The sequence below is a fragment of the Streptomyces sp. NPDC107517 genome (assembly GCF_055582645.1).
On the sequence record NZ_JBVJPM010000002.1, the window covers coordinates 600,103 to 713,438 of the forward strand.

Genomic DNA, 113,336 nt, shown 5'->3' on the forward strand with positions numbered 1-113,336 from the left:
CCGGCGAACCGGTGGGCCTCGCCTGCCAGTCCTTCGCCTCGCTCTCCCTCGAACCGCCGCTCGTGCTGCTGTGCGTCGCCAAGTCGTCGACGAGCTGGCCCAAGGTGCGGCGCGCGGGCCGGTTCGGCGTCTCGATCCTCGCCGACGACCAGCGCGCCGTGTGCACCGCCGTCGGCCGCAGCGGCCCCGACAAGTTCCGCGACGTGCGGTGGGAGCCGATCGAAGGCGGCGCCGTCCGCGTCGCGGGCGCCCTCGCCACCGTCGACTGCGAGCTGTACGCCGTCCACGAGGCCGGCGACCACTGGATCGTCACCGCCCGCGTCCTCGGCCTGACCGCACGCGACGGCGGCAACCCCCTCCTCTACTTCCGCAGCGCCTACGCCACCGGGGAGTTCGCATGAGTGACGCCGAGATCGGTTACGACGTGGTGGTCGTCGGGTCCGGCGCCGCCGGGTTCGCCGCCGCGATCACCGCCCGCCTGCGCGGACTGACCGCCCTGATCGTCGAGAAGACTGACCAGTACGGCGGATCCACCGCCCTGTCCGGCGGCGCGATCTGGGTGCCGGGCAACTTCCACCTCGACGCGGCCGGCCTCGGCGACACGTACGAGAAGGCCCGCGCCTACCTCGACGCGACCGTCGGCGACCGCGTACCGGGCGACCGCAAGGACGCCTATCTGCGGCACGGGCCGCGCATGGTCCGCGAGTTCCACGACCGCACCGCCGTCCGCTTCATGTACACGCCCGGCTACTCCGACTACTTCCCGGAGGCGCTCGGCGGCATGGCGCAGGGCCGCTCGGCCGAGCCGTGCGTCGTCGACCTCAAGGAACTCGGCCCGCTCGCCCGGGACCTGCGCCGGGCCGGGCTGCCCACGTACGGGCTGACCATGACGTCGTACGACTTCCGCTTCCTCAACATGGTCGCCCGCACCTGGGCCGGCAAGCGCAGGTCGGTGCGGGTGGGGGCGAGGGCCGTGGGCGCGGCGCTGCGCGGGCGCAAGCTGCTCTCGCTCGGCGAGGCGCTGATCGCCAGGATGCGGCTCTCCCTGGAGCGGCTCGGCGGTGACCTGTGGCTGTCGGCGCCGCTGACGGGCCTCGTCGTGGAGGGTGGCCGCGTCACCGGCGTCCGTGTCCTGCGCGACGGGGCCGAACACGTCGTACGGGCCCGTGGCGGCGTCGTCCTCGCCTCCGGCGGCTTCTCCCACGACCAGGCGCTGCGCGAGAAGTACCTGCCGCAGCCCACGTCCACCGCCTGGACCCACTCCTCCGAGGGCCAGATCGGCGACGCCCTGCGCCTGGGCGAGGAACTCGGCGCCGCCACCGACCTCCTCGACAAGGTGTGGGGCGCCCCCTCCCTGTGCCCGCCCGGCGAGAAGCCGTTCTTCCTCGTCGCCGACCGGGGCATCCCCGGCATGGTGATCGTGAACGCGGCGGGGGAGCGGTACGCCAACGAGGCGGCGCCGTACCACGAGTTCGTGGACCGCATGTACGCCGCCGACCGACCCGACGCGACGACCGTCCCGTCCTGGCTGATCCTCGACGCCCGCTCCAAGGCCCGCTACATCTTCGCGGGCCTCTTCCCCGGCCAGGCCTTCCCCAAGCGGTGGCGCGGGAGCGGCTTCCTGAAGCAGGCCGCCACCGTGGAGGAACTCGCCCGGATCATCGAAGCGCCCCAACTTCCGTCTGCCATAAGGAGGTTCAACGGCTTCGCCGCCGCCGGAAAGGACGGGGACTTCGCGCGCGGCGACAGTGTCTACGACCGCTACTACGGCGACCCGACCCTCCCGAACCCCAACCTCGCCCCCCTCGACAAGGGCCCCTTCTACGCCGTCCCCGTCCACCCCGGCGACATCGGCACCAAGGGCGGCCTCGTCACGGACGCGGACGCCCGCGTCCTGCGCGAGGACGGCACGCCCGTCGCCGGGCTCTACGCCTCCGGGAACTGCTCGGCGGCCGTCATGGGGGAGACGTACCCGGGGCCCGGTGCGACGATCGGGCCCGCCATGGCGTTCAGCTGGGCCGCCGTCAACGACATCGCGGGACCGTCCACTCGAGACGCGCTCTGACCCGCGCGTCCGGGACGTGGCGGATCGCGTCCCGGGCCGTGTCGTGCGCGTACCCGCCCGGCGCCTGGCAGGCGAGGATCCGCGCGAGCGCCTCGACGGCCCGCGGATCGTGGCGCAGCGCCAGACCGCGGGCCGCCTCCGCCGCGGCGTCCGCGACCGGGTCTTCGAGGAGCGCGGCCAGCGCGTCGCGCACCTCGGCCGTGTCGGCGGGCGCGGCGGCGAGCGCCGCCGCGGCCCAGTTGCGCACATCGCCGTCCGCGTCGTGGGCCAGCGCGACCAGCGCCGCGACGGCCGCGTCGTGACCGGCGGGCACCAGGCCCGTGAGGGCGAGCGCCACCGCGCGCCGCACCCGCGGCTCCGGATGCCCGGTGTGGAGCAGGATCTCCGGCAGCGCGGCCGGGTCGTCGAGATGGCCGAGCGCGACGACCGCCGAGCGCAGAGCGGCGGTGTCGCGGGCCGTACGGGCGAGGGCGCGCAGCACGGGCAGCGACCTGGCCGTGTACCGGCCGCGCGGTCCCAACTGCCCGAGCACGTCCGCCCCGAAGGCCCGTCGCGGTGCCTCATCGCTCGCGCACCACGCGGCCGCCGACCGGTACGTCTCCTCGTCACCGCGCGCCTGGAGCGCCGCAACGGCCTCGGTCCAGTCGTCGTCGTCCGGGTCACCGCGACGCAGCGCACGCTCCGCAAGCTCGGCGGCCGACGTCACGACACCCAAGTCCGCCTCCAGGAGCGTGGCGATGGCCGCGTGCCCCGTCTGCATGTCGTTACCCGAACGCGGCCGCCCCTCCTCGTCCAGCAGCTCCACGACCACGGTCACCCCGCCGTCCTCTGCGAACCGCTGCGTCACCGCCTCGCTCCCGGGCCGCTCGAGGCCCGCACGCAGCACCGCCGCCACATCCACACCGCACCAGGCCAGCGCCTCCGCGAGCGCCTCGGTCCGCCCCTGCGCGCCGTGTTCGAGCAGCGCCCGCACACACCCCGTCGACCCGCGCCTCGCCGCCGCGACCAGCGGAAGGCCGCCGCCGGGACCCGGCAGCTGCGGATCCGCGCCGCCGTCGAGCAGCGCCCGCACCACCCCTTCGTGCCCGCGCTGGAGCGCCCATGCCATCGCCGTGAACCCGAACTCCTCGCGCAGATCGACCCGCGCGCCCGCCCCGAGCAGCGCCCGCACGACCTCCGTGTGCCCGCCGCACGCCGCCCCGCACAGCGGCAGATCCGTGCCACCGCTCAGCCGGTCCGGGTCCGCCCCGGCCGACAACAGCAGCCGAACGATGCCCGGCTCGTCGCTCACCGACGCCAGATAGAGCGCCGTACGGCCCTCGTCGTCCGGCTCGTCCGCCGCCGCGCCCGCGCGCAGGGCCCGCACCACCGCGTCCTCGTCACCGCCGTACACCGCGTCGAACAGGCCGCTCGCGCCCGCCTTCAGCTCTTCGTCCATATGTCGACCATCGCCCCTCACCCGGGGTGAACGCAAAGCGTTTTGATCCTATGTGTCGCAATCCATGACGGTGTGACACAGTGCGCACCGCGCCCGCACCCGGCCCCGCACCGGGACCCTGATCCGCTGATGGCACGTCGGACACGGAAACGTCACCCGCAGCGCGGACCCCTCCGTCGAGAACGCGTACGCACCGCCCGGCGCCACGCCGCCCACCCCGCTCTCCCGCGCCTCGCGCCGGTCCTTCGCGTACCGCCGCCGCCCCGCCCACCCGGCCGCCGTCAGCGGCGGCTGCTGCTCGTCGGCCCGCGCCCGCGCCAGCCCCTTCGTGTACGCGGTGTAGGCCTGGGCACTGGTGAACCACGTCTCCGGCGCCTCACCGAACGCCACCGACCGCTTGGCCAGGACGTAACCGAACTCCTCCGGCGTGAGATAGCCGAGCTTCTGCGACGACGCCGCGTCCTCCCGGTACGCGTCGAGCAGCAGCCACCCCGCCCCCAGATAGGTGGTTGCCGTGTCCGTGAGGATCTCGTTGTCCCGCGTCCCCGGGAACGAGAGCCCGAGCCGGTGCAGATAGACGTGCATGACCTCATGGGCGAGCGCGGCCCCGATGTCACGCCGATGCGTACGGAACCGGTCGTTCAGCTCGATGAAGTACTCCGGACCCGCCGCCAGCTCCACACTCGCCGCGTGCGTCATCTCGCGGAAACTGACGATCATCCGCGCGTCCGGCAGCCGGTAGTGCCGCACCAGTTCACGCGCCACCCGCTGCGCGCCCAGATACAGGTCGTCCTGGTCGCAGAACGCCACGTCGACCGGGGCGACACTCGTCTCGAAGGCGTGCACGGTGTCGTACGAGAGCCGCTTGTACAGCGCGGTCACCGCCGCCCGCACCGTCTCCAGATGCGGAAAGCCGTGCTCCACCGGTCCGCCGTTCGCCACGCCCGCACCCCCTGGGGCCGCCGGGCACCCACCGCCCGGACACCGCAACTCCACTGTACGGCGGGATCCGGCAGGCCCACCGTGCGCGATTAGTCCAAGACCTCTCTCCCCTTTGTCCATGGGCCCGCACGCCCCGCCCCCACCATCGTGATCAACGCGCCCCACCATGAGCGCAGCGAGGACCGTGCCCGCCGGCTCCCACGGAGAGCGGCCCGCACCCCGTCGCGCGTAAAGAGGGGCCGGTTCCGTGACCCGGAACCGGCCCCGTACGTCGGCCCGGCGGCGCCTACGACAACGTCACACGCGGCTCGCCCGCCGCCTCCGTCTCCAGCACCCACACCTCGTTACGGCCCTCCCGCAGCACGGGACCGGGAACGTACAGCGAGTGCTGCGGCCCCACCGACCAGTAGCGTCCCAGGTTGAAGCCGTTCACCCACACGAACCCCCGTGTCCAGCCCGGCAGTTCGAGCTCCGCGTCCCCGGCGCCGCTCACCTCGAACGTGCCGCGGTACAGGCCCGCCGCCCCGGCGCGGCCGTCCACCGCCGCCAGGCCCCGCACCGCGTCCGCGTCGTCGAACGCGTCCAGGCGCAGCGCCCGCGCCCGCACCCCGTGCAGAAACTGCCGCTCGTGCAGCACCCCGCCCGTGACGCCCTTCGGCTCACCCGTGCGCGGACCGTAGTTGACCCGGCCCAGCGACTCCACCCACAGCTCGACACGGGCGGGTCCCGCGACGGGCTCCGCGAGGACCGGCTCGTCCTCCGTGAGCACCCCGGCCCGCACCCCGTCCACGTACACCACGGCACGGTCCCGCAGCCCCGCCACCCGCAGCGGATACGCCCGGCGCGGCCCCGGCACGTCGACGCTGTAGCGCACCAGCCCCCGGTCCACGTCGAGTTCCTCGAAGGTCGGCGGCACCGCGTACTCACCCTCCGCCGAACCGAGCCCGTCCAGGACCGCGTCCAGTGGCACATGCGACGTCAGCTCCGCCGTCACCGCGGCGGCCAGCTCCGCCGGCTGCTCGGGCACGTCCGGCAGCGGCCCGTCCGCGTACTCGGCGAACACCTCACGGAAGCGCCAGAACTTCTCCGTCGGCCGCCCGTGCTCGTCGACCGGCGCGTCGTAGTCGTACGACGTCACATCGGGCTGGAGCGGGCCCTCGTGCAACTGCCCCGCACGGTTGGCCCCCGCCCAGCCGCCGAAACTCGTCCCGCCGTGCGCCATGTACAGATTGACCGACGCCCCGCACTCCAGGATCTCCCGCAAAGCCGCCGCCGCGTCCTCGGCGTCCCGCACGACATGATCCGCGCCCCAGTGGTCGAACCAGCCGCACCAGAACTCCATGCACATCAGCGGACCCTTGGGCCGGTGCCGGCGCAGCGCCTCGAAACCCTTCCGCGCGTTCGACCCGAAGTTCGCCGTCGCGAGGACACCCGGTACCGACCCGCCCGTCAGCATGTGGTCGTCAGGACCGTCCGACGTGAAGAGCGCCGCCGTCACCCCGAGCCCGCGCAAACTGTCCGCGAGATGCGCCAGATACACCTGGTCCGAGCCGTACGAGCCGTACTCGTTCTCCACCTGCACCATGATCACCGGGCCGCCCCGGCCGAACTGCCGCTCCACGACCTGGGGGAGCAGCGCCGCGAACCAGCGGTCCACCGCCGCCAGGAACTCCCCGTCCCTGGTCCGCACCCGCGAGCCCAGCGGACCCGTCAGCCAGTGCGGCAGCCCGCCGTTCTCCCACTCGGCACAGATGTAGGGACCCGGACGCACGATCGCCCACAGCCCCGCCTCGCTCACCGCGTCCAGGAACCGGCCCAGAGCCCCCACGTCACGCAGCTCGCCGGGGCGCGGCTCGTGCAGATTCCACGGGACGTACGTCTCCACACAGTTCAGGCCCATCGCCCGCAGCATCGCGAGACGGTGCCCCCACTGCTCCTCGTGCACCCGGAAGTAGTGCAGCGCCCCCGACAGGAGCCGCACCGGCCGCCCGTCGACCTCGAAGTCGTCCTCGCCCACTCTGAACCCGGCCATCATGTCCCTCTCGTTCACGCACTGCCTGCCACGATCACCTCTGGCGGGCGGCACGGTCCATGGACAAAGATCAGCCCTGTTTGGACGCAACGCGCGCACCACCGGCACCACACCCGCCCAGGAAGGGACGTAAGCGGATGTACCACACCTGGATGCGGTATTTCACCCCCAGCCCGGCCCACCACCGCCTCGGCCTCGTCTGCCTCGGCGTCGGCCTCCAGCACGGCGCCCTGCCCACCGTCGGCCCCCGCACCCTCGACCACCACGTCGCCGTCGTCATCACCGCCGGACGCGGCTGGTACCAGGCCCCCGACGGCCGCCGCACCACCGTCACCGCACCCGCCCTCATCTGGGTCACCCCCGGCATCCCCCACCACTACGGGCCCGACCCCGACACCGGCTGGGACGAGTGCTTCGTCGACTTCACCGGCCCCGCCGCCACCACGTACACCGAACTCGGCTACATAGAGCCCGAACGCCCCGTCGTCCCCCTCTCCGACGCCGCCCACGCCCGCACCGCCGTCGGCCGCATCGCCCGCGCCGCCCGCCGCGGCAACCCCCTGCTCGAGGTCGAGACCGCCGCCGCCGTCCACGAACTCCTCGTCGCCCTGCGCCGCGCCCGCGCCGACATGTCCCCCGACGGCGACCCCGTCCTCCAGTCCCTCGCCCGCGACGCCTTCCAGCCCCTGTCCGTCGCCGAACACGCCGCCCGCCACGGCATGACCCCCGCCGAACTGCGCACCGCCGTACGCCGCGGCGCGGGCTGCAGCCCCAAGGACTACCTCCTCGGCATCCGCCTCGGCCGCGCCAAAGAACTCCTCGCCGCCACCGAACTCCCCGTCGCCGCCGTCGCCCGCCGCGTCGGCTACGACGACCCCGCCTACTTCTCCCGCCTGTTCACCCGCCGCGTCGGCACCGCGCCCGTCCGCTTCCGCGAACAACAGGGCCGCACCGTCCCCGGCGGCTGGTCGCACACGGTCCCCGACCCCGACCACCCGCCGATGCTGCGCTCCCCGGGCCCCACGATCGAGCGCCCCCGCGCCACGTAGGGTTTCCTCCCATGACCAACAGCAACGCCGCGGACTCCGTGGACTCCGCCGTCCGCGCCGAACTCGCCCGCCTGCGCGACAGCATCGACAACATCGACGCCGCCGTCGTCCACATGCTCGCCGAACGCTTCAAATGCACCCAGCAGGTCGGCCACCTCAAAGCCGAACACGCCCTGCCCCCGGCCGACCCCTCCCGCGAAGCCAGCCAGATCACCCGCCTGCGCCAGCTCGCCGAGAGCGCCAAACTCGACCCCGCGTTCGCCGAGAAGCTCCTCAACTTCATCATTTCCGAAGTGATCCGCCACCACGAGCAGATCGCCGCCAGTTCAAGCCCCTCCGGCGATTGAGGAGCGGGGCCCGGGGCAGAGCCCCGAGACGGTGACGCCGACGCCGGGCAAGGTCCTGTCAGAGGACGCCCCCGGGCCACCTGTCCCCTGCCGGAGGCGTGCGGCAGCATGTCCCCATGTCCGTACTGACGCGCGACGAAGCGCAGACCCGAGCCCAGCTCATCGACGTCCAGAGGTACGAGATCGACCTCGATCTCACCCGCGGAGCCGACACCTTCGACTCCACCACCGTCATCGGCTTCACCACCCGCACGGCCGGAGACACCTTCGTCGAGGTCAGGCCCGCCGCCCTGCGATCCGTCACCCTCGACGGACAGCCCCTGGACCCCGCCGCACTCGACGACAACCGGCTCCCCCTCACCGGACTCACCCCCGGCCCCCACGAACTGCGCGTCGAAGCCGCCATGGCCTACTCGCACACCGGCGAAGGCATGCACCGCTTCACCGACCCCGCCGACGGCGAGACGTACGTCTACACGCAGCTGTTCATGGAAGACGTCCAGCGCGTCTTCGCCGCCTTCGACCAGCCCGACCTGAAGGCCGTGTTCGACCTCACCGTCACCGCCCCCGACGGCTGCACCGTCCTCGCCAACAGCGTCACCGAGCACCTGGGAGAGGGAAAGTGGCGGGCCGCCACCACCCCGCTGCTCTCCACCTACCTCGTCGCCGTCGCCGCCGGACCCTGGCACTCCGTACGCACCGAGCACCGCGGCCTGCCCTTCGGCCTGCACTGCCGCCGTTCCCTCGCCCCCCACCTCGACGCCGACGCCGAGGAAATCCTCGACATCACCCGCGCCTGCTACGACCGCTACCACGAGAAGTTCGAGGAGCCCTACCCCTTCGACTCCTACGACCAGGCGTTCGTCCCCGAGTTCAACGCCGGCGCCATGGAGAACCCCGGACTCGTCACCTTCCGCGACGAGTTCGTCCACCGCTCCGCCGTCACCGACACCGAACGCCAGACCCGCGCCATGGTCATCGCCCACGAAATGGCCCACATGTGGTTCGGCGACCTCGTCACCCTCCAATGGTGGGACGACATCTGGCTCAACGAGTCCTTCGCCGAATACATGGGCTACCAGACCCTCACCGAAGCCACCCGCTTCAAGGACACCTGGGTCGACTTCGGAGTGTCCCGCAAGGCCTGGGGATACGACGCCGACCAGCGCCCCTCCACCCACCCCGTCGCCCCCGACGCGGTCCCCGACACCGCGTCCGCCCTGCTCAACTTCGACGGCATCTCCTACGCCAAGGGAGCCTCCGCACTACGGCAGTTGGTCGCCTGGCTGGGCGAGAAGGACTTCCTCGCCGGGATCAACACCCACTTCCAGCGCCACAAGTTCGCCAACGCCACCCTCGCCGACTTCATCGCCTCCCTCGCCCACCACACGGACCGCGACGTCCACGCCTGGGCCGACACCTGGCTGCGCACCACCGGCGTCGACACCCTCACCGCCACCGTCACCGAACACCCGGGGCAGGCAGAACTCACCCTCACCCGCGACGGCAGCCGCCCCCACCGCATCACCGTCGGCGTCTACGACCGCGACCTCATCGACGGCGCCACCCTCGTCCGCCGCGAACTGACCGACCTCGACATCTCCGACACCCCCGCCGAAGGCGAACACCGCCTCCACGGACCCCGCCCCGCCCTCGTCGTCCCCAACGACCAGGACCTCACCTACGCCAAGATCCGCCTCGACCCCCACTCCGAGGAAACCACCCTGCGCGGCCTGTCCCGCGTCCCCGACCCCCTCACCCGCGCCGTCCTGTGGAACTGCCTGCGCGACATGGTCCGCGACGGCGAACTCGAACCCCTCACCTACCTCGAAGCCGCCCGCGCCCACCTCCCCGCCGAAACCGAACTCGCCAACGTCCAAGGCGTCCTCGCCTTCGCCCGCACCCAGGTCGCCGACCGCTGCACCACCCCCGCCGAACGCCCCGACGCACTCGCCCTCCTCACCGACCTGTGCACCGACCTCATCCGCCGCACCGAGGACGGCAGCAACCCCGGCCTGCGCCTCACCGCCGTACGCACCCTCATCGACAGCGCCGCACACGCCGACACCATCCGCGACTGGTACGACAGCGGCAGCGTCCCCGGCGGCCCCGAACTCGACCCCGAACTGCGCTGGCGCATCCTCGGCCGCCTCTGCGTACTCGGCGCCGTCGACGACGCCGTCATCGAGGCCGAACTCACCCAGGACCCCAGCGCCACCGGCCAGGAAGGCGCCGCCCGCTGCCGCGCGGCCCTGCCCGACCCCGACGCCAAACGCGCCGCCTGGGACGCCATGTTCACCACCGACGAACTCTCCAACTACCTCTTCACCGCCACCGCCCAGGGCTTCTGGCAACCCGAACAGAGCGACCTCCTGCACCCCTACGTCGCCCGCTACTTCCCTGACGCCGTAGCCGTCGCCCACCGCCGTGGCCCCGCCGTCGCCGACGCCGCGGGACGCTGGGCCTTCCCCGCCCACGCCGTCGACACCCACACCCTCGCCCTCGGTGCATCGTGCCTCCAGGACGACGACCCCATCCCCGCCCTGCGCCGCAAACTCGCCGACCAACTCGACGACCTCGCCCGCGCCTTGAAGATCAGGACGGCCACCACCGCCCACTAGCACCGGAGCGTACGGGGTCCGGCAGCCCCGGACCCCGTACCACCAACCACCCCGTCACCGCCCAATCCCCGCACGGCAGTACCACTTTCGGGTTCCGATCGTTGTGACCAACGGGCACGCCACCGCCACCGCAGACAGGCTGGAGGCCCCACCCGCACACCCGAAGGACACCGCCATGAGCAACCCGCCGCCCCTCGCCGGAGGCCCCCAAGGCCCCCAAGCCCTGAGGCCGTTGCTCGACACCGTCCTCGACGCCCTCCACGACGGAGCCACCGCCCGAGGCGGCCCCCTCCCCGCCGGCGGCCCCCGCACCGTCACCGCCCGCCTGCGCGAACTCACCGGCGACCCCCTGCCCCACCACGGCACCGGCCCCGACACCGCGCTGCGCACCCTCGTACAGGCCCTCGCCGAAGGCGCCGCCGACCCCGCCGACCCCCTGTGCGCGGCCCACCTCCACTGCCCGCCCCTCGCCCTCGCCACCGCAGCCGACCTCGCCGCCTCGGCCCTCAACCCCTCCATGGACTCCTGGGACCAGGCCCCCGCGGCCTCCGCCCTCGAAACCCTCGTCACCGACGCACTCGCCCACGAGGTCTACGGCGACACGAACCACACCGACCGGCCCGCACAACCGGGCCGGCCCGGCCACCCCCAGGCCCTGGTCACCACCGGCGGCACCGAGGCCAACCAGCTCGCCGTCCTCCTCGCCCGCGAAGCCCACGCCTCCGCGGGCCCCCTCCAGCTCATCACCGGCGCAGGCGCCCACCACTCCCTGCCCCGCGCAGCCTGGCTCCTCGGACTCCCCGACCCCGTCACCGTGCCCGCCCCCACCGGCACCCTCGACCCGGCCGCCCTCGACGAAGCCCTCACCGACCTGCCAGGACCCAAACTCGTCGCCGCCACCGCCGGCACCACCGACGCAGGACTCATCGACCCCCTCCCGGAGATCGCCGACGTCTGCGAAGCCCACGGCGCCCGCCTCCACATCGACGCCGCGTACGGCGCCGGACTCCTCTTCAGCCCCACCCGCCGCACCCGGCTCACCGGCCTCGACCGCGCCACCACCGTCGCCCTCGACCTGCACAAACTCGGCTGGCAGCCCATCGCCGCCGGCCTCCTCGCCGTACGCGACCCCGCCGACCTCGCCCCCCTCACCCACCACGCCGACTACCTCAACGCGGACGACGACACCGAAGCCGGCCTGCCCGACCTCCTCGGCCGCTCCCTGCGCACCACCCGGCGCCCCGACATCCTCAAGATCGCCGTCACCCTCAAAGCCCTCGGCCGCACCGGACTCGGCGCCCTCGTCGACCAAGTCTGCGACCAGGCACAGGAGTTCGCCGCCACCCTCCACGCCCACCCCGGCTTCGACCTCTACGACACCCCCACCCTCAGCACCGTCCTCTTCCGCCCCCACGGCGCGTCCGACGAACACATCGCCCACATCCGCCGCACCCTCCTCACCCAAGGCCGCGCCGTACTCGGCCGCGCCCGCATCGACGGCCGGCTCTGGCTCAAAGCCACCCTGCTCAACCCGCACACCCAGCCGGGCGACCTGGCCCAGCTGCTGAAACTGGTGGAAGGAAACACATCCCGATGACCACCGTGCCCACCGCCCCCACCCCCAGGACCCCGCACCCCGAAGCACCCCGCGACCTCGTCGGCATCGGCATCGGCCCCTTCAACCTCTCCCTCGCCGCCCTCGCCCACCCCCTCACCGAACTCGACACCGCCTTCTACGAACAACGCCCCGCCTTCCACTGGCACCCCGGCCTCCTCATCGACGGCGCCACCCTCCAAGTCCCCTTCCTCGCCGACCTCGTCACCCTCGCCGACCCCGCAAGCCCCTGGTCCTTCCTCAACTACCTCAAAACCCGCGACCGCCTCTTCCCCTTCTACTTCGCCGAGCGCTTCCACATCCAGCGCGCCGAATACGACGCCTACTGCCGCTGGGTCAGCGAAAACCTCCCCGGACTCCACTTCGGCCACCAGGTCGACGCCGTCCGCTGGAACCCCGAACACCGCCTCTTCGAAGTCGACTTCACCCAGCTCGACACCGAAGGCGAAGCCGAAGCACTCGGCCGCACCTACACCAGGAACGTCGTACTCGGCGTCGGCACCGCCCCCTACATCCCCGAACCCCTGCGCCCCCTCGCCGAAGCCCCCACCGTCCCCGTCATCCACTCCGCCGACTACCTCACCCACCGCACCGAACTCCTCGCCGCCGAACACGTCACCGTCATCGGATCAGGCCAGTCCGGCGCCGAAATCTTCCTCGACCTCCTCAAGAACCGCCCCCAAGGACGCGAAAAGCTCCACTGGCTCGCCCGCAGCGAAGCCTTCGCCCCCATGGAGTACTCCAAGCTCGGCCTCGAACACTTCACCCCCGACTACACCCGCTACTTCCACCACCTGCCCGAAGGCGTACGCGACGGACTCGTCCCCGCCCAATGGCAGCTCCACAAAGGCATCGACGCCGAAACCATCGCCGCCATCCACGACGAGCTCTACCTGCGCACCCTCCACGGCGGCTGGCCCGAAGCCACCCTCACCCCCGGCGTCCATGTCCGCACCGCCGGCCGCGTCGCCACCACCAAAGTCGAACTCCACCTCGAACACCGCCAGCAGAACACCCGCTCCCGCCTCACCACCGACGCCGTCGTCCTCGCCACCGGCTACCGCGAACGCCCCCTCGACCACATGCTCACCGGCCTTGCCCCCCACCTCCGCCGCGACCACAACGAACGCCCCCGCATCGACGAACAGTTCCGCCTCGTCCTCGACCCCACCGTCACCGACGCCGGCAGCAACATCTACGTACAGAACGCCGAACGCCACACCCACGGAGTCGGCGCCCCCGACCTCGGCCTCGCCGCCTGGCGCAGCGCCACCATCCTCAACACCCTCACGGGCAAGGACCCCTACCCCCTCCCGCAGCGCACCGCCTTCACCACCTTCGGCCTCACCCCCAACGAAAACCGCGCCCCCCGGACCCAGTCCGGAGAACGCGGCAACACCCATCTCATCGAGCTCAAGAACTAGAACACGGGCGTACCGTCCCGCGTCAGCCGCCAGTCCACCGAAGCGAACTCCGCCGGGTCCAGGGTGCCCTTCGCGGTCACCCACTCGGTGATCCGCGTACGGATCTCCGTCGACTCCGACCACAGCTCCTGCGCCGACGCCACATGCGGGAACGCCCCGCCACCGTTCGCCCGGTAGTTGTTCACCGCGAACACGAACTTCTGCGCGTCATCCAGCGCCGCACCCTGATACGCCAGGTTCTTGATCCGCGAACCCGCCGCCTGCGCGACGTCGATGTCGTACGAAAGCCCCGACACATAGTCGTAGTTGTAGTCCGGCCGGTTGTTCGCGTTCGTCAGCTTCTCCACATCCACGACCGCGCCCGCCGCCGTCTGCACGAAGTACTCCGCCGAGAACTCCAGGTACGCCCGCACCTGCGCACCCGTCATCAACTTCGCGACCAGCGTGTTGTCGTACACATACAGACCCGACAGATCCCGGATCGTCACCTCACCCGCCGGAATCGACGACGTCCGCGAGAACGGCGAAGCCTGCGAGAGGACCGGCAGCGACGCGTACTCCGTCGACGCCAGCGCCTTCCTCACCACATCCGCCTGCACCGTGTTGATCAGATCGATGATCGGCGCGTCCTTGTACCGCGCGTCGACCGTCGTCAGCTCCACCGTCGCCCGGCCCACCACCTGATTGACGTACTTCACCACCGCGGCATGCTCGTCCTGCAGCAGCTTCGTGATCTTCGGATCGTCCGCCACCGTCTTCGAGTCACGCAGCGACGCCTTCACGGACTCGACCGACCAACGCCCCTTCTCCCACACCAGATCGAAGTCGAACAGCGTCAGCCGCTCCGCGTAACACAGCGGCTCCGACAGCACGACCGCCCTGCCCGTCTCCTCATTCGTCACCAGCTGCTGCGGAATCTCCACATGCGCATGCCCCACGAGAATCGCGTCGATCCCCGGCACCAGCCGCGCCACATTCGCCGCCGCGTTCTCCACATACGGAACCTGATCCCCGTACGACGACGTACCCGAAGCCCCCGAATGCGCCGACACGATCACCACGTCCGCACCCATCGACCGCAGCTTCGGCACCCACTTCGCGGCCTGCTCCTCAAGCCCGGGGAACTTCAACACGCCTTGCACATACGCCTTGTCCCAGATCGCGATCCCCGGATTCGTCAGCCCGAGCACCGCCACCTTCACATCCCTGCCGTGCGGAGTGCGCAGCCGCTTCATGAAATACGGCGGGAACGCCGGCTTCTCCGTCTTCGCATCCACGGCGTTCGCACCCAGCAACGGGAAGTCACACTGCGACTCGAACTTACGCAGCGTCTCGATCCCGTAGTTGAACTCGTGGTTCCCCAGAGCCACCGCGTCATAACCGATCGAATTCATCGCCTGAGCCATCGGATGCACCGGACCACCCTTCGCGGTGATCGGATCCACCTTCGCGAAGTAGTACGTCAAAGGCGTCCCCTGGATCGTGTCACCCGCGTCGATCAGCAGCGTGTTCCGCCGGCCCCGCTCCGCACGAATCTCCTCCACCAGCGTCGAGATCCGCGACAGACCCATCGCGTTGCCCGCCGGATCCGAGTACTCCGCATCCTTGAAGTAGTCCCAGTTGAAGACATGACCATGCAGGTCCGTCGTCCCCATGACGGTGAACGAGTACCGCTTACGCCCCTTCGGCCGCCCCCCGCGCGCCTGCGCGGCCGGCGCCGACACAGCCCCGGTCAGCGCCACGGCCGCACCCGTAGCAGCGGACTTGCCCAGAAACTTCCTGCGATTCAACGGCATCTCAGATCCCCTCCGGCACCACTCGTCGACAGTTGCAACGCGCGTAGATTCTGGCCCCTCAACCCAACACGCAACAGACCCACGAGGTTTCAATCCGATGACTGTCCGATGCGCTGCTGCCACAGTGACCCCATGACCCCCGACGAGACGACACCCGGCCCACACCCCACCGCCACCCCCTACGGCACCCCCCAAGCCCCCCGCATCGCCGTCCGCGGCGAAGCCCGCATCGAGACCGACCCCGACCTCGCCCGCATCGGTATCACCCTCAACGCCCGCGGCACCGACCGCCGCGAAGCCCTCACCGACCTCACCCGCCGCAACACCACCACCCTCGACCTCATCAAGAGCTACGGAGAAGCCATCGAAAAAATCGAAACCGGCGCCTTCTCCATCACCCCCGAACTCACCCGCCACGGACGCACCGAACGCATCCGCGCCTACCACGGCCGCGTCCACATCACCGCCGAACTCAACGACTTCACCGCACTCGGCGAACTCACCACCCGCCTCGCCGACCAGGACCTCACCCGCATCGACGGCCCCTGGTGGTCCCTGCGCCCCGACTCACCCGTCCACCGCACCGCCCGCCAACAAGCAGTCCACGAAGCAGTCCAGCGCGCCCGCGAATACGCCGAAGCCCTCGGCACCCACCTCGCCGCCCTCATCGAACTCGCCGACACCGGAGCCGAAGACCCCGACCCCTACGGACCCGTCCCCGGCGCACCCCGCATGCGCATGGCCGCCTACGGCGGCACCCCCGACGACACCCCCGCACCCCTCGACCTCGAACCCCAGCGACAGACCGTCTACGCGAACGTCAACGCCCGATTCACCATGCACCCGCCCGAGCTGTAAAAACCCCGCCCCCCGAACACCCGCCGCACCGAAATAAATGCTCATCGGAGCACCCCCATGCACAATTCAACACTTGTCAATAACCCTTCACCTAAAGGTGGTTGGGTAGTCATACGCAGCCGATTCCCTACCCGCCGGTAAGCCCTAGGCTCGAACCATGCGCCGAGCAAAGATCGTCTGCACCCTGGGCCCAGCCACCGACTCGTACGAGCAGATCAAGGCACTCGTCGAAGCCGGAATGGACGTAGCACGCCTCAACCTCAGCCACGGCACCTACGCCGAACACGAGGAGCGCTACCACCACGTCCGAAAGGCCTCCGACGAAACCGGCCACAGCGTCGGAATCCTCGCCGACCTTCAAGGCCCGAAGATCAGACTCGGACGCTTCCGCGAAGGCCCCGTACTCCTTGAACGCGGCGACGAATTCACCATCACCGTCGAACCCCACGTCCAAGGCGACCGCCATACCTGCGGAACCACCTACGACGGCCTCGCCACCGACGTCACCACCGGCGAACGCATCCTCGTCGACGACGGAAAAGTCACCCTCGAAGTCACCGGCGTCGACGGCCCCCGCGTCCACACCACCGTCATCGAAGGCGGCATGGTCTCCGACCACAAAGGCCTCAACCTCCCCGGCGTAGCCGTCTCCGTCCCCGCACTCAGCGACAAGGACCAGGAAGACCTCCGCTGGGCCCTGCGCACCGGCGCCGACGTCATCGCCCTCTCCTTCGTCCGCAGCGGCCGCGACATCGAAGACGTCCACCGCATCATGGACGAGGAAGGACGCCGCCTCCCCGTCATCGCCAAAGTCGAAAAACCCCAGGCCGTCGACAACATCGACGACATCGTCGCCGCCTTCGACGGAATCATGGTCGCCCGCGGAGACCTCGGCGTCGAAATGCCACTCGAACAAGTCCCCATCGTCCAAAAGCGCGCCATCAAACTCGCCAAACGCAACGCCAAGCCGGTCATCGTCGCGACCCAAATGCTCGACTCGATGATCGACAACTCCCGCCCGACCAGGGCAGAAGCGAGCGACGTCGCCAACGCCGTCATCGACGGCACCGACGCCGTCATGCTCTCCGGCGAGACCAGCGTCGGCAAATACCCCATCGAAACGGTCCGCACCATGGGCCGCATCGTCGAAGCGGCCGAGGAAGACATCCTCGCCAAGGGCCTCCCGCCCCTCACCGAACGCAACAAACCCCGCACCCAAGGCGGAGCCGTCGCCCGCGCCGCAGCCGAAATGGGCGACTTCCTCGGCGCGAAATTCCTCGTGGCCTTCACCCAGTCCGGCGACACGGTCCGCCGCCTCTCCCGCTACCGCTCACCCATCCCGCTCCTGGCCTTCACCCCGACCCCGTCCACCCGCTCCCAGCTCAACCTCACCTGGGGCGTGGAGACCTTCCTCGGCCCCCACGTCGACTCCACCGACGCGATGGTCGACCAGGTCGACGAACTCCTCCTCCAGTACGGCCGCTGCCAGAGGGGCGACATCGTCGTCATCACGGCCGGCTCCCCGCCCGGAGTCTCCGGCTCCACCAACCTGGTCCGCGTCCACCACATCGGCGAGGACGACAGCCCGAAGTAGGGGGCGGGTCAGTATTTGGGGCCTATGTGGGTGTCCATGAGGGCGACTGAGGCTTTGCGGGCGATGGAGATGTTGCGATGGTTCGCCTGTTGCCACTCAACGCCCACTCTGTCCAGGGTGTCGGTGAAGAGCGTGATGATGTCGCCCGACAGGTTGGTGAAGAAGTACCGGGGGTATTCGTAGCGCTTGAGCTCGCCGGCGATGACCTTCTCGGTCCAATTGATGATCCGGCAGCCGTCGGAGTGGATGAGCCCGCGGATGAACTCCCACGGGTGGGCGTCGACGATCTCCTGTTGCCAGGGTTCCAGCACGATCTTCCGGTCGTGCTTCTTGCCGGGGCCGTGCTGGGGGAAGAGGCAGGGCCAGTGTTTGCTGGAGGCGGTGACTGCGACGCAGCCCGGCTTCTTGACGCGACACACACTGTTGTCGGGGCGGACGGATCGCATGGCCGCTTCGCAGGCGTCGACGAGACCCGGCCAGGCGTTGTCCATGAAGATGCGCAGGAAGTGGACGCCCCGTCGGTGTTCGTTGAGGCAGCCGTCGCCCAGATAGAGGCCCAACAGATAGGAGTACGCCGCTCGGTCCTCTGGCAGCCCTGGGGTGTCGGCGCATCTGGGGCAGGGAAGGCCCGAGCGCTTGCGCGGTTCGATGTCGACCTGCCAGGAGCGGATTGCGGCCCGGGAGACCCCGGTCTCCTTGCTCACCGAGTTCAGGCTGCCTCCCTGGGCGACCAGGGCCAGTACTCGCTTGCGTGTACTCATGTCGTACATGCGGCCACTCTGTGCGACTGGGCGACACGCCACGCAGCAAAAAGCGGATGTTCACGAGAACGTGAACATCCGCTAGCGTTCGCAACCTTCGAATCGAAGGAAAAGTGCCCCGAGTCGGATTCGAACCGACGCTGTCGGTGGTTTGAGCACCGTGTCTCTACCGCTGGACTACCGGGGCTTCCTCTAAAACAGAGGTTGGCGGTCACCCGCCGTGTCCCCACCTTATCGCAGCTAGGTACGCTCTTGGGAGCAGTACCCGTGCCCTGAACAAGGAGCTAACGTGACCGCCCCCGAGTCGCCCCAGCCCGTAGACGCGCCCGACGACGACCAGTCGCACGTCCCGCCGCTGACGACCCGTGTCGTCATCGCTGAGGACGAGGCTCTGATCCGCCTCGACCTCAAAGAGATGCTCGAGGAAGAGGGCTACACGGTCGTCGGTGAGGCCGGTGACGGTGAGCAGGCGGTCGAGCTGGCGCGTGAGCACAAGCCTGATCTGGTGATCCTTGATGTGAAGATGCCGAAGATGGATGGCATCTCGGCGGCGGAGAAGATCGCGGAGGAGTCGATTGCTCCGGTGCTGATGCTGACGGCGTTCTCGCAGCGCGATCTGGTGGAGCGGGCGCGGGACGCGGGTGCGATGGCGTATCTGGTGAAGCCGTTCAGCAAGAGTGATGTCGTTCCGGCCATTGAGATGGCGGTGTCGCGGTTCCAGGAGCTGAAGACGCTGGAGAACGAGGTCGCGGACCTTACTCTGCGGCTGGAGACGCGGAAGCTGGTGGACCGGGCGAAGTCGGTGTTGCAGACGGAGTACGGTCTGTCGGAGCCGGCGGCGTTCCGGTGGATTCAGAAGACGTCGATGGATCGTCGTCTGTCGATGCAGCAGGTTGCTGAGGCGGTTATTCAGGACGCTGAGGAGAAGAAGGCCGCGAAGGGCTGAGTTCTCCGTATTCGAACGAGATGTGGCTGAGGCCCGTGCCCCGAGTGGGGTACGGGCCTCAGCCGTATCTGTGTGCGGGTTCAGTCTTCGCCGAGGTAGGCCTTGCGGACGGATTCGTCGTGGAGGAGGTCCTGTCCGGTTCCGGAGAGGACGACGGAGCCGACTTCCATGACGTGGCCGTGGTCGGCGAGGGAGAGCGCGGCCTGGGCGTTCTGTTCGACCAGGAGGATGGTCGTGCCCTGGGACTTGAGTTCGGCGATGGTCGCCATGATCTTCTGCATCATGATCGGGGAGAGGCCCATGGAGGGTTCGTCGAGCATGAGCAGTTTGGGCTGGGACATGAGGGCGCGGCCCATGGCGAGCATTTGCTGTTCGCCGCCCGAGAGGGTTCCCGCGGCTTGCTTTCGGCGTTCGCCGAGGATGGGGAAGAGGTCGTAGGCGCGCTGGATGTCCTTCTCGATACCTGCCTTGTCGGAGCGGAGGAACGCTCCGAGTTGGAGGTTTTCCGCGATGGAGAGCCGGGGGAAGATGCGTCGGCCTTCGGGGGAGTGGGCGAGGCCCATGGCGACGATCTTGTGTGCGGGGATGCCGGTGAGGGGTTTCCCGTCGAAGGTGATTTTGCCGCTGAGGGGCTTGAGGAGCCCGGACAGGGTGCGCAGGGTGGTGGTTTTGCCGGCGCCGTTGGTGCCGATGAGGGTGACGACTTCGCCTTGTTGGACGCTGAAGGAGATTCCCTTGACGGCTTCGATTTTGCCGTAGGCGACCTTGAGGTCTTCTACTTCGAGGAGTGCGCTCACTGGTCGTCTCCTTCCGTGGCGTGTGCTTCCGCGGCTTGGACTGCGGCTGCGGCGGTGTCTTCGGGGGCGCCTTCGAAGGGTTCGCCGAGGTAGGCGGCGATGACGCGTTCGTCGCCCTGGACGACTTCGGAGGTGCCTTCGACGAGCTTTTCGCCTTGGACGAGGACGGCGACGCGGTCGCAGAGGTTGAAGATGAAGCGCATGTCGTGCTCGATGACGAGGACGGCGATGCCCTTGTCGCGGATGGCGAAGACGAGGTCTTCGGTGGCGCGTGTCTCTTGGGGGTTCATTCCGGCGGTCGGCTCGTCGAGGAGGAGCAGGCCGGGTTCGCTGGCGAGTGCGCGGGCGATTTCGAGCTTGCGCTGTTCGCCGTAGGGGAGGCTGCGGGCGAGGTGGTCCCGCTTGTGGGCGAGGCCGATGAACTCGAGGAGTTCCATGGCGCGTTCTTCGGAGGCGCGTTCGGCTTTCTTGAAGCCGGGGCCGCGCAGGAGTGCGGACCAGAGGCCTTCTTTTGTCCTGGTGTGGCGTCCGACGAGGACGTTTTCGAGGACGGTCATGTTGGCGAAGAGCCGGATGTTCTGGAAGGTGCGGGCCATGCCGGCTTTGGTGACCAGGTGGGGTTTGGGCGGGAGTGCGGTGCCCTTGTAGGAGACCTGGCCTTCGGTGGGGATGTAGAGGCCGGTGAGGCAGTTGAAGAAGGTGGTTTTGCCTGCGCCGTTGGGGCCGATGAGGCCGACGATTTCGCCGCTGTTGACGGTGAGGTCGACGGAGCGTACGGCGGTGAGTCCGCCGAAGCGCATGGTGACGCCTTTGGCTTCGAGGACGGCAGTGGTCGTGGTGGTGGTCATGCGGGTCACGCCCCTGCCTTGGTGGCGCCGACGGTGCTGTCGGGCAGGCTTTGTTGTTCTGGGATGTCGAGTTGGCCGGTCTCGTGGAATTCGAGTTGGCGGCGGCGGTTGGCGATGATGCCTTCGGGGCGGAAGCGCATGAGGATGACGAGTGCGATGCCGAAGGCGAGGAGCTCGTATTCCTTGAGGAAGGTGAGCTTTTCGGGGATGAGGTAGAGGAGCGAGGCGCCGAGGAGGGGGCCGCTGACGGTGCCCATGCCGCCGAGGACGACGGCGGCGAGGAGGAAGGCGCTGTTGGGGGGTGCGGCGCCGGCGAACTGGTAGGGGCTGGGGACGACGCTGTAGGTGACGTGGGCGCTGACGGTGCCGGCGAGGCCGGCGAGGGTGGCGCCGAGTGCGAAGGCGATGAGTTTGACGCGGAAGCCGTTGATGCCCATGGCGGTGGCGGCGGTTTCGTCTTCGCGGATGGCGATCCAGGAGCGGCCGATGCGGGAGTCGGCGGCGCGGGTGAAGACGAGGACGACGAGTGCCGTGATGAGGAGCATCAGGAAGAAGTAGTTGGCGAAGCGGCCGAGGGTGAAGCCGGCGACGTCGTGGCTGGCACCGAGGTTGAACCCGAAGATCTCGAGGTCGGGGATGGAGGCGATGCCGTTGGGGCCGTTGGTGATGTCGGGGCCCGAGCTGCCGTCCATGTTGTTGACGGCGATGCGGAAGATCTCTCCGAAGCCGAGGGTGACGATGGCGAGGTAGTCGCCGCGCAGTCGCAGGGTGGGGGCGCCGATGAGGACGCCGAAGACGAGGGAGGCTGCCATGCCGGTGAGGGCGGCGGCCCAGAAGGGGAACTGGACTCCGGAGAAGCGGGAGAACTCGGAGCCGGAGACGAGGGCGGCGGCGTAGGCGCCGACGCCGAGGAAGGCGACGTATCCGAGGTCGAGGAGTCCGGTGAGGCCGACGACGATGTTGAGGCCGAGGGCGACGGTGGCGAAGATCAGGATGTTGACGCCGAGGTTGGCGTTGTGGTCCTCGCTCTGGGTGAAGGGGAAGATCGCTGCGGCGAGGAAGGCGATGCCGGTGGCGAAGCCCTTGTTCTGGGCGCAGAGGGTGGAGAAGCGGTCGAGCTGTCCGGCGTGGACGAGGGCCCAGGCGACGAAGATGAGGAGGAGGACGAAGCCGATGAAGGTTTCGCTCTCTTCGTCGTTGATGCCGATGCCGTAGGTGAAGGCGATGAGGCCGAGGGTGATGCCGAGGGTCACGGTCAGCCGCTGTGCCCAGCCGGGGAGTTGGCCGGTGGGTGCGGGCTGGTCGGGCTTGGTGAGGTAGTCCTTGGCGGTGTCGCCGGGGCGGGGCAGGGCGAGGGCGCCGAGGACGGGGAGTGCGGAGGCGACGGCGGCGACGTAGGCGCCGGGGTCGAGGTTGGCGAGTCCGCCGAGTTCGACTGTGATGGCGATGGCCGCGTACCAGCAGACGGTGAAGCCGGCGAGGGTGGTGAGGAGGATCGGGGAGGTGGCGCCGGCGGGGTTGAGCCGGTGCAGTCCTCGTACGTTCCACAGGGGGAGGGCGAAGAGGAGGGTGACGAGTCCTGCGACGAGGGCGATGACCTGGAGGCCCGCGGGGTAGCCGTAGACGGTGAGGTCGCCGGGGAAGTCGGAGGTCCAGGTCCAGGACATGAAGGTGCTGGCGATGGTGCCGATGGCGCCGGTGGCGATGAGGATGCGGGCGGCGCCGGCGGGGAGGGCGATGAGTCCGCGGGCGGTCTCGGTCTTCTGTGTGGTCATGGGGATCACGCCCTGTCCGCGACGCGTTCGCCGAGCAGGCCTTGTGGCCGTAGCAGCAGTACGAGGATGAGGAGGACGAAGGCCCAGACGGAGGCCCAGCCCTGGCCGCCGAACTGTTCCATGCCGGGGATGTCGGAGATGTAGGCGGTGGCCATGGCTTCGGCGAGGCCGAGGACGACGCCGCCGAGCATGGCGCCGTAGATGTTGCCGATGCCGCCGAGGACGGCTGCGGTGAAGGCCTTGAGGCCGGCCTGGAAGCCCATGTCGTACTGGACGGAGCCGTACTTGAGGCCGTAGGCGACGCCGGCGACGGCGGCGAAGATGCCGCCGATGGCGAAGGCGATCACGATGATGCGGTTGGTGTCGATGCCCATGAGCTGGGAGGTGTCCGGGTCCTGGGCGGTGGCCTGCATGGCGCGGCCGGTGCGCGAGAGGCGGACGAAGAAGGCGAGGGCGGCCATGCACAGGGGGGCGGCGATGATCAGGAAGACGTCGCCGCTCTGGACGCGGATGTCGCCCAAGTGGAAGGGCCCGAAGGGGAGTTGCGGGAAGACGATGGCGTTCTTGGCGTCGGGGTACCAGTTGAAGACGGCCTGCTGGAGTGCGAGGGAGAGGCCGATCGCGGTGATGAGGGGGGCCAGGCGTGGCGCGCCGCGCAGTGGCCGGTACGCGAAGCGTTCGGCTCCGACGGCGATGAGGGTGGCGACGAGTGCGCCTCCGATGAGCATCGCCGGTAGGGCTATCCACATGGATATGCCGTCGGGGAGCGCGAGGTAGACCGTGAGTGCGCCGAAGCCGCCGGTCATGAAGATCTCGCCGTGGGCGAAGTTGATGAGCTGGACGATGCCGTACACCATCGTGTAGCCGATGGCGATCAGCCCGTACATCGAGCCGAGGAACAGCCCGTTGGCCAGCTGCTGCGGCAGGGTGTTCACCGCGTGGCCTCCATGGGTGGGGAGAGTGGGGCAGGAATATGGGTGGGGCCGCGCGGTGACGGGTCGTCGTGGCCGCGCGGCCCTGTGTGGTGCGTGCGGTGCGGGGTGGGTCAGCCGGCGTCGTAGGTGCCGCTCTTGACGGCCTTCCACTCGCCCTTGGTGACCTGGTAGACGGTGAGCTGCTTGTTGGTGGTGTCGCCGTACTCGTCGAAGGCGACGGGGCCGGCGATGCCGTCGAACTTGGTCTTCTGGACCTCTTCGACGACCTTGGCGCGGGCGTCGGAGGGGACCTTGCCGTCCTTCACGACGTTGCCGACGGCCTTGATGATGGCGGTCGCGGCGTCGTAGGAGTAGCCGCCGTAGGTGCCGTAGTCGCCGGGGTACTTCTTGGCCTTGTAGGTGGCGATGAAGTCCTTGGCGGCGGGCAGCGTGGTGACCGGGACGCCGACGGAGGTGACGAGGTCGCCCTCGGCGGCCTTTCCGGCGGTCTTGATGTAGGTCGGCGTGAACATGCCGTCACCGCCGAAGAGCGGGATCTTGGCGCCGGTGTCCTTGAGCTGCTTGGTGAGGATCTGCGACTCGTCGTACTGGCCGCCGTAGTAGAGCAGGTCGGCGCCGGAGTTCTTGATCTTGGTGACGAGGGTGGAGAAGTCCTTGTCACCGGTGTTCACGTGGTCGGTGCCGACGACCTTGCCGCCGGCCTTCTTGAAGCCCGCGGTGAAGAGCTTGGCGAGGCCGGCGCCGTAGGTCTGCTTGTCGTCTACGACGTAGACCTTCTTCTTCTTGAGCGTGTTGTACGCGTAGTCGGCCGCGAAGCCGCCCTGGAGGGCGTCGGTGGTGGCGGTGCGGAAGTACGACTTGTACTGGCGGCTCTTCGAGGTCTGCCAGTTCTTGCCCTGGGTGAGCTCGGGCGCCGTGTTGGAGGGCGAGATCTCGACGAGGTTGGCCGTCGCGAAGACCTGCTGCATGGAGGTGGCCACACCGGAGTTGAGGGGGCCGACGACTCCGAGGACTTCCTTGGTGCCGACGAGGGCGGTGGCGTTCTGCTGGCCGGTGGCGGGGACGGCCTTGTCGTCGAGCGCCTTCACCTTGAACGTGACGCCGGGAACGGTGTTCTTCTTGTTGGCGTCGTCGACGGCGATCTGGACGCCGTACTGGATACCGAGGCCGGTGGCGGAGTTCGCGCCGGTGAGCGGGGCGTCGACGCCGATGACGACGGTGGTCTTCTTGCCGCTGTCGCTGCCCTTGTTGTCGTCGCGCGATCCGCAGGCGGTGAGCGTGAGTGCTCCGGTGGTGAGCACGCTGGTCATGATGAGCAAGGAACGGTGTCGCACGATCAATCCTCTCCCTGGCGCGGCTCCCGCGGTTGGGGGCCGTGTGTCTCGCCGGGCCGTACTGGGGTGGTACAGGGCCGTGCAGCAGACGCGCCCGGCGGCGCGGTGACTGGCCGTGACTATAAGCGCAGGTGGGTGGGGTGGGGAGCTGAGGAGGGAAGGATGTGACGCTCTTGTTATGACGCGGTGCTCGTGGGCGGGTGCGGTGGGGGCGATCGGGCCTTGGGGGCAGGGGTGGCCGGCGCTCGTGTGTAGAGAACATGCTGTTCCGCTAAGGAACTTGAGGTGATCTTGGTCCTTACGGGCGGGAGTGTGCTGTCGGCGGGGCGGGTGCCGGGTGCTCCGGGTGGCGGTGGCTCGCGCTCCGCATTGCTCTGTTGCGGCAGAGGTAACCGAGTGTTACTTCCGTGTGAGGCCGGTTCGCGGTCCGCAGTGCCCGGTGCGCGGTCCGCAGGCGTCGTGCAGGTAGGTGGCGAGGTCGCGCGGGAAGGCGCCGCCGAAGAGGTAGCTGTGCTGCTGCTGTGCCTGACGGTTGCGCAGGCCGAGGTCGAGGTACGGCAGGGTGAAGCCGGGCGGCAGGGCGGTGCACTTGTATACGGAGATGCACACCGTGAGGAATTGCGGGGTGCCGCCCTTCACTGTCAGTGGCAGGGCGGGGGTGGCGTGGGCGGCCAATCCCGGGAGCCCGGCTCGTACTTGACGGATGATCACAGGGTGGGTGTCGCGCACGGAGACGGTGAAGCGGAAGGTGGCGGTGCGCGGGTGGTGCGGGTCCGGCGGGAGCGTTCCCTCGTAGTGCAGGAAGGTGACCTGGGAGGGCCAGGGGGTGGGGGTGGGTGCGGCCGGGGTGGTGGTGAGGGCGGTGTACGTGTAGGCGCCCGCGATGGCTGCGGCGGCGAGCGCGGCCTGCAGGGTGCGGCGCAGGCGCGGCGGAAGGGCTGCCCAACGCTCATGGAGGTGGGGGGAGTTGGGGGAGCCGGCCCACAGGGTGTCGGTGCGGGCGGGGGTGTGCGGGGTGCCGTCGCCGGAGGCGGGTTCCGGCTCGACGGGTCCGATGCCGGCCATGCTCCACGCTAGTGCGGAGGGGGCGGGTCCGCCAAGGTGGACGGGCGCAACTGGGGTGTGTGAGCGGCCGGTTGAGCCATGGGCCGGTGCGGTGGATGTCTGCGCTGTGGTGGCCGGCGGGGAGGCTTCGCGTGGGCCGAAAGCGCGTCGGCGGCGGCCGTGTGCCGTGCTGCCCGGCTCCCGTCCCCTGGTCGGCGTCTGCCCTGCCCGGCGTGGCGGCGGTGGCCGTCCGCGCCGGGAACGCGGCGTGAAGCGGCGTGATCGTTGTGGCGCCCTGTGACGGACCGGCCCAGTCGAGACCGGACCGGCCCTGTCACGGGCGAGCCCTGTGGCGGATCAGCCCGCAGTGGGGCCCGCCCGGTGACGACGAGCCCTGCGGCGCGCCGGCGGGCCTCAGCTCGTGGGCATGTCCTTGAGGAGGCAGGTCAGGCGGGCCGAGCAGACCCGCCGGTCCTGCTCGTCGGTGATCACGATCTCGTACGTGGCGGTGGAGCGGCCGCGGTGAACGGGCGTGGCGACGCCGGTGACGAGGCCGGAGCGGGCGCCGCGGTGATGCGTGCAGTTCAGGTCGACGCCGACGGCGATCTTGGAGCTGCCGCCGTGGAGCATGGAGCCGACGGAGCCGAGTGTCTCGGCGAGCACCGCGGAGGCGCCGCCGTGCAGCAGGCCGTAGGGCTGCGTGTTGCCCTCGACGGGCATGGTACCGACGACGCGGTCAGCGGACGCTTCCTTGATCTCGACGCCCATGCGGGTGCCGAGATCTCCCGCGGAGAACATGGCGGGCAGGTCGACGCCGAGCGCCGCGTACTCGTCGATGACCTCTTGCGGGAACTTCACGCTGCTGTGCTCGCCCATGGTGCCCGGCTCCGTTCGTCGTCTGTCGGTGTTCGTGCTGTGGGTGCTGTTCGGCCTGGTCGGCCGCCTGAGCAAACGCTCAGTCGGTCGCCGATTGTTCCAGGCGGACGACGACGGACTTGCTGGTGGGGGTGTTGCTGGTGTCAGCGGTGGCGTCCAGCGGGATCAGGACGTTGGTCTCCGGGTAGTACGCGGCCGCGCAGCCCCGGGCCGTCGGGTAGTGGACGACGCGGAAGCCGGGGGCGCGGCGCTCCACGCCGTCCCTCCACTCGCTCACCAGGTCGACGTAGGAGCCGTCGGCGAGACCCAGGTCCTGGGCGTCGTGGGGGCTGACGAGGACGACCCGGCGGCCGTTCCTGATGCCGCGGTAGCGGTCGTCGAGGCCGTAGATCGTGGTGTTGTACTGGTCGTGCGAGCGCAGGGTCTGCAGCAGCAGCCGGCCCTCGGGGAGCTTCGGGTGCTCGACGGGCGCGGCCGTGAAGTTCGCCTTGCCGGTGGTGGTGGGGAAGCGCCGCTCGTCGCGTGGGCCGTGCGGCAGGGTGAAGCCGCCCGGGCGACCAGCAGAACCAGCCACGCGCGCGTTGAAGTCCTCGAAGCCCGGGATGACGTTCGCGATGCGGTCGCGGACCGTGGCGTAGTCCTTCTCGAACTCCTCCCAGGGCGTGCGTGACGCCTCGCCCAGGACGCGGCGCGCGAGGCGGGCCACGATCGCCGGCTCCGACAGGAGGTGCTTGCTCGCGGGCGCGAGGCGGCCACGGGAGGCGTGGACCATGCTCATGGAGTCCTCGACGGTCACGAACTGCTCGCCACTGCCCTGGACGTCGCGCTCGGTGCGGCCCAGCGTCGGCAGGATCAGGGCGCGCGCGCCGGTGACCGCGTGGGAGCGGTTGAGCTTCGTCGACACGTGCACCGTCAGGGCGGCGCGGCGCATCGCGGCCTCGGTGACGTCGGTGTCGGGGGAGGCCGCCACGAAGTTGCCGCCCATCGCGAAGAACACCTTCGCCTCGCCGTCGCGCAGTGCCTCGATGGCCCGTACGACGTCGAAGCCGTGCTCGCGCGGCGGTGCGAAGCCGAACTCCCTCTCCAGGGCGTCCAGGAAGGCGGGCGCGGGGCGTTCGAAGACGCCCATGGTGCGGTCGCCCTGCACGTTGGAGTGGCCGCGCACCGGGCAGACACCCGCGCCGGGGCGGCCGATGTTCCCGCGCAGGAGCAGGAAGTTCACCACTTCGCGGATCGTGGGCACGGAGTGCTTGTGCTGGGTGAGGCCCATCGCCCAGCACACGACGGTGCGCTCGGAGGCGAGCACGAGGGAGAGGGCCTCCTCGATCTCGGCGCGCTCCAGGCCCGTCGCCGTCAGTGTCGCGTCCCAGTCGGCGGCGCGGGCGGCGGCGGCGAACTCCTCGTAGCCGTGGGTGTGTTCCTCTACGAAGGCGTCGTCGACGGCGCCGTCCGTCTCCAGGATCAGCTTGTTCAGGAGGCGGAAGAGGGCCTGGTCCCCGCCGATGCGGATCTGGAGGAACAGGTCGGTCAGGGTGGCGCCCTTGAACATGCCCTGCGGGGTCTGCGGGTTCTTGAAGCGCTCGAGTCCGGCCTCGGGCAGCGGGTTGATCGTGATGATCTTCGCGCCGTTCTCCTTGGCCTTCTCCAGGGCGGAGAGCATGCGCGGGTGGTTCGTGCCCGGGTTCTGTCCGGCCACGATGATCAGGTCGGACCGGTAGAGGTCCTCCAGCAGGACGCTGCCCTTGCCGATGCCGATGGTCTCCGTGAGCGCGGAACCGGACGACTCGTGGCACATGTTGGAGCAGTCGGGCAGGTTGTTCGTGCCGAACTCGCGGGCGAACAGCTGGTAGAGGAACGCCGCCTCGTTGCTCGTGCGGCCCGAGGTGTAGAACACGGCCTCGTCGGGGGAGGCCAGGGCGGCCAGCTCCTCGGCGATGATGTCGAAGGCGCGCTCCCAGGACACCGGCTCGTAGCGCTCGGCGCCGTCCGCCAGATACATGGGGTGGGTGAGGCGGCCCTGCTGGCCCAGCCAGTACCCGGAGCGGGTCGCGAGGTCGGCGACGGGATGCGCGGCGAAGAAGTCGGGAGTGACCCGGCGCAGGGTGGCCTCCTCGGCGACCGCCTTCGCGCCGTTCTCGCAGAACTCCGCCTTGTGCCGGGTCTCGGGCTCCGGCCAGGCGCAGCCCGGGCAGTCGAAGCCGTCCTTCTGATTGACGCGGAGAAGGGTGAGCGCGGTGCGGCGCACGCCCATCTGCTGCTGGGCGATCTTGAGGGAATGGGCGACGGCGGGCAGCCCGGCGGCGGCGCGCAGCGGTGCGTCCACCTGCGGCGCGTCCTGGACCGGATCTCCCGTGGGCGGCTTCGTTGCCATCGTCTGATCCCCTTCGAGCACACGTGTGAGGTACGTCGCCGATCCTCGCACGCACGGCTGACAGCCCCCGCCGGCGGCCCGTGGCGGACCGGACTGTCAGTGGGGCGTGGCAGGATCGGGGGCGTGGCAGAGACAGCAGCGAAGAAGACCGAGAAGACGACCTCAGGCAGCCGGCCGCGGCTGATGCTCATGGACGGGCATTCGCTGGCGTACCGCGCGTTCTTCGCGCTGCCCGCGGAGAACTTCACGACCGCGACCGGACAGCCGACCAACGCGATCTACGGCTTCGCGTCGATGCTGGCGAACACGCTGCGTGACGAGGCGCCCACGCACTTCGCGGTGGCGTTCGACGTCTCGCGCAAGACGTGGCGCTCGGAGGAGTTCACGGAGTACAAGGCGAACCGTTCGAAGACCCCGGACGAGTTCAAGGGCCAGGTCGAGCTGATCGGCGAGGTCCTCGACGCGATGCACACACCGCGCTTCGCGGTCGACGGGTTCGAGGCGGACGACATCATCGCCACGCTCGCCACCCAGGCCGAGGCCGCCGGGTTCGACGTCCTGGTCGTCACCGGCGACCGGGACTCCTTCCAGCTCGTCAGCGACCACGTCACGGTGCTCTACCCGACGAAGGGCGTCTCCGAGCTGACGCGGTTCACGCCGGAGAAGGTCGAGGAGAAGTACGGGCTCACGCCGGCCCAGTACCCGGACTTCGCGGCCCTGCGCGGCGACCCGTCGGACAACCTGCCGGGCATCCCCGGCGTCGGCGAGAAGACCGCCGCGAAGTGGATCAACCAGTTCGGTTCGTTCGCCGAGCTCGTGGAGCGCGCCGAAGAGGTCAAGGGCAAGGCGGGGCAGAATTTCCGCGACCACATCGAAGCCGTCAAGCTGAACCGCCGGCTCACCGAGATGGTGCGCGACGTCGAGCTCCCCAAGACGGTCGACGACCTGGAGCGCACCGCGTACGACCGCACGGCCCTCGCGATGGTCCTGGACACCCTGGAGATCCGGAACCCGTCGCTGCGCGAGCGGCTCCTCGCCGTCGACCCGGGCGCCGAGCAGGCCGAACAGGCGCCCGCCGAGCCGGGCGTCGACGTCGACGGCTCGGTCCTCGGCGCGGGCGAGGTGGCCCCGTGGCTCGCCGAGCACGGCGACGCGGTCCTCGGCCTCGCCACCGTCGACACCTGGACGCTCGGCACGGGATCCGTCACCGAGGTGGCGCTCGCCGGCGCCGGGGGAGCCGCCGCCTGGTTCGACCCCACCCAGCTCGACGAGGCCGACGAGAACGCGTTCGCGGCCTGGCTCGCCGACGCCGCGAAGCCCAAGGTCCTGCACAACGCGAAGAGCGTCATGCGGGTCTTCGCCGAGCACGGCTGGACCGTGGACGGCGTCACCATGGACACGGCGCTCGCCGCGTACCTGGTCAAGCCCGGCCGCCGCTCCTTCGCGCTCGACGCGCTGACCCTGGAGTACCTCGGCCGTGAGCTCGCCCCGGCGGCGGCCGACGGACAGCTCGCCTTCGGTACGGAGGACGACGACCAGGCCGAGGCCGACGCGCTCATGGTGCACGCCCGCGCGATCCTCGACCTCGGCGAGGCCTTCGGCGGGAAGCTCCGGGAAGTCGGTGCGGCCGGCCTCCTCGAGGACGTCGAGCTGCCCACGTCCGCGCTCCTGGCCCGCATGGAGCGGCACGGCATCGCCGCCGACCGCGCCCATCTGGAGGCCATGGAGCAGATGTTCGCGGGCGCCGTCCAGCAGGCGGTGAAGGAGGCCCACGCCTCGGTGGGCCACGAGTTCAACCTCGGCTCGCCCAAGCAGCTCCAGGAAGTCTTCTTCGGCGAGCTCGACCTGCCCAAGACGAAGAAGACGAAGACCGGGTACACGACGGACGCGGACGCGCTCGCCTGGCTGGCCACGCAGACCGACCACGAACTCCCCGTGATCATGCTGCGCCACCGCGAGCAGGCGAAGCTGCGCGTCACCGTCGAGGGCCTCATCAAGACGATCGCCGCGGACGGCCGCATCCACACGACGTTCAACCAGACCGTCGCCGCGACGGGCCGGCTCTCCTCGACGGACCCGAACCTGCAGAACATCCCGGTCCGCACCGACGAGGGCCGGGCCATCCGCCGCGGCTTCGTCGTCGGCGAGGGCTTCGAGTCGCTCATGACCGCGGACTACAGCCAGATCGAGCTGCGCGTCATGGCGCACCTCTCCGAGGACGAGGGCCTCATCGAGGCGTTCACCTCCGGCGAGGACCTGCACACCACGGTCGGCGCGCAGGTCTTCGGCGTCGAGCGGTCCGCCGTCGACGCGGAGATGCGCCGCAAGATCAAGGCCATGTCGTACGGGCTCGCCTACGGCCTGTCCGCGTTCGGCCTGTCCGGGCAGCTGAACATCGAGCCGGGCGAGGCGCGGGTCCTCATGGACACGTACTTCGAGCGGTTCGGCGGCGTGCGCGACTATCTGCGCCGCGTCGTCGACGAGGCGCGCGCCACGGGCTACACCGAGACGATGCTCGGCCGCCGCCGGTATCTGCCGGACCTCAACAGCGACAACCGCCAGCGCCGTGAGATGGCTGAGCGCATGGCGCTCAACGCCCCCATTCAGGGCACGGCCGCCGACATCGTGAAGATCGCCATGCTGAACGTGGACAAGGCGCTCAAGGACGCGAAGCTCAAGTCCCGGCTGCTGCTCCAGGTCCATGACGAAATCGTCCTGGAGATCGCCCCGGGCGAGGCCTCGGCGGCGGAGGAGCTGGTCCGGCGCGAGATGGCCGGGGCAGTGCAACTGCGGGCGCCGCTGGACGTGTCGGTGGGCGTGGGCCCGGACTGGGAGTCCGCGGCGCACTAGCCTCCGGCGGACGGGAGTCCGGACGTGAGTTCAGGCAAGGGGCAGGGCCAACGGGCTTTGCCCCTTACCTGGTTCACGACCTTGTTCACCGTTCTTGTGGCACCGGAGCCGGCGCCTCCCTGCGATCGGCCGCTCCTCGACGCGCCCGCACGACAAGCGCGTACACGACCAGGCCGAGTACGAGGCCCGCGCCCCCGCCGAAGCACAGGGTCGGGATGATCTCCCACGGCTTGGCGGCAGCTCCCCAGTACGTCCACCAGCGCACCGTCCGTACCCCCGCGGCCACCGCCACGCACCCACCGATCACCAGCGCCGCCACCCACCGCTCACCCGCCGAGAGCTGAGGCAGCGCGGCGCGGGCGTCGGCGGCGGCCGACGAGGGGACACGGCGCACCGCCGACACCACGAAGAGCGCGATCACGACGAGCGCGACCGCCGAACCCCCGTACTGCGCGTACCAGTAGAGAGGGGAGCCGGCGATCTTCTCGCCGAGGACCGGGAACACGCGCATGCCCCACCGGTCGAGATGTGTGAACGCGTCCCACACCACGTGTGTCGCCGCGCCGAGGACGGCGGACACGTACCACCACCACACCGCGGCCACCGGCCGCCGCTCCCGCACGAATGCGTCGGACGCGGAGCGGCCCGATGCGAATGCGTCAGACGGGGAGCCGCCAGACGTGGAGCCGCGAGACGCGAAAGCGCCGGACGCGGAGCCGCCGCCCCGAGCGCCGCCCGCACCCCGCGCCACCACAAGAACCCGCCCCCGCACCCGCGCCGGCAGCAGCGCGATCACCGGCTCCCGCAGCAGGCGCCACAGCCCGACCAGTGCCGCGGCGATGGCCACGTCGATCGTGAAGACGCCCGGGAAGGAGTGGGTGAAGTCCCCGAACTCCATCGCCCCCGGCACCGCACTCTCCGCGAAGTACGTCACGTCAGGCGCGAACGAGCCCGCCACCAGCAGCGACGGCACGAGCGCGCCGCGCCCCGTGCCGTCACGGCGGACGGCCGGCAGCACGGCCGCGGCATGACTGATCGTGAACGGCAAGAGGTCCCCCTCGGACGGTTCTTGATGCGGTGCGTACGCGGTGCCGCTCAGTATGGCCGTCGCGATCGCGGAAACGCGTACGTGGCCAACCGGCAAATATCGGGCACGAACGGGTGTCTGCGCGCGGGAAGTTGTCGTAGTGTCGCGTGGGTCACTCCACGCTGGGGAGCGTGGGCGGACCCGGAAACGGTCGGCAATCGGAGGGGCTCACGGCATGGCGGCGCTATTCGGAAAGCGGTTGCGCAGGTCGGCGATGACAACCGCTGTGGCAGCTGCCGCCGTGGCGGCGCTCTCCGCGTCACAGGCGCCGGGCTTCACCGACGCGCAGAACGGCGGGCATTCCAGCGCCGACGCGACGCCCTCGCCCGGCGACTCGGCGACCGGCGACTCCCCGTACTACACCGACCTGCCGCCTCTCAACAGCCCCACCGCGCCCCCCAGTACGGGACCCGGCAGCCCGGGCGGCACGGGTACCGGCGGGAACGAGGCAGGTATCCCGGCCACCGTCCTCGACGCCTACAAGAAGGCAGAGGCGGAGCTCGCCGCGACGAAGCCGGGCTGCAACCTCCCCTGGCAGCTGCTCGCCGCGATCGGCAAGGTCGAGTCGGGCCAGGCCCGCGGCGGCAACGTCGACGCGAACGGCACCACGCTCAAGCCGATCCTCGGCCCGGTCCTCGACGGCAACGGCTTCGCGAGGATCACCGACACCGACAACGGCGCCTACGACGGCGACAGGACGCACGACCGGGCCGTCGGCCCCATGCAGTTCATCCCGTCGACCTGGGAGTGGTCCGGCCGCGACGGCAACGGCGACGGCAAGAAGGACCCCAACAACATCTACGACGCCGCGCTCGCCGCCGGCCACTACCTGTGCCGCGGCGACCGAGACCTGTCCCAGAGCGGCGGCCTGAACGCGGCGATCCTGAGCTACAACCACTCGGAGGAGTACCTCAAGACGGTCCTGAAGTGGCTCGCTTACTACCGCAAGGGCACCCACGAGGTACCGGACGGCACCGGAGTCCAGCCCGGCAACCGCAGCGACGGAGCCCTCAGCCCCTCGCCCTCGCCGAGCAGCCCCGGCACGACCAGCCCGTCCCCCGGCACCTCCGAGCCGCCCGCGTCGTCCGAGCCGTCGAAGCCCGGCAAGCCGGGCGGCTCCCCGGGCACCGACCCGTCGAAGCCGGGCGGCGGAGGCTCCACGAGCCCCGAGCCGCCCACGCCCGCCGAGTCGGTCGCGCACATCGAGGACGCCGGTACCGGCACACTCGCCGCGACCGCGGGTGACGCCTTCGCCGAACGTGTCGCCGTGCGCACGGAGAACGCCGCGGGCAAGGGCGTCGGCACGATCAAGGTGAAGCTCACCGTCGTCGGCGACACGGATCTGACGTTCAGCGGCGGCTTCAAGACCGTCACCGTCGTCACCGACAGCACCGGCAAGGCCACCGCGCCGCCGCTGAGGGCGGGCGAGGACACCGGAGAGTTCACCGTCCGCGCCACCGTCGTCGACCGCAACCTGCCCGGCCTCGACTACACGGCGACCGTGTCCGCCCGCCAGGCCGACACCGTCACCCGGACCGACGACAAGGAGCTGACCTGCGAGGCCGGCGGCCAGTTCGCCGACCCGGTCCAGATCAGGGCCACCTACAAGGGCGCCGCCGCCGACGGGGTCGCCACCACGGCCACGCTGATCAAGTCGAAGGACGACGCGACCGAGAACGACAAGGGCCCCTACTTCAAGGACGCGGACGGCAAGGCGATCCGCACCCTCAAGGGCCTCAAGACCGACGGCGACGGCCGACTCCAGCTGCCGAAGATCTACGCGGACGACGCCACCGGCACGTTCCTGCTCCGCATCGACACCACCGGCGGCGCGACCCTCACCATCGAACTGAAGGTCACCGCGGCCGCCGCCACGGCCACTCCCTCGGCCTCGCCGTCGGCGACGTAACTCCCCACGGCGCACGCCGTGACCAGCAGCACCCGCGCCGCCCCCTCGCCGTTCTCCGGCCGAGGGGGCGGCGCTGTTGTGCAACGTGTTCTCATCTCGGCCGCGCGTTGCTACGGTGCCCCAGACCTGACGACCTATCAGATCTCGGATCCGGTGATCCGCCGGGAGGCTGCATGCGTGCCCTGATCGCCGCCGCGACCGGTCTTGCCGTGGCGCTCGCCCTCGTCATCACGATCTCGGCGATCGGTTCCCCGCCCGGCGAGACCTCGCCCAAACCGCTGCTGACCACCGTCCCCAAGCACCCCTGACCGCCGAGGAGGCCGCCGCGATGCGCCGCAAGGCCAGCCTGATCCTGCTCGCTCTCGCCGTGTTCTGCACGGCGATGTCCCCGCTGATGCGCTGGTACGCGTTCCCGCGCCTCGCGAAGATCCCGGCCGGCCAGTACCAGAGCGTCGTCCTGGAGGCGAAGAACCCGACCCTCCTCGACTACGGCTCGATGCAGGCGAAGAAGGTCCCCAAGGTCACCGTCGTCCAGACGCTCAAGGGCAACGTGGAGGCCTCCGAACAGGTCGAGAAGAGCGCGGGCCGCGACGTCGTCGTCTGGGACTCCCTCTCCTACATCGTCGGACCCGACGGCAAGATGGTCTCCCAGGTCCCCGAGCGCTACGTCTTCGACGCCCACAGCCAGGCACCCGTCCACCCCACGGGCAAGTACGCCGAGACCGTCGACGGCGACAAGGTCAGGCGCGACGGCATCGAGTTCAAGTGGCCCTTCCTCACCGAGAAGCGGGACTACGAGTACTACGACGCCCAGGCCCGCGTCACCCGGCCCATCCACTACAAGGGGACCCAGACCTTCCGCGGAGTGAAGGTCTACTACTTCGAGCAGACCATCCCCTGGACGAAGGTTCCGCTCCCCAAGACGATGCCGGTCAAGGGCATCACACCGGAGTCCGTCGCCAAGACCGGCACCACCCGCTGGTACAGCACCGTCCGCAAGTTCTGGGTCGAGCCGGTCACCGGAGCCCCCGTCTACGGCGAGGAGATCCAGAACAACGAACTCCGCGGCGGCACGCTCTTGGGGGGCCGCGACAAGGTGACGGTCTTCAAGGGCCACGTGAAGATGCGCGAGGACTACATCAAGTCGACGGTCGACCTCGTCAAGTCCAACCGCGTCCTGGTCGTCCTGCTCACCTCGTACCTGCCCTGGGGCTTCCTCGTCCTCGGCCTGCTCCTGCTCGCGCTCTCCCTGTGGCTGGAGGCCCGCAGTCGCCGCCCGGGCGAGCCCGAGGCCGCTCGGGAGCACGAGTCGGAACCCGTCAGCGCCTGAGCCGGGCGCTCGTGTGCCGCGTCGCGACCGCGCCCGCCGGATCCTCCGGCCACGGATGCTTCGGGTACCGGCCGCGCAGCTCGGCGCGCACCGCCCGGTACCCCTCGCGCCAGAAGGAGGCGAGATCCGCGGTCACGGCCGCGGGCCGCCCCGCGGGGGACAACAGATGCACCAGGACCGGCACACCGGCCACGCGCGGCGACTCGTGCAGCCCGAACATCTCCTGCACCTTCACGGCCAGTACGGGCTGTTCGGGGTTCGCGTAGTCGATCCGGATCCTTGATCCGCTCGGCACTTCAAGGCGCTCCGGCGCCAGCTCGTCGAGGCGGGCCGCGTCCCCGCTCGCCCAGGGGAGCAGCCGCCGCAGCGCCTGGCCCGCGTCGATCCGGCCCAGATCGGACCGGCGCCGCGCCTTGCCGAGCTCCGGCTCCAGCCACTCGTCCACGCGCGCGTGCAGCGCGTCGTCCGACACGTCGGGCCAGGGCGCGCCCAGCGTCCGGTGCAGGAACGCGAGCCGCTCCCGCAGCTCCCCGGCCTCCCGGGACCACCGCAGCAGAGAGAACCCCTCCCGCCGAAGCCCTTCCTCCAACGCCTCCCGTACGAGAGCGGGGGCGGCCTCCTTCAGCGGGCGCACGGCGAGTTCCACCGCGCCGAGCCGCTCGACATGCCGCGCCACCAACTCCCCGTCGGCCCACGCCACTTCGTCCCCCTCGGTACGCAGCGGCGCCGCGGCACGCAGCGCGACCTCCTCGTCGACGACCGCGGCGAGCCGCACGCGCGCGTGCCCGGCGCCCACAGGCCGGTCGGCGACCGCGACGGCGATCCACGGAGCACCCCGCAGCCGGGACCCCTCCGCGAGCGCGGCCCGTGTACCGGACACCATCAGATACTCGCCGTCCCGCCCGCGCCCCACCCGCTCGGGGAAGGCGAGCGCGGCGACGACGCCGGCGACCCGGTCCTCGGACAGGTCCCCGGTCCCGGCCTCGCGCACCGGGGCCTGCCCGGCGGTTGGCTCCGATCCCGCCCCTGCCGCCCCCGTGAGCCGCCGTACCTCCGTCTTCCAGCGCGCGGCGTACGCGTCGGCGCCCCGGCGCGCGGTGCGCCACGCGGCGGCCAGATCGTCGCCGTAGTCGCGGGGCGGCTCCTCGCTCAGGAGGGCGACCACCTCGGCCGCGCGGCGAGCGCCCACCAGCGAGGTCGCGTCGAGGAGGGCGCGGGCCAGGCGGGGATGCAGGCCGAGCCCCGCGAGGCGTGCGCCGCGCTCCGTGGCCCGGCCCGAGTCCGCCCCGACCGCCCCGATCGCCGTCAGGACGGACCGGGCCGCCGCCATCGCCCCGGCCGGCGGGGCGTCCAGGAGCGCGAGGCCCGAGGCGTCCGGATCGCCCCAGCACGCCGCCTGCAACGCGAACGCCGTCAGGTCCGCCACCTTGATCTCCGGCGCGGGGAACCGAGGCAGCCGCACGTCCTCCGCCTCCGTCCAGCACCGGAACACCACGCCGGGAGCCTCGCGCCCGGCGCGCCCCGCCCGCTGCCGTCCCGCCGCCTGAGAGGCCCGTACGGTCGTCAGGGCGCTCAGCCCGCGCGCGTGGTCCACCCGTGGCTCCCGCGCGAGCCCCGAGTCCACGACGACCCGCACACCCGGAACCGTCAGCGACGACTCGGCCACGGACGTCGCGAGCACCACCCGCCGCCGCGCACCGGGCGAGAGCACCGCGTCCTGCACCGCGGCCGGCGCCCGCCCGTGCACCTGAAGCACATCCACGTCACCCAGCCCGCCCAGCTGCCCGGCCACGCGCGCGATCTCACCGACCCCCGGCAGGAAGCACAGCACATCCCCGCTCCGCTCCCGCAGCGCGCGCCGCACCACCGCCGCCACGTGCGTGAGCAACGCCGGATCCACCCGCATCCCGTGCGGCGGCCGAACCGGTCGCCCGGGCGGGGCCCACACCGTCTCCACGGGATACGAGATTCCCTCGGCCTCGACGACGGGCGCCCCGCCGAGCAGCCGCGCCCAGCCCTGCGCGTCCGTCGTCGCCGACGCCGCCACCAGCCGAAGCTCGGGCCGCAGCGCCTCGCGCACGTCGCACAGGAACGCCGCGACCGTGTCCGCGTCCAGATGTCGCTCGTGGACCTCGTCGAGCATGACGACATCCACGCCCGCCAGCTCCTGGTCGCGCTGGAGCCGTTGCAGGAGCACACCCGTCGTGACGACCTCCACGCGCGCGTCGCGCCCCATCACCCGCTCACCGCGCACCGTGTAGCCGACGCTCTCGCCGGCCTTCTCGCCCAGCAGCCACGCCATCCGCCGCGCCGCGGCCCGCGCCGCGATCCGCCGCGGCTCCGCGACGACGACACGCCGCGCGGGCCCGTCACCGACGAGCCCGGCGAGCACCAGCGGCACCAGGGTCGTCTTGCCGGTCCCCGGCGGCGCCACGAGAGCGGCGCTGCCCGGCGCCGCGGGCCCGTCGAGGGCCTCGCGCAGGCCGGGCAGCGCACTGCGTACAGGCAGGTCCAGAGCGTCGTCACGGATCACCTGCTCAGTCTCCCCCCGGGAGACTTCGGCCGGAGGCGCCCCCCGCCTAGCTCCGCTCGCAGACGAAGATCGCCGTCCCCGGGATCAGATTTCCGCGCAGCGGGGACCAGCCGCCCCACTCCTGCGTGTTCCATGCCGGCCACTGCGGCTCGACGAGGTCCACCAGACGGAACCCGCCGGCCACGATGTCCCGCACCCGGTCACCGACCGTCCTGTGGTGCTCCACGTATATGGCGCGCCCCTCGTCGTCCTGCTCCACGTAAGGGGTGCGGTCGAAGTAGGAGGCCGCCACGGAGAGACCCTCCGGCCCCGGCTCGTCCGGGAACGCCCAGCGGATCGGATGCGTCACCGAGAACACGAACCGGCCGCCGGGCCGCAGCACCCGGTGCACGTCCCGCAGCACCCGCACCGGATCGGCGACAAAGGGGAGTGCGCCGTACGCCGAGCAGGCCAGGTCGAAGGAGCCGTCCGCGAACGGCAGCGCGCCCGCGTCCGCCTCCACCAGCGGCACCGCGCCGCCGTCGATGCGCAGCGCGTGCTGGAGCTGCCGGTGAGAGAGGTCGAGCGCGACGGGGTGCGCGCCCTGCGCGGCGAGCCAGCGTGAGCACTGCGCCGCGCCCGCGCCGATCTCCAGGACGACCTTGTCCTTCAGGTCCTCCGGCGGGCCGAGCAGCTCGGCCTCCACCTCGTCGAGGCCCTCGGGCCCCCACACGAAGCGGTCGTCCCCGAGGAACGTGCCGTGCTCGACCTGATAGTCGTCCGCGTTCCTGTCCCACCAGCCACGATTGGCACGGGAACTCTCCGTGATGCCGGCATCGCGCCGGGTGGCTTCAGGCTCGAACGGTTCGGGCTCTTGGATGATGGGCTCCCTAGTCGTACTCTTCCGTTCAACCCGTCGCGGCAGAGTGCCGAGCGGCCCATGTGGCCTCGTGCGACAGGTTTTGTGCCGGGTTTGCGAAGTTCGCCCCGGGTGTGCGCCTTCGCGCATTGACCCTGTCCGGCTGCCCCCGTATGCTACAAGTTGCGCTGCGAGCCTGCGCTCCTCAGACATAGCAGGCTGCGCTCGCATCTGTATGTATGTCCCCTCGGTTATCGAGGCGCCCCCTCCGGGAGTGGCGCTTCCTGAGCTGTCCGGCCTTCTGCAGTGCGATCACGGGCTCCCGGCGTAGCAGTACCTACGACTTCAATGTCCGTACCGGAGCCCTTACCCACATGACGAGCAGCACCGAGACCACCGCCACCACCCCGCAGGTAGCGGTCAACGACATCGGTAACGAGGAAGCCTTCCTCGCCGCGATCGACGAGACGATCAAGTACTTCAACGACGGCGACATCGTCGACGGCGTCATCGTGAAGGTCGACCGGGACGAGGTCCTGCTCGACATCGGTTACAAGACCGAAGGCGTGATCCCGAGCCGTGAGCTCTCGATCAAGCACGATGTCGACCCGAACGAGGTCGTCAAGGTCGGCGACGAGATCGAGGCCCTGGTTCTCCAGAAGGAGGACAAGGAAGGCCGTCTGATCCTGTCCAAGAAGCGCGCTCAGTACGAGCGTGCCTGGGGCACGATCGAGAAGATCAAGGAAGAAGACGGCATCGTCACCGGTACCGTCATCGAGGTCGTCAAGGGTGGTCTCATCCTCGACATCGGCCTCCGCGGCTTCCTGCCGGCCTCCCTCGTCGAGATGCGCCGTGTCCGCGACCTCCAGCCCTACGTGGGCAAGGAGCTCGAGGCCAAGATCATCGAGCTGGACAAGAACCGCAACAACGTGGTCCTGTCCCGCCGTGCCTGGCTCGAGCAGACCCAGTCCGAGGTTCGCCAGACGTTCCTCACGACCCTCCAGAAGGGTCAGGTCCGCTCCGGCGTCGTTTCCTCGATCGTCAACTTCGGTGCCTTCGTGGACCTGGGTGGCGTCGACGGTCTCGTGCACGTCTCCGAGCTGTCCTGGAAGCACATCGACCACCCGTCCGAGGTTGTCGAGGTCGGCCAGGAAGTCACCGTCGAGGTCCTCGACGTCGACATGGACCGCGAGCGTGTCTCCCTGTCGCTGAAGGCGACGCAGGAAGACCCGTGGCAGCAGTTCGCCCGTACGCACCAGATCGGCCAGGTCGTCCCCGGCAAGGTCACGAAGCTGGTTCCGTTCGGTGCGTTCGTCCGCGTGGACGAGGGCATCGAGGGTCTGGTCCACATCTCCGAGCTGGCCGAGCGCCACGTGGAGATCCCGGAGCAGGTCGTCCAGGTCAACGACGAGATCTTCGTCAAGGTCATCGACATCGACCTCGAGCGTCGCCGCATCAGCCTCTCGCTGAAGCAGGCCAACGAGGCCTTCGGTGCCGACCCGTCGACGGTCGAGTTCGACCCGACCCTGTACGGCATGGCCGCGTCGTACGACGACCAGGGCAACTACATCTACCCCGAGGGCTTCGACCCCGAGACCAACGACTGGCTCGAGGGCTACGAGACCCAGCGCGAGGCCTGGGAGACCCAGTACGCCGAGGCGCAGCAGCGCTTCGAGCAGCACCAGGCTCAGGTCATCAAGTCCCGCGAGGCCGACGCCCAGGCCGAGGCCGAGGGTGCTGCCGCTCCGGCCGGCGCCCCGGCTGCGTCCGGTGGCGGCGGCGGTTCGTACTCCTCGGAGTCGGACGACAACTCCGGCGCGCTTGCTTCGGACGAGGCGCTCGCCGCGCTCCGCGAGAAGCTGGCCGGTGGTCAGAGCTGACCTGAACCCTCCGGGTTCCGGTAAGTAGTTGAGCGGGCCCGCACCCCTTGGGTGCGGGCCCGCTTCTCTGTGTCCGCCGACGTGTCTTCTGGAGTGACCGGTACGTTCGTCAGGCCCTCGCCGCCTCTGACACCGTGCAACAGAGTGTTCTTGTACCTGAATCCTGGGTTCACATGAGAACCCAGGATGTGGCATGCCTGCGCCAAGATCTGCCCGGTGGGGTGTGCGGGGAGGGAAACGTGGGAGATACACGAGTAACTCCTGTGCCGTAACAGGCCGTTGCGAGGATTCCCCGGATCACTCAAGATCGAGGGGAGTCGTCAGCATGGCAGTACAGCAGCGACCGGAGGCGGGCGCGAGCCGCCGGGCCTTCCTGCGCAACGTCGGGGTGAGCGGTGGTGCGGGCGCGATGTTCGCCACCATGGGAGCCCTCGGCCTCGCCCCCACCGCGCAGGCCGCCCCCCGCGAGCAGGCCTACAGCGCACCGAAGTCGGGCGACTTCACGCTCACCGGCCGCGGCGCCGCCAAGGTCGTCGTCGTCGGCGGGGGCATCGCCGGACTCGCGACGGCGTACGAACTCGGCAAGGCGGGCTACGACTGTACGGTCCTGGAGGCCAGGGACCGCACGGGCGGCCGCAACTTCACGGTGCGCGGCGGCGACAGCACCGTCGACCTGTACGGCAACCGGCAGACCGCGCGCTTCGCGCGGGGCCAGTACCTGAACGCCGGGCCGGCGCGGCTGCCCCAGTGGATGGTCACCCTCGACTACTGCCGCGAACTCGGTGTCCCCGTCGAGGTGTTCACGAATACGAACGCCGACGCGTATCTCTACAACGAGTCCGCCGGCATGACCGCGCCCGTGCGCTACCGCACCGCCAAGGCCGATGTGTACGGCTATGTGTCGGAGCTGCTGGCCAAGGCCACGAACAAGGGCGCTCTCGACAAGGAACTCACCGCGTCCGACCAGGAGCGCCTCATGGAGTTCCTCAAGGACTTCGGGGACCTCGGCGACAAGCTGGCCTACGAGGGCGGGGAGCGCCGCGGCTACAGCACGGTCCCGGCCGCCACCGGGACGCCCGGAGTGATGCTCGGCGACGTGCCCTCCGCGTCGGACGTGTTCGCCAGCGGCGTCGGGCGGTATTTCTCCTTCGAGTTCGGCTTCGACCAGGCCATGCTGATGTTCCAGCCCGTGGGCGGCATGGACCAGATACCGAAGGCGCTGACGCGGGCGATCGGCGCGCACAAGGTGCGTACGGGCGCCGTCGTCAGCAGGATCACGCAGACGGCGGGCGGAGTCACTGTCACCTACACGCAGGGCGGCAGGACGAGGGCCGTCGAGGCCGACTACTGCGTCGGCGCGCTGCCGCCCAACATTCTCGCGAAGATCCCGCACAACCTCGGCTCCGGCGTGCAGTCCGCACTGGAGTCCATCACCCCGCAGTCCGCGGGCAAGATAGGCCTGGAGTACCGGTCCCGCTGGTGGGAGCTCGACCACAAGATCTACGGCGGCATCACCGAGACCGACCTCGACGTCACTCACATCTGGCACCCGTCCTACGGCTTCCACGGCGAGCGCGGCCTGCTCGTCGGCTACTACAACTACGACCGCGACGCCGACGCGTACGCCGAGCTCACACCGGGCGAGCGCGAGAAGCGTGCCGTGGCCGCCGGCGTGAAGATCTACGGCGAGAAGTACCGCACCGAACTCGCCTCCTCCTTCTCGCATCACTGGCGTCAGACCCCGCACCTCGAAGCCGCCTGGCACGACACCCCCGGCGGCCCCGACGACCCCCGCTACAAGCCGCTCAACGAACCCACCGGCCGTGTCTACTTCGCCGGGGACTGGCTCAGCTACACCGACGCGTGGCAGCACGGGGCGTTCACCTCCGCCCGCCGGGCAGTGACCAGGCTCCACGCGCGCGTGCTGGCCGCGTAGGGACGCACGGCAGGTAAGAGGTGCCTCTGAGGGGCGCGGGGAGGGAATGCCCGCGCCCCACCGGGCGTTCTGGATGGGGAGATACGGGGAAGAGGGCGAGGAGCGGTCACAGTGCTTGATCCGCAGGGTTTGTACGCATGGGAGCCGAAGGGCCTGGCCGTGGTGGACATGGCGCTCGCCCAGGAGTCGGCCGGACTGGTCATGCTCTACCACTTCGACGGATACATCGACGCGGGTGAGACCGGCGAGCAGATCGTGGACCGGGTCCTCGACTCGCTGCCGCACCAGGTCGTGGCGCGGTTCGACCACGACCGGCTCGTCGACTACCGGGCCCGCCGCCCGCTGCTCACCTTCCGGCGCGACCGCTGGACGGACTACGACGTGCCCGCCCTCGAGGTGCGACTCGTCCAGGACGCCACGGGCGCCCCCTTCCTGCTGCTCTCCGGCCCCGAGCCGGACGTCGAGTGGGAGCGTTTCGCGGCCGCGGTGAAGGAGATCGTCGAACGGCTCGGCGTGCGCCTCGCGGTCAACTTCCACGGGATCCCCATGGGCGTCCCGCACACGCGGCCCGTCGGTCTCACCCCGCACGGCAACAGGACCGAGCTCGTCCCCGGCCACCGCAGCCCCTTCGACGAGGCGCAGGTCCCGGGCAGCGCGGAGGCCCTCGTCGAGTACCGCCTCATGGAGGCCGGACACGACGTACTCGGTGTCGCCGCGCACGTTCCGCACTACATCGCGCGCTCGCCGTACCCCGACGCCGCGCTGACCGTCCTCGAAGCCATCACGGCGGCGACCGGCCTCGTGCTGCCCTCGGTGGCGCACGGGCTGCGTACGGAGGCGTACCGCACACAGACGGAGATCGACCGGCAGATCCAGGAGGGCGACGAGGAACTCGTCGCGCTCGTCCAGGGACTTGAGCACCAGTACGACGCCGCCGCGGGCGCCGAGAGCCGCGGGAACATGCTGGCCGAACCGACCGACATCCCGTCCGCCGACGAGATCGGCCTCGAGTTCGAGAAGTTCCTCATCGAACGCGAGGGCGACGCATAGGGGCTGTGGTCAGCCGTGGGGGCCTCGCCTAAGCTGCCCGCATGCTGAAGGTGGGTCTGACCGGCGGAATCGGTGCCGGCAAGAGCGAGGTGTCCCGGCTGCTGGTGGAGCACGGGGCCGTACTGATCGACGCGGACCGCATCGCGCGGGAGGTCGTGGAGCCCGGAACTCCCGGACTCGCCGCGGTCGTCGAGGCGTTCGGGAGCGACGTCCTCGCCCCGGACGGCTCCCTCGACCGGCCCGCGCTCGGCGCGATCGTCTTCGCCGACGCGGACCGCCTCGCCGTCCTCAACTCGATCGTGCACCCCCTCGTCGGAGCCCGCTCCGCCGAACTCGAAGCCGCCGCCAGCGGTGACTCCGTCGTCGTGCACGACGTACCGCTGCTCGCCGAGAACGGCCTCGCACCGCTGTACGACCTCGTGGTCGTCGTGGACGCGAGCCCCGAGAACCAGCTCGACCGCCTCGTGCGCCTGCGCGGCATGAGCGAGGAGGACGCCCGCGCCCGCATGGCGGCCCAGGCCACCCGCGACAAGCGCCTGGAGATCGCCGACATCGTGATCGACAACGACGTACCGCTCGACGAACTGCACCGGCGGGTCGACGCCGTCTGGGCGGACCTCGCGCAGCGGGCGTCCGCGGCCTAGAAGGGGGACGGGCGTGGTCGTACTGGCGGCGTTCACCTTCCTCGGCGGCCTGGTGGCGATCCTCGCCGGGGCGTACGGGCTGCGGCGGGCCCGGCGGATCAGCGAGGCCGGACGCGTCACCCAGGCACTGGTGAAACCCCCGCAGACGGGTTCCGAGCGGCCCCTGCTGCAGTTCGAGACGCATGACGGCCGTGTCGTCGAGGTGACGTCCCCCGCGCCGCCCACCCGACGGCTGCCGCTGCCGGCGGGCGGCCTGGTCGGCATCGCGTACGACGTCGACGACCCGCGCGAGACCGTGCTCATCGGCGGTGAGCGGCCCGCCCTCGACTGGGTGTTCGTGGCCGCGGGCGTGGCGCTGACCGTGCTCGGCGCGGTACTCACGGTGACCTGGGGCTGAGCCTTCGGGGCGGTCGGACGTACGTACGCCAGGGTGTTACGGGGGAGGAATAGGGCCGACAGTCCACGCCGTTGACGTGGACGACGAAGGAGGGAGACCGCTGTGCCCCACTCCAACCCGGAGACGCACGTCATCGACTTCCGTGCCGCTGAGCATCTGCTTGCGGCGCGCGACCCGCGAGGCGCGGTGAAACTGCTCGACCCGGTCATCGCGGCCCACCCCGAGAACACGGCGGCGCGGCTGCTGCGCGCCCGCGCGTTCTTCGCGGCGGCCCAACTGCGGGCCGCCGAACTCGAGTTCACCATCGTCCTGGAGCGCGAGCCGGACAACGCCTTCGCGCACTTCGCGCTCGCCCGCACCTATCAGCGTGCCGCGCGGCCGGACCAGGCACGGCGCCATTTCCGGCTGGCGGCGGCGCTCGACCCGCAGCCGGACTACGTGGCCGCGGCCGCTTTCGACGACGCTCAGTAGGGCGAGGCACCCGGGGAGTTCCAGGGCGGTCAGGGCTTGTGCTGCGGGGGATTGTCGGGCGGTACGTCCGGGGGATCGTAGGGCGGTACGTCGGGGCCCGGCTGGAAGTGCGGGCCCTGTCGGATGTGGCGGGTGATCACGAAGAGGTCGACGGTCACGATCAGCCACAGCACCCCGCACGCGAGCGCCCACCACGGGCGGTCCGTGAGGATGAACGCGACCGTGCCGAAGATCGTCCAGGCCAGACCCCAGATGCTGAGCCACAGCCGGGCGCGCAGGGCACTGCGCGCGGTCACGGGTTCACTGCCCGTACGCATCGTCACCACCTCCGCCCGTGAAGGGGCACCCCTCCAGGGTGCCTCGTCACGGGCGGAGGCGTCGGGTGCGTCCGGCCTCTCGCGCGGCGCACCGTTCCCTGAAAAGGTGAGCTGGTTTCCGGTCGGCGGAATGCGGCCGCCGGGGTGCGGCCGGTGGAGGGGAGGACGCGTGCTGGACGGGCAGAAGAGCGGCGAGCGGCTCGCGGGATGGGTGGAGGCGCTCGACGGACAGGGGCGGGCGGAGGCGGTCGTCCCCGACGCGGAGGACCTGCCCGAGGTCCTCCTCGATCTCGGGGTCGCCCACGAGGACATCAACGAACTCGTCGCGCTGCGCCCCCGGGTGGCCGACGACCCCGAAGTGCGCGATCTCCTGGAGCGGGCCGTGGACGCCGTCACCCGGGACATGGGCACGGTCGGCAAGAGCCCCGGCTTCCCGTCCCCGCCCGACGGCGGAGATCTCCTAGAACGCTGCTTCTCCGTGTATGTCTACGTGGCGGCGCTGCCCGCCACGCGCGCGTACCACCGCGGTCTCGGGGTGCCGGACGACGTCTCGCGGTGCACCCTCGCCGACCTGGGGCGCCACATGGCCGTCCACCGCAGGCGGTACGGCAACTGCGGCATTCACGCGGTCTCCTGGCTCGGTCTGCACTTCCATGGGGAGCTCTACCAGCTGGGCCGGCTCCAATATCAGCGGGCCACCCTCGGCGGGCGCTCGGGCGACGGGATCGCCGCCGCGGGCCTGCCCCTGAAGACGGGTGACCCGTGCCTCAGCCTCCACATCCCCGACTACAGGGGCCCGCTGTCGCCGGTGGCGTGCGACCGGTCCCTGCTCCAGGCCGAGGAGTTCTTCGCGCGCCACTACCCACGCGAGCGCTACGAGGTCGCCGTGTGCCACTCCTGGCTCCTCGACGCCCAGTTGAAGAGCTACCTGCGCGCCGACTCCAACCTCGTGCGGTTCCAGGAGCGCTTCCGCACCGCCTGGGACAGCGACGAGCCGGACGACGGGGTGCCGGTCGGCTTCGTCTTCGGTGACCCCGCCCTTCCGGTGGAGGGACTGCCGCGCCGCACGAGCGTCGAGCGTGCTGTCGGTGACCATCTGCGCGCGGGCGGGCACTGGTACGGCGGACATGGCTGGTTCCCGCTGCCGTGGTCGGGAACTGCCGCCTCAGGACCGCTCGTTGAGGGGGCATGAGCCTTGAGACGCGTGAGGGATACGGAGGCACGGGACCCGGCGCCATCACGCCGGACGGCTGCGCGGTCGATCTGTACGCGCGCCTGCCCGTAGGGGACGAGGCCGACGTCATCGCCGCTGCTGTGCCCGCGGGAGCGAGCATTCTCGAACTGGGCAGTGGCGTCGGCCGGATGACGCACCCCCTCATCGAGCGCGGCTTCACGGTCACGGCCGTGGACGAGTCCGCCGAGATGCTGGAGCGGGTGCGCGGGGCGCGGACGATCTGCTCGCCGGTCGAGTCGCTGGACGCGGGCGGGACGTTCGACGTGGTGCTGCTCGCGTCATTCCTCGTGCACGCCGGGGACGTGGCGGTGCGTCAGGGGATGCTCGACACCTGTCGGCGTCATGTCGCCGACCGAGGCTGCGTGCTGATCCAGCGCGAGGGCCCGGACTACCACACGAACCTGCCGCGCGAGCGCGTGGACCCGAGCGGTTTCACGGTCCGCATCGTGTCCGCGGAGCCCGTGGGGGACGGGGTGAACTCGGTCCGTGCGGAGTACGAGTTCCCCGACGCGGCCTGGACGCACACGTTCCTGGCACGGCCCCTGACGCGGGAGCAGTTCGAGGAGGCCCTCGCGCAGGCCGGGTTGAAGGTCGACCAGTACCTCACGGACGACCAGGTGTGGGTACGGGCGGTGCCTGCATAGGGTGCCGGGCGACCGATGAGTTGCACGGTGTGCCGCCGTCTACCTCTGTGACAGCCGGACGGCGAGGCCCGGCGCCGACTCACCGAGGAGCACCCGATGTCCGAGACCACCGCCCCCGTCACGACCGCCGCCTCCGCGACCTCAGCCCCGGTCGCCGGCAGGGCGCGCGCCGCCCGTGTCGCGCTGCTCACGCTCACAGTGCTGCTCGCGCTGTTCTACGGCGTCGCGAGCGCCCTGCCCAAGCTGATCGCGCACCCGTCGGCGGTCGAGTCGTTCGACACGATCGGGTGGGGGAGTGCGGCGATGTACGTCATCGGTGTCCTCGAACTGGCCGGCGCCATCGCCCTGTTGGTGCCGGTGCTCTCCGGGGTCGCCCCGATCGCGCTGAGCGCGCTGATGACCGGCGCGTTCGTCGTGCAGATGTCCTACTTCGACGGGGAGAACGCGGCGACGCCGCTCGTCCTGATCGTCCCGCTGGCGCTGCTCGCATGGACACGCCGCCGGAGCAACGCGGATCTGGTCCGCCTGGTCAAGCGCCGGGCGTGACCGCGCGGCCAGAGGCCGACCCCGTGGACGTACGGGGTCAGCCTCTGCCGCGTTCGTTCCTGTCGCGTTCGTTCCCGTCGTGCTCGGCCGGGGGTACGGGGCCCGAGCCGAACGTCGCGCGCAACCGGTCCATGTCCCTGCGGTCCCGTTTCGTCGGGCGGCCCGCGCCGCGGTCGCGGATGGCCACGGGGGCGACGGCCGCGCGCGGCGGGGGCGGCGGGCTGTTGTCCACGTAGCACTCGACGGCCACGGGGGCGCCCACACGCTTGCGGATCAGGCGCTTCACGATCACGACCCGCTCGTGCCCGCCGGCCTGGCGCACCCGCACCTCGTCGCCCACGCGCACGTTGTAGGCGGCCTTCACGCGCTCACCGTTGACCTTCACGTGCCCGCCCCGGCACGCCGTCGCGCCCGCCGAGCGCGTCTTGGCCAGCCGCACGGACCAGATCCAGCTGTCGATCCGTACGCTCTCACCGGCGCCGGGACCGGCCGCCCGCGCCGCGGCCGCCGCGTTCGAGGCCTTGTCCGCACCCGTACCCGAAGCGGAATCCGCACCAGTGCCGGAACCGGATTCCGAGGCGGTGTCCGAAGCAGTATCCGAAGCCATGCCTCGACCTTAGTCCCGGATTGCCCCGATCCGGCGAGTCACCCGGACGCCACACGCCCCCCCGACGGGTAATCCGGACAAAATGCCATGCGTTTCAAGGGCAGTCATCGGACATCGAGGGGTATGGCGGCCATGGACGCCATAGACGCCAGGGGCGTGCAAGTCGAAGTCGACGGCCTGATGGACGGACTCCGCGCCGATCTGGAGCGGCTCGCCGCCATCCCGTCCATCGCCTTCCCCGGCTTCCCGGCCGAACCCGTGCGGGAGGCGCACGACCTGCTCGTCGGGCTGTTCAGGGACGCCGGTGTCGAGCGCGTCGAGCGGATCGATCTGCGTCGCTCGCCTTCCTCATCCCCTCGACCTCGGGCCACGCCACCCTCGCCATGCCGATCCTCGCGCCGCTCGCCGACTTCGCGGGCTTCTCGCGCGCGGTCCTTCACCGCGTGGCAGGCCGCCCGGCGGCTGGATGAACCTGTGGGTGCCGACCACGGCCGTGACGATCGGCGGCGTGGCCCTCGCCCAGGTCGGCTGCGACAAGTATCTGCGCTTCATCTGGCCGCTGCCGGCCATCCTGTCCGTACTGATCTGCGGGTTCGTGGCGGCGGGAGCGGCGTGGACGTGATGGGTGCGCGTTTCTTCCGGGCCGTCGGCAGTCAGCGGCGCGTGCGGCGGCGGGTCCGTTCGCCGGGGGGTCTCGATGAACTGGAGCTCCAGGGCGACCGGCGCCGGGGCGATCCCGGGGCCGCCCGCTTCGGCCCAGCGCAGGATCTCGTCCGTGACGTCGTCGCCCATCGACCAGCCCACCCACACGGGGCGCCCGCCCCGCCGCCGGCCCTCGCCCGACGGCTGCACCACCATGACGTTCGCCTGGTCGCACGGGCCCAGACAGTCCGTCACCCGCACCGCGACCGCCCCGCCGGACGAGCCGGCCGCGGCCCGTAGCCGCTCCAACTGCCACGCGTGGTCATAGCCGGGGTACTTGGCCGTGTTCCCGCAGCAGCAGCCCCTGCACACCACGAGGGTGCAGGGGCGATGGGGGTACCTCCCTGCTCGAGCGGAGTCGAGAGCTCGGGGGAGGGCGGCACCGATCACGGAACGGGTGGTGGGTCGAACGGGTCGAGCGGGCACAGAACTCCTTGTCCGGGCGGGCACGGAACGCGTATGCGTACCGAGCGATTCTCCGTCATCTACGCGTCCGCCCCCAAGTACGCGCCCTGGCGCCCCGTAATGGAGTCGCCTGTCCTCGCGCACCGTCGATAGCGTGGCTCCATGCCTGCCGCGCACGAAGTCATGACCGACCGGGCCTTCCTCGACCACGTCACCGACCGGCTCGCCGCACTGCCGGGTGTGCGGGCCGTCGCGCTCGGTGGGTCGCGGGCCCAGGGCACTCAACGACCTGACAGTGACTGGGACTTCGCCGTCTACTACCGGGGTGATTTCCAGCCGGACGACCTGCGGGGCGTCGGGTGGGAGGGGGAGGTTTCCGAGATCGGTGGGTGGGGTGGCGGGGTCTTCAACGGCGGGGCCTGGCTGACCGTCGACGGGCGGCGCATCGACGTGCACTACCGCGATCTCGACGTGGTGGAAGGGGAGTTGGCCGAGGCCGAGCGGGGGCGCGTCCGCTGGGAGCCCCTGATGTTCCATCTGGCCGGGATCCCGACCTACCTCGTCGTCGCCGAGCTCGCCGTCAACCAGGTGCTGCACGGTACGGTGCCCCGGCCCGCCGGCTACCCCGCGGCGCTGCGGAAGGCGGCCCCGGACATGTGGTGGGGACGCGCCCTGGGCACGCTCCAGTACGCCAAGGCCAACAACGCGCCCCAAGGAGGCAGGGCCGAAGTCCACGGGGCGGTCGCCGTGGCCGCGATGTCGGCCGCGCACGCCGTCCTCGCCGCGCGCGGCGCCTGGGTCACCAACGAGAAGCGGCTCCTGGAGCGCGCGGGGCTGCTGGGCGTGCACAGCCTGCTCGCAGGGGCGTCGGGCGACCTGGCTGACGTGGTCGACCGGACTCAGCTCGTTCTGAAGCGCGCCGTCGACTCCGCGCGCAGGAGCTGAGCAGGCGAAGCCGGCCGGGCGGGCGGGATCAGGGGTGCGGGCCGCGCGGGTGAGCGCCCCAGGTCGTACACCGCGCTGTCCTCCCACGCCCGCCCGTCCGTCACGATCAGGCGCACCGACCCGACGCGCGCCGTCAACGGCAGAAGGGGGCGCAGTTCCCGCTCCAGCGCGTCGTACGCCGCCTCGTACGTCTCGGGTCCCTCGTCGTTCGCGAGCGTGAGGTGGGGGTCCAGACCCTCCGGCCCGAACACGCCGCGGTAGGGGACCGCCTCCGGCCAGCGCTCCCGCAAGGACTTCGTGAGGGCGTGGACGGGGTCCTCGGGAGCGGGCGGGAGATAGAGGACCCCCGGGTAGCGGCGGAACTCCGCGAACGTCAGGTCGAACGGGTCCCGGTCCGCGAACAGCGCCGACAATTCGGCATGGACCTCCGGCGTGATCCGCGCGGCGGGGAGAAAGGGGTACAGCACCGTGATATGGGCCGGGAACGGCGCCCGCACGAAGGCGTCCGCCTCCGGGATCCGAATCGTCAGGGCCGTGTCGCCGGGCACGTCCGGCCAGCCGTCCTCGCTGCTCACGGCGCGCAATCCTGCCATGGCGCCCCTCGGGTGACCTGCGGCGGGCCCGTTCCGAGGAGTCCCGCACGAAGTCCCGCACATCGTCACATCGTGGAAACGCGCACGTACCTTTCCCTCCGAATACGCCACGTACCGTTGACGCATCAGCCCAGGCCGACGTCGTCCCGCGGCACACCCCCCGCCCGGACCCGCCGACAGGAGCACCGTGCGCACCGCCCTCCGCCCCCTTCCGCCCTGGCTCGGCCACGCGTTGCGCGCCCAGCGCGGCCCCGTCCCATGGAGCGCCGTCGTGCGCGGCGCACTCGCCGCCGGGCCACTCCTCGTCGCGGCCCTGCTCGCAGGCCGTCCCTCCGCCGGTGTGCTCGCCGCGCTCGGTGCCATGTTCGCGGGAATCAACGACCGGCCCGGCAGCCGTCGCGCCGCGGTGCCCCGGATCGGGGTCCCCGCCCTGGTCGGTGCGGGCGGACTCGCCCTCGGCACGTGGGTCGGCGCGCATGCCGGTTCCGCCGCGCTGGTCGGCGTGTTCGCGCTGCTCGGGTTCGGGGGCGGCGCCCTCAGCGCCGTCGGGCCGATCGCGTCCGCCTGCGGAACACAACTCCTCGTCGCCGTCGCGATCGGTGCGGGCATGCCGCTGCCGGAGGCCGGCTGGCAGCGGGCTCTGTTGTTCCTCGCGGGCGCAGGCTGGCTCCTCGTGCTGCGGGGCGTGCTGCCGTCGCCGAGTGGGGCAGGCACGTACCGTTTTGACGGCGAACGCGCCGCCGTCGCCCAGGTGTACGCGGCCGTCGCCGGGCTCGTCGACGCGGCGGGCTCGCCGCGGGCCACCGCACAACGCGCCGCCCTGACCGCCGCGCTCGATCACGCGCAGGACGCCCTGTCCGGACCGCGCCTGCGCCGGTTCGCGGCCTGCGGTGAAGAGCGCCGCCTCCATGCGCAGTATGCCGCCGCCCTGCCGCTCGGCGAGGCGGCCACCGCCCTCGCCTGGGCGGGCAGCCCTCTCCCGGCCCGCGCGTCAGAGGGCCTGTGGCGCCTCGCCGACGCCGTCCGCACCGCGCAGCCGTGCGGCCCGTTGCCGGCACCCGCCCGCTCCGACGCGGCCCTGCGCGCGCTGGACGAGGCACTGCTGCAGGCGGCCGTGGCCTTCGACGGACCCGTACGCGGCCGGACCCGTGGCGCCCCGGTCCCTGTCACCGTGAGTTCCACCGGGCTCGACGACCAGCCGCGCGACGCCGGGACCCCGCCGCTGCACACCCGCCCCCGCACCCCCGTCACCGCCCTGCGCAGAGTCGTCGGCCCCGCCGGGCGCGAGTACGGGATCCGGGTGGCGCTCTGCTTCGGGGCCGGTGCCGCCGTCGCCCAGCTCCTCCACAACGCCCACTGGTACTGGCTGCCCGCGACCGCCGTCTTCCTCGTCAAGCCGGATCTCGGGCCGCTCGCCTCGCGCGTGCTGTGCCGGGCGTTCGGGACGGTGTCGGGAGCGGCGCTCTTCGCGGGGCTCGCTGCGCTGCTGCCCGGCCCCGCGGGGCCCGTCGCGCTCGTGGTGCTCGGCGGCGCGCTGATTCCCGTGGGCACGCGGCACTTCGCCGCCCAGACCGCCGTCGTGACCGTCTTCGTGCTGTCCCTCGTGATGGTGGGCGGAGAGCCGCAGATGGCCCTGGCCCGGATCGGGGAGACGCTGCTCGCGTGCGCGATCGTGCTGTGTGTGGGCCACCTGCCGCTGCCTGCGCCGGGCTGTGGCGGTGGCGCCGTCCGTACGCGCCTGACCACCGCCGGCGAGGCCGCGCAGGCCTATGTTCTCCATGTGCTCAGCGGGTCCGACGACCGCGCCGGGCGGTGGACGCTGCGCCGCGAGGCGTACCGCGCGCTCGCCGAGGCGCGCACCGCGATCGACCTCGCCGCCGCCGAACTTCCCCCGCTCGCCCGGCACACGGCCGGCACGGAGGACGTGGCCGTCACCCTCGAGGCCCTCGTCGACACGACCACGTCCTGCGCCGTGCACCTCGACGACACGGGCCGCGTCCCGGAGCAGCACGCCGAACGGATCGACGCGCTGCTCGCGGAACTCGTCGTGTGAGAAGGGGAGTTACGGCTTCGGCAGCTCACATCCCGCCGCGCTCAGGTCGATCTTGTTGCCGATCCCGACGCACGGCACGATCCCGTACGTCTCCTGCGCGTAGTTGATGCCCTTGCGGACCGTGACGGTGCCGTTCTCGTCGACCTCGCACGGGTTGTTGTCCGTGCAGCGGGCGCCGTCCTCGTTGCCCGTGTTGTTGACCGCGACGACCTTGCCGGACGCCTGGTCGACGACGGGGGAGCCCGAGGTGCCGCCGATCGTGTTGCACGTGGAGGTGTAGCGGACCGAGTCCTTCCAGGTCCACTCGCCCTCCTTGAGGCGGTACGCGAAGCCGTCGATGCTGCAGCTGTAGGTCTTCTTCCAGTAGCCGGAGACGACCGTGATGGCCGTGCCCGTCGTGGGGTGCGAGGCCGACAGTTCGAGGGCCTTGATGCCGTACGAGCTCTCGATCTGCGCGTAGGTGCTGGTGAGTTGGTAGAGCGAGACGTCCGTGTCCGTCATCGTGCCGTACGCGATCTTGTTCGCGCGCAACGTCGCGACCTTGCTGCCCGCGGAGTTGAGCAGGCTGAAGGTGCGGGACGACGGCTGGTCGACGACGACCTCGCCCGGGCCGGGGAAACCGCTCTCGAGGCAGTGCCCGTTGGACATGACCAGGGCCGGGTCCGTGGGCTGGGAGTCCGGCACGCGGACGACCGAACCGGAGCAGTTGCTGAGCGCCACCGTCCCGGCGAAGGTGACCGCCTTGGCCTTGGCCTCGTGCTGGGATCCGACTGCCGTGGCGGGCGCGGCTGTTGCTCCTATGAGGAGCAGGCCGAACACCGCACCGACGAGAGGCTTGTTCATGTGGGGGTCCTCTCCCGTTGCTTGCTGAAACCGACAACTACCGGTTTTGACATGTGCATTGTGGTGGTGTCGGCGTCAGCGGACAACAGTGCATGCTCAGCGAACACAACGGATCCCCCGGAAGAAGTGCGAAAGATTTCTGCCGCCGAGCGATGAGTTCCGCGAAGCCCTCCGGTCAACCACCCGAGGAGTACCGACCAGAGGAGGACCCATGGGGCTGCCGAACGTCGTCACCCGCGAGGAGTGGCTCGGCGCGCGCCAAGAACTGCTCGCCAGGGAGAAGGCGGCGACCCGCGCCCGCGACGCGCTCAACGCGCAGCGCCGCGAACTGCCCATGGTGGAGATCGAGAAGCTGTACGTCTTCGAGGGGCCCGACGGAAAGGCGGAGCTCCTCGACCTGTTCGAGGGCCGCTCCCAGCTCATCGTCCACCACTTCATGTTCGGCCCGGACCAGGACGCGGGCTGCCCCGGCTGCTCCGCGTTCCTCGACCAGATCGGCCACCTCTCCCATCTGCGGGCCAGGGGTACGGAGTTCGCGGCCGTGTCGCGTGCGCCGTTCACCAAACTCCTGCCGTTCAAGGCCCGCATGGGCTGGACCATGCCCTGGTACTCGTCGGCCACGAGCGACTTCAACCAGGACTTCGGCTTCGTGTCCGACGAGGGCCCCCGCGACCTGCCCGGGCTCAGCTGCTTCCTGCGCGACGGCGACCGGGTCTACCACACGTACTCCACGACGGGCCGTGGCCTCGACGGCATCGGCTCCGTCAACAGCCTGCTCGACCTGACCGCGCTCGGGCGGCAGGAGGAGTGGGAGGAGCCGCGGGGGCGGGCGTCGGCACTCGGGGCCCCGGCGGGCGGCGCGCGGGTCCGCCATCACGACGAGTATCTGGACTGACTCGGCTGCCGACCGGACCGACGTAGCGGCGGTGCGCGTCTCAACTCGGTGTCAGTGTCGTCACGTTGCGAGCCCCCGGGCGCCTCGCGGTCGTTCTTCTCCGTAAGAACGCGCGACAGCGCACGTACGACGACGGGGGCAGGGGTGCACGATGATCGACGGACGAGTGGTACTTGAACGCTTTCCCGCGGGAGGACCGCGCGGGTCGTGGCCGGCCGAGGAGTTCGCGCGCGACCGGCGTCTGGAGGGTCAGCCCGCCGAGGTCGTCATGGACCTCGCGACGGACGCCTTCCTGGTGATCGTGCCGCGCGCGGAGGTTGCCGCGGGCTGATCCGGGTGGAGCGTGCGGTTCAGGCGGCGTCGGCCGCGCCCGCGCCGATCGAGCGGGACCAGGCGGGCGTCGTGCCGGTGACCCGGCACAGCGCGAGATAGAGCGGGATCGGCGGGGTGTACGGGATGCTGCCGTCGGGCCGGTGGATGAGTCCGGGCGCGCGCCGCGCGTCCGGCACCAGCGCGCCGGTCGTGTACCTGGCCGGGGCCGGCCACTCCAGGGCGACATCCGAGTCCGAGGGAACCATCCACCACCAGCGGTCACCGTCGGCGTACACGCAGCCCATGCGCGGCAGCCGCGCGACCATGGCGCGCCCGCAGGCCTCGGGGACCGCGACGGCGTCGCAGCCGAGCGGCGCGGTCATGCCGTCGGGGACGGCGAGCCTGAGCGGGGCGGTCCGCACGGTCTGCCGCTGCCGGGAGAAGCGGACCAGCGAGTCGAGATCCATCGTGCGCGTCGTCACCACACCCATCCGGCTCCGGCCCCCGTCCCCGTACCGGGGCCGACGGCCGGGCCGAAGCCGGTGCCGAACCCCGTCTCGAACTCTGACTCGAACTGCTCTGTGTCGAAGGGCGGGCCTTGTTCGGTGCCCGGTCCCGTGTCGGGGGAGTGCGGCGCTCCGCCGGTGCGCGGTTCACCGCCGCGTTGCGGCCCGGGAATGCCATGAGGTCCGGCGACGTTCCGCTGTCCTTGGTGGCCGGCGGCGCCCGTGTCCTGCGCGCTGTCCGCGTCGCGTGCGAGCTCGGCCCACACGAGGAGTCCGGGGCCGGTCTCCTGCGCGCCCCACGCGGTACTCACCGCCGCCACGAGCAGCAGGCCGCGCCCGTGCTCCTCCTCCGGCGCGACACGGCGGGCGGGATGCGGCTCGCCGGGGGCCCATCCCTCGTCACGCACAGCGATCCGCACCCGGTCGTCACCGTCGTGGAGCTCGCACACTATGCGGCTGCTCGCGGTGTGGACGATCGCGTTCGTGACCAGTTCGGAGATGACCAGGGCGGCCGCGTCACAGGTGTCGTCGCACACTGCCCAGCCGCTGAGGTGGGCGCGCGTCAGCTTCCGGGCCTGAGCGGCGGAGCCCGGGTGGGGAGCCAGTTCGAAGCTGCTGCGGCGGCGCACGGACGCGGCGCCGGAGCGCGCACCGGTTTCGTCACCGAGTGTAGCTTCGCCGACTTCTGTTCCTAACGGCACGGACGGAATCACGCTTGCCACTATCTCCCCGTCGTGAACACTTGGCAAGAGCCACTCTGAAAAGTGCAGAGTGCAGTGTGCTCGGGCGCCGAGCCATGGCACACTGCTGACGGCGGTGTGCCGTACGGCGCCCGTCATGGCGAAAACGCCGACGATTTCAGGGAAGTTGCCCGGAATGACCGGGCGTCGGGGCGGCCCGGCTTCCCCTGGGGAGCGCGGCCACACGCGCGACCGCACAAGGACCACAGGGACGACGGGGAGGTAGGGGGCGTGAGCGAACCGCGGTCCGCTCCGACCGTTGGCCAGGTCGTCCTCGGCCGGCGCCTCCAGGACCTGCGCGAACGCGCCGGGCTCAAACGCGAGGAGGCCGCGAAGGTCCTGCGCGTCGCCCCCGCCACCGTCCGCCGTATGGAGATGGCCGAGGTCGGCCTGAAGATCCCGTACCTCCAACTCCTCCTGAAGTCCTACGGCGTCACCGATGAAGAGGCGGACGCCTTCGTCAGGCTCGCCGAAGAGGCCAACAAACCCGGCTGGTGGCAGCGGTTCCACGACATCCTGCCCGGCTGGTTCTCGATGTACGTGAGCCTGGAGGGCGCCGCCAGCCTCATCCGCTCGTACGAGCCCCACTTCGTTCCCGGACTCCTGCAGACCGAGGACTACGCGCGTGGCGTGCTGCGCTCCGGCGCCGTCGGCCGGGCCCTCGCCGAGGACCCCGGCGTCGTCGAGCGGCATGTCGCGCTCCGGATGCAGCGCCAGGAGCTGATCACCCGCGAGAACGCCCCGCGCCTGTGGATGGTCATGGACGAGACCGCGCTGCGCCGCCCGGTCGGCGGGCCCGACGTGATGCGTGGTCAGATCGACCGGCTCCTGGAGGCCACGGAGCTGGCCAACGTGACGCTGCAGATCGCCGAATTCGCCTCCGGCCCGCACCCGGGCACGTACGGCCCCTTCGTGTTGTTCCGATTTGCCATGTCAGAACTGCCGGACATGGTCTACAGCGAGTACCTGACCGGCGCCGTCTATCTCGACGCGCGCCCCGAGGTGGCCACCCACCTGGAGGTCATGGACCGCATGGCGGCACATGCCGCGACGGCACATCGCACAAAGGACATCCTCCGGGATCTCCGCAAGGAGCTGTGAATGGATCGGATCAAGGCCCGCATACGAGGGGTCGACGGTGAGGTCATCTACAACGGGATGCCCGCCCGCGAACTCGGCAACGAGGGCTGGCACAAGCCCTGGAGCGGCGGCAACGGCGGCAACTGCGTGGAAGCGATGAAGCTGGCCGACGGCCGGGTCGCGATGCGGCAGTCGGCCGACCCGGACGGCCCCGCCCTGATCTACACCCCGGGCGAGATCACCGCGTTCATCGAGGGCGCGAAGGCCGGGGCGGCGGATTTCCTGCTTTCGTGAGCGGAGCGGACGGTGCGCGAGCCGTGCACCCCGAGGTGGGGTCTCAGTCCGGTGGCAGCACCCCGCACAGGGCGTCCAGCGCGGCGCCGTAGGCATGGTCCGACGGCGTCGAGTACCCCACCACCAGCCCGTCCGCGTGCGGCATCGTCGCCTGCGGATGACGGAACTCCGCGAGGCCGTCGAGGGCGACACCGCCCCACGTGGCGGCCTTGACCACGGACCGCTCGGTCCCCGGGGGCAGTCGCAGCACCGCGTGCAGCCCGGCGGCGATCCCGGTGGCCGCCACCCCGGGCGCCCGCTCGGCGAGCGCCTCCACCAGCCGGTCGCGCCGCCCCCGGTACCGCTGCCGCATGCGCCGTACATGCCGGTCGTACGCCCCCGAGACGAGGAAGTCCGCGAGCGCCAGCTGGTCCGGCACGCTCGCCCACGCCTCCCGCTCGCCCTTCACCGCGACGACATCCCCCACCAGCTGCGGCGGCAGTACCATCCAGCCGAGCCGCAGCGCGGGTGACAGGCTCTTGCTCACCGAGCCGACATAGACCACCCGTTCGGGGTCGAGGCCCTGCACCGCGCCGACGGGCCTGCGGTCGTAGCGGAACTCGCCGTCGTAGTCGTCCTCCACGATCAGCCCGCCACGCGCGCGTGCCCAGTCGACGGCCGCCGTACGCCGCTCCGCGTGCAGCGGGCCGCCCGTGGGGAACTGGTGCGCGGGCGTGAGCAGCGCCGCCCGCGCCCGGCTCGCGCCGGCCGTCAACTCACCGACGCGCGCGCCGTGTTCGTCGAGCGTCAGAGGGAGCGTCCGCACCCCCGCCGCCGTCAGGATCTCGCGGTGGAAGCCGAGTCCGTACGACTCCACGGCGAGCTGTCCGCGCAGCACCCGGCCGTTGAACAGGAGCCGCAGGGCATGCGCGAAGCCGGAGCAGATCACGATGCGGTCCGGCTCCGTCCGCACGCCGCGCGCGCGGGCCAGATACTCCGTGAGCGCCACCCGCAGCTCGGCGCGGCCCTGCGGATCGCCCGGCCCGAACGCCTCGTTCGGCGCGGCCTGGAGCGCACGCCGGTACGAGGCCGCCCACTCCGCGCGCGGGAAGGACGACGCGTCGGGTGTGCCCTGGCGGAGGTCGTGGCGTGGCCCGTGTGCGCGGGCCGGACCCTTCTTCGGGACGCGGCCGGGGGCGGGCGGCCCGGCCCGCTCGGCGACCCGCGTGCCCGAGCCCTGTCGCGCGGTCAGCCAGCCCTCGGCGACGAGCTCCGCGTACGCGTCGGCGACCGTGTTGCGGGCGACGCCGAGGTCGGCGGCGAGCGAACGGTAGGGCGGCAGCCGGGTGCCGGGAGCCAGCCGCCCCGAGCGGACGGCGTCGCGCAGCGCCCCCGTGAGAGCGGCCCTGCGGCTCCCCGCCCCGGACAGGTCCAGATGCAGGTCGGCGCCGATGCGTTCCGCAGAATTGACCCATGAATCCGCCATGGAAATGCACCCTACAAGAGGTCTATCCGGCCCGTAGATTCATGGTCATGACGACGGACACGGTCACCGCAGCGAACACCCACTCCCACTCCGCAGGCCGCATCGACTTCGCGAAGGCCGCGCCCAAGGTCTTCCGTTCCCTCATCGGCTTCGACGCCGCCGCCCGCGAGGGCCTCGACCCGGCCCTGGTCGAGCTGATCCAGATCCGCGCCTCGCACCTCAACCACTGCGCGTACTGCCTCCACATGCACACCAACGACGCGCGCAAGGCCGGCGAGAGCGAGGACCGGCTGCACATGGTGGCCGTGTGGCGCGAGGCCCGGCACTTCTTCAGCGCCCGGGAGCGCGCGGCGCTCGCGCTCACCGAGGCCGTCACGCTCGTCGCCGACGGCGGCGTCCCCGACGACGTCTACGCCGAGGCCGCGGCCCAGTTCGACGAGCAGGAGCTGGCCCACGTCCTGTCCCTGATCCTCACGATCAACACCTGGAACCGGATCGCCCTGTCGACCGCCAAGGTCGCGGGCACCGACGAGCGCAAATGAACGACTGACGAGCGCCGACCGGTCGCGGGCTCAGGCCCTCATCGGACGGTCGTACGGCCCGATCGGCGCGGGCAGCCGCGTCGAGCCGGTCAGCCAGTGGTCCACCGCGGCGGCGGCCGAGCGGCCCTCGGCGATCGCCCACACGATGAGCGACTGGCCACGAGCCGCGTCCCCGGCCGCGAACACGCCGGGCACCGACGTGGTGAAGCGCGCGTCGCGGGCGAGCATGCCGCGTTCCTCCACGGCCAGTCCGAGCTGGCCGACCGGACCGCCGGCCCCGCGCTCGGGCCCCGAGAAGCCGAGGGCGAGCAGCACCAGATCAGCGGGCAGCTCCCGGGACGTGCCCTCCCGGGGCCGCCGCGCCTCGTCGACCTCGACCAGATGCAACGCCCTCACCCGGCCCCGACCGTCCCCCTCGAAACGCAGCGTGGACGCCGCGAAGAGGCGCGCGTCGGCGTCCGCCGCGGGCGCGGTCCGCAGCTCCCCGGCCTCCTCGTGGGCGGCGGACATCCGGTAGATCTTCGGATACGTCGGCCAGGGCTCGGCCAGCTCGTCGCGCTCGGCGCCCGGCTGCCCGTAGATGTCCAGCTGCGTGACGGACGCGGCGCCCTCGCGCACCGCCGTGCCCAGGCAGTCGGCGCCGGTGTCGCCGCCGCCGACGATCACGACGTGCTTGCCCGCGGCCGACAGGGGAGAGGCGTCGAGGTCGCCCTCGCACACGCGGTTGGCCAGCGGCAGATACTCCATCGCCTGCACGATCCCGTCCAACTCGCGCCCCGGCACGTCCAGTTCGCGCCAGGCCGTGGCGCCGACCGCGAGGATCACCGCGTCGTAGCGGGAGCGCAGCTCGGCGGCGCCGATGTCCCGGCCCACCTCCGTCGACGTACGGAAACGCACCCCCTCGTCCCTCAACTGCGCCAGCCTGCGGTCCAGATGGTGCTTCTCCATCTTGAAAGAGGGGATGCCGTACCGCATCAGTCCACCCGGCCGGTCGTCCCGCTCGAAGACCGCGACCGTGTGCCCCGCGCGCGTGAGCTGCTGGGCGGCCGCGAGCCCCGCCGGGCCCGAGCCGACCACGGCGACCGTGCGGCCGGACAGCCGTTCGGGCGGCTTGGGCGGGGCGAGGCCGTCCTGCCAGGCGCGGTCGGCGATGGCGGCCTCGACGTTCTTGATGGTCACGGCCGGCTGGTTGATCGCCAGGACGCAGCCCGCCTCGCACGGCGCGGGGCACAGGCGCCCGGTGAACTCGGGAAAGTTGTTCGTGGCGTGCAGCCGGTCGCTCGCCGCCCGCCAGTCGTCCCGCGACACGAGGTCGTTCCAGTCCGGGATCAGGTTGCCGAGCGGACACGCCTCGTGACAGAACGGGACACCGCAGTCCATGCAGCGGTCGGCCTGCGCCTCGATGATCGGCAGGAGCGCCCCGGGGACGTACACCTCGTCCCAGTCCTGGACCCGCTCGCCGACGGGGCGGCGCGGCCAGTCCTCCCGGGGGGTGGTGAGAAAGCCCTTGGGGTCGGCCATGGCCGTCTCCCTTACCGAGTCCTTCTCGCCACGATACGTCCGTTTCCCCCGGTGCGCAGGGGCGCCGACAGGGGTGCGGCAGGACGCGAAGGCTCAGGTCAGGGCGAGGATGAACGAGGCCGACGCGGCCAGCGACGCACCAGCCCTGACGTGGTTCCACATCAGCCACTCGGACACGTACCTGCGCCACGGTCCCTCGCTGTCCGGCGCCTCGGGGGCGAGCCTCGCCAGCGCGTCGTTGCGCGGGATGTTCGCGGCGACGGTCACGCCGAACGCGCCCGCGAGCTGGAGCGCGCTGCCGAGCAGCAGCTCCACGGTCCCCTGCTCCGGCCAGAGCACGAACGTCACGACGGCAAGCACCACGCACAGCGCCGCGGCCCCCAGGAACACCACCATGAACGCCGGGCTGACCGCGGCCACGTTGATCGCCTGCATCGCCGCGATGCCCTGCGCGGGCGGGAGCGCCGCGAGCCCCTTCATCACGAAGGTCGAGAACGCGATGAAGACGCCCGCCGACACCCCACAGGCGAGCGCGCCCAGGACGGTGAGCACGAAGTACGGTCCCTCGATCATCACAACTCCCCCTGCCGGCGACGCCGTTGGCCTCGCGGTCCGGCCATGATCCTGCCGCACGGAGGGGGCGGCCGCCACCGTGCGGCATGCACGCTTCTCACGATTCCGGCGCGCGCCATGCAGCGAGTACGGCTTCCACCTCCACCCCGATGCTCCGCCTGGCCTCGCCCCGCCGTACCCCGCTCATCAGCAACGCGTCGTACGCGGTCTCCGTGTGCCGCACCGCCGCCCGCACCGCAGCCGTCACCGCGGCCTGCGACAGGGCGCGGCCCGCGGCGCTGCGTCCCACCCGGCCGCTGCCGCGCAGGGACGCGTGGGCCGCGATCGCATCCGCCCGGTCCGGCGGGCAGCCGGGGAAGAGCCGCAGGATCTCCCGCGCGAACGCGGCCGTGAACGACACGTCCTGCGCCGCCCTGCGTGCCGCGTCCCGAGCCCGGCGCCTCGCCCGCGCGTCCGCGTCCGCCAGACACCGCTCCTCGGCACGGGCCAGCGCCGCCTCCTCCACGAGAACGCCCTGGCGCTCGTAACGGCCGCGCCGCCGATGGAAACGCACGACCACCGCCGACAGCGAACTTCCTTCCCTGGCACGGCGGGTGAGGGCCCAGTCGCCGCGCGGCAGATACACGAGATGCCCGAGGTCCGCGCAGTCGAGACAGCGCGGCGCCCCGTCCTCCAGGGTCAGCAGGTCCAGTGGAGCCCGGTGACACTCCGCGCACTGCTGGCGCTTCAGTGGCTGCACGACGACCGGCCCGCCGAGGCCGGTGTGCGGCGGGGGAGTCGGGCGGCGGGGGGCCCGGTCGGGCCGGGCCTTGGCGGTCATACGCGGTTCATTCCCCGCGCGCGGGCGAGAACGCGTCGCAGGGGGTACGGGTCCCCCTCGGCCCCTCTTCGGCATGCGGGGCATCATGAGGTGCGTGCGACTCGAAGCGATCACCTGGGAACGGCTCGGCGACGCCCTCGCCGAGAGGCTGCTCGAACTGAAGCCCGGCGACGGAAGTCCGTGGCCCCGTATCGCCATCGACGGCCCGCCGGCCGCTCGCCCCGGTGACCTCGCCGCACTGGTCGGGGAGGCGCTGCGGGTGCGCGGACGCCCCTCGCTCGCCGTGGACACCGGCGGTTTCCTGCGGCCCGCCTCACTGCGCTTCGAGTACGGGCGCGAGGACGTGGACTCCTACTACAGCGGCTGGTTCGACACTGCCGCGCTGTGGCGCGAGGTCTTCGGGCCGCTCGAACCGGGCGGCACAGGACGCGTCCTGCCGGACCTGTGGGACCCGACGGCCGACCGCGCGACGCGCAGTTCTTATGTCGAACTGCCGCCCGGGGGCGTCCTCTTGCTGCACGGGCCCCTGCTCATGGGGCACTGGTTCCCGTTCGACCTGACCGTGCACCTCAAGCTGTCGCCGGGCGCGCTGCGACGCCGTACGCCCGAGGGCGAGCAGTGGACGCTGCCGGCCTTCGAGCGCTACGAGAGCGAGACGGACCCGGCCGGCGCGGCGGACGTGGTCGTACGGGCCGACGACCCCCGGCATCCGGCCTGGGGCGGGCTGCCCTCGTGACGGCCGCGCTCACGTGTCGGTGAGGGTCCGCTCCCAGGTGCGGGCCCAAGGCAGGGCGGGAAGAATGAAGGGCGCCGGGATTTGCGGCGCGACCGTGCCGCGCCGGCCACCGGCACCGGGAGGTACCCCATGACCACCGCCGGAGACATCATGCACCGCGGTGCGCAGTGGATCCCCGCTCACGAGACCCTGGACCGCGCCGCCCAGCTCATGCGGCAGCTGAACGTGGGCGCGCTGCCCATCAGCGACGAGAACGAACGCCTCTGCGGGATCCTCACGGACCGCGACATCGTGATCGGCTGCGTGGCCATGGGCCACGACCCCTCCAAGATCACTGCGGGTGACCTCGCGCAGGGGACGCCCCGCTGGATCGACGCGAGCGCCGACATCGGCGAGGTCCTCCAGGAGATGCAGGGCCACCAGATCCGCCGGCTCCCCGTCATCGAGGACAAGCGCCTCGTCGGCATGATCAGCGAGGCCGACCTCGCGACGCATCTGTCCGAAGACCAGATGTCGTCCTGGGTCGAGAGCGTCTACGCCAGGAGCTGACCCCGAAGATCACGCTACGGCGGGCCACTTCTCCAGGAGCGCCCCGCCGCCACCGAGGACGGCCCGCTGTCCGCCGCCACGGGTCACAGCCACCCGTTGCGCCGGAAGGCGCGGTGCAGGACGAGACAGATGCCCGCGATCACGCCCAGGAACAGCGGATATCCGAACTGCCAGTGCAGCTCCGGCATATGGTCGAAGTTCATCCCGTACACGCCGCAGCCCATGGTCGGCACGGCCACCACCGCGGCCCAGGCCGTGATCTTGCGCATGTCCTCGTTCTGAGCCACCGTCACCTGCGCGAGATGGGCCTGCAGGATCGAGTTCAGCAGCTCGTCGAAGGACGCTATCTGCTCGGCGGCCCTGAGCAGATGGTCGGAGACGTCCCGGAAGTACGCCTGTATCTCCGGCGCCACCACCTGGAAGGGGCGGCCCGAGAGCTCCTCTATCGGCCGGGCGAGCGGCACGACGGCCCGCTTCAGCTCCAGCAGCTCGCGCTTGAGCTGGTAGATCCGTCCCGGGTCGGCGCGCGCGCCGTCCTCGGCGAACACATCCGCCTCGACCTGGTCGATGTCGGCCTGGACGGCGTCGATCACGGTGAGATAGTCGTCGACCACATGGTCGGCGATCGCGTGCAGCACAGCGGCCGGGCCCTTGGCGAGCTGCTCCGGGTCCGCCTCCAGGCCCTCGCGCACCGGGCCCAGCGAGCCGTGCCTCCCGTGCCGCACGGTGATCACGAAGTCCCGGCCGATGAACACCATGATCTCGCCGGTGTCGACGATCTCACTGGTCGCGGTCAGCTCCGCGTGCTCCACGTAACAGACGGTCTTGAACACGGCGAACAGCGTCTGGCCGTACCGCTCGACCTTCGGCCGCTGGTGCGCGTGCACCGCGTCCTCGACGGCCAGCGGGTGCAGGTCGAACAGCTCGGCGATGTCCGCGAACTCCAGCTCCGTCGGCTCGTGCAGCCCCAGCCAGACGAAGCCGTCGTCGGACTTGCGGACCCGGTCGACCGCGTCCACGAGATCGCGCCCGGCCTGCTCACGGACCCCGTCCCGATACGTCACGCACTTGACGACCGCGGAACCCAGCGGCGAGCGGGCGGGGTGGCTCAGGTCGACGCGGGGGTGCCGTCGGGCCAGGCGCGCCACTCTCCTCAGGCGTCCGACCTTGCGCAGGTCGGACACCTTTCGGAGGTCTCCGACCTTCCGCAGGTTGCCTGCCATCGACATGCGGGGCTCCTCGCGCGGTGTGACTTCGTGTTGCGGTGACTTGGCGGGCCAGTCTGCCAGCTCACGGCGACAACGCCCATGCCCCCTGGGGGAACGGAAGGCTCCCCTTCGGAACGCGGCGGAACCGCCTCCCGGGACCGGGCCGGACAGCTGGGATGATCGCGGCATGACGCGATCCGAGGGCTATCTCCTGGACAACCAGCAGCAAGAGGCGGGCCGGCGCTTCGACGCCTTCTCGACACTCTTCGACCCCACGACGTTCCGGCACATCGAACGGCTGGGCATCGGCCCCGGCTGGCGCTGCTGGGAGGTCGGCGCGGGCGGCACCTCCGTGGTGTCCTGGCTCGCCAAGAAGGTCGGCCCCACCGGCCGGGTCCTCGCCACCGACATCGACACCTCGTGGCAGACGTCCGGCGCCCGTTCCCCCGTCGAGGTCCGCCGCCACGACGTCGCCGCCGACGAGCCGCCCGCCGAGGGCTTCGACCTGGTCCACGCCCGGCTCGTCCTGGTCCATGTGCCCGACAGGGAGCGGGCTCTGAAGTCCATGCTGCGCGCACTGCGGCCCGGCGGACGGCTGCTCGTCGAGGACGCCGACCCCGCGCTCCAGCCGCTCGCCTGCCCCGACGAGCACGGCCCCGCCGAGGAACTGGCGAACCGGCTCCGCCGCGGCTTCCGCGAGCTGCTCGCGGAGCGCGGCGCCGACCTGTCGTACGGCCGCAGGCTGCCGAGGCTGCTGCGGGAGGCGGGCCTGCACCAGGTGGAGGCCGACGCGTACTTCCCGCTGGCGTCTCAGGCGTGCGACGCCCTGGAGACGGCCACGTTCCAGCAGATCCGCGAGTCCCTGGTCCGCGCGGGCCACGCCACGGACGAGGAGATCGACCGTCACCTGGCCGATGTCGCGACCGGCACGATGGACCTGGCGACGGCGCCGCTGATCTCGGCCTGGGGACGGAAGCAGGCCTAGGACGTCTGCCGCTCTCCCCTTCGTGTGCGGCCGGCGCCCCCTCAGCGCGGCGGAGGCCGGCCCCCCAACCGCGCCACCGCCAGCGCCCCCGCGTGGCAACCGTCCGTCGCCGCCTCCCGCGGCCCGGCGCCCCGCACCCACGCGGCGAGGAACGCGCCCGTGAACGCGTCGCCCGCCCCCGTCGAGTCCCGCGCCACCGCCGGCGGCGACGGCACACGCGCGCGTACCGCCCCGCCCTGCGCCACCACCGCTCCCGCGGCCCCCGACGTGACGACGACCAGCGGGAACCATCCACTGAGCTTCGCCGCCGCGACCTCCGCGTTTCCGACGCCGCTCAGCAGCTCCGCCTCGTCCCTGCTGGGCAGCAGAAGGTCCACGCCCTTGGCGAGCGCCAGGAACCGGTCGGGCCCCAGCTCCCTGAGGAAGCCCGCCGAAGCGGGATCGATACTCACCGGCACTCCACGCGCGCGCGCCGAGGCCAGCGCCGCCGCGACCAGGCCGCGCCCCTCGGCGGAGAAGAACAGATACCCGGACAGATGCAGCCACGCGACCCCGCCGAGCAGGTCCGCGGACCAGTCGGCGGGGGAGAGACGCAGCGAGGCACCGCTGTCCGTGAGGAACGTCCGCTCGGCCCCGGCTCCCGTGTCGACCAGCGCGATCACCGTGCCGGTCGCCGCCTCCGGGTCGACGACGAGCCGGGGACGCACCCCCGCGCGCGTGAGCGCCTCCTCGTGCCAGGCCGCCGAGTCCGCGCCGACCCGCCCGAGCAGCGCCACGTCCGGGCAGCCCGAATGGGCCGCCCAGCACGCCACGTTCGCCCCCGCACCCCCCGGCAGCGTACGGATCTCCGCCGCCGTGTCCGTGCCCGCCGCGAGCGGGGCGTCGTGCCGGGCCACGATGTCCGTGACGACGTCCCCGACGACCAGGAGTGTTCCGCTCACGGCCGCGCCCAGGCCGCGGCGATGCGCGCCGCGAGCCGTACGTTGCCGCGTACCGCCGCGAGGTTGGCCTCCAGCGAGGCGCCGTCCGTGTGCCGTACCAGGTAGTCCAGGAGGAAGGGCGTGACCGCCTGCCCCGTGACGTCCTCGGCGTCGCACGCGTGCAGCGCATCGTCCAGCACGCGCGCGTGGAGCGCGGGATCGAGCTGCTCCGCCTCGGACACCGGGTTCGCCACGATCAGCGCGGCCTCGGGCCCGCCCAGCGCGTCCTGAGCCCGCATCACCCCGGCCACCTCTGCCGGATCGCGCAGCGTCCAGTCCACCGGATGGCCCGAGTCGGACAGATAGAAGCCGGGGAAGCGGCCGGTCCCGTACCCGGCCACCGACACTCCCAGGGTCTCCAGGCGCTGAAGGGTCGCCGGTACGTCCAGGATCGACTTGACGCCCGCGCACACCACGGTGATACGTGTCCGCGCGAGCAGCCCGAGGTCGGCCGACTCGTCCTGCGTCTCCGTCCACCGCCGGTGCACCCCGCCCAGCCCACCCGTTGCGAACACCCGTACCCCCGCGCGTGCCGCGAGCAGCGCTGTCGCCGACACGGTCGTCGCCCCGCTCGCCCCCGTCGCCACCGCGAGCGGCAGATCGCGGTGACTCAGCTTGCGGATGCCGTCCTGGGCCGCGATCCGCTCCAACTGGCCCTTGTCCAGGCCGACCTGGGGGTCTCCGTCGAGAACGGCGATCGTCGCGGGGACCGCTCCTTCGGCGCGTACGAGCTCTTCGAGTTCGTGCGCCACCCGCAGATTGCGCGGGCGCGGCAGCCCGTGCGCGATGATCGTCGACTCCAGGGCCACGACCGGCCGGCCCGCCGCCACCGCTTCCCGCACCTCATCGGACACCAGCACCACGCGCCTGCCTCCTGCCTGTCGGGTCTCCCCTCATCCATGGCGGGCGGCGCGCACGCCCAAACCCCGGCGGCATGACGGTGAACACTCACGGTGTACCGGCAAACACTTGCGGAGCGACGGCCGGCCGAGCAGCCTGAGCGCATGACGGACAACTCTGAGCGCATGACGGACAGCAGGGCACGCCTCGACCATGTCGTGCTCTGGGTCAGCGACCCGGTGGCCGCGGCGGACTTCTACGAGCAGGCCGTCGGCCTCGAAGCCCTCAGGGTCGCCGAGTTCACGGAGGGCACGGTCTCGTTCCCCTCGGTGCGGCTCAACGAGGAGACCATCCTCGACCTCGCGCCGCTGTCCATGGCGCCCCGCATGAACATGGTGCCGGGCGGCGACAAGAGCGCCGGCCACCCGGTCAACCACGTGTGCATCGCCTTGACCGAAGGCGGCTACGACAGCCTGCGCGCCCGTCTGGAAGGGCGCGAGGTGCCGGTCTCGGACCACGGCCGCCACTCCTACGGCGCCCGCGGCCCGGCCGTCCGCAGTTTCTACTTCCGCGACCCCGACGGGAACGTCTTCGAAGCGCGTTACTACGAAGAGGCCTGAAGGTCAGGTGACGAAGAGGCCTGAAGGCCGGATACGGGGCGCGGCCCTGCTCGTACAGGGGTTGGCTGCACAGAGGGGCCGACTGCACGCGGTGGCTGTACCGGGGTGCGGTTCAGCGGCGCGCACGGCCGCGCGACCGGCCGCCTGTCCGGCCGCGGTCGAGCAGGGCCACGCCCAGGGCGGCCAGGCCGATCTGGATCAGCCACTCCACCCAGTCGACCCCCTTGGTGTCCGCGACACCGATGCCCGCGGCGATGGCCGAACCGAGCAGCGCGGCCACGATGCCGACGACGACCGTCGCCAGGATGCCGATGCGCTGACGGCCCGGCAGGGCGAGCCGGCCCAGGACGCCGATGACGATGCCGATCACTATCGCGCTGATGACGCCGGAAATCTCCATGTCCCCACGACTCCCTAGAACCCGGGCACGCGGCGCCCGGGACGTTGTCTCCAGGTCTCTTCCCCTTGACGAGCCGTCCAGTCCGGGCCGCTGCCGGGGTACGGGTCGTCCAGTGAACAGAGGGGTCCGCGCTGCCTAGAGTGACCGGTCATGACCACAAATGATCAGGCCACTGCCTCTTTTGCCGTACACATCCCGGACGTTGAACTCGATCCGGAGCCCCTCGATCCGGAGCAGATCGTCTCGGGCGCCCCTGTCGTCACGGGCAAGGTGCTCTGGGAGTCCGCCGACGGCAAGCAGCTGAGGGGCATCTGGCAGATCACGCCGGGCACGGTGACGGACACCGAGGCGAACGAGCTGTTCGTGGTCGTCTCCGGTCGCGCCACGGTCGAGGTCGAGGGCGGGCAGACGCTGGAGGTGGGCCCCGGCGACGCGGCCGTACTGCGCGAGGGCGACCGTACGACATGGACCGTGCACGAGACCCTGCGGAAGGCGTACCACATCACGCTGCCCTGACCGGCGCCATGGTGGCCTGATCGCCGACTGCCGCCACGCCGCCCTGATCACGCCGTCGCGGGCCGCCGGGTGAAGAGGGCGAGCGCGGCGAGCGGCAGCAGGAGGCAGGCCGCGGCCAGGTTGAGCCAGGCATAGCCCGCCGTCGCCACGACCAGGCCGGCTGCCGCGCCGCCGACGCCCGCCGCCGTGTTCATGGTCAGGTCGGACAGGCCCTGCGCGGCGGCCCGCGCCGCCTGCGGCACCGAGTCGGTCAGCAGCGCCGAACCGGAGACGAGGCCGGCGGACCAGCCGAGCCCCAGCACGAACAGGCCCGCGGCGGTCTGCCCGTGGCTGCCGCCCGCCGTGCCCGCGAGCAGCGCCGCGCAGGCGAGCAGGCCGACGGCGAGGCCGATCACGGAGAGCCGCCCGAGCCGGTCCGACAGCCGGCCCATCACCGGCGAGAACGCGTACATGCCCGCGATGTGCCCGCTGATGACCAGGCCGATGAGGTCGATGCTCGCACCGTGACGGCCGAGGTCGACAGGTGTCATCGACATGATCGACACCATCGCGGTGTGCGAGACGGCGACGGTCACGAGGGCGAGCCGGGCGCGCGGCGACGCGGCGACCGCGGCGAACCCGGCACGGATCGACCGCCCTCCGGCCGACTTCTCCTGCTCGGGATCCAGGGCGCGGGCGGTGAGGAGCGGGTCGGGGCGCAGCAGGAGCTGCACCATGACGGCCGAGACGAGGAAGACCCCGGCCGCCCACAGGAAGGGGCCCGCCGCCGCGGGGATGCCGAGCCCGGCGACGCTGCGGCCCGCGGGCGCCGCGATGTTGGGCCCGAGCACCGCGCCGATCGTCGTGGCCCACACGACATTCGAGATCGCCCGCGCCCGACGCTGCGGCTCGGCCAGGTCGGCGGCCGCGAACCGCGCCTGGAGGTTGGCCGACGAGGCGGCGCCGAACCCGGCCATGCCGATGAGCAGCAGCGGGAAGCTCCCCACCGCGGCTGCCAGCACGACGACCCCGGCTCCCAGTGCGCCGATCAGATACGCGAGGACGAGCCCGGGCCGGCGCCCCCGCGCCGTCATCAGGGCGGCGAGCGGAACGGACAGCAGGGCGGTTCCGGCGACCGTCGCGGTCGGCGCGAGCCCTGAGAGTGCCTCGTCCCCGCTGACCTGCTTGGCGAGCACGGCGGCGAGCGCGATACCGGTGGCGACGCCGAGCCCGCCGAGTATCTGGCTCGCGACGAGTACGGCGGTGACACGGCGGCGCAGGCCGGCCAGGTCCTGGGGCGTCTCGGGGACGGAAGGGCGGCGGCGCGCGGCGGAATCGGGTATGAGCACCGGCGCAGTGTCCCAGCCGGCACCCACTCTCGAACACCGGGCATCCCCGCGCGGCCCGGCGCCGACCAGGGCCTGGGTCTCGGAAGAGTTCGCTCCCGCGCCTTCGGAACAGCCGCTCCCGCGTCTCGGAAGAGTGGCTCCCGCGCCTCAGAACAGCGGCTGCGGAAGGACACCCTCCAGGGCGAGCAGCTGCCGTTTCGTCTCCAGGCCGCCGCCGAACCCGCCGATGCCGCCGTCGCTCTCCACGACGCGGTGGCACGGCACCACGACCGGCAGGGGATTGGCACCCATGGCCACGCCCACCGCCTGCGCCGCCCCCGGCTGTCCGACGCGGCCCGCCAGATCCCCGTAACCGACGACCGAGCCGAACGGGACGCCGGACGCCAGCTCGCGCAGGACCTGCCGGTTGAACCCGGAGATCAGCGACCAGTCGAGCGGCAGCTCGAAGTCGCGCCGCTCACCGGCGAAGTAGGCCTTCAGCTGGCGTACGGACTCGGCCAGGAGCGGCGAGTCCGGGGCCTCGACCGGCTCGGTCCCGAGCCGGGAACCGAGCCGCTCGACCGCGGAGTCCCGCACGGCGGGGGAGGCGTGGAAGACGACATTCACCAGGCCGGCGTCCGTCGCGGCGAGGAGCAGCGGCCCGATGTCCGTGCCGACGACCGCCCAGACGACCGTCAGCCCGGCCCCGTCTCCGCTCCTGTCCCCGGCGGCGCTTTCCCCAGTGGCTTTGTGCCCAGTGGCGTTCATACCGACCACCGTAGGGGGAGCCACTGACAACGGCCCGCGCCGTCGCCCGGCCCGGCCTCCTCCTGCCCGTCGTCCGCTCTACCGGTCGCCGCCCACCGCCTTGCGCGCGACGTCGGGGAAGTTCGAGATGATGCCGTCCACGCCGAGGCCGGCCACGCGCCGCGCGGTCGCCGCGTCGTTCACGGTCCAGGTGAAGAGTTTCAGGCGCTTGCCGTGCGGACCCCTGAAGGCGTGCACCGCGGCGACGTATCCGGCGGAGATCGTCCCGTTGCTGGGGTTGATCAGGTCGGCGAACTGGGCGTACCGGGGCAGGTCGCCCTTGGCGGGGGTGCCGAGGAAACCTGTCGTGATGTCCGGGCGGCGCTTGTGCACGGTCCGTACGCTGTTGGCGCTGAAGCTCTGGATCACCAGGCGGTTCCTGACGTGGTCGCGGTCGAGCCAGCCCTCCCGGCCGAGCACGCGCAGGATGTCCCCCTCGATGCCCGGGTAGAGTTCCGGGTTCTTGACCTCCATGAGGAGCTTCTGGTGGTTGTGGTCGACCCGGTCCAGGTACTGGGTGAGGGTCGGGACGCGGGCACCCTTGAACTTCGCGCCCTTCCAGCGGCCGGCGTCGAGCCTGGCGATCTCCGCGGCGGTGAAGTCACGGACGTTGTACGGGGCGCGGCCGGGGAAGACCTGTTCCACGTTCGTGGTGCGTGCCAGATTCGTGTCGTGGATGACGACGAGCCGTCCGTCCTTGGTCCGCTGCACGTCGTTCTCGACCCAGTCGAAGCCGAGCTTGTCCGCCTTGTCGATGGCCTGCAGGGTGTTCTCGGGGGCGTACCCGGAGGCGCCGCGGTGTGCGACGACGACGGGTGCGGCGTGCTGCGGGGCCGCCTCCGCGGCGGTGGGGAGGACCAGGACGCCGACGAATCCCACCAGGGCGGCGGTCGCGGTGGCTGCGCGTGCGGACACGTGTACTCCTCGCGTCGAGGGATCAAGGACTGAACGACAGTGACAGTGAGTTGCCAACGGAAGACAGGTGAAGGATGGCCACACACTGAACGGAGTGGTGGGAGGACGTGCACCCCGAGGGTGGGTGTCGTGAGGCTTTGCCGGAAAATCGTTCAGACGTTCCCGCGAGAGCCTTAATCTCTGCTCCAATCGCGGTCGCTCCGGCAGCCGCTGCCAGGGGCACAAACGGAACGCATCACGAACATCAGAAGCATCAGGAACATCAGGGCGGAAGGGCTGCGGCGGATGCAGGGCACGGTCGACGGATTCAGCTATGGACTGGTGACGCCGCTGGTGGCGTTCTTCATGGCCTGCCTCGGCGGGGCGCTGGGCCTGCGCTGCACCACCAGATCGCTGCTCGTCACCCAGTCCTGGCGGCCCGGCTGGCTCGCGCTCGGCTCGGCGGCGATCGGGTCCGGAATCTGGACGATGCACTTCATCGCGATGATGGGCTTCCGCGTGCAGGGCACCCCGATCCACTACGACAAACCGACGACCTTCGCGAGCCTGGGCGTCGCCATCGTCATGGTCGGGATCGGGATCTTCATCGTCGGCTACCGGGGTGCTACGGGGACGGCCCTGTTCACCGGCGGCACGGTCACCGGACTGGGCGTCGCCTCGATGCACTACCTCGGCATGGCCGGCATGCGCCTGCACGGGACGCTTCAGTACAACACCTTCACCGTCGGCGTCTCCGTGGTGATCGCCATGGCCGCCGCCACCGCCGCGCTCTGGGCCGCGGTCCAGGTCAGGGGGTTCAGCTGGAGCGTCGGCGCGAGCCTGGTCATGGGCCTCGCGGTCACCGGCATGCACTACACCGGAATGGCCGCACTCAGGGTCCAGGTGCACGCGAGCGGCGGGACCCCTGCCGGTGACGCTCCCGCCGAACTCCTCGCGCCGCTGATGATCGGCCCCCTGTGCTTCCTGCTGCTGGCCGGCGTCGTGGTGGTGTTCGACCCGATGATGATGACGGGCAGGCCCGACCGGAGGGACGCCGTCGAGGCCGCGAACAGGGCGGGCCGGACGGTGCGCCCGCTGCGGCGGGCAGGCTGATCCGGCCCCGTTGTCAGTGCGGGGTCGTACGGTGGATTCCATGCGGCCCGTATCCAAGATCGAACGCACGGTGGCGCCTTTCGAGGTCGTCAGTCCCTACCAGCCAAGCGGCGACCAGCCGACAGCCATCGCCGACCTGGAGCGGCGTATCACCGCAGGTGAGAAGGATGTCGTCCTCCTCGGTGCGACCGGAACAGGCAAGTCCGCCACCACCGCGTGGATGATCGAGAAGCTCCAGCGCCCCACCCTCGTGATGGCGCCGAACAAGACGCTGGCCGCCCAGCTGGCCAACGAGTTCCGCGAGCTGCTGCCGAACAACGCGGTCGAGTACTTCGTCTCGTACTACGACTACTACCAGCCCGAGGCGTACGTCCCGCAGTCGGACACCTACATCGAGAAGGACTCCTCGATCAACGAGGAGGTGGAGCGCCTGCGCCACTCCGCGACGAACTCGCTGCTCACCCGGCGTGACGTCGTCGTGGTCGCCTCCGTCTCGTGCATCTACGGCCTGGGCACGCCGCAGGAGTACGTCGACCGCATGGTGTCGCTCAAGGTCGGCGACGAGATCGACCGGGACGATCTGCTGCGCCGCTTCGTCGACATCCAGTACACGCGCAACGACGTGGCCTTCAGCCGCGGCACGTTCCGCGTCCGCGGCGACACCATCGAGATCTTCCCGGTCTACGAGGAGCTCGCCGTCCGCATCGAGATGTTCGGCGACGAGATCGAGTCGCTCTCCACTCTCCACCCCCTCACCGGCGAGGTCATCAGCGACGACGAGTCGCTGTACGTCTTCCCGGCCACGCACTACGTGGCGGGCCCCGAGCGCCTGGAGCGCGCGGCCAACGACATCGAGAAGGAGCTCGGGGAGCGCCTCGCGGAGCTGGAGAAGCAGGGCAAGATGCTCGAGGCCCAGCGGCTGCGCATGCGCACCACGTACGACCTCGAGATGCTCCGTCAGATCGGCTCCTGCTCCGGCGTGGAGAACTACTCGATGCACTTCGACGGCCGCTCGCCCGGCTCCCCGCCGAACACACTGCTCGACTACTTCCCGGACGACTTCCTCCTCGTCATCGACGAGTCGCATGTCACCGTGCCGCAGATCGGCGCCATGTACGAGGGCGACGCCTCCCGCAAGCGCACCCTCGTCGACCACGGCTTCCGGCTCCCGTCCGCCCTGGACAACCGCCCTCTGAAGTGGGAGGAGTTCCAGGAGCGCATCGGCCAGACCGTCTATCTGTCGGCCACCCCGGGCAAGTACGAGCTCGCGCGCGGCGACGGCTTCGTGGAGCAGATCATCCGTCCCACGGGCCTCATCGACCCCGAGGTCGTGGTCAAGCCCACCGAGGGCCAGATCGACGACCTGGTGCACGAGATCCGCAAGCGCACCGAGAAGGACGAGCGCGTCCTTGTCACCACGCTCACCAAGAAGATGGCCGAGGACCTCACCGAGTACTTCCTGGAGCTCGGCATCCAGGTGCGCTACCTGCACAGCGACGTCGACACACTGCGCCGCGTGGAGCTGCTGCGCGAACTGCGCGCGGGTGAGTACGACGTCCTCGTCGGCATCAACCTGCTCCGCGAGGGCCTCGACCTGCCCGAGGTCTCCCTGGTGGCGATCCTCGACGCCGACAAGGAGGGCTTCCTGCGCTCCGGCACCTCCCTGATCCAGACCATCGGCCGCGCCGCGCGCAACGTGTCCGGCCAGGTCCATATGTACGCGGACAAGATGACCCCGGCGATGGAGAAGGCCATCGACGAGACCAACCGCCGCCGGGAGAAGCAGATCGCGTACAACAAGGAAATGGGGATCGACCCCCAGCCCCTCCGTAAGAAGATCAACGACATCGTCGCGTCCATCGCGCGCGAGGACGTCGACACCGAGGAACTCCTCGGCTCCGGCTACCGCAAGGGAGCGAAGGACGGCAAGGGTGCCAAGGCGCCCGTGCCCGCGCTCGCCAAGGCCGGCGCCAAGAAGACCGGTGGCAAGGCCGCCAAGGGCAAGGCGGCGCAGACGGTGCCCACCGACCGTCCTGCGGCCGAACTCGCCGAGCAGATCGAGGAGTTGACCGAACGGATGCGGGCGGCCGCCGCGGATCTCCAGTTCGAGATCGCCGCGCGCCTGCGTGACGAGGTGTCGGAGATGAAGAAGGAGTTGCGCCAGATGAAGGAAGCCGGGCTGGCCTGACGCACCCCGCACGCCTCACGGCACCCCGCACGCCCCACGGCATGCCGGACGGATCCGGCATGCCGCACGGTCTGTTGCAACACCGACACAAAGTCCTTGCCGATGGGCGGCGTTGTCAGCGGCCCTGCGTAGGGTTCCCTCAACCGTCCGGACGGACGGTGCAGAGCACAGTTCGAGAGGGGACGGACGCGTGACGGCCAACTTTTCCAAGGGTCCGGGTGTCAACCTGAGCAAGGGCCAGGCGATCAGCCTGCAGAAGCAGGACGGGGGCAACCTCACGGCCGTCCGGATGGGACTCGGCTGGCAGGCCGCCCCGCGCCGCGGCCTGTTCGGGACCCGCACGCGGGAGATCGACCTCGACGCCTCGGCGGTCCTGTTCGCGGACAAGCAGCCGGTGGACGTCGTCTTCTTCCGCCACCTCGTCAGCGACGACGGCTCGGTGCGCCACACCGGTGACAACCTCGTCGGCGGCGCCGGCCAGGGAGGCGACGACGAGGCGATCCTCGTCGACCTCCAGCGCGTCCCGGTCCACATCGACCAGATCGTCTTCACGGTGAACTCGTTCACCGGCCAGACCTTCCAGGAGGTGCAGAACGCGTTCTGCCGCCTGGTCGACGAGACCAACGGCCAGGAGTTGGCCCGCTACACGCTCGACGGCGGCGGCCAGTACACCGCCCAGATCATGGCGAAGGTGCACCGCGCGGGCGCCGGCTGGCAGATGACCGCCCTGGGCGCGCCGGCCAACGGCCGCACGTTCCAGGACCTCATGCCGGCGATCCTGCCGGGCCTGTGAGGTAGCGGGGACGCGCGAGCAGACGGACGGGACGAGGGGGAGAAGGCGATGACGGCCGAGCTGGTCCGGGGGCAGAACCACCCCCTCACCCAGACCCGTCTGGAGATCCGCGTGTCGGCGGGAACGCCGATCGTGGCGGGCGCGACACTCAGCGACGACCGGGGCAAGGTGCACGGCCGCGACTGGGTCGCGCACCCCGGTGCCCCCGCGCTGCCGGGGCTCGAGGTCCCCCGGCAGGCGGCGGCCGACCATCGCCTCGCCGTCGACCTGGACGCCGTGCCCGAGGCCGCCCACCGGGTCAGCGTGCTGCTCGCGCTGCCCACCGGACCCGGTGACCCCGACCGCTTCGGCGCGGTCGCGGCCCCCTTCGTCGCCATCACCGGGCTCGACGGCCGCGAGGTCGCCAGCTACACGATCACCGACCTCGACGCCGAGTCCGCCGTCGTAGCCCTGGAGCTGTATCGCCGCCAGGGCGCGTGGAAGGTGCGCGCGGTGGGCCAGGGATATGCCGACGGCCTCGGGGCACTCCTGACGGACCAAGGGCTCCCGGACGCGGGAGCTCTCGCCGGCGAGATCGGCGAAGCGGTGGCGCGGGGGCTCGCACGTACGGTGGCGCCGCCTCCGCCCCGGTCGGCGGCCACCGGGGCGAGCGCCATGGCGGACACCGGAGCGGGGGCGTCCGTCGCCGGCGGCGCGATGCCGAGCACCACCCCGCCCCGCTCCCAGCAGCCCCAGTCACCCCCCGAACCCCAGTCACCCCCCGCCCCGCGGCCGACGCACGAGCCTCAGCCGCAGGGCCACGCCTCCGGCCGGACGGGCGGCACGGGCCCGGTCGACTACACGCACCCCGGCCGCCAGGCCCCCGCACCGCCCGCCCCCGCGCCCACCGCGTCCCCCGGCGCGCCGGGGCAGCCCGCCGTCCCCGTCGCCGGTGACGCGACCGGCTGGTCCATGGACGAGCGGCTCTACAACCAGGTGTGGGGCATGTTCGAGGATCTGGCCCGCAGTGTCGCCGCGTACCGCAGTGCCGTCGACTTCGCGGACTCCCGTATGGAGCAGGAGCTCGACAAGGTCCTGTCCGACCCGCGCGGCCGGATCGGCGGCCAGGGCGACGCCGCGCGCGAGGCCGCCCGCACCAAGCGCGTCCGACTTGTCGATCAGGCGCGAGAGGCCCTCGACCGCGACCTCGCGCAGCTGGCCGCCGAGTCCGCCGTCGTCGAGCCCGCCCTGCCCCCGGCCTACGCGGGCTGGGACAACCCGGTCTGGCACGCGTACCGCAGCCCCATGGAGATCCCGATGGCCGTGCGCCTGGGCGACCTCCAGCTGCCCGAGTCCCGCGGCCTCGGCCTGCGCATCCCGATGCTCGTGCGGCTGCCCCTGGAGCGCGGCATGTGGATCGACAGCGGCCGCTCGGGCGCGGACGCGCTCACCGAGTCCGACGAGCTGCGACGCCGCGCCGTGCGGAGCGCCGTCGAGCACGCGGCGCGGCTTCTCGCCGTCTACCCGGCGGGCGAGTTCGCCGTGCACGTCATCGACCCGGCCGGATCGGCGGCGGGGGCGCTCGTCCCACTCGTGCGGGCCGGAGTGCTCGCCGGGCCGCCGGCCGCCGGGGTGGCGGGCGTCTCCGAGGTGCTCGCGCGGCTCGTCCAGCGCGTGGATCTCGTGCAGATGGCGGTCCGGGGCGGAGCGGCCGACGCGCTGCCGCCCGACCTGGACACCGCCGAGCAACTGCTGATCGTCAACGACTTCCCGCACGGCTTCGACGACCGCGCGGTGACCCGGCTGCGCTACCTCGCCGACGAGGGCCCGGCCGTCGGCGTCCACCTGCTGATGGTCGCCGACCGTGAGGACGCCGCCGAGTACGGGCCGGTCCTCGACCCGCTCTGGCGCGCGCTGCTGCGCCTCACGCCCGTACCCGACGACCACCTCGCCGACCCCTGGGTGGGACACGCGTGGACGTACGAGCCGCCGAATGTCCCGCCCGGCAGCCGGATCCTGGAGCAGGTCCTCGATGAGGTCGCGAGAGCGCGACGAGAGCAGGGCATCTGACCCCTCCGAACAGCGCTTTTGAACTTATCTTTACCGAACCCTTTACGTTTCATGGGTGTTTCCCGTAGGCTCCGACGAGCGGAGGGGAGTACTCCCGAACGCGGCGTTCCCGTCAATACGGACCGAAACCGGTCCCGGGGCGCCGGCCCGGGGCGAGCTGAGGCCGCCCCGGGTGGAAGAGACCTCCGGCAGCGACGACGCTGATCAGTAGCCGTACGACGCCGGAGGCGCAGTGGACGTATCGATGACCCTTTGGGTGCTGACCATTCTTGGTCTGGTCGCCCTGATCGCGGTCGACTTCTTCATCGGGCGCAAGCCCCACGACGTATCGATCAAGGAAGCCGGAATCTGGACGGTCGTCTGGATCGTGCTGGCCGTCCTCTTCGGGGTCGGTCTGCTGATCTGGGGGAACTCGCAGGCTTCGGGAGAGTTCTTCGCCGGCTTCATCACCGAGAAGTCGCTGAGTGTCGACAACCTCTTCGTCTTCATCCTGATCATGGCGAAGTTCTCGGTGCCGTCCCAGCTCCAGCAGCGCGTCCTGCTGTTCGGTGTGCTGATCGCGCTGGTGCTGCGCGCCATCTTCATCGCGGCCGGTGCCGCCGTCATCGCCAACTTCTCGTGGGTCTTCTACATCTTCGGCGCGTTCCTCATCTACACCGCCTGGAAGCTGATCCAGGAAGCGATGTCGGACGACGAGGAAGACGAGTTCGAGGAGAACCGCCTCCTCAAGTCCATCGAGAAGAAGTTCGGCGTCGCCGACCGGTACCACGGCACGAAGCTGTTCATCCGGGTCAACGGCAAGCGGATCCTGACCCCGCTCATGGTCGTCATGCTCGCGATCGGCACGACCGACGTGCTGTTCGCGATGGACTCGATCCCGGCGATCTTCGGCCTGACCCAGGACCCGTACATCGTCTTCACGGCCAACGCGTTCGCGCTGATGGGTCTGCGCCAGCTGTACTTCCTCATCGGCGGACTCCTCAGGAAGCTGGTCTACCTCAGCTACGGCCTGTCGGTGATCCTCGGCTTCATCGGCGTGAAGCTCGTCCTGCACGCGCTGCACGAGTCCGGGGTGCACGTGCCGGAGATCTCCATCCCGGTCTCCCTGGCCGTCATCTGCGGCGTCCTGGCGGTCACCACCGTCGCCAGCCTCATCGCCTCCAGGAAGCAGGCGCAGAAGCAGGCCCTCGACGGCGGGGACGACGGCGACCAGGACGGCGACGCGACCGACGACGCCCGCAAGGACAGCGTCAAGGCCTGACCCGCCCGGCACAGAGCTCGGCGTAGAGCCCGGGGCGCAGGGCCCGGCACAAGGCCCGGCTCGGAGCTCGGCACAGGGAAGGAGCGCGCGGCTGCCGGCCGCGCGCTCCTTCCCTCGTTCGGGCCCCGCACGCACGCGCCCGTCCCGAAGTCGCGGCCCCCGCACCGCCGGTGCACCATCAAAGGCATGATCGCTGGGCTTCGGAGACTGGTCACGCAATGGACGGCCGTCGTCCCCGTCCTCGCGGTCGTCCTGCTGGTGTTCACCTGGGGACGCTCAGTGCCCGGTGCCGTCGTCGCCGTCGTCTCCGTCGTGCTCGCGGCGTCCGTGCTCGCGGCCGTCCACCACGCCGAGGTGGTGGCCCACCGCGTCGGTGAACCCTTCGGCTCCCTCGTACTCGCCGTCGCCGTCACCGTCATCGAGGTGGCGCTGATCGTCACCCTGATGGTCGACGGCGGCGAGAAGGGCGCCACGCTCGCCCGCGACACCGTCTTCGCCGCCGTCATGATCACCTGCAACGGCATCGTCGGACTGAGCCTGCTCGCCGCCGCGTTCCGCCACCGCATCGCCGTCTTCCAGTCCGAGGGCACGGGCGGCGCGCTCGCCACGGTCGCCACCCTGGCCACGCTCTGCCTGGTCCTGCCGACGTTCACCACGAGCAAGCCCGGCCCGGAGTTCTCCACGACGCAGCTGATCTTCGCGGCCTCCGCCGCACTCGTCCTGTACGGGATCTTCGTGGCGACCCAGACAGTGCGGCACCGCGACTACTTCCTGCCGGTCACCAAGCAGGGCAACGTCATCGACGGCGACGACCACGCGGACGCGCCCACCACCCGCACCGCCCTGATCAGCCTCGGGTTCCTCGCGCTCGCCCTCGTCGCCGTCGTCGGCCTCGCCAAAGGTGTGTCCCCGACGATCGAGGCGGGCGTCGAAGCGGCCGGGATGCCGCACTCCGTCGTCGGCGTGATCATCGCGCTGCTCGTCCTGCTGCCCGAGACGATCGCGGCCCTGCGCGCGGCCCGCCGCGACCGTGTCCAGACGAGCCTCAACCTCGCGCTCGGCTCCGCGATGGCCAGTATCGGACTGACCGTCCCGGCCGTCGCCATCGCCTCGTTCTGGCTGTCGGGGCCCCTCGTCCTCGGACTCGGCGCCACACAGATGGTGCTGCTGGTCCTGACGATGCTGGTGAGCACGCTGACCGTCGTCCCCGGCCGCGCCACCCCGCTCCAGGGCGGAGTCCACCTCGTGGTGTTCGCCGCGTACGTGGAGCTCGCCGTCACGCCCTGACGGTCAGGGTGGTCGGTCATGGTGATACGCCCGGGCAGCACCGGGACGCCTCGTGATAGACCCTGGGTGAGCAGCCGCCCGACGCACGGAGGTCCCCTGTGCCCCGCACCCTCGACAACGCCCCGATCATGGTTCTGAACGGCCCGAACCTGAATCTCCTCGGCCGCCGGCAGCCGGAGATCTACGGGTCCGACACCCTCGCGGACGTCGAGGCAGTGTGTGCCAAGGCCGCGGCCGTGCACGGCGGGAGCGTCGACTTCCGGCAGTCCAACCATGAGGGCGAGCTGGTGGACTGGATTCACGAGGCGCGCCAGAACCACGTGGGCATCGTGATCAACCCGGCCGCCTACTCGCACACCTCGGTCGCGATCCTGGACGCCCTCAACGCGTGCGACGGCCTGCCGGTCATCGAGGTCCACATCTCCAACATCCACCAGCGCGAGGAGTTCAGGCACCACTCCTACGTGTCCCTCCGGGCGGATGGCGTGATCGCCGGATGCGGCGTTCAGGGATACGCGTTCGCGGTGGAGCGGGTGGCGGCCCTCGCGGAGCCCGGCGTCGCGACGGTCTAGTACCGCCGGTCCTCGAAGCTCCGTGGAGTGAACACGCCCGGCGCGGCCGGGCGTTGACTCACCAGCCGCGCTCGCGCCACTCCGGCAGATGCGGACGCTCGGCGCCGAGCGTCGTGTCGTTCCCGTGCCCGGGGTAGACCCACGTCTCGTCGGGGAGCCGGTCGAAGATCTTCGACTCGACGTCGTCGATCAGGCTCGCGAAGGCCTTCGGGTCCTTCCACGTGTTCCCCACGCCGCCCGGGAACAGACAGTCCCCGGTGAAGACATGGGGGTGGCCGTGCGGGTCGTCGTAGACGAGGGCGATCGAGCCGGGCGTGTGGCCGACCAGATGCCGGGCGGTCAGCGAGACCCGGCCGACGTTGATCGTGTCCCCGTCCTCGACGAGCACGTCCGTGGGCACCGGGATGCCCTCCGCGTCGTAACGGCCCGCGTATGTACGCGGGCCGGTGACCTCCACGACCCGGGCGAGCGCCTGCCAGTGGTCCCCGTGCTGATGCGTCGTGACGACGGACGCGATGCCGTCGTCCCCGATCAGGGTCAGCAGCGTCTCCGGGTCGGCGGCCGCGTCGATCAGGAGCTGCTCGCCGGTGGCGCGGCAGCGCAGCAGATACGCGTTGTTGTTCATCGCGCCGACCGCGACCTTGGAGATCATCAGGTTCTGCAGCTCGTGCACATCCGCCGGGCCGCCGACCTTCACCGCTCCGCTGTACGTCATGGACTCAGCCTATAGCGGGGGTACGACAGGCAGCGGGCCGCCGTCGACGGTGAGCCCGGAGCCGTCGCGCCGTCCCGAGAGCCAGCCGAGCAGCTCCGGGGCGGGACCCCCGACGCCGATCGGACCCGTACCGGCGCCGCCGCCCGTCGTCCAGGCCCGGCCGCCGTCCGACTTCAGACCGGTCGACGGCATGTCCTGGTGCCCCGCGAAGCGCTCGGCGAGGAAGTCGATCTCCCGCTCGACGAACTCCGACGGCAGATCCTCCAGCTCGTACCCGATCCCGAGGTCGACGTGGTGCAGGTCGACCTCGGCCCAGCGCCGGAAGGGGATCCGGGAGGCGGAGTCCTTGACGCCGTTGCGCAGCTCGACCGTGCGCGCCCAGTCGGCCGGGGCCTCGGCCCGGCGATCGAAGCCTGCGGCGCTGGTCCGCAGGTCATCGAGCTGCTCCCGAAGGTCGCGCGGCGCGTCCCGCTCGATGTCCGCGTCGCGCGCCTCGGCGCTCGGGTACATGGGCAGGCCCGCGAGCACGTTCGCGAGTGCGTCCGCGTTACGGGCGAGGTGGGCGAGGACGTGTCCCCGGGTCCAGCCGGGAAGCCGTGACGACTCGGCCACAGCCGCGTTGTCCAGCGTGCCGACAGCGGTGAGGAGCCGGTCGGTTGCTTCACGTACAGAAGCCAGGTCGCGCACATGATCGCTCATGGCGCAGACGATAGCGCCGCCACTCGATCGGGTGAAGGCGGCCGACCGAGGCCAAGAATCGAATGTACGTGCTATAAGCTCGGAAGCGGCATCGGGCATTCTTGGTGGTCCGGGTTTGTTACCAACCATGGAAAACAGTCCATCGCTGACGGTGGCCCCCCTAGTCTCGAAAGACAGGGGCCCCGCCCCTGTTGCTTCTCTCAAGAAAGGTGCGGACCGGCGTGGCCGACCGTCTCATCGTCCGTGGCGCGCGCGAGCACAATCTCCGTAACGTCTCGCTCGACCTCCCGCGCGACTCGCTCATCGTCTTCACGGGTCTGTCGGGGTCCGGCAAGTCGTCGCTCGCCTTCGACACGATCTTCGCCGAGGGGCAGCGGCGGTACGTCGAGTCGCTCTCCTCGTACGCCCGTCAGTTCCTCGGCCAGATGGACAAGCCGGACGTCGACTTCATCGAGGGCCTCTCCCCGGCCGTCTCGATCGACCAGAAGTCGACGTCGCGCAACCCGCGCTCCACGGTCGGCACCATCACCGAGGTCTACGACTACCTGCGTCTGCTCTTCGCGCGCATCGGCAAGCCGCACTGTCCCGAGTGCGGCCGCCCCATCTCGCGCCAGTCGCCGCAGGCCATCGTCGACAAGGTCCTCGACCTGCCCGAGGGCAGCCGCTTCCAGGTCCTGTCGCCGCTCGTGCGCGAGCGCAAGGGCGAGTTCGTCGACCTCTTCGCCGACCTCCAGACCAAGGGGTACAGCCGCGCCCGGGTCGACGGACAGACGATCCAGCTGTCGGAACCGCCCACCCTGAAGAAGCAGGAGAAGCACACCATCGAGGTGGTCGTCGACCGCCTCACGGTGAAGGAGTCCGCCAAGCGCCGCCTGACCGACTCCGTGGAGACCGCGCTCGGTCTCTCCGGAGGCATGGTCGTGCTCGACTTCGTCGACCTCTCCGAGGACGACCCCGAGCGCGAGCGCATGTACTCGGAGCACCTGTACTGCCCGTACGACGACCTGTCCTTCGAGGAGCTGGAGCCGCGCTCCTTCTCCTTCAACTCGCCCTTCGGCGCCTGCCCGGACTGCACCGGCATCGGCACGCGCATGGAGGTCGACCCCGAGCTGATCATCCCGGACGAGGACAAGTCCCTCGACGAGGGCGCCATCCACCCCTGGTCGCACGGACACACCAAGGACTACTTCGGACGCCTCATCGGCGCCCTCGCGGACGCGTTGGGATTCCGGACCGACATCCCCTTCGCGGGCCTGCCGCAGCGCGCCAAGAAGGCCCTCCTGTACGGCCACAAGACGCAGATCGAGGTCCGCTACCGCAACCGGTACGGCCGCGAGCGGGTCTACACGACGCCGTTCGAAGGCGCCGTCCCGTTCGTCAAGCGGCGCCACAGCGAGGCCGAGAGCGACTCCAGCCGCGAGCGCTTCGAGGGCTACATGCGCGAGGTGCCCTGCCCCACCTGTGAGGGCACGCGCCTGAAGCCGATCGTCCTCGCCGTCACGGTGATGGAGAAGTCCATCGCCGAGGTCTCCGCGATGTCCATCAGCGACTGCGCGGACTTCCTGGGCGAGCTGAAGCTCAACGCGCGCGACAAGAAGATCGCCGAGCGGGTCCTCAAGGAGGTCAACGAGCGGCTGCGGTTCCTCGTCGACGTAGGCCTCGACTACCTCTCGCTCAACCGCGCGGCCGGCACCCTCTCCGGAGGCGAGGCCCAGCGCATCCGCCTCGCCACGCAGATCGGCTCCGGCCTGGTCGGCGTGCTCTACGTCCTGGACGAGCCCTCGATCGGCCTGCACCAGCGCGACAACCACCGCCTGATCGAGACCCTCGTACGGCTGCGCGACATGGGCAACACGCTCATCGTCGTCGAGCACGACGAGGACACCATCAAGGTCGCCGACTGGGTCGTGGACATCGGCCCCGGCGCGGGTGAGCACGGCGGCAAGGTCGTCCACAGCGGTCCCTTGAAGGAGCTGCTCGCCAACGCCGAGTCGATGACCGGCCAGTACCTGTCGGGCAAGAAGTCCATCCCGCTGCCGGACATCCGGCGCCCCGTGGACCCGACCCGCAGGCTGACCGTGCACGGCGCCCGCGAGAACAACCTGCGCGACATCGACGTGTCGTTCCCGCTCGGCGTCCTGACCGCGGTCACCGGTGTCTCCGGTTCCGGCAAGTCGACGCTGGTCAACGACATCCTGTACACACACCTCGCCCGCGAACTGAACGGGGCGCGCAGCGTTCCCGGGCGGCACACGCGCGTGGAGGGCGACGACCTCGTCGACAAGGTCGTGCACGTCGACCAGTCGCCGATCGGCCGCACCCCGCGCTCGAACCCGGCGACGTACACCGGAGTCTTCGACCACGTCCGCAAGCTGTTCGCCGAGACCACCGAGGCGAAGGTCCGCGGCTATCTGCCCGGACGCTTCTCCTTCAACGTCAAGGGCGGCCGCTGCGAGAACTGCTCCGGCGACGGCACGATCAAGATCGAGATGAACTTCCTGCCGGACGTCTACGTCCCGTGCGAGGTCTGTCACGGGGCGCGCTACAACCGCGAGACGCTGGACGTCCACTACAAGGGCAAGTCCATCGCCGAGGTCCTGGACATGCCCATCGAGGAGGCGCTCGGCTTCTTCGAGGCGGTCCCGGGCATCGCCCGCCACCTGCGCACGCTGAACGACGTGGGCCTCGGTTACGTCCGGCTCGGGCAGTCCGCGCCGACCCTCTCCGGAGGCGAGGCGCAGCGCGTGAAGCTGGCCAGCGAGCTGCAGAAGCGGTCCACGGGACGCACCGTCTACGTTCTCGACGAGCCGACCACCGGTCTGCACTTCGAGGACATCAGCAAGCTCATCACCGTCCTGTCGGGCCTCGTCGACAAGGGGAACTCGGTGATCGTCATCGAGCACAACCTCGACGTCATCAAGACCGCCGACTGGGTCGTCGACATGGGCCCCGAGGGCGGTAACGGCGGCGGCCTCGTCGTCGCCGAGGGCACCCCAGAGGAGGTCGCGGGCGAACCGGCCAGTCACACCGGCAAGTTCCTGCGCGACATCCTCGGCGCCGACCGGTTCAGCGACGCGTCGGTGCCCGCGGCGCGTACGAAGAAGACGCTGGCCACGGCGAAGAAGGCCGCGGCCGCGAAGAAGACCGTCTCGGCGAGCGCGAAGGCCCCGGCGAAGAAGGTGGCCAGGGCCAACACCACGACGGCCGGCAAGACCGCCACGAAGGCCGCGGCGAAGAAGGTCACCGCCGCCAAGAAGACCGCGACCAAGTCCACGCGGGCCGGCAAGGCCTGACCGCGGGCGGTCCGCGACCGCACGAAAAACGCCTGGCGCCCCACGGGAACTCCCCGTGGGGCGCCGGGCGTTCAGCTGTCAGCCACCCTGGCCCTGCGGCTCGACGACAGCCGCCCGAGCGGGTGAACGGCCGCTACAGCGGGGGGAGTTCGGATGCGTACGGGGGTTCGGCGCCCGCCCGCGAGCAGGTGACCGCCGCCGCGCGTGCGGCGAACCGCAGCAGCCGGTGCCAGTCGTCCTCGCCCAGGCCCGCCACCGCCTCCACGGACAGCGCGTCCCACGCGGCCAGACCGTGCATCAGCGCCGCGTTCACAGTGTCGCCCGCGCCGATCGTGTCGACGACATCGACCCGCTCACCCGGTACGTCGTAGCGCGCGCCGCCCCGCGTGAAGACCGTCAGGCCGTCGCCGCCCCGCGTGATCACGACGGCCGCTGGACCCGAGGCCAGCCACTCCCGCGGGGTGCCGCCCAGCCACTGCGCGTCCTCCTCGGACAGCTTGAGCAGGCCGGTCGAGGGCAGCCAGCTCTTGAAGCGCGCCCGGTACGCGTCCGGGTCGGGGATGAGGACGGCCCGGATGTTCGGGTCGAGCGCGGTGAACACGCCCTGGGCCGAGGCCGACCGCATCAGCTCCTCGTACGCGCTCGCGCCCGGCTCGAGAACCAGCGAGCACGTACCGAACGACACCGCGCGTGTGCCCGGCGGGAGCCGGTCGGGCACCGAGAAGAGACGGTCGGCCGTGCCGTCGACGTAGAACGAGTAACCGGCCGATCCGTCCGCGGCGATCGACGCGACCGCCAGCGTCGTCGGTTCGTCGCCCCGCTGGACGTACGACACGTCGACACCAGCCCGCGCGAGCCCGCCGAGCAGCGCCTCGCCGAACGCGTCGCGGGAGACCCGTGAGTAGAAGGCCACGGGGGAGCCGAGCCGGCCGACGGCCACCGCGGTGTTGAAGGGGCCGCCGCCGAGCCGGGGCGCGAGCGCGGGCAGGTCGCCACCGTCATCGGCGGCCCCGCCCTGCGGCACGAGGTCGATCAGAGCCTCTCCGGCGACGACTATCACGGGTGGATCCTTTCGGGCTGAACGGCGGAGCGGTGCGGCAGTGCTGGAGTGGTGAAGTGCTGAGGCGCGGTGGATCGGAGGGGCAGGGGGCGAGGCACAGGCTAGAGGCTCGCGGGCTCGGGCACACCGCCCCGGCCGGAAGCGGGCACGTCCGGGACCGACTCGGGCAGAGCCTGCGTGTCGGGACGCGGCGCGGCCACCGGGACGGCCGTGAACGTGGCGAGCGTCGCGGCCATGAGCGGAGAGGCGGGCGCGGAGCCGAGGCTCGACGAGAGGGTCCCCCGAGCCGTCACGCACGCCACCGGTATGGTCGGATCTGCGACCGATGTGCGCCTTGGGTGCAGCAGCGGCCCACCCCACCCCCACTGATCCCTGGAGTCCTCATGCCCGGCACGTCGCCCGCCCGTCGAACCGTTTTGCGGGGTGCCGCCCTCGCCGGGACCGCGGGGGTCGGGATCTCCGCCTGCTCGACGGGGGGATCGGACGACGGCGCCGAGTCGGTGCCGACGGCCCCGGTCGACCTCGGCAGGGCCGACGAGGTGCCCGTGGGCGGCGTCAAGCTGTACCGGGACGAGAACGTGGTGGTCAGCCGTCCGGCGGCCGACAAGTACGCCGCGTTCAGCACCATCTGCACGCACGCGGGGTGCCCCATCAGCATGCTGGAGGGCACGGAACTCACGTGTTCCTGCCACGGCAGCAAGTTCGACGCCGAGACCGGCAAGGTGCTGCACGACCCGGCGACGCAGCCGCTGGCGAAGGTGCCGGTCGTGGTGAAGAACGGCAAGATCGTCGCGGGCCCGGAGGCCTGACCGGGCCCGGACATGGACGCGGACCCGGATGAGTCCGGGCCTGCCCAGGTCGATCAGCCCCAGAGCCCCCACCTGATCGGCCCCACCCTGCCGATCACCCCGGGTCCCTCGGACCCAGTCCTCTCACTCCCAGTCCCAGCCGATCCCCAGGATCCCCGCCCGCACCTGCGGCTCCACCACATGGACGGCGCGGTGGCTCACGCTGAGTGGCAGGTCCTGACGGCCGCCGCGCGGGGCCGCCGCCGAGTGCTGGGTGAAGCGATGACAGCGCATGGGCAGGACGCCCTCGGCGAATCTGACCTGGAGCGCGTACTGCCCGCCCGCGAAGCCGAAGCCGCGCAGATACTCCGATGAAGGGCCCGCCGTGCCGTCCTCGAAGCCGTAGCGGAAGAGGAACGTGTCGCCGGCCCGCAGCCGCGCGTCGAAGAGGAGCTCCGCCACCACGACGCCCGTCCCGCGGTGCCGGCGCACCCGCCCGGTACGGCAGTTCTCCAGGGCCCGCACCGAGACGTGATCGGTGCTGCATCCCGGGTCTCCGTGGTGGACGGCCACATAGCGGTCCACACCGTCCTGGTGGGCGCGCACGATGTGCTGGGAGTCGAGGCCGAGGAGCTCGCGGCGCGCCCCGATCCGCACCCGCTCGTGGTGGCCGACCGTGTGCAGGCCGCCGTCCGGAGGCGAGCCGAGCTCGGCGAGGAACTGCTCGAGGACGCCCGAGGCCTCGACGAGCGAGCGGTAGGAGCGGGTCGAGGGGCGCTGGCGGGCCGTGTGTTCCTCGTCCCTGGCGAGCAGCCGGATCAGGGACTCGTCGGGCAGGTCCAGGATCTCCTCCAGGGCGCGCACGGCCCGCAGCGACTCGGTGCGCTGCGGGCGTCTCGCCCCCTGCTGCCAGTAGCTCAGACTGGTGACGCCGACCGTGACGCCGCGCCGGGTCAGATGGTGCTGCACACGGTGCAGCGGCAGCCCGCGCGCGGTGATCGCGGCCCGCAGGGCGACATGGAAGGGCCCGGCCCGCAGGGCCGTCTCCAGTGCGGGCGCGCCGACGTCCGCGTGCTGTGTGCCGTACGACATCCAGGGCCCTCCCCCGTGCATCCTCACAACGGCCTTCCGGCCGGGGCGTGCGCGGCCCCAATTCACCCGGCATTGAAGCGTGTTGATCTGAACCGGACAAGACTCGCTGCGCAAACCGTCTCGCCGGGCGGGCGCCGGACCGCTCCGGGAATCGCGCGGGCAACCTCACTGTCGGTGGCCGCAAGTAGGGTGTCTGACATGGCCGACCCTTCCAGCTACCGCCCCCAGCCGGGACAGATTCCGGACTCCCCAGGGGTGTACAGGTTCCGTGACGAGCACCGCCGGGTGATCTACGTCGGGAAGGCGAAAAGCCTGCGCCAGCGCCTGGCCAACTACTTCCAGGACCTGGCGAACCTGCATCCCCGCACCCGCACCATGGTCACCACGGCCGCGTCCGTGGAGTGGACCGTGGTGTCCACGGAGGTCGAGGCGCTCCAGCTGGAGTACTCCTGGATCAAGGAGTACGACCCCCGGTTCAACGTCAAGTACCGCGACGACAAGAGCTATCCCTACCTCGCGGTGACGATGAACGAGGAGTTCCCGCGCGTGCAGGTCATGCGCGGCCAGAAGAAGAAGGGCGTGCGCTACTTCGGCCCCTACGGGCATGCCTGGGCCATCCGCGACACCGTCGACCTGCTGCTTCGTGTCTTCCCGGTCCGCACCTGCTCCGCCGGCGTCTTCAAGAACGCCGCCCGCACCGGCCGCCCCTGCCTCCTCGGCTACATCGGCAAGTGCTCGGCCCCCTGCGTGGGCCGCGTCTCGCCCGAGGAGCACCGCGAACTGGCGGAGGACTTCTGCGACTTCATGACCGGCCGCACCGGCACGTACATCCGCCGTCTCGAGAAGGACATGACGGACGCCGCCGAGGAGATGGAGTACGAGCGCGCCGCGCGCCTGCGTGACGACATAGAGGCGCTGCGCAAGGCGATGGAGAAGAGCGCCGTCGTCCTCGCCGATGCCACGGACGCCGACCTGGTCGCCCTCGCCGAGGACGAGCTGGAGGCCGCTGTGCAGATCTTCCATGTGCGGGGCGGGCGCGTGCGCGGCCAGCGCGGCTGGGTCACGGACAAGGTCGAGGCGGTCACCAGCGGTGACCTCGTCGAGCACGCGCTCCAGCAGCTGTACGGCGAGGAGCGCGGGGACGCCGTTCCCAAGGAGGTCCTCGTGCCCGCGCTGCCCGAGCCGCTGGAACCCGTACAGGAGTGGCTCACCACGCGCCGCGGGTCGAACGTGTCCCTGAGGATCCCGCAGCGCGGCGACAAGAAGGCCCTCATGGAGACGGTCCACAGGAACGCGCAGCAGGCGCTCGCGCTCCACAAGACCAAGCGCGCCTCCGACCTCACCACGCGCTCGCGCGCCCTGGAGGAGATCGCCGGGGCTCTTGAGCTGGACAGCGCCCCGCTGCGCATCGAGTGCTACGACATCTCCCACCTCCAGGGCGACGACGTCGTGGCCTCGATGGTCGTCTTCGAGGACGGACTGGCCAGGAAGAGCGAGTACCGGCGCTTCCAGATCAAGGGCTTCGAGGGGCAGGACGACGTCCGCTCGATGCACGAGGTGATCACGCGCCGCTTCAAGCGCTATCTGGCGGCGCAGGAGAAGTCGGGGGAGTGGTCCGACACCGAGCCGGCGGACGAGGACGGCCCGCTCGAGTCCCGTCTCACCGAGGACGACGGTCGCCCCAAGCGGTTCGCGTACCCGCCCCAGCTGGTCGTCGTCGACGGCGGGCAGCCGCAGGTCGCGGCGGCCAAGCGGGCGCTGGACGAACTGGGCATCGACGACATCGCGGTGTGCGGCCTGGCCAAGCGCCTCGAAGAGGTCTGGGTGCCCGACGAGGACGACCCGGTGATCCTTCCGCGCACCAGCGAGGGCCTCTATCTCCTCCAGCGCGTGCGTGACGAGGCGCACCGCTTCGCGATCACGTACCAGCGCGCCAAGCGGGCCAAGCGCTTCCGGGCCGGGCCGCTCGACGAGGTGCCCGGTCTCGGGGACGCGCGCAAGCAGGCCCTGATCAAGCACTTCGGTTCGGTGAAGCGCCTGCGATCGGCCACAATCGATCAGATCTGCGAGGTTCCCGGCATAGGCCGCAAGACGGCGGAGACGATCGTGGCGGCCTTCGCGAGCGCGGAGCCCGCCGCACCGGCCGTGAACACGGCCACAGGAGAGATCATTGAAGACGAGGACCCCACGGCCACGGCCGTGGCCACCTCGGAAGGACGACGGGGGCAGGAGCCATGAACGAGAACGAGCAGGGCGAACAGGCACCACAGTCGGCCCCCGATGACCCGGCGGGCCAGGCGGCGGAGACAGACGGAGCACAGGTGAGTACGGGTACGACGAGCGAGACCCCCGGGGTGCCGGAAGCGGCGATCCCCGAACTGGTGATCATCTCCGGGATGTCCGGCGCCGGGCGTTCCACGGCCGCCAAGTGTCTGGAGGACCTCGGCTGGTTCGTCGTCGACAACCTGCCGCCCGCGCTGATCCCCACGATGGTCGAGCTCGGCGCCCGCTCCCAGGGCAATGTCGCCCGGATCGCCGTCGTCGTCGACGTGCGCGGCCGCCGCTTCTTCGACGACCTCCACCAGTCCCTCGCCGACCTGGAGTCCCGCCAGGTCACCCGGCGCATCGTGTTCCTGGAGTCCTCCGACGAGGCCCTGGTGCGCCGCTTCGAGTCCGTGCGCCGCCCCCACCCCCTCCAGGGCGACGGCCGCATCGTCGACGGGATCGCGGCCGAGCGCACGCTCCTGCGCGAGCTGCGCGGCGACGCCGACCTGGTCATCGACACCTCCAGCCTGAACGTGCACGAGCTGCGCGCCAAGATGGACGCCCAGTTCGCCGGCGACGAGGAGCCCGAGCTGCGGGCCACGGTCATGTCGTTCGGCTTCAAGTACGGCCTGCCCGTCGACGCCGACCTGGTCGTCGACATGCGCTTCCTGCCGAACCCGCACTGGGTCCCCGAGCTGCGCCCCTTCACCGGCCTCAACGACGAGGTGGCGAACTACGTCTTCGGCCAGCCCGGCGCCAAGGAGTTCCTGGACCGTTACACCGAACTGCTCCAGCTCATCGCCGCCGGATACCGCCGCGAGGGCAAGCGGTACGTGACGATCGCGGTCGGCTGCACCGGAGGCAAGCACCGCTCCGTCGCGATGTCGGAGAAGCTCGCCGCGCGCATCGCGGCGGAAGGCGTGGAGACCGTGGTCGTCCACCGGGACATGGGCCGCGAATGACCGGTCGCACACTCCGGCTCGGCAGCAGGCTCCGCCGGGTCACCCCTCCCACGGGCAGCCGGCGCGGCGCCCAGCCCAAGGTCGTCGCCCTCGGGGGCGGCATGGGCCTGTCCGCGTCCCTGGCGGCCCTGCGTCGCATCACCGGCGACCTCACCGCCGTGGTGACCGTCGCCGACGACGGCGGCTCCAGCGGCCGGCTCCGCGACGAGCTGGGCGTCCTGCCGCCCGGCGACCTGCGCAAGGCCCTCGCGGCCCTGTGCGGCGACGACGAATGGGGCCAGACCTGGGCCCGCGTCATCCAGCACCGTTTCCAGTCCCAGGGCGACCTGCACGAGCACGCCGTCGGCAATCTGCTCATCGTCGCTCTGTGGGAGCAGCTCGGCGACCATGTGCAGGCTCTCGACCTGGTCGGCAAGCTGCTGGGCGCGCAGGGGCGCGTACTGCCCATGTCCGCGGTGCCGCTGGAGCTCCAGGCCCTGGTCAAGGGGCACGACCCGGCCCGCCCCGACGACATAGACACGGTGCGCGGCCAGGCCACGGTGGCGCTCACCCCCGGCGAGGTGCAGTCCGTGCATCTCGTGCCGCACGACCCGCCGGCCGTCCCCGAGGCGGTCGCCGCGGTGCTCGACGCCGACTGGGTGGTGCTCGGTCCCGGCTCCTGGTTCTCCTCCGTGATCCCGCACCTGCTGGTCCCCGAACTGCTCGACGCGCTGATCGCGACGAAGGCCCGCAGGGTCCTCTCGCTGAACCTCGCGCCGCAGCCCGGAGAAACCGAGGGGTTCTCACCGCAGCGTCATTTGGAGGTTTTGGGACGACACGCCCCTAAACTCGCCCTGGACGTGGTGCTGGCCGACGAGGCCGCCGTGCCCGACCGCGAGTCCCTGACCGACGCCGCCAAGGAGGGCTTCGGCGCTGCGGTCGAGCTGGCGCCTGTGGCCAGGCCCGACGGGACTCCGAGGCACGATCCGGAGCTGTTGGCCGCCGCGTACGACCGTATTTTTCGGATGCATGGAAGGATCGGCCCATGGCGATGACGGCAGCGGTGAAGGACGAGATCTCCCGGCTTCCCGTCACCCGGACCTGCTGCAGAAAGGCAGAGGTCTCGGCCATCCTGCGCTTCGCGGGCGGGCTCCACCTGGTGAGCGGCCGCATCGTGATCGAGGCGGAGCTGGACACCGCGATGGCGGCACGACGGCTGAAGCGGGACATCCTCGAGATCTTCGGGCACAGCTCGGAACTGATCGTGATGGCGCCCGGCGGGCTGCGCCGGGGCTCGCGCTTCGTCGTACGGGTCGTGGCCGGCGGTGACCAGCTGGCGCGCCAGACCGGTCTCGTCGACGGCCGCGGCCGCCCGATCCGGGGTCTCCCGCCGCAGGTGGTCTCGGGGGCCACCTGCGACGCCGAGGCCGCCTGGCGCGGGGCCTTCCTGGCGCACGGCTCGCTCACCGAGCCCGGCCGCTCCTCCTCCCTCGAGGTGACCTGCCCCGGCCCGGAGGCCGCGCTGGCCCTGGTAGGGGCCGCACGCCGCCTCCAGATCGCGGGCAAGGCCCGTGAGGTACGGGGTGTGGACCGTGTCGTCGTACGGGACGGGGACGCCATCGGCGCCCTGCTCACCCGTATGGGGGCGCACGAGTCGGTGCTCGCCTGGGAGGAGCGGCGGATGCGGCGCGAGGTCCGCGCCACCGCCAACCGCCTGGCCAACTTCGACGACGCGAACCTGCGCCGCTCGGCGCGCGCCGCCGTCGCCGCCGGAGCCCGCGTGCAGCGCGCCCTGGAGATCCTCGCCGACGAGGTGCCCGAGCACCTCGCGGCCGCCGGCCGGCTGCGCATGGAGCACAAGCAGGCCTCCCTGGAGGAGCTGGGCGCGCTCGCCGACCCGCCGCTGACGAAGGACGCAGTCGCGGGCCGCATCCGCCGCCTGCTCGCGATGGCCGACAAGCGGGCCCAGGACATGGGCATCCCGGGCACGGAGTCGAACATCAGCGAGGAGATGGCCGACAACCTCGCCGGCTGACCCCTCGGCGGAATCCCTCACGCCGGTGCCGGCGCCCTGCCGGGGCCCGGGCACCGGCGTTTTCGCTGCCCGTGGGGACTGCGCAAGGCGTGACGGCCCCCTTTGACGCGGCCTTGACTTGACCATGAACTGTCATGAGTCTGGCGTCTGTTCGCTTCTGGGTTACATCACCGCTGTCGCGGCACACCACCGCTGCCGCGGTTCACCACGGCTTCTGCGGTACTCACCTGCTTCTGCGGTACACCACTGCAAGGGGGGCTCATGAGACGAAGAGCGAGATCGGTCCTCGCGGCCACGGCACTCGTACTGGGCGGACTGGGAGGCGCGGGACTGACGCCCGTCGCCCGGGCGGAGAGCGGCGGTGCACCCCGGTCGGACTCCGATCCGGTCAAGGTGTTCCGCGCCGAGGTCACGAAGGAGCAGGTACCCCTGCTCCTCGCGGCAGGACAGGACGGACACGAACTCGGCGAGCAGGTCCCCGAGAAGGGGAAGGCCGAGGTCGAGGTCTACCTCACCGACAAGCAGGCCGGGCAGCTGGAGAGGAGGGGCGTCGACCTCACCGAGCACACGCTCTCCGCCAAGGCGCGAGCGCGCGTGGCGGCCGCGGGCGACGGCGTGTTCCGCCCCTACAGCGGCAAGGGCAATCTCCAGGAGGAGATCGTGAGGACGGGCCAGGCGCACCCCGGCCTCACCAAGGTCGTCTCCATCGGCAAGACGCTCCAGGGCCAGGACATCCTCGCGCTCAAGCTCACCAAGGGCGCCCGTACGACGAGGGACGGCGCCAAGCCGTCCGTGCTCTACATGTCCAACCAGCACGCCCGCGAGTGGATCACCCCCGAGATGACCCGCCGCCTGATGCACTACTACTTGGACAACTACTCCAAGGACAAGCGCATCAAGAAGATCGTCGACTCCACCGAGATGTGGTTCGTCCTGTCCGCCAACCCCGACGGATACGACTGGACGTTCAACCCCGACGGCGACCGCCAGTGGCGCAAGAACATGCGGGACGTGAACGGCGACGGCGCGATCACCACGGGCGACGGCGTCGACCTCAACCGCAACTTCGCCTACAAGTGGGGCTACGACGACGAGGGTTCGTCCCCGAGCCCCGCAAGCGAGACCTACCGCGGCGCGAACCCCGGCTCCGAGCCCGAGACGAAGGCCGTCGACGCCTTCGAGAAGCGCATCGGCTTCCGGTACGCCATCAATTACCACTCCGCGGCCGAGCTGCTGCTCTACGGCGTGGGCTGGCAGGTGGCCACGCCGACGCCGGACGACGTGCTCTACAAGGCGCTGGCCGGGACCCCCGAGAACTCCGCGATCCCCGGCTACCACCCGCAGGTCTCCTCCGAGTTGTACACCACCAACGGCGAGGCCGACGGGCACGCGGGCAACGTCAACGGCACCGCGATGTTCACGCCGGAGATGAGCGAGTGCCAGACCGCTTCGGCGGTCGACCCGGACGACCAGTGGCGCCCCGAGGACTGCGAGTCGGTCTTCACCTTCCCGGACGACGAGAAGCTGATCCAGCAGGAGTTCGCCAAGAACATCCCGTTCGCGCTCTCCGTGGCCGAGTCCGCGGCGCACCCCGACCAGCCGTCCTCCTCGGTCGGCCTCGACGCCCCCGACTTCACCCCGGCCGCCTTCAGCACCTCGTACGCGCGCGGCGCCGACCAGGAAGTCTCCGTGACCGCCCGGAAGTCGGTGCGCGACAAGGAGCTCAACTACCGTGTCGACGGCGGCCGTACGCACGACGAGGACCTGCGCGCCTGGAAGGGCGGCGAGACCTACGGCGGCGACGACAACCTCCACTTCGACGCGTACCGCGCGAGGATCGAGGGCGCGGACCCGGGCGACAAGGTCGAGGTCTGGTTCACCGGACGCACGAAGTCCGGGAAGCGCACCTCCAGCGACCACTTCACGTACACCGTGGCCGAGCGGTCCAGGGCCGACACGCTCGTCGTCGCCGAGAACGACGCCACGGGCCGGCAGAGCGAGGCGTACGTGGACGCGCTGAAGGCGAACGGCCGTACCCCGCTCGTGTGGAACGTCGCCACGCAGGGCGCCCCGGACGCACTCGCGGTGCTCGGCCACTTCAGGACCGTCGTCCACTACACGGGCGCCGACCGCCCGGGTCTCCCCACCCAGCTCGCCCTGCGCGACTACCTCAACGAGGGCGGCAAGCTGATCGAGGCCGGTGAGCAGGCGGGCGGCTCCGTCAACATCGGCGGCACCACCACCAACGACTTCAGCCAGTACTACCTGGGCGCGTACTCGCGTACGTCGACACCCGGTGCCTCGAAGTTCGCCGGATCCGGCGTGCTGACCGGCGCCGCCGCGGGCCTCGGCGACGCTCCCGGCAACCCGCTGAACATCGCCGCGACCTACCAGGCCACCTCCGACGTGCTGTCCAAGGCCGACTACCCGCAGTTCACGAGCGCGGGCGCCGGTGCGTACGCGGGCACCGCCAACCCGTACAGCCCGTTCGAGGGCGGTTCCATGGCCGCCGCCGTGCACACGGACGACGGGTGGAAGCGCCTGACCCGCACCATCGACCTCACCGGGGTCTCGGCCGCGGACAAGCCGGCCCTGAAGTTCCAGCTCCTGTGGGACACCGAACCCGGCTACGACCACGCGGTCCTGGAGGCGCACACGGCGGGCGCCGAGGACTGGACGACGCTGCCCGAGGCCGGCGGCGCCACGACGAACGCCGTCCCCGCCGAGTGCGAGGCCGGGTTCCTGATCAAGGAGCACCCGGCGCTCAAGCGCTATCTGACGCCCGGCAGCGCGGGCTGCACGGCCACCGGCACCTCCGGCTCCTGGAACAGCCTCACGGGCGCCTCGGACGGCTGGAAGCCGGTGACCTTCGACCTGAGCGCTTACGCCGGAAAGACGGTCGAGGTCTCGCTCAGCTACATCACCGACCCCGGCAGCGGCGGCCACGGCGTCCTCGCCGACAACGCGTCCGTCATCACCGGCGGCGCCGCGAAGGAGACCGAAGGCTTCGAGTCGTCGTTCGGCGCGTGGAAGGTCGCAGGCCCGCCTCCGGGCAGCCCCGTCGTCACCAAGGACTGGGCCCGGGCGGGTGAACTGTTCAAGACCTATGGAGCCGTCAGCACCAAGGACACCGTGCTCCTCGGATTCGGTCTCGAACACGTCGCCACGGCGGCCGAGCGCAGCGTGCTCGTGGGGAAGGCGCTGGCCTCCCTGAGGAGCTGAGAAAGGCCGGGCCGAAAAGCGGACAAAATACCCCGCTCACTTTTCGCGAAAAGCGCCAGATGAGCGGGAATCCCGGCGGTCCGAGCCCTTACTGGGCGGTACGGGCCGCCGGGTCGTACAAGGGCCCACTCAATGTCACTCGGAGGGCTTCGGAGAGGTAGGGTCGGAGGCGGTCGGGGACATCCCATACAACTCGCCGGCGTCTAAAACCGGCGTACCAACGAGGAGATCGGTTCGTGACGATCCGCGTAGGCATCAACGGCTTTGGCCGCATCGGGCGTAACTACTTCCGCGCGCTGCTTGAGCAGGGTGCAGACATCGAGATCGTGGCTGTCAACGACCTCGGTGACACCGCGACCACCGCACACCTTCTGAAGTACGACACCATCCTCGGCCGTCTGAAGGCCGAGGTCACGCACACCGCCGACACCATCACCGTCGACGGCCACACCATCAAGGTCCTTTCGGAGCGCAACCCCGCGGACATCCCGTGGGGCGAGCTGGGCGTCGACATCGTCATCGAGTCGACGGGCATCTTCACGAAGAAGGCCGACGCCGAGAAGCACATCGCCGGCGGCGCCAAGAAGGTCCTCATCTCGGCTCCGGCCAAGGACGAGGACATCACCATCGTGATGGGCGTCAACCAGGACCAGTACAACCCGGCGACGGACCACGTCATCTCGAACGCGTCCTGCACCACCAACTGTGTGGCGCCGATGGCCAAGGTTCTCGACGAGAACTTCGGCATCGTCAAGGGCCTGATGACCACGGTCCACGCGTACACGAACGACCAGCGCATCCTGGACTTCCCGCACTCGGACCTGCGCCGCGCCCGTGCCGCCGCAGAGAACATCATTCCGACCACCACCGGTGCCGCCAAGGCGACCGCCCTGGTCCTTCCGCAGCTCAAGGGCAAGCTCGACGGCATCGCGATGCGCGTCCCGGTCCCGACGGGCTCGGCCACCGACCTGGTCGTCACCCTGGCGCGCGAGACCACCAAGGACGAGGTCAACGCCGCGTTCAAGAAGGCCTCCGAGGACGGCGACCTCAAGGGCTACCTGTCCTACACCGAGGACCCGATCGTCTCCTCCGACATCGTCGGTGACCCGGCGTCCTGCACCTTCGACTCCTCCCTGACCATGGTCCAGGAGGGCAACTCGGTGAAGATCCTCGGCTGGTACGACAACGAGTGGGGCTACTCCAACCGTCTCGTCGACCTCACGGTCTTCGTCGGCGGCCAGCTCTAGATCCAGAGCAGGCACCTCGATGTGAGCACAGGGTCCGGACCGCGCAACGACGCGCCGTCCGGGCCCTGTTGTGCGTCAGCCCACCCAAGAAGTCCAGGAGTCCAGCCATGAAGACGATCGACGAACTTCTCGCCGAAGGGGTCGAGGGCAAGCGGGTCTTCGTCCGCGCCGACCTCAACGTGCCTCTCGCCGACGGCCAGATCACCGACGACGGCCGCATCCGCGCCGTCCTGCCCACCGTCAAGGCCCTGGCCGACGCGGGCGCCAAGGTGATCGTCGCCTCCCACCTGGGCCGCCCCAAGGGAGCCCCGGACCCGGCGTTCTCGCTGCTGCCGGCCGCCGAGCGCCTCGCCGAGCTCCTCGGCAAGCCGGTCGCCTTCGCCCAGGACACCGTCGGCCCCGCCGCCCACGACGCGGTGGACGGTCTGGAGCCCGGCCAGGTCGCCGTCATCGAGAACCTCCGCTTCAACGCCGGTGAGACGTCGAAGGACGACGCCGAGCGCGGCGAGTTCGCCGACCGGCTCGCGGCCCTCGCCGACGTCTACGTGGGCGACGGCTTCGGAGCCGTGCACCGCAAGCACGCCTCCGTGTACGACCTGCCGGCCCGCCTGCCGCACTACGCCGGCTACCTCATCGCCACCGAGGTCGGCGTCCTGAAGAAGCTCACCGACGAGGTCGAGCGGCCGTACGTCGTCGCGCTCGGCGGGGCCAAGGTCTCCGACAAGCTCGCCGTCATCGACCAGCTGCTCGGCAAGGCCGACCGCCTGCTCATCGGCGGCGGCATGGCCTACACCTTCCTCAAGGCCCAGGGCCACGAGGTCGGCATCTCCCTCCTCCAGGAGGACCAGATCCCGGCCGTCAAGGAGTACATCCAGCGCGCCGAGGACAGCGGCGTCGAGCTGGTGCTCCCCGTGGACGTCCTGGTCTCGCCGGACTTCCCCGACCTCAAGACCAAGGCCCCGGCCAACCCCATCACCGTCGCCGCGGACGCCATCCCGGCCGACCAGGAGGGTCTCGACATCGGTCCGGAGACCCGCAAGCTGTACGCATCGAAGCTCGCCGACGCCGCGACGGTGTTCTGGAACGGCCCGATGGGCGTCTTCGAGCACCCCGACTACGCCGAGGGCACCAAGGCCGTAGCCCAGGCGCTCCTCGACTCCCCGGCCTTCACGGTCGTCGGCGGTGGCGACTCGGCCGCGGCCGTCCGGCTCCTCGGCTTCGACGAGAATGCATTCGGCCACATCTCGACCGGCGGCGGCGCCTCCCTCGAATACCTTGAGGGCAAGACGCTCCCCGGCCTTGCCGCACTGGAGGACTGAACCTCAATGACCACCCGCACGCCGCTGATGGCGGGCAACTGGAAGATGAACCTCAACCACCTCGAGGCCATCGCCCACGTCCAGAAGCTCGCCTTCGCGCTGTCCGACAAGGACTACGACGCCGTCGAGGTCGCGGTCCTGCCGCCCTTCACCGACCTGCGCTCCGTACAGACCCTGGTCGACGGCGACAAGCTCAAGATCAAGTACGGCGCCCAGGACATCTCGGCCCACGACTCCGGCGCCTACACCGGCGAGATCTCGGGCCCGATGCTCGCCAAGCTGAAGTGCACGTTCGTGGCGGTCGGCCACTCCGAGCGCCGTCAGTACCACAACGAGACCGATGAAGTCTGCAACGCCAAGGTGAAGGCCGCCTTCAAGCACGGCCTGACCCCGATCCTCTGCGTCGGCGAGGAGCTCCACGTCCGCGAGGCGGGCGGCCACGTCGCCCACACGCTGTCGCAGGTCGAGGGCGGTCTCAAGGACATCCCGGCCGAGCAGGCCGAGACGATCGTGATCGCGTACGAGCCCGTCTGGGCGATCGGCACCGGCAAGGTCTGCGGCGCCGACGAGGCCCAGGAGGTCTGCGGAGCGATCCGCAGCAAGCTCGCCGAGCTGTACTCCCAGGAGCTGGCCGACAAGGTCCGCATCCAGTACGGCGGCTCGGTGAAGTCCGGGAACGTCGCGGAGATCATGTCGAAGCCTGACGTCGACGGCGCCCTCGTCGGCGGCGCGGCGCTCGACGCCGAGGAGTTCGTCAAGATCATCCGCTTCCGCGACCAGTGAGTATGCGGTAGCGGCGTTACGTCGTACCCTTGCGGGGGCCGGGTGGCTTTCCACCGGGCCCCCGCAGTACGTACGAGTCGCAGTACATGTAAGTCGCAGTACGGATACATCGCAGTACGTATCAGTTCAGTCCGAGAGAATTGCCAGGAAGTAGGGACCAGCCGTGGTTATGGGGTTCTCGATCGCCCTGATCGTCTTCAGCCTGCTGCTGATGCTCCTTGTGCTCATGCACAAGGGAAAGGGTGGCGGTCTCTCCGACATGTTCGGTGGCGGCATGCAGTCGTCCGTCGGCGGCTCGTCGGTCGCCGAGCGCAACCTGGACCGCATCACCATCGTGCTCGGTCTGCTGTGGTTCGCGTGCATTGTCGTGCTCGGCCTGCTCATGAAGGTCAACAACTGACGCCGTTACACCTGCACATCGCGCACATAAGGCCCCATGTTCGGTACGCGCCCTCCGGCGCGGCCTATCATGGGGCTTGCGTCTAGGGGCGGGGATGTAACTCCAATCACTGGACGCGCGTTGGGCCTTACGTAGACTGAGGCGCCCGCGGCGGAGCGAGACGCCGACACGCTTCGCGGCACCATCACGCAGGGAGTTACGACCGTGGCAAGTGGCAACGCGATCCGAGGAAGTCGGGTCGGGGCGGGGCCGATGGGCGAGGCCGAGCGCGGCGAGTCCGCGCCGCGTCTGCGCATCTCCTTCTGGTGCTCCAACGGGCACGAGACGCAGCCGAGCTTCGCCTCCGACGCGCAGGTGCCGGAGACTTGGGACTGTCCGCGCTGCGGCTTCCCTGCCGGGCAGGACCGGGACAACCCGCCGGACCCGCCGCGCACCGAGCCCTACAAGACGCACCTCGCGTACGTGCGCGAGCGGCGCAGTGACGCGGACGGCGAGGCGATCCTCGCGGAGGCGCTCGCCAAACTGCGGGGCGAGATCTAGGACTTGAGCACCGGCCGGACACACCCAAGTGTCCGGCCGGACTCGTTCGGCCGTAGCGGTCCGGACAGATGCCGTATACCGGCCCCTGATCAATTAGGTTGGTCAAGCAGCGGGGCAAGGTACGTACTCAGGTACGAGAGAAGGCTGAAGTCCGAGATGAACGCAGAAAGCCGTACCAGGCTCAATCAGATGCCCGAGTGGACGGCGCTCGCCAAGCACCGGGAAGAACTCGGGGACGTGCAGCTGCGTGAGCTGTTCGCCGCCGATCCGGCGCGCGGCTCCGACTACACGCTCCAGGTCGGCGACCTGCACGTCGACTACTCCAAGCACCTGGTCACGGACGAGACGCTGCGCCTGCTGCGCGAGCTCGCCGTCGCGACCGATGTCTTCGGGCTGCGGGACGCCATGTTCCGCGGCGAGAAGATCAATGCGACGGAGGACCGGGCCGTGCTGCACACGGCGCTGCGGGCCCCGCGCGGTGCGGTGATCGAGGTCGACGGCGTCGATGTCGTCCCGCAGGTGCACGCCGTGCTGGACAAGATGGCCGCCTTCGCGGACAGGGTCCGTTCGGGCGAGTGGACGGGCCACACCGGCAGGCGCATCAAGAACGTCGTGAACATCGGCATCGGCGGCTCCGATCTGGGTCCGGCGATGGCGTACGAGGTGCTTCGGTCCTTCACGGACCGGGACCTGACAGTGCGTTTTGTGTCGAACGTGGACGGTGCGGACCTGCACGAGGCCGTCCGCGACCTCGACCCGGCCGAGACGCTGTTCATCATCGCCTCGAAGACGTTCACGACGATCGAGACGATCACCAACGCGACCTCCGCGCGCAGCTGGCTGCTCGCCGCGCACGGCGACGACTCCGCGGTCGCGAAGCACTTTGTCGCCCTGTCGACGAACGCCGAGAAGGTGGCCGACTTCGGCATCGACACGGCCAACATGTTCGAGTTCTGGGACTGGGTCGGCGGGCGCTACTCGTACGACTCGGCCATCGGCCTCTCGCTGATGATCGCGATCGGCCCGGACGCGTTCCGCGAGATGCTCGACGGCTTCCACCTCGTCGACGAACACTTCCGCACCGCCCCCGCCGAGTCCAACGTTCCCCTTCTGATGGGCCTGTTGGGCATCTGGTACGGCAACTTCCACGACGCGCAGTCGCACGCGGTGCTCCCGTACTCGCACTACCTCTCCAGGTTCACGGCGTACCTCCAGCAGCTCGACATGGAGTCGAACGGCAAGTCGGTGACGCGGGACGGCACGGAGGTCGACTGGCAGACGGGGCCCGTCGTCTGGGGCACCCCCGGCACCAACGGGCAGCACGCCTACTACCAACTGATCCACCAGGGAACGAAGTTGATCCCGGCGGACTTCATCGGGTTCGCCGAGCCCGTGGCGGACCTGCTGCCGGGACTCGTCGCGCAGCACGACCTGCTGATGGCCAACTTCTTCGCGCAGACGCAGGCCCTCGCCTTCGGCAAGACCCCGGCCGAGGTCCGCGCCGAGGGGGTGCCCGAGGAGCTCGTGCCGCACAAGACGTTCCGGGGCAACCACCCGACGACGACGATCCTGGCGAAGCGGCTCACCCCGTTCGTCCTCGGCCAGCTCATCGCGCTCTACGAGCACAAGGTGTTCGTCCAGGGCGCCGTCTGGAACATCGACTCCTTCGACCAGTGGGGCGTCGAACTCGGCAAGGTCCTCGCCAAGCGCGTCGAGCCCGCCCTCACCGAGGGCGCCGACGTGCCGGGACTGGACCCGTCCACCAAGGCGCTGGTGGCCAAGTACCGCGAGCTGCGTGGCCGTTAGATCGCTGGGCGGCGCATCTAATTGGGATGCGCCGCCATCGGTGGCGGGTGACACTGCTCCGGTCGCGTCACCTGCCGGGAGGACCTCATGGAACAGCTCATGTCCGCGCTCGCCGACCCCGAACGACTGAAGCTCTACGCGCGGATCGTGCTGGACGAGCTGGCGCCCCGTGACGAGGACTCCCCGGCCGTCCGCAAGCACCTGGGCCGCCTCGTCTCCACGGGGCTCGTCGAGCGCCGGCCGGACGGAACGCTGCGCGCGGACCCCTCCGTGTTCCGCCGCGAGCGCCCGGCGGAGATCCATCCCGCCGTGCCGCGCCGCCTCACGGGGTTCTTCGCGCGCGGACGCCTCACCTCGATCCCGGTCCGCGCCACCGTGCGCCACGAACTCCTCGTCCACCTCACGGGCACGCTCTTCGAGACCGAGCGCGCCTACACCGAGGGCGAGGTCAACGACGCGTTCCGCACGGTCCACGAGGACACCTCGGCGCTGCGCAGATACTGCGTGAACGACGGGCTGCTCGTACGGGAGCGCGACGGCAGCAGCTATCGCAGGGCGCGCGCGTAGGGGCCCCGCACCGGTCGGCTTCGGTGCGGGCCCCTACGTTCGTGATTTCGAGTGTCGCCGGTCTCAGGCGACGTGCGGGGGGTGCAGCTCGGGCGGGAGTTGTGAGGCCGCTGCCGAGTCGAGCAGCCAGAGCGTGCGCGAGCGGCCGTAGGCGCCGGCGGCGGGCGCCTGGATCTCGCCCGCGCCGGACAGCGCGATGGCCGCGGCCTCCGCCTTGTCCTCGCCCGCCGCGAGCAGCCACACCTCGCGCGCGGCCCGGATCGCCGGGAGCGTGAGCGTGATGCGGTTGGGCGGCGGCTTGGGCGCACCGTGCACACCGACGACGGTGCGCTCGGTCTCCCGGACCGCCGGCAGCTCGGGGAAGAGCGACGCGACATGCGTGTCCGGGCCGACTCCCAGCATCAGGACGTCGAACGTCGGCACCGGACCGTGGTCTTCCGGCCCCGCTGCGGCGGCCAGTTCGGCGGCGTAGACCTGCGCGGCGGCGTCCACCTCGTACGGGCCGTCCGAAGCCGGCATCGGGTGGACCCGGTCCGGGTTCAGCGGCACCGAGTCGAGGAGCGCCTCGCGGGCCTGTGTGTAGTTCCGCTCGGGGTCGCCGTCCGGCAGGAACCGCTCGTCGCCCCACCACAGGTCGAGCCGCGTCCAGTCGACCGCGTCCCGGGCGGGAGCGGCCGAGAGGGCGGCCAGGAGCCCGTTGCCGTTGCGCCCGCCCGTCAGGACGATGGACGCGTAGCCGCGGGCGGCCTGGGCGTCCACGATCTTCGTGATGAGCCGGGCCGCGGCGGCCTGCGCCATCAGCTCCTTGTCGCGGTGCACCACCAACTGGGGTGCCGTGCTCATCACTTGGCGGCCGCCTTCGAAGCGGACTTCTTGGCGGCGGACTTGGCGGGCGCCTTCTTGGCCGCCGCCTTCTTCGAGGGAGCGGAAGCGGCCGCAGGAGCGTCCGCGTCGGCCGCGGGCCCCGGGCCGTCCGGCTCCGCCGCCGGTTCGCCCAGCCGGTTCACGCCGTACTTCAGCGCGACAGCGTACGTGTCGTCCGGGTCGAGGCGGCGCAGCTCCTCCGCGATCAGCTCGGACGTCTCGCGGCGCTTGAGCGCCACCGCGCGGTCCGGCTGGCCCTGGATAGACAGCGTGGCCAGCGAACCGTCCGGCCGGTCGAGCACGATGGAGCCGCAGTCCGTCTCCATGCGTACGGCCGTCAGGCCGGGGCCCGACGACACCGACCGCCTGACCGGCACGTCGAGCCGGCCCGCGAGCCACATGGCGAGCAGCTCGCAGCTCGGGTTGAACTCCTCGCCCTCCACCTCCACCGCGTTGACCTTGCAGGCCACCTGGTCGAGAGCGGCGGCGAGCATGGAGCGCCACGGCGTGATCCGGGTCCACGACAGGTCCGTGTCACCGGGCGTGTAGGCGCCGGCCCGGGCCTCCAGCTCGTCGTTGGGCTGCTCCGCCGCGTACGTGTCCGTCACGCGGCGCTGGGCGAGCGCGCCCAGGGGGTCCTTGGCCGGGTCGAGCGGTGCGTTCACCGGCCACCAGGCCACGACCGGGGCGTCCGGCAGGAGCAGCGGCAGGACGACCGACTGGGCGTGGTTGATGACCTCGCCGTACAGCCGCAGGATGACCGTCTCACCGGTCCCCGCCTCCGCGCCGACGCGCACCTCGGCGTCGAGCCTCGACGTCGTGCGGTCGCGCGGCGAACGGGAGACGCGCTTGATGACCACGAGGGTGCGCGAGGGGTGCTCGCGGGACGCCTCGTTGGCGGCCCTCAGCGCGTCGTAGGCGTTCTCCTCGTCGGTCACGATGACGAGGGTGAGCACCATGCCGACGGCGGGCGTGCCGATGGAGCGGCGGCCCTCCGTGAGCGCCTTGTTGATCTTGCTGGACGTGGTGTCCGTGAGGTCGATCTTCATGGCCGGCGCCAGCTCCGTCCGTCTCGTGCGAGCATCTCGTCCGCCTCGACGGGCCCCCACGTGCCGGACGGGTACTGGGCCGGCTTGCCGTGCCTGTCCCAGTACTTCTCGATCGGGTCGAGGATCTTCCAGGACAGCTCGACCTCCTCCGTGCGCGGGAAGAGGTTCGAGTCGCCGAGCAGGACGTCCAGGATCAGCCGCTCGTACGCCTCCGGGCTCGACTCCGTGAAGGACTCGCCGTAGGCGAAGTCCATCGACACGTCCCGGATCTCCATGGAGGTGCCGGGCACCTTGGAGCCGAAGCGGACCGTGATGCCCTCGTCCGGCTGGACGCGGATGACGATCGCGTTCTGGCCGAGCTCCTCCGTCGCCGTGTGGTCGAAGGGGGAGTGGGGCGCGCGCTGGAAGACGACGGCGATCTCGGTGACGCGGCGGCCGAGGCGCTTGCCGGTGCGCAGGTAGAAGGGGACGCCCGCCCAGCGGCGGTTGTCGACCGACAGCTTGATGGCCGCGTAGGTGTCGGTCTTCGACTTGGGGTCGATGCCGTCTTCCTGGAGGTAGCCGACGGCCTTCTCGCCGCCCTGCCACCCGGCCGCGTACTGGCCGCGGACCGTGTGGTCGCCGAGCTCCTTGGGCAGCCGGACCGCGCCGAGCACCTTGGCCTTCTCGGCGACGAGCGCGTCCGCGTCGAAGGAGGCGGGCTCCTCCATGGCCGTCAGCGCCATGAGCTGCAGCAGGTGGTTCTGGATGACGTCGCGCGCGGCGCCGATGCCGTCGTAGTAGCCGGCGCGGCCGCCGATGCCGATGTCCTCGGCCATCGTGATCTGCACGTGGTCGACGTAACTGCGGTTCCAGATCGGCTCGAAGAGGGTGTTGGCGAAGCGCAGGGCCAGGATGTTCTGGACGGTCTCCTTGCCGAGGTAGTGGTCGATCCGGAACACCTGGTCCGGGGCGAACACCTCGTGCACGATCGCGTTCAGTTCCTTGGCCGAATCGAGGTCGTGGCCGAACGGCTTCTCGATGACCGCGCGGCGCCATGAACCCTCGGGCGCGTCCGCGAGGCCGTGCTTCTTCAGCTGCTGCACGACCTGCGGGAAGAACTTGGGGGGCACGGAGAGGTAGAAGGCGAAATTGCCGCCCGTCCCCTGCGCCTTGTCGAGCTCCTGCATCGTCGTCTTCAGGCGCTCGAAGGCGTCGTCGTCGTCGAAGTTGCCCTGGACGAAGCGCATGCCCTGGACGAGCTGCTGCCAGACCTCCTCGCGGAACGGCGTACGCGCGTGTTCCTTGACCGCGTCGTGCACCTCCTGCGCGAAGTCCTGGTCCTCCCATTCGCGTCGGGCGAAGCCGATCAGTGAGAAGCCCGGCGGAAGCAGACCTCGGTTGGCGAGGTCATAAACGGCGGGCATCAGCTTTTTACGGGACAAATCGCCCGTGACACCGAAGATGACCAGGCCCGACGGCCCCGCGATACGCGGGAGCCGTCGGTCTGCGGCGTCACGGAGCGGGTTCGCTCCATGAACTGGGGTCAAGATCTCAGCCCTCCGAAGGGGCGAGGCGCTGGAGCTCCGCCTCGGTCGACTTGAGCAGGTCGTTCCAGGACGCCTCGAACTTGTCGACGCCCTCGTCCTCGAGCACCTGCACGACGTCGTCGTACGAGATGCCGAGCTTCTCGACAGCCGCGATCTCCGTGCGGGACTGGTCGTACGTCCCGGCGATCGTGTTGCCGGTGATCTCACCGTGGTCGGCGGTCGCGTCGAGCGTGGCCTCCGGCATGGTGTTGACGGTGCCGGGCGCGACCAGGTCCGCGACGTACAGGGTGTCCTTGTACGCCGGGTCCTTCACGCCGGTCGACGCCCACAGGGGGCGCTGCTTGTTGGCCTGCGCCTTGTCGAGCGCGGCCCAGCGGTCCGAAGAGAAGACCTCCTCGAACGCCTCGTAGGCGAGACGGGCGTTGGCGAGGGCGGCCTTGCCCTTGAGCGCCTTGGCCTCGTCGGTGCCGAGGGCGTCCAGGCGCTTGTCGATCTCCGTGTCCACGCGGGACACGAAGAAGGACGCCACCGAGTGGATCTTGGAGAGGTCCAGGCCCGCGGCCTTCGCCTTCTCCAGACCCGCCAGGTACGCGTCCATGACCTCGCGGTAGCGCTCCAGCGAGAAGATCAGCGTCACGTTCACGCTGATGCCCTTGCCGATGACCTCGGTGATGGCGGGCAGGCCCGCCTTCGTCGCCGGGATCTTGATGAGCGTGTTCGGACGGTCCACCAGCCAGGCCAGCTGCTTGGCCTCGGCGATCGTGGCCGCCGTGTTGTGGGCGAGGCGCGGGTCGACCTCGATCGACACGCGGCCGTCCTGTCCCCCCGTCGCGTCGAAGACCGGACGCAGGATGTCGGCGGCGTCCCGGACGTCCGCCGTCGTGATCATGCGGATGGCCTCTTCGACGGTGACCTTGCGGGCGGCGAGGTCGGCGAGCTGCTGCTCGTAACCGTCACCGTGCGAGATCGCCTTCTGGAAGATCGACGGGTTGGTCGTGACGCCCACGACGTGCTGCTGGTCGATCAGCTCGGCAAGGTTGCCGGACGTGATCCGCTTGCGCGACAGGTCGTCCAGCCAGATCGCGACGCCCTCTTCGGAGAGGCGCTTCAGTGCGTCTGTCATGGAAAATGCATCTCCTACGTGTCGTATGTGAGCGTCAGCGCTGGGCTGCGGCGAGGGATTCCCGGGCGGCCGCGGCCACGGCGTCACCAGTGAAGCCGAACTCCCGGAAGAGGACCTTGCCGTCGGCGGAAGCACCGAAGTGCTCCAGCGAAACAATCCGTCCGGCGTCACCGACGAAGCGGTGCCACGTCAGACCGATGCCGGCCTCGACCGCGACACGCGCCTTGACCGACGGCGGCAGGACCGAGTCCTTGTACTCCTGGTCCTGCTCGTCGAACCACTCGACCGACGGCATGGACACGACTCGCGTCGGGATCCCCTCGGCCTGGAGCTGCTCGCGCGCCTCGACGGCGAGCTGCACCTCGGAGCCGGTGCCGATCAGGACCACCTGGGGCCGGCCGCCCTCGGCGTCGAGCAGGACGTAACCACCCTTGGCCGCGTCCTCGTTCGCCTCGTACGTCGGCACACCCTGACGGGTCAGCACGAGGCCGTGCGGAGCGCCCTTGCCGAACACCTTCGTGTACCGCTTGAGGATCTCGCGCCAGGCGATCACGGTCTCGTTGGCGTCCGCGGGACGGACGACGTTCAGACCGGGGATCGCGCGCAGGGCCGCCAGGTGCTCGACCGGCTGGTGCGTCGGACCGTCCTCGCCCAGACCGATCGAGTCGTGCGTCCACACGTAGGTGACCGGCAGGTGCATCAGGGCCGACAGGCGGACCGAGTTGCGCATGTAGTCGGAGAACACCAGGAAGGTGCCGCCGTAGATGCGGGTGTTGCCGTGCAGCGCGATGCCGTTCATCTCGGCGGCCATCGAGTGCTCGCGGATGCCGAAGTGGATCGTGCGGCCGTACGGGTCGGCCTCCGGCAGCGGGTTGTCCGCCGGCAGGAACGACGACGTCTTGTCGATCGTCGTGTTGTTCGAGCCCGCGAGGTCGGCCGAGCCGCCCCACAGCTCCGGGATGACCGGGCCGAGCGCCTGGAGAACCTTGCCGGACGCCGCGCGGGTGGCGACACCCTTGCCGGTCTCGAAGGTCGGCAGGTGCGACTCCCAGCCCTCGGGCAGGTCGGTCGCCTCGATGCGGTCGTACTCGGCGGCGCGCTCCGGGCTGGCCGTGCGCCAGGCGGCGAACGACTTCTCCCACTCGGCCTTCGCCTCGCGACCGCGGTCCAGGGCCTCACGCGTGTGCGCGATGACCTCGTCGGCGACCTCGAACGACTTCTCCGGGTCGAAGCCGAGCACGCGCTTGGTGGCCGCGACCTCGTCGTCGCCGAGCGCCGAGCCGTGCGCGGCCTCGGTGTTCTGCGCGTTCGGCGCGGGCCAGGCGATGATCGAGCGCATCGCGATGAAGGAGGGACGCTCGGTCTCGGCCTTCGCGGCCTCGATCGCGGCGAACAGGGCCTCGGGGTCGAGGTCGCCGTTCTCCTTCGGCTCCACGCGCTGCACGTGCCAGCCGTAGGCCTCGTACCGCTTCATGGTGTCCTCGGAGACCGCGGTCTCCGTGTCACCCTCGATCGAGATGTGGTTGTCGTCCCACAGCAGGACGAGGCTGCCCAGCTTCTGGTGACCGGCCATCGAGGACGCCTCGGCGGAGATGCCCTCCTGGAGGCAGCCGTCGCCGGCGATCGCGAAGATGTGGTGGTCGAACGGGGAGGTGCCGGGGGCGGCCTCCGGGTCGAACAGGCCACGCTCGTAGCGGGCGGCCATCGCCATGCCCACGGCGTTGGCGACACCCTGGCCGAGCGGCCCGGTCGTCGTCTCCACGCCCGTGGTGTGCCCGCACTCCGGGTGACCGGGGGTCTTGCTGCCCCAGGTCCGGAACGCCTTCAGGTCATCGAGCTGGAGGCCGAAACCGGCCAGGTACAGCTGGATGTAGAGGGTCAGGGACGAGTGGCCCGCGGACAGCACGAACCGGTCGCGCCCGACCCAGTCGGCGTCCGCCGGGTCGTGCCGCATCACCTTCTGAAAGAGGGTGTACGCGGCCGGTGCCAGGCTCATCGCCGTACCCGGATGGCCGTTACCGACCTTCTGTACGGCGTCCGCGGCCAGGACACGAGCGGTGTCAACGGCCCGCTGGTCCAACTCGGTCCACTGGAGGTCTGTGGTGGTCGGCTTGGTGCTCACCCTGGGTCAGGGCTCCTCTCCAGATGTCGAATGCCGGTGATGATGGGCTCACCGACTGTTGTCGAGCCTACCCCTGCGAGTACGCGCATTTTTTCGACTCAATCCAGACTGCCGGGCCGTGCCGGAATCCGCCTCCTGACAGGCATCCGCGCCACTCGACAAGTGAATGCGCAACCGCTCATCTGGGGGGCTCGGAAACACGAACCGACCCCCACGAAGAGCCAGGTATAGGCAACGTCTACAGTGGCGTGGTACGCGCGAGCCTTTACCGGGACTTCACATCCGGGGGCTTGCTGGGAGTCTCTGTCAGGGGTGTGCGTGACGGCCGTCGAATCCCGTCCAGCGGGGCAACTCGGGACGAGCATCAGCCCGAGCCAACGGCCGCTCGGGGCCCGGTTCAAGGCATTCGTGGCGCTGACCAAGCCGCGGATCATCGAACTGCTGCTGATCACCACGGTTCCGGTCATGTTCCTCGCGCAGCAGGGTGTGCCCGACCTGAAGCTGGTGTTCCTCACCTGCCTCGGCGGCTACCTCTCCGCGGGCGGTGCCAACGCGCTGAACATGTACATCGACCGTGACATCGACGCGCTCATGGAGCGCACGTCGCAGCGGCCACTGGTCACCGGAATGGTCAGCCCCCGGGAGTGCCTCGCCTTCGGCATCGCCCTCGCGGTCATCTCCACGCTGCTGTTCGGCCTGACCGTCAACTGGCTCTCCGCCTGGCTCTCGCTCGGCGCGCTCC

101 protein-coding genes, 1 tRNA gene and 1 pseudogene (2 of these 103 only partly in view) are annotated in these 113,336 nt (G+C 70.7%); 59 read left to right on the forward strand and 44 right to left on the reverse strand.

What is annotated here, in order from left to right; all coding sequences use genetic code 11:
* Together ACZ67T_RS06475 and ACZ67T_RS06480 are read left to right on the forward strand one after the other, a co-directional pair.
* A protein-coding gene (locus ACZ67T_RS06475; protein ID WP_469981891.1) for a flavin reductase family protein crosses the window boundary here: on the forward strand, positions 1-401 show its 3' portion. Its footprint begins 88 nt before the window's first position; only the last 401 of its 489 coding nucleotides appear in the window; its start codon lies beyond the left edge, outside the window; its stop codon occupies positions 399-401.
* A complete protein-coding gene (locus ACZ67T_RS06480; protein WP_469981892.1) occupies positions 398-2,065 on the forward strand; it encodes an FAD-dependent oxidoreductase in 1,668 nt (555 codons plus the stop codon). Before ACZ67T_RS06475 ends, ACZ67T_RS06480 begins: the two co-directional genes overlap by 4 nt.
* On the opposite strand, the gene ACZ67T_RS06485 is transcribed toward ACZ67T_RS06480, so the two are convergent.
* The 3 genes from ACZ67T_RS06485 to ACZ67T_RS06495 form a co-directional block, all read right to left on the reverse strand.
* Positions 2,025-3,503, reverse strand: coding sequence for an ankyrin repeat domain-containing protein (locus tag ACZ67T_RS06485; RefSeq protein WP_469981893.1), 1,479 nt, complete (start codon positions 3,501-3,503; stop codon positions 2,025-2,027). The genes ACZ67T_RS06480 and ACZ67T_RS06485 overlap by 41 nt on opposite strands.
* Positions 3,504-3,551: 48 nt before the next feature.
* Entirely contained in the window at positions 3,552-4,445 is an 894-nt protein-coding gene (locus ACZ67T_RS06490; protein WP_469981894.1) for a hypothetical protein, read from the reverse strand.
* Positions 4,446-4,731: 286 nt separating this feature from the next.
* Positions 4,732-6,477: a glycoside hydrolase family 35 protein gene (locus ACZ67T_RS06495; RefSeq protein ID WP_469982285.1), complete on the reverse strand. Its 1,746-nt coding sequence runs from the start codon at positions 6,475-6,477 to the stop codon at positions 4,732-4,734.
* Between the two features lie 137 nt (positions 6,478-6,614).
* On the opposite strand from ACZ67T_RS06495, the gene ACZ67T_RS06500 reads away from it, so the two are divergent.
* The 5 genes from ACZ67T_RS06500 (at position 6,615) to ACZ67T_RS06520 (ending at position 13,533) form a co-directional block, all read left to right on the forward strand.
* Positions 6,615-7,526: a helix-turn-helix domain-containing protein gene (locus tag ACZ67T_RS06500; protein ID WP_469981895.1), complete on the forward strand. Its 912-nt coding sequence runs from the start codon at positions 6,615-6,617 to the stop codon at positions 7,524-7,526.
* Positions 7,527-7,537: 11 nt separating this feature from the next.
* A complete protein-coding gene (locus tag ACZ67T_RS06505) occupies positions 7,538-7,873 on the forward strand; it encodes a chorismate mutase (protein ID WP_469981897.1) in 336 nt (111 codons plus the stop codon).
* Positions 7,874-7,989: 116 nt separating this feature from the next.
* On the forward strand, positions 7,990-10,494 hold the full coding sequence (gene pepN / locus ACZ67T_RS06510; protein WP_469981898.1) for an aminopeptidase N: 2,505 nt from the start codon (positions 7,990-7,992) through the stop codon (positions 10,492-10,494).
* 175 nt (positions 10,495-10,669) lie between these two features.
* Positions 10,670-12,091: a pyridoxal phosphate-dependent decarboxylase family protein gene (locus ACZ67T_RS06515; protein ID WP_469981900.1), complete on the forward strand. Its 1,422-nt coding sequence runs from the start codon at positions 10,670-10,672 to the stop codon at positions 12,089-12,091.
* Positions 12,088-13,533: a lysine N(6)-hydroxylase/L-ornithine N(5)-oxygenase family protein gene (locus ACZ67T_RS06520; RefSeq protein WP_469981902.1), complete on the forward strand. Its 1,446-nt coding sequence runs from the start codon at positions 12,088-12,090 to the stop codon at positions 13,531-13,533. Before ACZ67T_RS06515 ends, ACZ67T_RS06520 begins: the two co-directional genes overlap by 4 nt.
* Here ACZ67T_RS06520 and ACZ67T_RS06525 read toward each other — a convergent pair.
* A complete protein-coding gene (locus tag ACZ67T_RS06525) occupies positions 13,530-15,329 on the reverse strand; it encodes a bifunctional metallophosphatase/5'-nucleotidase (protein WP_469982287.1) in 1,800 nt (599 codons plus the stop codon). The genes ACZ67T_RS06520 and ACZ67T_RS06525 overlap by 4 nt on opposite strands.
* A gap of 132 nt (positions 15,330-15,461) precedes the next feature.
* Here ACZ67T_RS06525 and ACZ67T_RS06530 point away from each other — a divergent pair, with 132 nt between their 5' ends.
* Together ACZ67T_RS06530 and pyk are read left to right on the forward strand one after the other, a co-directional pair.
* Complete coding sequence (locus ACZ67T_RS06530) at positions 15,462-16,187, forward strand: SIMPL domain-containing protein (protein WP_469981904.1); 726 nt, start codon at positions 15,462-15,464, stop codon at positions 16,185-16,187.
* A gap of 157 nt (positions 16,188-16,344) precedes the next feature.
* Positions 16,345-17,781, forward strand: a complete 1,437-nt coding sequence (gene pyk, locus ACZ67T_RS06535; protein WP_469981905.1) for a pyruvate kinase — start codon at positions 16,345-16,347, stop codon at positions 17,779-17,781.
* A gap of 8 nt (positions 17,782-17,789) precedes the next feature.
* On the opposite strand, the gene ACZ67T_RS06540 is transcribed toward pyk, so the two are convergent.
* Entirely contained in the window at positions 17,790-18,551 is a 762-nt protein-coding gene (locus ACZ67T_RS06540; protein ID WP_469981907.1) for a transcriptional regulator, read from the reverse strand.
* 105 nt (positions 18,552-18,656) lie between these two features.
* Positions 18,657-18,729: transfer RNA gene (locus ACZ67T_RS06545), tRNA-Leu, on the reverse strand.
* Between the two features lie 102 nt (positions 18,730-18,831).
* Between ACZ67T_RS06545 and ACZ67T_RS06550 the strand changes: the two genes are divergently transcribed.
* Positions 18,832-19,488 (forward strand): ANTAR domain-containing response regulator, encoded by a 657-nt coding sequence (locus tag ACZ67T_RS06550; RefSeq protein WP_469981909.1) that lies wholly within the window; start codon positions 18,832-18,834, stop codon positions 19,486-19,488.
* An 80-nt stretch (positions 19,489-19,568) separates the two neighbouring features.
* Here the strand turns inward: ACZ67T_RS06550 and ACZ67T_RS06555 are convergent, their stop codons facing one another.
* From ACZ67T_RS06555 to ACZ67T_RS06590, 8 genes are all read right to left on the reverse strand, one after another.
* Entirely contained in the window at positions 19,569-20,285 is a 717-nt protein-coding gene (locus ACZ67T_RS06555; protein ID WP_469981911.1) for an ABC transporter ATP-binding protein, read from the reverse strand.
* Positions 20,282-21,133, reverse strand: a complete 852-nt coding sequence (locus ACZ67T_RS06560) for an ABC transporter ATP-binding protein (RefSeq protein ID WP_469981912.1) — start codon at positions 21,131-21,133, stop codon at positions 20,282-20,284. The genes ACZ67T_RS06555 and ACZ67T_RS06560 overlap by 4 nt, the downstream gene beginning before the upstream one ends.
* Positions 21,134-21,138: 5 nt before the next feature.
* Entirely contained in the window at positions 21,139-22,908 is a 1,770-nt protein-coding gene (locus ACZ67T_RS06565; protein WP_469981914.1) for a branched-chain amino acid ABC transporter permease, read from the reverse strand.
* A gap of 5 nt (positions 22,909-22,913) precedes the next feature.
* Positions 22,914-23,843: a branched-chain amino acid ABC transporter permease gene (locus tag ACZ67T_RS06570; protein WP_469981915.1), complete on the reverse strand. Its 930-nt coding sequence runs from the start codon at positions 23,841-23,843 to the stop codon at positions 22,914-22,916.
* 110 nt (positions 23,844-23,953) lie between these two features.
* Complete coding sequence (locus tag ACZ67T_RS06575) at positions 23,954-25,153, reverse strand: branched-chain amino acid ABC transporter substrate-binding protein (protein WP_469981917.1); 1,200 nt, start codon at positions 25,151-25,153, stop codon at positions 23,954-23,956.
* Between the two features lie 423 nt (positions 25,154-25,576).
* Complete coding sequence (locus tag ACZ67T_RS06580; RefSeq protein WP_469981918.1) at positions 25,577-26,242, reverse strand: hypothetical protein; 666 nt, start codon at positions 26,240-26,242, stop codon at positions 25,577-25,579.
* A 393-nt stretch (positions 26,243-26,635) separates the two neighbouring features.
* A complete protein-coding gene (locus ACZ67T_RS06585) occupies positions 26,636-27,097 on the reverse strand; it encodes a PaaI family thioesterase (RefSeq protein WP_326776269.1) in 462 nt (153 codons plus the stop codon).
* Positions 27,098-27,176: 79 nt separating this feature from the next.
* Positions 27,177-29,468: an FdhF/YdeP family oxidoreductase gene (locus ACZ67T_RS06590; protein WP_469981920.1), complete on the reverse strand. Its 2,292-nt coding sequence runs from the start codon at positions 29,466-29,468 to the stop codon at positions 27,177-27,179.
* Positions 29,469-29,591: 123 nt separating this feature from the next.
* Between ACZ67T_RS06590 and polA the strand changes: the two genes are divergently transcribed.
* Positions 29,592-32,318 carry a DNA polymerase I gene (polA, locus tag ACZ67T_RS06595; protein WP_469981922.1) on the forward strand — a complete coding sequence of 909 codons (2,727 nt, stop codon included), beginning with the start codon at positions 29,592-29,594 and terminating at the stop codon, positions 32,316-32,318.
* An 85-nt stretch (positions 32,319-32,403) separates the two neighbouring features.
* On the opposite strand, the gene ACZ67T_RS06600 is transcribed toward polA, so the two are convergent.
* Positions 32,404-33,366 carry a DUF4184 family protein gene (locus ACZ67T_RS06600; protein ID WP_469981924.1) on the reverse strand — a complete coding sequence of 321 codons (963 nt, stop codon included), beginning with the start codon at positions 33,364-33,366 and terminating at the stop codon, positions 32,404-32,406.
* Between the two features lie 214 nt (positions 33,367-33,580).
* On the opposite strand from ACZ67T_RS06600, the gene ACZ67T_RS06605 reads away from it, so the two are divergent.
* The 3 genes from ACZ67T_RS06605 to pgfA all read left to right on the forward strand — a co-directional run bounded on the left by ACZ67T_RS06605 (position 33,581) and on the right by pgfA (position 36,644).
* The gene (locus tag ACZ67T_RS06605; protein WP_469981926.1) at positions 33,581-35,314 is read left to right on the forward strand and encodes a lytic transglycosylase domain-containing protein; all 1,734 of its coding nucleotides are present in this window, start codon (positions 33,581-33,583) and stop codon (positions 35,312-35,314) included.
* A 173-nt stretch (positions 35,315-35,487) separates the two neighbouring features.
* Complete coding sequence (locus ACZ67T_RS06610; protein WP_107489191.1) at positions 35,488-35,622, forward strand: SPW_0924 family protein; 135 nt, start codon at positions 35,488-35,490, stop codon at positions 35,620-35,622.
* A gap of 20 nt (positions 35,623-35,642) precedes the next feature.
* On the forward strand, positions 35,643-36,644 hold the full coding sequence (gene pgfA / locus ACZ67T_RS06615; protein ID WP_469981928.1) for a cell envelope lipid trafficking protein PgfA: 1,002 nt from the start codon (positions 35,643-35,645) through the stop codon (positions 36,642-36,644).
* Here pgfA and hrpB read toward each other — a convergent pair.
* Both hrpB and ACZ67T_RS06625 read right to left on the reverse strand, forming a co-directional pair.
* Positions 36,634-39,177: an ATP-dependent helicase HrpB gene (gene hrpB / locus ACZ67T_RS06620; RefSeq protein WP_469981929.1), complete on the reverse strand. Its 2,544-nt coding sequence runs from the start codon at positions 39,175-39,177 to the stop codon at positions 36,634-36,636. The two genes, pgfA and hrpB, sit on opposite strands and share 11 nt — an antisense overlap.
* 46 nt (positions 39,178-39,223) lie before the next feature.
* Positions 39,224-40,165, reverse strand: coding sequence for a class I SAM-dependent methyltransferase (locus ACZ67T_RS06625; protein ID WP_469981931.1), 942 nt, complete (start codon positions 40,163-40,165; stop codon positions 39,224-39,226).
* Positions 40,166-40,389: 224 nt separating this feature from the next.
* Between ACZ67T_RS06625 and rpsA the strand changes: the two genes are divergently transcribed.
* The 6 genes from rpsA to ACZ67T_RS06655 all read left to right on the forward strand — a co-directional run bounded on the left by rpsA (position 40,390) and on the right by ACZ67T_RS06655 (position 46,393).
* Complete coding sequence (gene rpsA, locus ACZ67T_RS06630; RefSeq protein WP_376542029.1) at positions 40,390-41,895, forward strand: 30S ribosomal protein S1; 1,506 nt, start codon at positions 40,390-40,392, stop codon at positions 41,893-41,895.
* A 409-nt stretch (positions 41,896-42,304) separates the two neighbouring features.
* Complete coding sequence (locus ACZ67T_RS06635) at positions 42,305-43,831, forward strand: flavin monoamine oxidase family protein (RefSeq protein ID WP_469982289.1); 1,527 nt, start codon at positions 42,305-42,307, stop codon at positions 43,829-43,831.
* A 111-nt stretch (positions 43,832-43,942) separates the two neighbouring features.
* A complete protein-coding gene (locus ACZ67T_RS06640) occupies positions 43,943-44,881 on the forward strand; it encodes a PAC2 family protein (RefSeq protein ID WP_469981933.1) in 939 nt (312 codons plus the stop codon).
* A 41-nt stretch (positions 44,882-44,922) separates the two neighbouring features.
* On the forward strand, positions 44,923-45,525 hold the full coding sequence (gene coaE, locus ACZ67T_RS06645; RefSeq protein ID WP_469981935.1) for a dephospho-CoA kinase: 603 nt from the start codon (positions 44,923-44,925) through the stop codon (positions 45,523-45,525).
* Between the two features lie 13 nt (positions 45,526-45,538).
* Positions 45,539-45,922 (forward strand): hypothetical protein, encoded by a 384-nt coding sequence (locus tag ACZ67T_RS06650; RefSeq protein ID WP_469981937.1) that lies wholly within the window; start codon positions 45,539-45,541, stop codon positions 45,920-45,922.
* Positions 45,923-46,024: 102 nt separating this feature from the next.
* A complete protein-coding gene (locus ACZ67T_RS06655) occupies positions 46,025-46,393 on the forward strand; it encodes a tetratricopeptide repeat protein (protein ID WP_469981939.1) in 369 nt (122 codons plus the stop codon).
* A gap of 29 nt (positions 46,394-46,422) precedes the next feature.
* On the opposite strand, the gene ACZ67T_RS06660 is transcribed toward ACZ67T_RS06655, so the two are convergent.
* A complete protein-coding gene (locus ACZ67T_RS06660) occupies positions 46,423-46,710 on the reverse strand; it encodes a DUF6343 family protein (protein WP_469981941.1) in 288 nt (95 codons plus the stop codon).
* A 130-nt stretch (positions 46,711-46,840) separates the two neighbouring features.
* Between ACZ67T_RS06660 and ACZ67T_RS06665 the strand changes: the two genes are divergently transcribed.
* The 3 genes from ACZ67T_RS06665 (at position 46,841) to ACZ67T_RS06675 (ending at position 49,134) form a co-directional block, all read left to right on the forward strand.
* A complete protein-coding gene (locus ACZ67T_RS06665) occupies positions 46,841-47,902 on the forward strand; it encodes an acyltransferase domain-containing protein (protein ID WP_469982291.1) in 1,062 nt (353 codons plus the stop codon).
* A complete protein-coding gene (locus ACZ67T_RS06670; RefSeq protein WP_469981942.1) occupies positions 47,899-48,588 on the forward strand; it encodes a class I SAM-dependent methyltransferase in 690 nt (229 codons plus the stop codon). The genes ACZ67T_RS06665 and ACZ67T_RS06670 overlap by 4 nt, the downstream gene beginning before the upstream one ends.
* Before the next feature lie 96 nt (positions 48,589-48,684).
* Positions 48,685-49,134, forward strand: a complete 450-nt coding sequence (locus ACZ67T_RS06675) for a DoxX family protein (RefSeq protein WP_469981943.1) — start codon at positions 48,685-48,687, stop codon at positions 49,132-49,134.
* A gap of 37 nt (positions 49,135-49,171) precedes the next feature.
* On the opposite strand, the gene ACZ67T_RS06680 is transcribed toward ACZ67T_RS06675, so the two are convergent.
* Complete coding sequence (locus ACZ67T_RS06680; RefSeq protein WP_469981944.1) at positions 49,172-49,741, reverse strand: RNA-binding S4 domain-containing protein; 570 nt, start codon at positions 49,739-49,741, stop codon at positions 49,172-49,174.
* Between the two features lie 338 nt (positions 49,742-50,079).
* Here ACZ67T_RS06680 and ACZ67T_RS06685 point away from each other — a divergent pair.
* From ACZ67T_RS06685 to ACZ67T_RS06695, 3 genes and pseudogenes are all read left to right on the forward strand, one after another.
* Positions 50,080-50,363 (forward strand): annotated as a pseudogene (locus ACZ67T_RS06685) (YfcC family protein); the annotation flags it as partial.
* A 75-nt stretch (positions 50,364-50,438) separates the two neighbouring features.
* A complete protein-coding gene (locus ACZ67T_RS06690; protein ID WP_469981946.1) occupies positions 50,439-50,711 on the forward strand; it encodes a hypothetical protein in 273 nt (90 codons plus the stop codon).
* A 299-nt stretch (positions 50,712-51,010) separates the two neighbouring features.
* Positions 51,011-51,793, forward strand: a complete 783-nt coding sequence (locus ACZ67T_RS06695; protein ID WP_469981948.1) for a nucleotidyltransferase family protein — start codon at positions 51,011-51,013, stop codon at positions 51,791-51,793.
* On the opposite strand, the gene ACZ67T_RS06700 is transcribed toward ACZ67T_RS06695, so the two are convergent.
* A complete protein-coding gene (locus tag ACZ67T_RS06700; RefSeq protein WP_469981949.1) occupies positions 51,748-52,368 on the reverse strand; it encodes a 2'-5' RNA ligase family protein in 621 nt (206 codons plus the stop codon). The genes ACZ67T_RS06695 and ACZ67T_RS06700 overlap by 46 nt on opposite strands.
* Before the next feature lie 205 nt (positions 52,369-52,573).
* Here ACZ67T_RS06700 and ACZ67T_RS06705 point away from each other — a divergent pair, with 205 nt between their 5' ends.
* Positions 52,574-54,439 carry an FUSC family protein gene (locus ACZ67T_RS06705; RefSeq protein WP_469981950.1) on the forward strand — a complete coding sequence of 622 codons (1,866 nt, stop codon included), beginning with the start codon at positions 52,574-52,576 and terminating at the stop codon, positions 54,437-54,439.
* 9 nt (positions 54,440-54,448) lie between these two features.
* On the opposite strand, the gene ACZ67T_RS06710 is transcribed toward ACZ67T_RS06705, so the two are convergent.
* Positions 54,449-55,282: a S1 family peptidase gene (locus tag ACZ67T_RS06710; RefSeq protein ID WP_469981952.1), complete on the reverse strand. Its 834-nt coding sequence runs from the start codon at positions 55,280-55,282 to the stop codon at positions 54,449-54,451.
* A 211-nt stretch (positions 55,283-55,493) separates the two neighbouring features.
* Between ACZ67T_RS06710 and ACZ67T_RS06715 the strand changes: the two genes are divergently transcribed.
* Together ACZ67T_RS06715 and ACZ67T_RS06720 are read left to right on the forward strand one after the other, a co-directional pair.
* Entirely contained in the window at positions 55,494-56,177 is a 684-nt protein-coding gene (locus tag ACZ67T_RS06715) for a DUF899 domain-containing protein (protein ID WP_469981953.1), read from the forward strand.
* 151 nt (positions 56,178-56,328) lie between these two features.
* Positions 56,329-56,508 (forward strand): hypothetical protein, encoded by a 180-nt coding sequence (locus ACZ67T_RS06720; RefSeq protein ID WP_469981955.1) that lies wholly within the window; start codon positions 56,329-56,331, stop codon positions 56,506-56,508.
* Between the two features lie 19 nt (positions 56,509-56,527).
* Here ACZ67T_RS06720 and ACZ67T_RS06725 read toward each other — a convergent pair whose 3' ends face one another.
* A complete protein-coding gene (locus ACZ67T_RS06725; protein WP_469981956.1) occupies positions 56,528-56,980 on the reverse strand; it encodes a hypothetical protein in 453 nt (150 codons plus the stop codon).
* Positions 56,968-57,624 carry an ATP-binding protein gene (locus ACZ67T_RS06730; protein ID WP_469981958.1) on the reverse strand — a complete coding sequence of 219 codons (657 nt, stop codon included), beginning with the start codon at positions 57,622-57,624 and terminating at the stop codon, positions 56,968-56,970. Before ACZ67T_RS06730 ends, ACZ67T_RS06725 begins: the two co-directional genes overlap by 13 nt.
* Before the next feature lie 342 nt (positions 57,625-57,966).
* Between ACZ67T_RS06730 and ACZ67T_RS06735 the strand changes: the two genes are divergently transcribed.
* Both ACZ67T_RS06735 and ACZ67T_RS06740 read left to right on the forward strand, forming a co-directional pair.
* Positions 57,967-58,836 carry a helix-turn-helix domain-containing protein gene (locus ACZ67T_RS06735; protein ID WP_469981960.1) on the forward strand — a complete coding sequence of 290 codons (870 nt, stop codon included), beginning with the start codon at positions 57,967-57,969 and terminating at the stop codon, positions 58,834-58,836.
* Positions 58,837-59,109 (forward strand): DUF397 domain-containing protein, encoded by a 273-nt coding sequence (locus ACZ67T_RS06740; protein WP_399970244.1) that lies wholly within the window; start codon positions 58,837-58,839, stop codon positions 59,107-59,109.
* 43 nt (positions 59,110-59,152) lie between these two features.
* On the opposite strand, the gene pdxR is transcribed toward ACZ67T_RS06740, so the two are convergent.
* Entirely contained in the window at positions 59,153-60,574 is a 1,422-nt protein-coding gene (pdxR, locus tag ACZ67T_RS06745) for a MocR-like pyridoxine biosynthesis transcription factor PdxR (protein WP_469981962.1), read from the reverse strand.
* Between the two features lie 47 nt (positions 60,575-60,621).
* Between pdxR and ACZ67T_RS06750 the strand changes: the two genes are divergently transcribed.
* The gene (locus ACZ67T_RS06750) at positions 60,622-61,116 is read left to right on the forward strand and encodes a carboxymuconolactone decarboxylase family protein (RefSeq protein WP_469981964.1); all 495 of its coding nucleotides are present in this window, start codon (positions 60,622-60,624) and stop codon (positions 61,114-61,116) included.
* Between the two features lie 30 nt (positions 61,117-61,146).
* Here the strand turns inward: ACZ67T_RS06750 and ACZ67T_RS06755 are convergent, their stop codons facing one another.
* The 3 genes from ACZ67T_RS06755 to ACZ67T_RS06765 form a co-directional block, all read right to left on the reverse strand.
* Entirely contained in the window at positions 61,147-62,637 is a 1,491-nt protein-coding gene (locus ACZ67T_RS06755) for a glutamate synthase subunit beta (protein ID WP_469981966.1), read from the reverse strand.
* A gap of 93 nt (positions 62,638-62,730) precedes the next feature.
* Positions 62,731-63,210 carry an anthrone oxygenase family protein gene (locus ACZ67T_RS06760; RefSeq protein WP_469981968.1) on the reverse strand — a complete coding sequence of 160 codons (480 nt, stop codon included), beginning with the start codon at positions 63,208-63,210 and terminating at the stop codon, positions 62,731-62,733.
* Positions 63,211-63,307: 97 nt separating this feature from the next.
* Positions 63,308-64,030, reverse strand: coding sequence for a DUF2293 domain-containing protein (locus ACZ67T_RS06765; protein ID WP_469981969.1), 723 nt, complete (start codon positions 64,028-64,030; stop codon positions 63,308-63,310).
* An 85-nt stretch (positions 64,031-64,115) separates the two neighbouring features.
* On the opposite strand from ACZ67T_RS06765, the gene ACZ67T_RS06770 reads away from it, so the two are divergent.
* The gene (locus ACZ67T_RS06770) at positions 64,116-64,766 is read left to right on the forward strand and encodes a nucleoside/nucleotide kinase family protein (RefSeq protein WP_469981971.1); all 651 of its coding nucleotides are present in this window, start codon (positions 64,116-64,118) and stop codon (positions 64,764-64,766) included.
* A gap of 129 nt (positions 64,767-64,895) precedes the next feature.
* Positions 64,896-65,315 (forward strand): CBS domain-containing protein, encoded by a 420-nt coding sequence (locus ACZ67T_RS06775; RefSeq protein WP_469981973.1) that lies wholly within the window; start codon positions 64,896-64,898, stop codon positions 65,313-65,315.
* Between the two features lie 83 nt (positions 65,316-65,398).
* Here the strand turns inward: ACZ67T_RS06775 and ACZ67T_RS06780 are convergent, their stop codons facing one another.
* Positions 65,399-66,544: a magnesium and cobalt transport protein CorA gene (locus ACZ67T_RS06780; RefSeq protein ID WP_469981975.1), complete on the reverse strand. Its 1,146-nt coding sequence runs from the start codon at positions 66,542-66,544 to the stop codon at positions 65,399-65,401.
* A gap of 166 nt (positions 66,545-66,710) precedes the next feature.
* Here ACZ67T_RS06780 and ACZ67T_RS06785 point away from each other — a divergent pair, with 166 nt between their 5' ends.
* The gene (locus ACZ67T_RS06785) at positions 66,711-67,508 is read left to right on the forward strand and encodes a methyltransferase domain-containing protein (RefSeq protein WP_469981977.1); all 798 of its coding nucleotides are present in this window, start codon (positions 66,711-66,713) and stop codon (positions 67,506-67,508) included.
* Between the two features lie 41 nt (positions 67,509-67,549).
* Here the strand turns inward: ACZ67T_RS06785 and ACZ67T_RS06790 are convergent, their stop codons facing one another.
* Positions 67,550-68,449 (reverse strand): carbohydrate kinase family protein, encoded by a 900-nt coding sequence (locus ACZ67T_RS06790; protein ID WP_469981978.1) that lies wholly within the window; start codon positions 68,447-68,449, stop codon positions 67,550-67,552.
* Positions 68,446-69,351, reverse strand: coding sequence for a pseudouridine-5'-phosphate glycosidase (locus ACZ67T_RS06795; protein WP_469981979.1), 906 nt, complete (start codon positions 69,349-69,351; stop codon positions 68,446-68,448). Before ACZ67T_RS06795 ends, ACZ67T_RS06790 begins: the two co-directional genes overlap by 4 nt.
* Before the next feature lie 162 nt (positions 69,352-69,513).
* Between ACZ67T_RS06795 and ACZ67T_RS06800 the strand changes: the two genes are divergently transcribed.
* The gene (locus ACZ67T_RS06800) at positions 69,514-69,948 is read left to right on the forward strand and encodes a VOC family protein (protein ID WP_469982293.1); all 435 of its coding nucleotides are present in this window, start codon (positions 69,514-69,516) and stop codon (positions 69,946-69,948) included.
* Positions 69,949-70,060: 112 nt separating this feature from the next.
* Here ACZ67T_RS06800 and ACZ67T_RS06805 read toward each other — a convergent pair whose 3' ends face one another.
* The gene (locus ACZ67T_RS06805; protein ID WP_469981980.1) at positions 70,061-70,348 is read right to left on the reverse strand and encodes a GlsB/YeaQ/YmgE family stress response membrane protein; all 288 of its coding nucleotides are present in this window, start codon (positions 70,346-70,348) and stop codon (positions 70,061-70,063) included.
* 150 nt (positions 70,349-70,498) lie between these two features.
* Here ACZ67T_RS06805 and ACZ67T_RS06810 point away from each other — a divergent pair, with 150 nt between their 5' ends.
* A complete protein-coding gene (locus ACZ67T_RS06810; RefSeq protein ID WP_469981982.1) occupies positions 70,499-70,864 on the forward strand; it encodes a cupin domain-containing protein in 366 nt (121 codons plus the stop codon).
* 47 nt (positions 70,865-70,911) lie between these two features.
* Here the strand turns inward: ACZ67T_RS06810 and ACZ67T_RS06815 are convergent, their stop codons facing one another.
* The 3 genes from ACZ67T_RS06815 to ACZ67T_RS06825 form a co-directional block, all read right to left on the reverse strand.
* Positions 70,912-72,186 (reverse strand): MFS transporter, encoded by a 1,275-nt coding sequence (locus ACZ67T_RS06815; RefSeq protein ID WP_469982295.1) that lies wholly within the window; start codon positions 72,184-72,186, stop codon positions 70,912-70,914.
* A 153-nt stretch (positions 72,187-72,339) separates the two neighbouring features.
* Entirely contained in the window at positions 72,340-72,939 is a 600-nt protein-coding gene (locus ACZ67T_RS06820) for a methylated-DNA--[protein]-cysteine S-methyltransferase (RefSeq protein ID WP_469981984.1), read from the reverse strand.
* 78 nt (positions 72,940-73,017) lie between these two features.
* Positions 73,018-73,893: a glycerophosphodiester phosphodiesterase gene (locus ACZ67T_RS06825; RefSeq protein ID WP_469981986.1), complete on the reverse strand. Its 876-nt coding sequence runs from the start codon at positions 73,891-73,893 to the stop codon at positions 73,018-73,020.
* A gap of 285 nt (positions 73,894-74,178) precedes the next feature.
* Between ACZ67T_RS06825 and ACZ67T_RS06830 the strand changes: the two genes are divergently transcribed.
* The 7 genes from ACZ67T_RS06830 (at position 74,179) to aroQ (ending at position 83,135) form a co-directional block, all read left to right on the forward strand.
* Positions 74,179-74,985, forward strand: a complete 807-nt coding sequence (locus tag ACZ67T_RS06830; protein WP_469981987.1) for an MHYT domain-containing protein — start codon at positions 74,179-74,181, stop codon at positions 74,983-74,985.
* A gap of 40 nt (positions 74,986-75,025) precedes the next feature.
* Entirely contained in the window at positions 75,026-77,173 is a 2,148-nt protein-coding gene (gene uvrB, locus ACZ67T_RS06835) for an excinuclease ABC subunit UvrB (RefSeq protein ID WP_469981988.1), read from the forward strand.
* A 190-nt stretch (positions 77,174-77,363) separates the two neighbouring features.
* Entirely contained in the window at positions 77,364-77,966 is a 603-nt protein-coding gene (locus tag ACZ67T_RS06840; protein ID WP_356274585.1) for a TerD family protein, read from the forward strand.
* Positions 77,967-78,014: 48 nt separating this feature from the next.
* Positions 78,015-80,015 carry a TerD family protein gene (locus tag ACZ67T_RS06845; RefSeq protein WP_469981990.1) on the forward strand — a complete coding sequence of 667 codons (2,001 nt, stop codon included), beginning with the start codon at positions 78,015-78,017 and terminating at the stop codon, positions 80,013-80,015.
* A gap of 244 nt (positions 80,016-80,259) precedes the next feature.
* On the forward strand, positions 80,260-81,276 hold the full coding sequence (locus ACZ67T_RS06850; RefSeq protein WP_469981992.1) for a TerC family protein: 1,017 nt from the start codon (positions 80,260-80,262) through the stop codon (positions 81,274-81,276).
* A gap of 186 nt (positions 81,277-81,462) precedes the next feature.
* Positions 81,463-82,563, forward strand: a complete 1,101-nt coding sequence (locus tag ACZ67T_RS06855; RefSeq protein WP_469981994.1) for a calcium:cation antiporter — start codon at positions 81,463-81,465, stop codon at positions 82,561-82,563.
* 98 nt (positions 82,564-82,661) lie between these two features.
* On the forward strand, positions 82,662-83,135 hold the full coding sequence (gene aroQ, locus ACZ67T_RS06860; protein WP_469981996.1) for a type II 3-dehydroquinate dehydratase: 474 nt from the start codon (positions 82,662-82,664) through the stop codon (positions 83,133-83,135).
* Between the two features lie 58 nt (positions 83,136-83,193).
* On the opposite strand, the gene ACZ67T_RS06865 is transcribed toward aroQ, so the two are convergent.
* Positions 83,194-83,850 (reverse strand): MBL fold metallo-hydrolase, encoded by a 657-nt coding sequence (locus ACZ67T_RS06865; RefSeq protein ID WP_454402711.1) that lies wholly within the window; start codon positions 83,848-83,850, stop codon positions 83,194-83,196.
* 9 nt (positions 83,851-83,859) lie between these two features.
* Entirely contained in the window at positions 83,860-84,549 is a 690-nt protein-coding gene (locus tag ACZ67T_RS06870; RefSeq protein ID WP_469981997.1) for a maleylpyruvate isomerase family mycothiol-dependent enzyme, read from the reverse strand.
* A gap of 221 nt (positions 84,550-84,770) precedes the next feature.
* On the opposite strand from ACZ67T_RS06870, the gene uvrA reads away from it, so the two are divergent.
* The gene (gene uvrA / locus ACZ67T_RS06875) at positions 84,771-87,842 is read left to right on the forward strand and encodes an excinuclease ABC subunit UvrA (protein ID WP_469981998.1); all 3,072 of its coding nucleotides are present in this window, start codon (positions 84,771-84,773) and stop codon (positions 87,840-87,842) included.
* A gap of 133 nt (positions 87,843-87,975) precedes the next feature.
* On the opposite strand, the gene ACZ67T_RS06880 is transcribed toward uvrA, so the two are convergent.
* Positions 87,976-88,902, reverse strand: coding sequence for a carbohydrate kinase family protein (locus ACZ67T_RS06880; protein ID WP_469981999.1), 927 nt, complete (start codon positions 88,900-88,902; stop codon positions 87,976-87,978).
* 101 nt (positions 88,903-89,003) lie between these two features.
* Positions 89,004-89,195, reverse strand: a complete 192-nt coding sequence (locus tag ACZ67T_RS06885; protein ID WP_469982001.1) for a hypothetical protein — start codon at positions 89,193-89,195, stop codon at positions 89,004-89,006.
* Between the two features lie 90 nt (positions 89,196-89,285).
* Here ACZ67T_RS06885 and ACZ67T_RS06890 point away from each other — a divergent pair, with 90 nt between their 5' ends.
* Positions 89,286-89,711: a Rieske (2Fe-2S) protein gene (locus tag ACZ67T_RS06890; protein ID WP_469982002.1), complete on the forward strand. Its 426-nt coding sequence runs from the start codon at positions 89,286-89,288 to the stop codon at positions 89,709-89,711.
* A 123-nt stretch (positions 89,712-89,834) separates the two neighbouring features.
* On the opposite strand, the gene ACZ67T_RS06895 is transcribed toward ACZ67T_RS06890, so the two are convergent.
* Positions 89,835-90,782: a hypothetical protein gene (locus tag ACZ67T_RS06895; protein ID WP_469982004.1), complete on the reverse strand. Its 948-nt coding sequence runs from the start codon at positions 90,780-90,782 to the stop codon at positions 89,835-89,837.
* A 198-nt stretch (positions 90,783-90,980) separates the two neighbouring features.
* Between ACZ67T_RS06895 and uvrC the strand changes: the two genes are divergently transcribed.
* The 12 genes from uvrC (at position 90,981) to ACZ67T_RS06955 (ending at position 105,907) form a co-directional block, all read left to right on the forward strand.
* Entirely contained in the window at positions 90,981-93,020 is a 2,040-nt protein-coding gene (gene uvrC, locus ACZ67T_RS06900; protein WP_469982006.1) for an excinuclease ABC subunit UvrC, read from the forward strand.
* The gene (rapZ, locus tag ACZ67T_RS06905) at positions 93,017-94,009 is read left to right on the forward strand and encodes an RNase adapter RapZ (protein WP_469982008.1); all 993 of its coding nucleotides are present in this window, start codon (positions 93,017-93,019) and stop codon (positions 94,007-94,009) included. Before uvrC ends, rapZ begins: the two co-directional genes overlap by 4 nt.
* Positions 94,006-95,043, forward strand: a complete 1,038-nt coding sequence (locus ACZ67T_RS06910) for a gluconeogenesis factor YvcK family protein (RefSeq protein ID WP_469982009.1) — start codon at positions 94,006-94,008, stop codon at positions 95,041-95,043. The genes rapZ and ACZ67T_RS06910 overlap by 4 nt, the downstream gene beginning before the upstream one ends.
* Positions 95,034-96,023, forward strand: a complete 990-nt coding sequence (whiA, locus tag ACZ67T_RS06915; protein ID WP_100592386.1) for a DNA-binding protein WhiA — start codon at positions 95,034-95,036, stop codon at positions 96,021-96,023. Before ACZ67T_RS06910 ends, whiA begins: the two co-directional genes overlap by 10 nt.
* Positions 96,024-96,284: 261 nt before the next feature.
* Positions 96,285-99,245 carry a M14 family metallopeptidase gene (locus ACZ67T_RS06920; RefSeq protein ID WP_469982011.1) on the forward strand — a complete coding sequence of 987 codons (2,961 nt, stop codon included), beginning with the start codon at positions 96,285-96,287 and terminating at the stop codon, positions 99,243-99,245.
* 236 nt (positions 99,246-99,481) lie between these two features.
* Positions 99,482-100,492, forward strand: coding sequence for a type I glyceraldehyde-3-phosphate dehydrogenase (gene gap / locus ACZ67T_RS06925; RefSeq protein ID WP_266565571.1), 1,011 nt, complete (start codon positions 99,482-99,484; stop codon positions 100,490-100,492).
* Positions 100,493-100,599: 107 nt separating this feature from the next.
* The gene (locus tag ACZ67T_RS06930) at positions 100,600-101,811 is read left to right on the forward strand and encodes a phosphoglycerate kinase (RefSeq protein ID WP_469982013.1); all 1,212 of its coding nucleotides are present in this window, start codon (positions 100,600-100,602) and stop codon (positions 101,809-101,811) included.
* Positions 101,812-101,817: 6 nt separating this feature from the next.
* Positions 101,818-102,594, forward strand: a complete 777-nt coding sequence (tpiA, locus tag ACZ67T_RS06935; protein ID WP_469982015.1) for a triose-phosphate isomerase — start codon at positions 101,818-101,820, stop codon at positions 102,592-102,594.
* Between the two features lie 169 nt (positions 102,595-102,763).
* On the forward strand, positions 102,764-102,994 hold the full coding sequence (secG, locus tag ACZ67T_RS06940; RefSeq protein ID WP_100592391.1) for a preprotein translocase subunit SecG: 231 nt from the start codon (positions 102,764-102,766) through the stop codon (positions 102,992-102,994).
* A gap of 204 nt (positions 102,995-103,198) precedes the next feature.
* Positions 103,199-103,534: an RNA polymerase-binding protein RbpA gene (locus tag ACZ67T_RS06945; RefSeq protein ID WP_003976875.1), complete on the forward strand. Its 336-nt coding sequence runs from the start codon at positions 103,199-103,201 to the stop codon at positions 103,532-103,534.
* A gap of 156 nt (positions 103,535-103,690) precedes the next feature.
* A complete protein-coding gene (pgi, locus tag ACZ67T_RS06950) occupies positions 103,691-105,340 on the forward strand; it encodes a glucose-6-phosphate isomerase (protein WP_469982017.1) in 1,650 nt (549 codons plus the stop codon).
* A 297-nt stretch (positions 105,341-105,637) separates the two neighbouring features.
* A complete protein-coding gene (locus ACZ67T_RS06955) occupies positions 105,638-105,907 on the forward strand; it encodes a DUF2087 domain-containing protein (protein ID WP_469982297.1) in 270 nt (89 codons plus the stop codon).
* Between the two features lie 63 nt (positions 105,908-105,970).
* Here the strand turns inward: ACZ67T_RS06955 and pgl are convergent, their stop codons facing one another.
* Genes pgl through tkt form a run of 5 tightly spaced genes read right to left on the reverse strand, consistent with a single transcriptional unit; the run spans position 105,971 to position 112,594 of the window.
* The gene (gene pgl / locus ACZ67T_RS06960) at positions 105,971-106,750 is read right to left on the reverse strand and encodes a 6-phosphogluconolactonase (RefSeq protein ID WP_469982019.1); all 780 of its coding nucleotides are present in this window, start codon (positions 106,748-106,750) and stop codon (positions 105,971-105,973) included.
* Positions 106,750-107,820, reverse strand: coding sequence for a glucose-6-phosphate dehydrogenase assembly protein OpcA (gene opcA / locus ACZ67T_RS06965; RefSeq protein ID WP_469982021.1), 1,071 nt, complete (start codon positions 107,818-107,820; stop codon positions 106,750-106,752). The genes pgl and opcA overlap by 1 nt, the downstream gene beginning before the upstream one ends.
* Positions 107,817-109,349 (reverse strand): glucose-6-phosphate dehydrogenase, encoded by a 1,533-nt coding sequence (gene zwf / locus ACZ67T_RS06970; protein ID WP_469982023.1) that lies wholly within the window; start codon positions 109,347-109,349, stop codon positions 107,817-107,819. Before zwf ends, opcA begins: the two co-directional genes overlap by 4 nt.
* 4 nt (positions 109,350-109,353) lie before the next feature.
* A complete protein-coding gene (tal, locus tag ACZ67T_RS06975) occupies positions 109,354-110,472 on the reverse strand; it encodes a transaldolase (RefSeq protein WP_469982025.1) in 1,119 nt (372 codons plus the stop codon).
* A 34-nt stretch (positions 110,473-110,506) separates the two neighbouring features.
* Positions 110,507-112,594 carry a transketolase gene (tkt, locus tag ACZ67T_RS06980; protein WP_469982027.1) on the reverse strand — a complete coding sequence of 696 codons (2,088 nt, stop codon included), beginning with the start codon at positions 112,592-112,594 and terminating at the stop codon, positions 110,507-110,509.
* Between the two features lie 312 nt (positions 112,595-112,906).
* On the opposite strand from tkt, the gene ACZ67T_RS06985 reads away from it, so the two are divergent.
* Positions 112,907-113,336, forward strand: the beginning of a protein-coding gene (locus ACZ67T_RS06985; protein ID WP_469982029.1) for a heme o synthase. 524 nt of this gene lie beyond the right edge of the window; only the first 430 of its 954 coding nucleotides appear in the window; the start codon lies at positions 112,907-112,909; its stop codon lies off the right edge, out of view.

What these genes read in the sequence shown, in the direction of transcription:
- ACZ67T_RS06775 (WP_469981973.1), top strand. Translation starts at nt 64,896, where the DNA reads ATGACCACCGCCGGAGACATCATGCACCGCGGTGCGCAGTGGATCCCC.
- ACZ67T_RS06930 (WP_469982013.1), top strand. Translation starts at nt 100,600, where the DNA reads ATGAAGACGATCGACGAACTTCTCGCCGAAGGGGTCGAGGGCAAGCGG.
- ACZ67T_RS06665 (WP_469982291.1), top strand. Translation starts at nt 46,841, where the DNA reads ATGCGGCCGCCGGGGTGCGGCCGGTGGAGGGGAGGACGCGTGCTGGAC.
- ACZ67T_RS06585 (WP_326776269.1), bottom strand. Translation starts at nt 27,097, where the DNA reads ATGGGCGAGCACAGCAGCGTGAAGTTCCCGCAAGAGGTCATCGACGAG.
- ACZ67T_RS06485 (WP_469981893.1), bottom strand. Translation starts at nt 3,503, where the DNA reads ATGGACGAAGAGCTGAAGGCGGGCGCGAGCGGCCTGTTCGACGCGGTG.
- ACZ67T_RS06515 (WP_469981900.1), top strand. Translation starts at nt 10,670, where the DNA reads ATGAGCAACCCGCCGCCCCTCGCCGGAGGCCCCCAAGGCCCCCAAGCC.
- pepN (WP_469981898.1), top strand. Translation starts at nt 7,990, where the DNA reads ATGTCCGTACTGACGCGCGACGAAGCGCAGACCCGAGCCCAGCTCATC.
- ACZ67T_RS06830 (WP_469981987.1), top strand. Translation starts at nt 74,179, where the DNA reads ATGCAGGGCACGGTCGACGGATTCAGCTATGGACTGGTGACGCCGCTG.
- ACZ67T_RS06770 (WP_469981971.1), top strand. Translation starts at nt 64,116, where the DNA reads ATGAGGTGCGTGCGACTCGAAGCGATCACCTGGGAACGGCTCGGCGAC.
- ACZ67T_RS06895 (WP_469982004.1), bottom strand. Translation starts at nt 90,782, where the DNA reads ATGTCGTACGGCACACAGCACGCGGACGTCGGCGCGCCCGCACTGGAG.
- uvrB (WP_469981988.1), top strand. Translation starts at nt 75,026, where the DNA reads ATGCGGCCCGTATCCAAGATCGAACGCACGGTGGCGCCTTTCGAGGTC.
- ACZ67T_RS06720 (WP_469981955.1), top strand. Translation starts at nt 56,329, where the DNA reads ATGATCGACGGACGAGTGGTACTTGAACGCTTTCCCGCGGGAGGACCG.
- ACZ67T_RS06780 (WP_469981975.1), bottom strand. Translation starts at nt 66,544, where the DNA reads ATGTCGATGGCAGGCAACCTGCGGAAGGTCGGAGACCTCCGAAAGGTG.
- ACZ67T_RS06480 (WP_469981892.1), top strand. Translation starts at nt 398, where the DNA reads ATGAGTGACGCCGAGATCGGTTACGACGTGGTGGTCGTCGGGTCCGGC.
- rpsA (WP_376542029.1), top strand. Translation starts at nt 40,390, where the DNA reads ATGACGAGCAGCACCGAGACCACCGCCACCACCCCGCAGGTAGCGGTC.
- ACZ67T_RS06680 (WP_469981944.1), bottom strand. Translation starts at nt 49,741, where the DNA reads ATGGCTTCGGATACTGCTTCGGACACCGCCTCGGAATCCGGTTCCGGC.
- ACZ67T_RS06855 (WP_469981994.1), top strand. Translation starts at nt 81,463, where the DNA reads ATGATCGCTGGGCTTCGGAGACTGGTCACGCAATGGACGGCCGTCGTC.
- ACZ67T_RS06785 (WP_469981977.1), top strand. Translation starts at nt 66,711, where the DNA reads ATGACGCGATCCGAGGGCTATCTCCTGGACAACCAGCAGCAAGAGGCG.
- pgi (WP_469982017.1), top strand. Translation starts at nt 103,691, where the DNA reads ATGAACGCAGAAAGCCGTACCAGGCTCAATCAGATGCCCGAGTGGACG.
- ACZ67T_RS06850 (WP_469981992.1), top strand. Translation starts at nt 80,260, where the DNA reads ATGACCCTTTGGGTGCTGACCATTCTTGGTCTGGTCGCCCTGATCGCG.
- ACZ67T_RS06540 (WP_469981907.1), bottom strand. Translation starts at nt 18,551, where the DNA reads ATGTACGACATGAGTACACGCAAGCGAGTACTGGCCCTGGTCGCCCAG.
- rapZ (WP_469982008.1), top strand. Translation starts at nt 93,017, where the DNA reads ATGAACGAGAACGAGCAGGGCGAACAGGCACCACAGTCGGCCCCCGAT.
- pgl (WP_469982019.1), bottom strand. Translation starts at nt 106,750, where the DNA reads ATGAGCACGGCACCCCAGTTGGTGGTGCACCGCGACAAGGAGCTGATG.
- ACZ67T_RS06870 (WP_469981997.1), bottom strand. Translation starts at nt 84,549, where the DNA reads ATGAGCGATCATGTGCGCGACCTGGCTTCTGTACGTGAAGCAACCGAC.
- ACZ67T_RS06800 (WP_469982293.1), top strand. Translation starts at nt 69,514, where the DNA reads ATGACGGACAGCAGGGCACGCCTCGACCATGTCGTGCTCTGGGTCAGC.
- ACZ67T_RS06760 (WP_469981968.1), bottom strand. Translation starts at nt 63,210, where the DNA reads ATGATCGAGGGACCGTACTTCGTGCTCACCGTCCTGGGCGCGCTCGCC.
- ACZ67T_RS06670 (WP_469981942.1), top strand. Translation starts at nt 47,899, where the DNA reads ATGAGCCTTGAGACGCGTGAGGGATACGGAGGCACGGGACCCGGCGCC.
- ACZ67T_RS06810 (WP_469981982.1), top strand. Translation starts at nt 70,499, where the DNA reads ATGACCACAAATGATCAGGCCACTGCCTCTTTTGCCGTACACATCCCG.
- ACZ67T_RS06635 (WP_469982289.1), top strand. Translation starts at nt 42,305, where the DNA reads ATGTTCGCCACCATGGGAGCCCTCGGCCTCGCCCCCACCGCGCAGGCC.
- ACZ67T_RS06750 (WP_469981964.1), top strand. Translation starts at nt 60,622, where the DNA reads ATGACGACGGACACGGTCACCGCAGCGAACACCCACTCCCACTCCGCA.
- ACZ67T_RS06715 (WP_469981953.1), top strand. Translation starts at nt 55,494, where the DNA reads ATGGGGCTGCCGAACGTCGTCACCCGCGAGGAGTGGCTCGGCGCGCGC.
- uvrC (WP_469982006.1), top strand. Translation starts at nt 90,981, where the DNA reads ATGGCCGACCCTTCCAGCTACCGCCCCCAGCCGGGACAGATTCCGGAC.
- tpiA (WP_469982015.1), top strand. Translation starts at nt 101,818, where the DNA reads ATGACCACCCGCACGCCGCTGATGGCGGGCAACTGGAAGATGAACCTC.
- ACZ67T_RS06865 (WP_454402711.1), bottom strand. Translation starts at nt 83,850, where the DNA reads ATGACGTACAGCGGAGCGGTGAAGGTCGGCGGCCCGGCGGATGTGCAC.
- ACZ67T_RS06765 (WP_469981969.1), bottom strand. Translation starts at nt 64,030, where the DNA reads ATGACCGCCAAGGCCCGGCCCGACCGGGCCCCCCGCCGCCCGACTCCC.
- pyk (WP_469981905.1), top strand. Translation starts at nt 16,345, where the DNA reads ATGCGCCGAGCAAAGATCGTCTGCACCCTGGGCCCAGCCACCGACTCG.
- ACZ67T_RS06495 (WP_469982285.1), bottom strand. Translation starts at nt 6,477, where the DNA reads ATGGCCGGGTTCAGAGTGGGCGAGGACGACTTCGAGGTCGACGGGCGG.
- ACZ67T_RS06575 (WP_469981917.1), bottom strand. Translation starts at nt 25,153, where the DNA reads ATGACCAGCGTGCTCACCACCGGAGCACTCACGCTCACCGCCTGCGGA.
- ACZ67T_RS06520 (WP_469981902.1), top strand. Translation starts at nt 12,088, where the DNA reads ATGACCACCGTGCCCACCGCCCCCACCCCCAGGACCCCGCACCCCGAA.
- ACZ67T_RS06755 (WP_469981966.1), bottom strand. Translation starts at nt 62,637, where the DNA reads ATGGCCGACCCCAAGGGCTTTCTCACCACCCCCCGGGAGGACTGGCCG.
- ACZ67T_RS06695 (WP_469981948.1), top strand. Translation starts at nt 51,011, where the DNA reads ATGCCTGCCGCGCACGAAGTCATGACCGACCGGGCCTTCCTCGACCAC.
- ACZ67T_RS06845 (WP_469981990.1), top strand. Translation starts at nt 78,015, where the DNA reads ATGACGGCCGAGCTGGTCCGGGGGCAGAACCACCCCCTCACCCAGACC.
- ACZ67T_RS06530 (WP_469981904.1), top strand. Translation starts at nt 15,462, where the DNA reads ATGACCCCCGACGAGACGACACCCGGCCCACACCCCACCGCCACCCCC.
- coaE (WP_469981935.1), top strand. Translation starts at nt 44,923, where the DNA reads ATGCTGAAGGTGGGTCTGACCGGCGGAATCGGTGCCGGCAAGAGCGAG.
- ACZ67T_RS06565 (WP_469981914.1), bottom strand. Translation starts at nt 22,908, where the DNA reads ATGACCACACAGAAGACCGAGACCGCCCGCGGACTCATCGCCCTCCCC.
- ACZ67T_RS06920 (WP_469982011.1), top strand. Translation starts at nt 96,285, where the DNA reads ATGAGACGAAGAGCGAGATCGGTCCTCGCGGCCACGGCACTCGTACTG.
- ACZ67T_RS06890 (WP_469982002.1), top strand. Translation starts at nt 89,286, where the DNA reads ATGCCCGGCACGTCGCCCGCCCGTCGAACCGTTTTGCGGGGTGCCGCC.
- ACZ67T_RS06590 (WP_469981920.1), bottom strand. Translation starts at nt 29,468, where the DNA reads ATGGCAACGAAGCCGCCCACGGGAGATCCGGTCCAGGACGCGCCGCAG.
- ACZ67T_RS06525 (WP_469982287.1), bottom strand. Translation starts at nt 15,329, where the DNA reads ATGCCGTTGAATCGCAGGAAGTTTCTGGGCAAGTCCGCTGCTACGGGT.
- ACZ67T_RS06710 (WP_469981952.1), bottom strand. Translation starts at nt 55,282, where the DNA reads ATGAACAAGCCTCTCGTCGGTGCGGTGTTCGGCCTGCTCCTCATAGGA.
- ACZ67T_RS06560 (WP_469981912.1), bottom strand. Translation starts at nt 21,133, where the DNA reads ATGACCACCACCACGACCACTGCCGTCCTCGAAGCCAAAGGCGTCACC.
- opcA (WP_469982021.1), bottom strand. Translation starts at nt 107,820, where the DNA reads ATGAAGATCGACCTCACGGACACCACGTCCAGCAAGATCAACAAGGCG.
- ACZ67T_RS06610 (WP_107489191.1), top strand. Translation starts at nt 35,488, where the DNA reads ATGCGTGCCCTGATCGCCGCCGCGACCGGTCTTGCCGTGGCGCTCGCC.
- ACZ67T_RS06805 (WP_469981980.1), bottom strand. Translation starts at nt 70,348, where the DNA reads ATGGAGATTTCCGGCGTCATCAGCGCGATAGTGATCGGCATCGTCATC.
- ACZ67T_RS06725 (WP_469981956.1), bottom strand. Translation starts at nt 56,980, where the DNA reads ATGGGTGTGGTGACGACGCGCACGATGGATCTCGACTCGCTGGTCCGC.
- pdxR (WP_469981962.1), bottom strand. Translation starts at nt 60,574, where the DNA reads ATGGCGGATTCATGGGTCAATTCTGCGGAACGCATCGGCGCCGACCTG.
- ACZ67T_RS06740 (WP_399970244.1), top strand. Translation starts at nt 58,837, where the DNA reads ATGGATCGGATCAAGGCCCGCATACGAGGGGTCGACGGTGAGGTCATC.
- ACZ67T_RS06690 (WP_469981946.1), top strand. Translation starts at nt 50,439, where the DNA reads ATGAACTGGAGCTCCAGGGCGACCGGCGCCGGGGCGATCCCGGGGCCG.
- ACZ67T_RS06625 (WP_469981931.1), bottom strand. Translation starts at nt 40,165, where the DNA reads ATGCGCGAAGGCGCACACCCGGGGCGAACTTCGCAAACCCGGCACAAA.
- ACZ67T_RS06605 (WP_469981926.1), top strand. Translation starts at nt 33,581, where the DNA reads ATGGCGGCGCTATTCGGAAAGCGGTTGCGCAGGTCGGCGATGACAACC.
- ACZ67T_RS06505 (WP_469981897.1), top strand. Translation starts at nt 7,538, where the DNA reads ATGACCAACAGCAACGCCGCGGACTCCGTGGACTCCGCCGTCCGCGCC.
- pgfA (WP_469981928.1), top strand. Translation starts at nt 35,643, where the DNA reads ATGCGCCGCAAGGCCAGCCTGATCCTGCTCGCTCTCGCCGTGTTCTGC.
- ACZ67T_RS06500 (WP_469981895.1), top strand. Translation starts at nt 6,615, where the DNA reads ATGTACCACACCTGGATGCGGTATTTCACCCCCAGCCCGGCCCACCAC.
- whiA (WP_100592386.1), top strand. Translation starts at nt 95,034, where the DNA reads ATGGCGATGACGGCAGCGGTGAAGGACGAGATCTCCCGGCTTCCCGTC.
- ACZ67T_RS06660 (WP_469981941.1), bottom strand. Translation starts at nt 46,710, where the DNA reads ATGCGTACGGGCAGTGAACCCGTGACCGCGCGCAGTGCCCTGCGCGCC.
- ACZ67T_RS06820 (WP_469981984.1), bottom strand. Translation starts at nt 72,939, where the DNA reads ATGAACGCCACTGGGCACAAAGCCACTGGGGAAAGCGCCGCCGGGGAC.
- ACZ67T_RS06910 (WP_469982009.1), top strand. Translation starts at nt 94,006, where the DNA reads ATGACCGGTCGCACACTCCGGCTCGGCAGCAGGCTCCGCCGGGTCACC.
- ACZ67T_RS06675 (WP_469981943.1), top strand. Translation starts at nt 48,685, where the DNA reads ATGTCCGAGACCACCGCCCCCGTCACGACCGCCGCCTCCGCGACCTCA.
- secG (WP_100592391.1), top strand. Translation starts at nt 102,764, where the DNA reads ATGGGGTTCTCGATCGCCCTGATCGTCTTCAGCCTGCTGCTGATGCTC.
- tal (WP_469982025.1), bottom strand. Translation starts at nt 110,472, where the DNA reads ATGACAGACGCACTGAAGCGCCTCTCCGAAGAGGGCGTCGCGATCTGG.
- ACZ67T_RS06580 (WP_469981918.1), bottom strand. Translation starts at nt 26,242, where the DNA reads ATGGCCGGCATCGGACCCGTCGAGCCGGAACCCGCCTCCGGCGACGGC.